A 112,866-nucleotide genomic window follows, 5' to 3' on the forward strand; every position below is an offset into this window, starting at 1 on the left:
GGAGCACTCCAGCACCGCTGAGGCACCGACTGGAAGGTCGATGACTCGCTGCAGGAAACGGCCGAGGGCGAAGGCGCCGTTGCGCTCGGTCGTCTCCGGCTCGTCGGCCTTGCTCGCCTCGCCTGCCTCGTTCGCCTCGTCGAGGATGCGATGACCGGGTGAGGTCTCGGCGGTGGCCGGGGTGAAATCGAAGACGGCCGAGAACTCGTCGCCGCGGGTGAGGACGGCGTGTGCCATCCCGGAGCGGCAGTCCAGCGTCGGCTCGTGGCGCGACGCGTCGGTGCGCGCCTCGTCGGAGTACAGGTCCCCGACCAGCAGTCGGCAGACGGCGGCCGGCGACCGGTCCACGGTCGCGTGGGCCTGCCAGAAGGCGAGCACCGGGGTCAGCAGGTTGGCGCCGAGGGTCATGTTGGCGCCCGTGGCACCGGTTGCCATGGCGACCGATGCCGCTGCGGCGCCGGAGATGGCCTGTGGGAAGGCCTGGGGTGACAGGCGCCGCCCCAGGGCCAGCGCATCACGCTGCAGGCGCGCCAAGGCCTCGGCGTTCCCGTACTCCGTGCCGACGATGACGGTGTCGCACGAACGCTCGGTGTCCGCGTCGGAGCTCCGGGTCGCGTAGAGACACATCCGGGTGAACGCGTCACGGAAGCGGTCGCCCGCGGTGCCGATCAGCTTCACGAGATCGTCGGCCTCCGGCAGCGGCTGCTCGCCGTACCGGGGGTCCGCGGCGTACACCCGCACCTGGTCGATGCCGAACGTCAACGTCACCGGTGTCAGGCCCCGGCCTCGGCCTTCAGGGACTCGACGTGCTTCCACAGGTCACCGACGGTCGCGAACCGGTGGATCATCTCGATCTCGACCTCGAACTCCGCCTCGACGTTGACGATGATGTCGAGCAGCTTGAGCGAGTCGACGTTCAGGTCGGCCTCGAACCGCTGCGTCTCGTCGACGACGACGGACTCCTCGACCTCGCCGATCTCCCTGATGATCTCCTCGAACTTCGCGTTCACGCGATTCCCTTCACAGCACGCCACGACCCGCGATCGGGCCTGATGATGGAAATTTCTCCGGTGGAACCTACTGGCCGGGCAGGGTCAGCAGATTCAGTTGCTTGAGATAGGCCAGGCCCGCCAGCACCTCGTCCGTGGGCAGCCCGAAGTCGATGAGGCAGGCTATCTCGTCCACGCCGAGCTCGGTCAGGCGTCCGACCACCTGTGCCCCCTTGCCGACCGATCCAAGCAGGCCGATGTTGTCGTAGTACTGGTCGAAGGCCCGCTCGACCAGCATCTCGATCTCGTCCGGCTCCAGCGCGTCGGTGCTCAGGTCCGCGCCCAGGATCAGGCCGAGCGAGCTGCGCATGTACTCCGTCAGCGACGGCTTGACCACTTCGCGGACCGCTTCGGTGTCCTCGCCGAGGAATGTGTGCAGCATCACCACGACGTGACCCTGCCAACCAGGCCGTCCGGACTCGGCGGCGGCTTCGCGGTACGCGGCGATCTTGGTGGCCAGCTGCTCGGTGCTCTGCCCCAGCAGGTGGGTCAGTACGCCGGCGCCGATCCGGCCGGCGCTGCGGAAGGTCTCGATGTCCCCGACGCTGCTGATCCAGATCGGGAGCTCGTCCTGCACCGGCGGCGGGTACGACTGGACCTTGGTCGGATTGCCCTTGCCGTCGGCAACCTCGATGGGCTCGCCGCGCCACAGCGTTCGGACCTGCTCGACCCGCTCGAACAGGTCCGTCCGGCGATCCGCGTAGGCGGACGGGTTGAGCGCGAAGTCGGTGGCATGCCAGCCGGAGGCGAACGAGACCCCGACCCGGCCGTTCGAGATGTTGTCCACCACCGACCACTCCTCGGCGATCCGCAGCGGGTGGTGCAGCGGCGCGACCACGCTGCCGGCCCGGATCTGCACCCGCTCGGTGATCGCGGCGATCGCCGCGCTGGTCACCGACGGGTTCGGGTAGGTCCCGCCGAAGGGGTGGAAGTGGCGTTCCGGCGTCCAGACGGCGTGCAGGCCGTTCTCGTCGGCGAACCGGGCGCCCTCGAGCAGCAGCCGGTACCGGTCGTCCTCGGCGATGCCGGAGTCGTTCGCGAAATAGAACAGGCTGAGATCCATCGTGCTTTCTCCCTGGCAGTAGACGGCGCCACGCAAGCGACGATTCGGGTCAGCTCGGAACCCTAACCTCCATCGGGTCAACGGACCTCGGCGCCGGGTAGTGTCGAACCGGCGTCACGCAGCCCGTGTGACATTGACTACTTCCACTGGAGAACCGTGGCTGGACCGTTCGAAGACGAAGAGGGCGGGTACCTGGTGCTCGTCAACGCCGAGAACCAGCATTCGTTGTGGCCTGCGGCTGTCGCGGTGCCGGCCGGCTGGACTGTTGTCCACGGCAAGGAATCGCGGCAGAGCTGTCTGGACTACGTCGCCGCGCACTGGACCGATCTGCGGCCGGCCGGCCTGATCAAGGAGATGGACGCGTGACCGAGTTCCGCAATCCGATGGACGAGCTGGTGGTCGGCAAGGTGCGCGACCTGCTGGGCAACCCGGACATCGCGATCAGCGACGACTTCCTCGCCGTCGGCGGCAACTCCATCGTCGCCGTCCGGCTTGCCCAGGCGCTGCGCGAGGAGCTCGGGGTGGCGCGGATCACCGGTGTGGTGCTGAAGAACCCGGTGCTGAGCGACCTCAGCGACGTACTGAGCACGATGGTCGCCTCGCCGGCCTGATCTTCCGAGCTTGAGGTTTGGTGCCCCCGTTTGGCACCTGGCGGGGGCAGAATGGCGGCATGCAGCTACCCGTGATGCCGCCGGTCCCGCCGATGCTGGCGAAGCCGATCAAGCAGATCCCGGACGGGAACGTCAGCTTCGAGCCGAAGTGGGACGGGTTCCGCTCGATCATCTTTCGCGACGGCGACGAGGTGGAGATCGGTAGCCGCAACGAGAAGCCGATGACGCGGTACTTCCCTGAGCTGGTCGAGGCACTCAAAGCGAACCTGCCGGAACGCTGCGTGATCGACGGCGAGATCGTGGTGGTCGGCGCGTCCGGGGACCGGCTGGACTTCGAAGTACTGCAGCAGCGGATCCATCCGGCTGCTTCGCGGGTCAAGATGCTGTCGGAGACGACACCTGCGCGCTTTGTCGCGTTCGATCTGCTCGCGCTGGGGGACACCGACTACACCGAGCGGCCGTTTGCCGAGCGGCGGGCGGCATTGGAGGAGGCGCTCTCGAAGGCCTCGGCGCCGATCCACCTGACCCGGACGACGACGGACAAGGCGACCGCGACGGAGTGGTTCCACCAGTTCGAAGGCGCCGGGCTGGACGGCGTGATCGCGAAACCGCTCGACGGGCTGTACGAGCCGGACAAGCGGACCATGTTCAAGATCAAGCACGTGCGGACCGCGGACTGCGTCGTCGCGGGGTACCGGGTGCACAAGAGCGGCGAGAACCGGATCGGCTCGCTGCTGCTCGGCCTCTTCAACGCCGAGGGCGTGCTCGCGAGCGTCGGCGTGATCGGCGCGTTCCCGATGGCTCGCCGCGAGGAACTGTTCGTCGAGATGCAGGAGTACGTCACCGACTTCGACAACCACCCGTGGGCGTGGGCGAAGCAGGAAGAGGGCAATCGGACGCCGCGCAACGCCGAGGGCAGCAGGTGGCAGGCCGGCAAGGACCTCAGCTTCGTACCGCTACGCCCGGAGCGGGTGGTGGAGGTCAAGTACGACCACATGGAGGGCGTGCGGTTCCGTCATACGGCACAGTTCGTGCAGTGGCGCGACGACCGGACGCCGGAGTCGTGCACCTACGAGCAGCTCGAAGAGCCGATCAAGTTCGACCTCGCGGATGTCCTGACGGCGCGTCCCGCTGACTGACCGTGCTGGACAGGTGAACCCGGCGGCACGGACAATCCAGTCATGACCGCGGAACGGCTCGAGCTGACGCGTCCCTCGGACGCCGAGCGCGACCGCGCCCTCGCGATCCTCCGCGACGGCGCCGGCACCGGCCGCCTCTCCCACGACACCTTCATCCGCCGGATGAACTTCGTACTCCGCGCCCAGAGCCGCCGCGAACTGGCCAACGCCACCCGCGACCTCCCCGGCAACGAGCCGCGCTATCAGCAACTGCTCAACCGCCTACTGGCCCGAATCCCGCGCCTGACCCTCACGACCCGCCCCGCAGCGCAGTACGTCCGCCCTCAAGGCCTGGCCCTCCCGCCACCCGGCTCCCCAACAGTCCGCGTAGGCCGGGGTCCCGGCGCGACCCTCCGAATGGCCGACCTCTCGGTCTCCCGCTTCCACGCCGAACTCCGCCACGTCGACAACGGCTGGCTACTCCGCGACCTAGGCTCGATGAACGGCACCCACCTCAACGGCCTCCGCATCACCACCCCGGTCAGAGTCCGCCCCGGCGACCACATCCGCTTCGGCGCCGTCACCTACCACCTGACCTGGACCGACCCGACCTAACCGCGGTCTTTGTCAGCAGACCTCTCCGGCCCGCCTGCAGACGCCTTCCGCGCCTCGGGAGTTGTCGCGGGCTTCTCAGCTGCCTTGGTGGGCGAGGCGACGCCGTCGAGCGCAACCTTGGCGGCTTGGGTGGCTTGCAGATTGGGATGGGTACCGCGCTGCTCGGGCGGGACGATGCTGTTGAGCTTGTGCGCGAAGCCTTTGAGGTCCTGCTGGGTCGCCATCTTGTCGATGAGTTCCGGCATCGTCTGCGGCGCCCAGCGATTGCGGTCGACCATCTTCTGAAGGGCTTTGACGACCTTGTCCGGGTTGTCTTCGAGTACCCGCGTCAGGAATTCAGAGGTCCGCTCGACCTTCATTGCGTGGGGGCCGCTGGTCGGCGGGTCGAAGTCCTTGGTGTTCTCGGTGACCAGGACGTCCGCCTTGCTGTGGACGGCAGCGGCCAGGACGTGCTTGTCCTTCTCATCTGCCCGCATCTGCGGCGTCAGTCCCTCGTACCCGGTGGTGTTCGCGGCGGCGAACACCTTGTTCATCTGCGCGAAGCGACCGCTAACCGCCTGCTCGCTGACTCCTGGCGGCTTGTTGCGGACGGCTTCGGCCTGCACTTCCGGCGACCACTTCGGACGGTAAAGGCGCTCGGCGGCCAACGAGAGCATGATGTCGGTCGTGAGTTGCCCACGGACGATGTTCGCGTCGAGGAAGGCGGTGCGGAGAGTAGCCACCGGGTCAGTCAGTCCTCGGCGAGCCGTTGTCGTCCCACGGTTCCTCGTCGGCGAAGGACTGCAGCATCTGTTCCCGCTCGGCATCCAGGCGACTGCTCAGGGCGATCACGTCGGCAAGTCGCACCCAGTCGACGTACTCCGACGAGCGAAAAGGAATGTCGCCGCGACTCACCAGCAGGCGTAGCTCGTCCCGGCCGAGCGACACCGCGTCTGCGGCTTCGTCGATGGGGAGCTCGTGACGGAGGGCGGTGATCTGGACCGCGAAGCCGGACTTCATCGCGGCCTCGACGAACTCCATCGCCTCTGCGACCTTCTCGGGGATGTCTCGCCGAGTGCCGTCGCGCGCGATCAGGGCCGGCCCGGACGGGACGACCCGCCTGTCGTCGTCGGCGAGCAGGAATACCTCGGACTGGCTCGGCAGGATCTCCACCTGTGGATTCTAAGTGGCGAGAAGTCCCAAGACGTCCTCAAATGTCTGTAGATGTCTGGTGACTAGAGCGACCGCACCGCTGGGCGGTCGCTCCCCAGGGGGTCACGGCGTCAGCACCGTCGGGTGGGCGCCCGGGTTGCTAGCCCACCATGGCCGGGCGGCGGCGTGGGTGGCGATGGTTTGGGTGTACACGTCGGTGAAAGCCCGGTGGATGCGGTCGATGTCTTCCTGCGGGGTGCTGTCGGCGCGCCAGCGGAGGGCTCGGCGCCAGAGCAACGGCTGGTCGGTGATCGGCAGGACGATGGTGTCGGGGATCTCGCGGACAGTAGGGGCACAGAGGCTGATGCCCCGGCCGGCGCCTATTAACTGTTCAATCTCGGACGTGTCCAGGTTGGCGTAGCGGAACTCCGGCGTGAAGCCGGCCGACTCGCAGATGCTGCGGAGGTAGGCGAGGTCGCCGTCTTCCTTGCCGGCTGGTGGGCAGATCCAGATCTCGTCGGCCAGGTCTGTCAGTTCGATCCGGTCCTTGCCGGCCAGGCGGTGGTTGGCGGGGAGGGCTACCGAGAAGGGCTCCGGCCAGACCATCGTCTGTTCGCGGATACCGGGCGGGCACGGGGGAGAGTAGGCGTCGTCGCAGCGGCCGAGCATCACCACGTCGACCACGTCGGCGGCCAGCAGATCCGTCAGTACTGCGCACGAAGCGTCCACCTGGGCGGCGATCTGGCGGCCGGGAAGTAACTGTTCAAGGCGGGACAGCCAGGCGCCGAACATCACCGTCCGGACCGCGCCGAGCCGCAATACGGAGGAACCCGACGTATAACGTCGGCTACTGCCGACGAGCTCGTCCATGTCCGCCAGCATGGCCCGCGCGCGGCCCAGAACGTGCTTGCCGAGGGGGGTCGCGACCACGCCGTACGGGCCTCGTTCGAACAGCACGCCGCCGATCGCATCCTCGATTCTGTGCAGCTGGGCGGTCAAAGACGGCTGTGAGACGCCCAGTGCGGCGGCGGCCTTCGAGACGCTTCCGGTGTCGGCCAGGCGGCACACGACCCGCAGATGACGCAGTTCCAGCTCCATAGCGGTGAGGTTATGCCCTGCTGGGATATCACAGCCACAACTCGCAGGTGCCAATCTCTTCCCACAGAGGACGCCGGGAGTTCATCCACCTGCCCAGCGGATCCCAGGCATCCTCGCTCCCGCCATCGGCCGGCTGTGGATTGCAGCCCCCCGGCCGCTGGCGGGGGCTCCCGCCCCCTCAGTGAGGAAGTGTCCCAGTGAAGAGCACAGCCCTGCGCACCGTCGCAGCCGGTTGCGTGCTGAGCCTGGCAGCCGCCGCCACCGCGGTCGTTGCCATGAAGATGCCCGCCGCCGACGCTCAACAAGCCCAACCGCCCGTCAACCCCAGGGAGGCGGCGGTCAAGACCGCCGACAAGCTGGTCCAAGGCCGGGTCGCCGAACTCAAGGCGAGCCCGAACGACCAGTTCGTCCGCCAGCAGGAGATCAGCACCCCGTGGGGCCTGCAGTACGTCAGCTACCAGCGGACGTACCAGGACCTGGCCGTGATCGGCGGCGACTTCGTCGTCACGACCGATGCCCAAGGCAACGCCAAGGGCCTGTCGGTGGCGCAGCACAGCGTCATCGACGTCGACCGGACGCCGGTGGTCAGCAAGGCCGCCGCGAAGAAGGCGGCGCTGAAGTCGATCGACCAGGGCAAGCCGGCACCCGGCGAGCCCACCCTGGTCGTGTACGCCGGCGCCAAGAAGCCGGTGCTCGCCTGGGAGGCGATCGTCGAGGGCCGCCACGACGGCGAGCTCAGCCGGCAGAAGGTGTACGTCGACGCGCGCACCGGGAAGGTGGTGCACTCGATCGAGCAGACCGCCTCCGGTACCGGCACCGGAATCTGGAACGGGTCGAACCTGACCATCGGCACCACCAAGTCGGGTACGACGTACTCGATGACCGACCCGGCCCGTCCCAGCCTGCGCTGTGGCGACCAGTCGACCGGCAGCACCTTCTCCGGCTCCGACGACGTGTGGGGCAGCACGTCGAAGACCGACAAGGAAGCCGGCTGCACCGACGTCATGTACACCGCCGCCGGCGAGTGGGACATGCTGAAGAACTGGTACGGGCGCAACGGGCTCGACGGCCAGGGCAAGTGGGCCGACGCGCTCGTCGGTCTCGGCGACGTCAACGCCTACTGGGGTTCGCAGTACAACTCCGACGGTGTCGTCTTCGGCTACAACAACGCACGCAACTGGATCACCGCGACCGATGTGGTGGCGCACGAGTACGGCCACGGTCTGGACGCGTACACGCCGGGCGGCATCTCCGGCCACCCGTCACAGGAAGCGGTCGCCGACATCTGGGGGGCGTTGACCGAGTCCTACCTGAACAACCCGAACGACAAGCCGGACTACGAGGTCGGCGAGACGATCAACCTGACCGGCTCCGGCCCGATCCGGTACATGTACCAGCCGTCGAAGGTCTCCGGTCACCCGGACTGCAACTCCAGCAGCCTGCCGTCCTCGGTGCACGCCGCGGCCGGCCCGATGAACCACTGGTTCTACCTGCTTGCCGAGGGCACCAACCCGACCAACGGCCAGCCGACCAGCCCGACGTGTAACAACACGACGCTGACCGGTATCGGCATCAAGGAAGCCGGCAAGCTGTTCTACAACGCGATGCTGAGCAAGACCTCCGGGATGTCCTACGGCAAGTGGCGTACGACGACGCTGACCGCCGCCAAGAACCTGGACAGCACCTGCGCCCTGCACGCCAAGGTGAAGGCGGCCTGGACCGCAGTCTCCGTCGCCGCTCAGTCGGGCGAGGCGACCTGCACCCAGACCGGTAACGACTTCACCCTGTCGGTCTCGCCGGCCAGCGGTTCGGCCAAGCCGGGTGAGGCCGTGTCGGCCACCGTCAACACTGTGATCGGCAGCGGTTCGGCCCAGACGGTCCAGCTCACCGCGACCGGTCTGCCCAGCGGCGCGACGGCGACGTTCGACCCGAGCTCGATCCAGTCGGGTAATGCGTCGACGCTCCGGATCAGCACGACGTCCAGCACCGCCACCGGCACGTACAACGTGACCATCACCGGTGACGGCACGGACGTCGACAAGACCGCCACTTACCGGCTCACTGTCGGCGGTACCACCCCGCCCGCCGGCGTACCGGACATCGATGTGGAGAAGGTCAAGGCCCACCTGGCCGCACTGCAGCAGGTGGCCGACAACAACGGCGGCAACCGCCGGGCCGGCAGCGCGGGCTACACCGCGTCGGTCAGCTACGTGGAGCAGAAACTGCGCGACGCCGGCTACACGGTCGTCAAGCAGCGCTGCACCAACTGCCAGTACCCGTCGGACAACCTGATCGCGGACTTCCCGGGTGGTGACACCAACCAGGTGATCATGCTCGGGGCGCACCTCGACAGCGTCAGCGCCGGTCCGGGCAGCAACGACAACGGTTCGGGCTCGGCCACCATCCTGGAGGTCGCACTCCGGCTCGCCCAGGAGAACCCGACGCTGGCCAAGCACGTCCGCTTCGGCTGGTGGACCGACGAGGAGCAGGGCCTGAACGGCTCCAAGTTCTACGTCAACCAGCTGCCCTCGGCGGACCGGTCGAAGATCAAGGCGTACTTCAACTTCGACATGGTCGGCTCCACCAACGCCGGGTACTTCGTCAACAACATCACCACCGACACCGGCAAGGTGCTGAAGGCCTTCTACGACGGCCTGAACCTGCAGCCGGAGGAGAACACCGAGGGCGCCGGTCGCTCCGACGACGCCTCCTTCAAGAACGCAGGCATCCCCACCAGCGGTGTCGCCGCCGGTGCGAGTGCCCGCAAGACGACCGCACAGGCGCAGAAGTGGGGCGGCACGGCCAACTCGGCGTACGACCCCTGCTACCACGCGGCCTGTGACAAGTACCCGGCGAACATCTCCGCCACGGTGCTCGACCGGAGCGCGGACGCCGCGGCGTACGGGCTGTGGAAGCTGGCGGTCGGCGATGCCCCGCCGACCGGCAGCGACTTCTCGGTCTCGCTGAGCCCCACCTCGGGCAGCGTCGCCCCGGGCAGCTCGGTGCAGTCGACGGTCGGTACGACGACCACCAGCGGTGACGCGCAGTCCGTCCAGCTGTCGGCGAGCGGGCTGCCGGCTGGGGCGACCGCGAGCTTCTCACCGTCGACGGTGCAGTCGGGCAGCTCCTCCACGCTCACCCTGGCGACCACGGCCTCGACTCCGGCCGGGACCTACCAGGTGATCGTGAAGGGAACGGGTGCGGTCAGCCACGAAGCGACGTTCAGCCTGACGGTGACGGGGTCCTCGACGGGCACCGTGACCGTGCAGAACCCGGGTGCGCAGTACGGGTTCGTGGGCTTCTCGTCCTTCCCGCTGCAGATCCGCGCCACCTCGAGCGCCGGCAAACCGATCACCTTCCGGGCGACGGGCCTCCCTGCAGGCTTGTCGATCAGCGCGGCCGGAGTGGTGTCGGGGACGCCGACGACCCGTGGCAACTACACGGCGACAGTGACTGGAACCGACAGTGGCGGGGCGACAGGTAGCGCCACTTTCGCGTACACGATCTGGTAGTAGTCACGCAGTGAGCGCCCCGGACCGTCCACCAGGCGGCCCGGGGCGCTCTGCGTTCGGCAGGCTTCAGCCGCGGGTGACCTCGATCTGGAACTCGTGCACCCATTTCGACTCGTCGTCGGGGTCGAACGCCAGGCACACCTCACGGGCGTACCCGACGCTGCGGTAGCCGCCGTCGTCGATCCACCGGGCGAGTAGTTGCATGCTCTGGTCGGCCTCGCCCATCGATCCTTGGTGGACGATCGTGGCCGCGGTCGGCAGGGCCGGCAGGTCGACGACCTGGAAGTCGTCGGCGGTCGGCTGGTCCGGGCTGACGGTCACGGCGGCGTGGACGATGACTGTCTCGCCGTCGCTCTGTTCGTAGTACGCGACCGGTGGTCCGGCCGGCTGTACTCCGGCGGCGCCGAGCCGCTCCCAGATCTGCCCGTACAGCGGCTGGATGACCGGCGTGATGTCGACGCCCTCGTAGCTGGCCGCGACGGCGGACAGCTCGGCCACCCGGATCGCCGGAATCTCCTTCAGGACAACGTCGTCGGTGGACATGAACCCCTCCTTCTCGATGATCCGGAGCCTCGCTTCGACGGCGTCGAGCCGGAGCGCGTCGGCCGACAACCGGGCCTCCAGCTGGGCGCGCCGCAGCCGCAGCATGCCGCGCAGTTCGTCCGGCCCGACCTTCGCGTCGACGATCGCGCCGACCTGTTCGAGGGTGAAGCCGAGATCCTTGAGCGCGACGATCCGGTTCAGCCGCCTGAGCTGGTCGGCGGTGTAGTACCGGTAGCTCGTGGTGGGGTCGACACCGGCCGGGCGCAGCAGGCCGATCGCGTCGTAGTGCCGCAGCATCCGCGCCGACACCCGGCCGAAGGCGGCGAAGTCTCCGATGGTGAACATGGCTCAACGATGAGGGTTGTCACGGTGTCAAGGTCAAGACGACCTTGCCCAGGGTTTCGCGATTCTCGAGCGCGCGATGCGCGTCGGCGGCCTTGGCCAGCGGGTACTTCGTCAGCAGGGGAGCCCACTGGCCTTCGATCGACTCCTGCAGCGCGGCGGTCTCCAGCGCCCGCAGCCGTCGCAGCAGCTTCGGCCCGATCGCCCAGGTGGCGCTGAGGCCGCGCGCCATCAGGTCCTGGGTGGTCAGCTGGATCGGACCACCGCCGGACCAGCCGAACATGAAGAGCCGGCCGCCGATCCCGAGCAACTCGAAGGCCGCCTGACCGCTCTCCCCACCGACACCATCCAGTACTACGGTCAGCTCCCGCCCGTCGAGCCGCTCCTTGACCTGCTCGGGCCAATCCGCCGCCGTGTAGTCGATCGCCAGCTGCGCGCCGAGTTCGCGCACTCGCTCCACCTTCTCTGATCCACCGGCGAGGCCGACCACATGAGCACCGACGTTCCGAGCTGCTTGGACGAAGAGGCTGCCCATCCCACCAGCCGCCGCCGTGATCAGTACGACGTCATCTGCGCGCAGCGCTGCCTGCTCCAAGATGCCTGCGGCCGTCCGCCCGGTTCCGATGGAGGCGACGGCCGTGGCGGCGTCCAGGTGATCGGGGATCTCGTGCAGCGACTCGACCTTGGCCACCGCCAGTTCGGCGTACCCGCCTGGTACCGGTCCGAGGTGGACGACGACCCGCTTGCCGACCCACGACTCGTCGACGCCCGTCCCGACGGCGTCGACCCGGCCCGCGACCTCGCGCCCGGGAATCGTCGGCAGCTCCGGCGGCGCGACCGGCCCGCCGCCGGCCGTGCCCGCCCGCAACGCCGTGTCCATCAGGTGCACGCCGGCCGCCTCGACCTTGATCCGCACCTGCCCTGCTCCAGCAACCGGATCCGGCACTTCCTCGTAGCCCAGATTCTCGGCGGGGCCGAACTCGTGCAGCCGTACTGCGTACATCAGCTCTCCTCACTGCGGCGTTGGTGAGCCGAAGCTATGACCTCAACAGGAGTTGAGGTCAAGGCCTCTCGTAGGGTGGAGCCCATGCCGACCCGACTCAGCGAGCGCCGGCCCGAGGTGAGCCCGGACCGGCTGCTGTCCGAGTGCGTGCCACCGCCGCGCTTCGCCGACGTCCGCTTCGACACCTACCGCCCGAACCCGGCCGAGCCGAGTCAGTCCGAGGCCCTGGCCGTACTCCGGCAGCGCGGGCTGGCGCTCGCGGAACCGCGCAGGGAGCGCTCTCTGTGGGCCCGGCTGCGCGGGGCGAAAGCGCTCTCTGACGCGAAACCCGGCTTCTACCTCGACGGCGGCTTCGGGGTCGGCAAGACGCACCTGCTCGCCTCGCTGTGGCATGAGTCGGCCGGACCGAAGATGTACTGCACGTTCGTGGAGCTGACGAACCTGGTCGGTGCCCTGGGCATGCGTTCGGCGGTCGAGGCGCTGTCGGCGTACCGGCTGATCTGCATCGACGAGTTCGAGCTGGACGATCCCGGTGACACGGTGCTGATCTCGCGGCTGCTCGGGCAGCTGGTCGAGGCGGGGGTCGAGCTCGCGGCGACCTCGAACACGCTGCCCGACAAGCTCGGTGAGGGGCGCTTCCAGGCGCTCGACTTCCTGCGGGAGATCCAGGGGCTGGCGGCGCACTTCGACGTACGGCGGATCGACGGGCCCGACTATCGCCATCGCGGGCTGCCTGTTGCGCCGGAGCCTTGGACGGACGCGAGGGTGGAGCAGGTCGCCGCGGAGCGACCCGGGGCATCGTGCGATCACTTCGTCGACCTGTATCGCCAGCTGGCCGAGCTGCACCCCAGCAAGTACGGCGCGCTGCTCGACGGCGTGACGACGGTGGGGATCACCGACATCCGCGAACTCTCCGACGAGAACGTGGCGCTCCGGCTGGTGGTGCTCGCGGACCGGATGTACGACCGCGACATCCCGCTGATCGCCGGGGGAGTGCCGCTCGACCGGATGTTCACGCCGGAGATGCTCAAGGGCGGCTACCGGAAGAAGTACCTGCGAGCGCTCTCTCGGTTGATCGCGCTCGCGCACGTGGGGATGGATCAGCCGGTTTGAGTGGTCCTACTCAGGCCGAGCGGTCCGCTGCCGTGGTTCCCTGAGGTCATGACTCAAGAGCATCGAGCAGTCCCGGGCCAGGTCGTCGGAGCCCTTGCCCTGTTGGTGGTGGGGCTCGCGCTGCTCGGCGCCGGTGGGTTCGTGCAGTTCGACGACGCGACGGGGTTCGGCAGCGATCAGTGGAACTTGGCGCTGGGTGGTCTCGCGGCTGTCGTGACGGTGGCTGCCATCGGCGTCGCATGGGCGAATGCCACTGCACGGTTGTGGCTGGGCGTGGTGCTCGGGGTGCTCGACGTGTTGCTGATCTGGCAGACGGTCGCCAACGACGGCTTCCGGTTCGTCTGGCACAGCGACGATGCCGGATTGTTCCTGTTCGAGGTGGTGCTCGGGCTGATCGCTCTCGTCTTGATCGCGACCGGACTGCAGCCTTCGGGCCGGCTCGTCGGTGGCCCGAAGGTCGGCGCGGGCCGGTGGCTGGTCCGGGTGGCGGCGTACCTGTGCGGTACCGCGGTACTGACCTATTTCGCCTTCTTCGCCGGGATCGACCACTACGACAGTCAGCACGACTGCCTCAACTACGACTGCGATCTGGGCGGACTCGAGGGCATGGTGTGGAGCATGGTCGCGATCGGGCTCTGCGCGCTGATCGCGGTCACCGTCGAGGTCACCCTGTGGATCCGTCGCCGCCGGATGATCGGCACGTCCGCCTGAGCCGATCTCGGCCGTCCATGAGGCAGGATGTGCCAATGGCGAAGAACAAGGCTCCGAAGCCGGACGAGGTGGCAGGCGGCAGGTTGCTGGACCAGTTGCGAGTACCGCAGGGTCCGGTCGATCTGAGCAAGTGGGACACCCGGGCGACCACCGGGTTCCTCGGGACCAAGGACGAGGGCAAGCTCGCGCTCGACGCGATCGGCCCCGAGGTCTCCGACTGGCAGGAGCGGTTGTTCGCCGAAGGACGCAAGGGCGGCGAGCGCAGCGTGCTGCTCGTCCTGCAGGGCATGGACACCTCGGGCAAGGGTGGCGTGATCCGGCACGGCGCCGGACTGATGGACCCGCAGGGTTTGCGGATCACCTCCTTCAAGGCGCCGACGCCGGCCGAGAAGCGCCGCGGATTCCTCTGGCGGATCCGCCAGGCGCTGCCCGCGCCGGGAATCATCGGCGTCTTCGACCGCTCGCACTACGAGGACGTGCTGATCGCGCGAGTCCGCAACCTGGTCGCGCCGCCGGTCTGGAACCGCCGCTACGAGCAGATCAACGAGTTCGAGGCCGAGCTGGCCGCGAACGGCGTGACGGTGCTCAAGTGCTTCCTGCACATCTCCGCCGACGAGCAGAAGGTCCGGCTCGAGGAGCGCCTCGAGAACCCGACGAAGTACTGGAAGTACAACCCCGGCGACGTCGACGAGCGTCAACTCTGGCCCGACTACGCCGAGGCCTACCAGGCCGCCCTCGAGAACTGCAACAACGCCGAGACCCCGTGGTACGTGATCCCCAGCGACCGCAAGTGGTACCGCAACTGGGCCGTCACCACCCTGCTGCTCGAAACCCTGAAGGACCTCGACCCCCAATGGCCCGCCGCCGACTTCGACGTGGACGTCGAAAAGGCCCGCCTGGCCGCCACCTGAGCCTGGTTCCGGACGACCACGCACACAGAACCCAGGCGTCGACCACCCTCGCCCGTCGTAGCCACCGGCTAAGCGAATGGTTCTGCGTGCGTGGGGTGGCTGTGGACAACTCGCGGCGCGGAGACGGCAGGACGCGCAGACTTGGCCGATGGCCGATGTCGTCGAGATCCTGCAGCGGGCCGGCGGTAGCGCGCGGTACGCCGAACTGGCGGCGCTGACGTCGGCGCGATCGATCCGCAACGCGCTGCAGACAGACGAGATCCGTCGCGTGGCGAAGGGTGTCTACGCGCTGCCTGCCGAGTCATCGGACTCGACGGTGGCGATGGCGAATGGCGGCATCCTCGCCCGGCAGAGCGCGGCGCTGCATCACGGACTGGAAGTGGTGACGAAACCGCTCGTCCCCCACGTACTGATCAGTCGCACCCAGCGCAGGCGCGAGACCGACCTGAAATGCGTCCTGCATCGCACCAGTGGACCGCTGCCGGGCCACGTCACGACCCCCCTCCAAACCGTCCTCGACTGCGCGCGACATCTGCCGTTCGGTGAGGCTTTGGCCGTCGCCGACTCGGCCCTTCGGCTGCGGAAGGTGGAGCCGTCCGAGTTGCTCGGCTTGGCGGTCTTTGGCTGGCTGCTCTTGCGCTACTCGTGGGAGGACGTGATCCTCGACGACCACTGGGTCGGTACGTCGCTCGTGGCGGCGGTGCGCCGGGCCGGGCAAGCCACCTCTCACCTCGCCGCCTGAGTGGGCCCGGACCGCCACGCACGCATAACCTCCGGGCCCACCCGCGACGCGCCGAGGTAGGCGCTTGCCGGGCGAGTTCGGTGTGCGTGGCGGTCAGGACAGGTCAGACAGGTCAGGCGGTGCGGACCAGCTCCGGGCGGAGCAGGACCGGGCGGGGGGCCGGGGCCAGGGTGAGGAGGTCGAGGCCGGCTACGCCGTAGCGGAGCAGGACCAGGCGGGCTACCTCCGCGCTCACGCCGAGGGGGCGGGAGACGGCGACGGCGCCGGCCTTGCGGGCGGTTGATTCGGCGCGGTCCGGCAGGACGCCGGGGGCCAGGAAGAACGAGCCGACCGCGACGTGACGCCGGCCTTCGAGTCGCCACTGGAGTACGGCCTCGGCCGGGCTCGGGGTGGCGGCGGTGGTGAAGGCGGCGGTGACCGGCAGCTTGTGGCGCTGGCCCCAGAGCCGGGCGAGACGGGTGATGGCCGCGTTCGCCTGGGCGTCGCTCGAGCCGGCGCAGGCCAGCACGAGGGCGTCGAGCTCGCGAACTCGGCCGTCCTTGAGTTCGGCGCGCATCCGGCGGTCGAGGACGTCGAGCAGCGAGTCGTCGTAGCCGAGTACGTCGGAGACGATGATCCGCAGGTCCGGGAACCGGCTGCGGGCCTCGTCGAGGACGGCCGGGATGTCGACGCGGGCATGGAACGCCGTGGACAGCAGCAGCGGCAGGATCACGACCTCCTCGACGCCCTCGGCGGCGAGTTTGCCGAGCACCTGGTACGGCGTCGGCGGGCAGTGGTCGAGGAAGGAGGCTTCGATCCGCAGGTCGTCACGCATCTCGCGCAGGCAGCTGACCAGCGAGTGGACGGTGGCGGCCGATCGCGGATCGCGGCTGCCATGGGCGAGGACTACGAGCGCAGGTGCGGTCACAGCAGTTCCCCTTCTTCGTCGTCGATCATCCCTGCCGCCAGCGTCCACCCGTCGTGGGCGTCGATCAGCAGGAACGATCCGGTGATGTTGTTGCTGGAGTACGGGTCAGCGGCGAGTGGTGCGGCGATCTTGAGCTGCACCTTGCCGATGTCGTTCAGTGCGAGCCCGGTGGCGTCGATGACTCCGAGCGTGTCCAGGTCGAGGGCGCCGTTGATCTTGGTGACGATCGCCTGGGCGGTGGTGGTGGTGTGCTTGATCAGCAGCCGGGCGCCCACGGTCAGCGGGCGGTCCGACAGCCAGCACACGGTGGCTGACAGCTCCCGGCGGGTGCCGGGAGAGGAATCGGCGGAGACGATGACCGAGCCGCGGGCGACGTCGAGGTCGTCGGCGAGCCGGACGGTGATGGCTTCACCGGCGACCGCGGAGGGCCGCTCGGCGACCGCGGTACTGGTGGCGCTGATCACCGCGCGGTCGATCCCGGAGACCGAGGTACGGCGTCCGGCGGGCAGCACGATCACCTGGTCGCCGACCGAGACGGTGCCGGAGGCAACTGTTCCGGTGTAGCCGCGGTAGTCGCGGTACTGGTCGTCGGACTGCGGGCGGATCACGTACTGGACCGGGAACCGGAGCGGCTGGGCGGAGATGTCGTCGCGGCCGGTCGCGTTCTCGAGGTAGTCGAGCAGCGTCGGGCCGTCGTACCAGGCGGTGGCGGGAGAGCGCTCCACGATGTTGTCGCCGACGAGCGCGGAGACCGGGATCGCCTGTACGTCGCTGATCTTGAGCTGATCGGCCAGTTGGGAGACGTCCTTGGCGATGCCCTTGAAGACGGCCTCGTCGTAGCCGACCAGGTCGATCTTGTTCACCGCGAGGACGACGTGGGGCACCCGGAGCAGGCCGGCCACGGCGAGGTGCCGCCGGGTCTGCTCCAGTACTCCGTGCCGCGCGTCGACCAGGATGATCACCACGTCGGCGGTCGAGGCGCCGGTGACCGTGTTCCGGGTGTACTGCACGTGCCCGGGGCAGTCGGCCAGGATGAACGAGCGCTTGTCGGTCGCGAAGTACCGGTAGGCGACGTCGATCGTGATGCCCTGTTCGCGTTCGGCGCGCAGGCCGTCGGTGAGCAGCGCGAAGTCGAAGTCGCCGGTGCCGCGGCTGGACGAGACGTGCTGCACGTGCGCGATCTGGTCGGCGAGGATCGCCTTGCAGTCGTGCAGCAGCCGCCCGACCAGGGTGGACTTGCCATCGTCGACCGAGCCGGCGGTCGCGAGCCGCAGCAGTTGCCGCTGGATCGGGGCGCTCATCAGAAGTACCCCTCTCGTTTGCGGTCTTCCATCGCGGCCTCGCTGGCCCGGTCGTCGGCGCGGGTCGCGCCGCGTTCGGTGATCTCGCTCGCGGCGACCTCGATCACGACCTCCGCGGGGGAGGAGGCGGTCGAGGCGACCGCGCCGGTGCAGGACATGTCGCCGACGGTCCGGTACCGGACCACCCGCTTGCTGACCCCTTCGCCGGCCCGCGGCTGAGAGTAGGGGCCGACGGCAAGCAACATGCCGTCGCGCTCGAACACGTCCCGCTCGTGGGCGTAGTAGATGCTCGGCAGCGGGATCTGCTCGCGCTCGATGTAGTTCCAGATGTCCAGCTCGGTCCAGTTCGACAGCGGGAACACCCGGACGTGCTCGCCCGGCTTGTGCTTGCCGTTGTAGAGCGACCACAGCTCGGGCCGCTGGTTGCGCGGGTCCCACTGGCCGAACTCGTCGCGCAGGCTGTAGATCCGCTCCTTGGCCCGGGCCCGCTCCTCGTCCCGGCGGCCGCCGCCGAAGACCGCGTCGAACCGGTGCCCGTTGATTGCATCGAGCAACGGAATGGTCTGCAGCTGGTTGCGGGTGCCGTCAGAGCGCTCTCTGAGCCGCCCGTCGGTCAGGTAGTCCTCCACGCGAGCGACCTCGAGCCGCAGCCCCAGGGTGGCGACGGTCGCGTCGCGGTAGTCCAGTACCTCGGTGAAGTTGTGTCCGGTGTCGACGTGCAGCAGCGTGAACGGCACCGGCGCCGGCGCGAACGCCTTGCGGGCCAGGTGCAGCATCACGATCGAGTCCTTGCCGCTGGAGAACAGGATCACCGGCCGCTCGAACTCCGCCGCCACCTCACGGAAGATGAAGATCGACTCGCTCTCCAGCGCGTCCAGCTCGGTTGCCACCGGAGCGCTCAGCACGGCGGTCACGTGTGCAACCCGCATTCGATCTTGCCCTGGCCCGACCAGCGGCCACTGCGCGGATCCTCGCCCGGCGCGACCTGCTTGGTGCACGGCTGGCAGCCGATCGACGGGTAGCCGTCGTACTGCAGCAGGTTGACCAGCACGCCGTTGTCGGTGATGTACCCGTCCAGGTCCTCCTGGGTCCAGGGGGCGATCGGGTTGAGCTTGACCATGTCGCGCTTCTCGTCGTACTCGACGATCTGGGTGTTGGCGCGGGTCGGCGCCTCTTCCCGGCGCACGCCGGTGACCCAGGCCTTGTAGCCGGAGAGCACCCGGTTCAGCGGCTCGACCTTGCGCAGCGCGCAGCACTTGTCGGGCTCGCGGGCGAACAGGTCCTTGCCGTACTCCGCGTCCTGCTCGGCGACGGTCTGCTTCGGGGTGGCGTTGATCAGGTGGATGGGCAGGGTCGCGGCGACCGCGTCCCGGGTACCGATCGTCTCGGCGAAGTGGTATCCGGTGTCGAGGAACAGTACGTCGACGCCAGGCGCCGCCTCGGCCGCCAGATGGGGGAGTGCTCCGTCAGCCATCGACGCCGTCACGACCAGCTCGTCACCGAAGGTCTCCCGCGCCCACGCCAGCACCTCCAGCGCCGAGGCGTCGGCCAGTCGTTCGTTGGCCTCCTCGGCCAGCTCCTTCAAGGCGTTCATTCGACGCTCACCCGCAGTCCGATCATCTTCAGCTGAAAGACCCGTGCACACGGCCGGCACTCCCACGCGCCATGGCCTTCTTCGGAAGGACGCAAGTCCTCATCACCGCAGTACGGGCAGTACAAAGGCGCAGCGCGCTCGCTCATTGCAAAGCTCCTTCCTCGGCACGGACGACCCACTGGGCGAAACGCTCGCCCTCGGACCGCTCTTTCAGGTAGTTCTGGGTGACCCGCTCGACGTAGTCGGTGAGACCGGCCGAGGTGACCTTGTGGCCGCGCAGCTTGCGGCCGAAGCCGGCGTCGAGGCCGAGACCGCCACCGAGGTGCACCTGGTACCCCGGCACCTGGTTGCCGTCGGCATCGAGTACCAGCTGGCCCTTGAGGCCGATGTCGGCGACCTGGATCCGGGCGCAGGAGTTCGGGCAGCCGTTCACGTTCACCGTGATCGGGGTGTCCAGGTCGGGGATCCGCTCCTCGAGGTCGTTGATCAGCTCGGCGGCGCGGGCCTTGGTCTCGACGATCGCCAGCTTGCAGAACTCGATCCCGGTGCAGGCCATCGTGTTGCGCCGCCAGGCCGACGGCCGGGCCTGGTAGCCGAGGTCGGCCAGCGCGCTGACCAGCGACTCGACCTTCGACTCCTCGACGTCCAGCACGATGAACTTCTGCTGCGCGGTGGTCCGGATCCGGTCCGAGCCGTGCGCGGCGACGACGTCGGCGACCTTGGCCAGCGAGCTGCCGGAGACCCGGCCGACGACGGGCGCGACGCCCACGTAGTACCGGCCGTCCTTCTGCTTGTGCACGCCGACGTGATCACCCTGTACCGCGGGGATCTCGGGCGCGGGTCCGTCGATCAGTTTGTAGCCGAGGTACTTGTCGCTCTCCAGGATCTCGCGGAACTTCTCCATCCCCCAGTCGGCCACCAGGTACTTCAACCGGGCCCGGGTCCGCAGCCGGCGGTAGCCGTAGTCGCGGAAGATGCCGATCACGCCCTTCCAGGCCAGGTGCACCTCGTCCAGCGGGATCCACGCCCCGACGCGCTGAGCGAGCATCGGGTTGGTGGACAGGCCGCCGCCGACCCACAGGTCGAAGCCCGGGCCGTGCTCGGGGTGCACGACGCCGACGAAGCTGATGTCGTTCACCTCCGGCACCACGTCGTGCGACGGGTGGCCGGTCATCGCGGTCTTGAACTTGCGCGGCAGGTTGGAGAACTCGGTGGTGCCGATGTACCGCGAGACGATGTCGTCGATGGCCGGCGTCGGGTCGATGATCTCGTCCGCGGCGATGCCGGCCACCGGGCTGGAGATGATGACGCGCGGTACGTCGCCGCAGGCCTCGGTGGTGTAGAGGCCGACCGCCTCGAGCTTCTGCCAGATCGCCGGGATGTCCTCGACCCGGATCCAGTGCAGCTGGATGTTCTGCCGGTCGGTGATGTCGGCGGTGTCGCGGGCGTAGGTGCTGGACACCTCCGCGATCACCCGGAGCTGTTCGGCGCTGAGCTGGCCGCCCTCGATCCGGACCCGCAGCATGAAGTACTTGTCGTCAAGCTCCTCGGGCTCCAGGGTGGCCGTCTTGCCGCCGTCGATCCCGGGCTTGCGCTGGGTGTAGAGACCCCACCAGCGGAACCGGCCGCGCAGGTCGGCCGGGTCGATCGAGTCGAACCCGCCGTGGGCATAGATGTTCTCGATCCGGGCCCGGACGTTCAGGCCGTCGTCGTTCTTCTTGTTCTCTTCGTTCTTGTTCAGCGGCTCGCGGTAGCCGAGCGCCCATTGGCCCTCGCCCTTCCCCTTGCGGGGACGGGGAGTTTTTCGCGGTACTGAAGAGACGCCAGTCATCCGGAACGGTGTCCTTGTCCTAGAGACAGGTGCGTCCGCGTGAGGCTAGCTCGAAGCGTCGTCGATTCGATCTGGTCTGCGCGGTGCGCACCCAGCAGATGTTTCGAGCGGGGTGGCTGTCAGAGCATCGAAGGACGACAGATGGCGCTGCGCATACGACCGAGGTCGACGTGAATCCGACCTACCAGGTGAGTCGAGCGGGCAGCGAGCATGGTGTCAATGCTCAGCGCGATCGCTCCGTAAATCAACTCCCATTCCTGCATGATGAGATGCGATCTCAGCATGTGGTTATGTCAACCAGTCTGCTGCTGATTGATTCAAGCGTGAAAGGTAACCAGCAAGAATTCTTGTGCAAGAGTTCTTGTGGAAGATAGTCTCACCGTCATGAGCCCTGCGAACCGCCGGACCGCCGACACCTCGGTGATCGCCGCGATCCATCACCCGCTCCGCCGCCGGCTGATCGATCTGATCGGCGTCGAGGGTCCGTCGACGGCGTCGAGGCTGGCCGAGGCGACCGGCGAGCTGGTCGGAAACATCAGTCACCACCTGAAGGTGCTGGCCGCGGCCGGGGTGATCGTGGAGGCGCCCGAGCTGGCGAGGAACCGGCGCGAGCGGTGGTGGCGCAGCGCGCACGCGTCGTACTCATGGTCCGTCGCGGACGCCGGTGGCGACCCGGCTGCGGAGCTGGTCGCGACCTCCGCCGAGGAGGCGAATCTGGCTCACCACGCGTCGAAGGTGCGGGGCTGGTTCGAGGATCGGGCGGAGTACGACGAGGCCTGGTTGCGGGCGGCGTTCTCGACCGAGAGTTGGGTCACAATCACCCCTGATCGGCTCGCCGAGTTGTCCGGCCGGATCCAGGACCTGATCCAGGAGTACTACGAGAACCCCAGCGAGGACGAGGATGCCGAGCGCGTCTTCGTCTTCGCTCACGGCGTCCCGGCGAAGCCGTGAGTACCGCGGTGGAGGTCTTCCCGCCGCTGCGCCGGGATCGCCGGGTCCAGGGCTGGATCTTCTCCTCGGCCCTGTCCGAGGTCGGCGACGTCGCCTGGTACGTCGGCCTGGCATGGAGCGCGGCTCAGGTCACTTCACCCGCCGGCGCCGGTCTGGTGATGGGCGTCGGGGCGCTCCCGCGAGCCCTCATGCTCCTGTACGGCGGCGCGCTGGCCGATCGCCTCGACGCCCGGCGAACGATGATCCTCGCCAACCTCGGACGGATCGTCGTACTGGCTTCGGCGGCCGTGGTCACCGCCCTGCAAGGAGTCTCGCTCGCACTGCTGCTCGTGGTCGCCGTCCTGTTCGGGGCGTCGGACGCGATCTACTCGCCGGCTGCCGGGACGATGCCTCGGCGGATGGTGCGGCCCGAGGATCTGGTCAGCCTCGCGGCGTCGAAGCAGTTGGCGAGCCGCCTGGCGGTCTTCGTCGGCGCTCCGCTGGGCGGCTTCCTGGTCGCGCACGGTGGGATCGCGTCGGTGATGGTGGTGAACGCTGTCTCCTTCGCGGTGATCGCGCTCGCGTTGGCGTTCGTCGTACGGCCTCGGGTGCCGCAGGTCGCCTCGGCCGGCACGTCGGTCCGCGCGGATCTGCGCGACGGGTTCGGGTATCTGCGGCGCGATCTGAAGGCCCGGACGCTGGTGATCGCGTTCTTCGGGTTGAACCTGTGCGTCGGGCCGGTGCTCGCGGTCGGGTTGGTGCAGCGGACCTCCCAGGCAGGCTGGGGAGCGGGTGCGCTGGGGTTGTTCCAGGCGTGCTCGGGGATCTGCGCTGCGATCGGAGCTCTGCTGGCGATGCGGTGGCGGCCGGCGAACTCGGCTCGGGCGGGGATGCTCGTGCTGATCCTGCAGGCCGCGGGCTGCGCGGCGATCGGGCTGATGCCGCGAGCCGGTGTCTTCGTGGCGATGGGTGTCATCGGCTTCACCGCGGGGCTGGCGTCGGCGCAGTTGTCGGGCGCGTTCCAGCGGACAATCGATCCGGCGTACCTGGGGCGGGCGAGCAGCATCGTGAGCCTGTCGGACGAGGCGCTGATGCCGGTCGCGATGGTCGGCTTCGGCCTGCTGGTCAGCTTGGCGGGCATCGGAGTGGCCTGCGGGCTGCTGGGTGCGGGTTTCGGGCTTTTGATGGTGTACTCCGCCGCCCGGCTGCGCTAGCGTGTCCGCCAACCAATAGGAAGGTTTCCTAACGGTTGTCCTGAGGGAGCTTGCGATGGGGTCAGTCCGCCGCGTCATCTCGATCACTCTGGCCGCAGGTTTGGCGGTGACTCCCGTCGCCGCGGCCGCCAGCACCCCGCAGTACGACGGGTTGATTCGCGTGAACCAGCTCGGCTACTCGGGCGCGGCGGGTGAGGCCGCGTACCTGATGACCACGCAGGCAGCCGCCGGAGCGCGGTTCGAGGTCGTGGACCGTCGCGGCCACCGGGTGCTGAGCGGGCGGGCCGGGAAGGATGCCGGGACCTGGAACAAGACCTACCAGCACGTCTACAAGCTCGATCTGTCCGGCCTCCGGCGTCCCGGGACGTACCGCGTGAAGGTGTCGGGCGTGCCGACGTCGCCTGCCTTCGAGGTCGGCCCCGACCGGCGGCTGCTGAACGGCGCGAAGGACAAGGCGGTCACGTTCTTCACCGAGCAGCGCGACGGCGCGAACGTGGTCCGCGGCTCGCTGAACCGCAAGCCCGCACACCTCACCGACCGGGCCGCATCGGTCTACGACTGGCCGACCTTCGCCGGTCCGGACACGGACCAGACGGTCGGCGAGCTGCGCAAGACCGGTGGCCCGGTCGACGTCGAGGGCGGCTGGTACGACGCCGGCGACTACCTCAAGTTCACCCACATCGCGGCCTACTCGGAATCGTTGCTGTGGGCATCGGCCCGGGATGGCCGGTGGCCGGATCCGACGCTGCTGAAGGAAGCCCGGCACGGCCTGAACTGGCTGGACAAGATGTGGGACGAGCGGACGAAGACGCTCTACATCCAGGTCGGCGCCGGCACCGGCAACGTCGAGGAGACCTTCATCGGCGACCACGACATCTGGCGCCTGCCCGAGGCCGACGATCACGACAACGCCCCTGGCCACCAGTTCATCAAGAACCGCCCGGTCTTCCGCGCCGCCGCTCCCGGCAAGCCGATCAGCCCGAACCTGGCCGGCCGCACGGCAGCAGCATTCGCCCTGGCAGCACAGGTCGAAGCCCGTACTTCGCCCGCTCGCGCCCGCCGTCACCTCGAGACCGCCGCCGCCATCTACGCTCAGGCGCAAACCACCAACGTCAAGCAGTTGGTGACCTCGCTCCCGTTCGCGTTCTACCCGGAGAGCAACTGGCGCGACGACCTCGAACTCGGCGCCGCCGAACTCGCGCTCGCCGCCCAGAAGCTGCGTGACCCCCGCGCCCGCGGCTGGCTCAAAGCCTCGGAGTACTGGGCAGGGGAGTACCGCAAGCACGAGGCGGGCGGCGACACCCTGAACCTGTACGACGTAAGCGCTCTCGCACACGCCGACCTGATCCGCGCCGCCCGTGCCGACCGCCGGGTGCCGGTCAACGTCAAGGCGCTGGAGAGCGATCTCCGGGCCCAGCTGGAGATCGGGGTGAAGCGGGCCGCGGCAGACCCGTTCGGCGCCGGCGCGCAGTACGACAACTTCGATGCCGTCCCGCACGCCTTCGGCCTGGCCGCGACCGCACGCCTCTACCGCACGGTCACCGGCGACCACCGCTACGACGCCTTCGGCGCCGGCCAACTGAACTGGAACTTCGGCGCCAACCCGTGGGGTGTCTCCTTCATGGTCGGCATCGGCGAACCCGCGGAACGCTGCCCGCATCACCAGATCGCCAACATCGTCGGCCGCCCACTGATCGGCGGCGTCGTCAACGGCCCGAACTCGGCCGACCTCTTCGAGGAGGGCCTCGGCGACAACCTCGACAACATGAAGCCCTGCCCGGCCAACGGGGTCGACGGTTTCGAGCAGTTCACCGGCCGAGGCTCGCGCTACGTCGACGACGTCCGCTCCTGGCAGGCCTCAGAACCAGCCGACGACTTCGCGGCGATCGCGGTCTATGCGCTGACCCGCTGAGTCACAGGGGCGAGACTCTGGCTCCTGCCTCGGCCAGGATCGAGCGGAGCCAGAGGTGCTCGGGATCGCGGTCGTGCATCGGATGCCACCACAAGGCCTCCACCAGCGGGATGACGTCGAACGGGCACGGCAGCGCCCTGACCTCACCGGTACGCGTCAACCGGTCGGCCAGATGTCCTTGGACCAGGCCGATCCGGTCGGTGCCGGCGATGAAGGCGGGCAGTGCGACGAAGCTCTCGACCACGACCTGGACGTTCGGCTGCACTCCGAGCGTCTTCAGCTGCCGGTCGGCGGGGGTGAAAGCGGTGGACGAGTTGTAGGTGAGCACCCACGGCAGGGTGGCCAGATCGTCCATCGTCAACGCGTCGCCGACCTTGGAGTTGCCGGCGGCAACCAAACAGACCCAGGTGTCGCGGTAGAGATCCAGGTGCGGCATCTCCGACAGGAAGCCGTGCGGGAACACCAGTCCGTCGACCTCGCGCAACGCCTCACCCGCCGACTCGATCACCGCGGGAGTCTGGTGCTGGAACCGCAGCCGTACGCCGGGCGCGCGGTCGGCCAGCAGTTCGGCGATCAAGGGCCCGAGCAGCGTCATCGGGTAGTCCGAGCCCAGTAGCGTGAAGTCTCGCCGTGAGGTGGCCGGGTCGAAGGCAGGCTCACTCGCGAACACCCGCTCGGCGTCGCTGAGCGCGACTCCGACCCGCCGCCGCAGGGTGACGGCGAGCGGAGTGAGCTCGTAGCTGTTGCCGACCCGGGTGAGCAGTTCGTCACCGAAGTGCCGGCGGAGCCGCGCCAGCGAAGCGCTCAGCGCCGGCTGCCCCAGCCCCAGTGAGGTGGCCGCCCGGGTGACGCTGCGCTCCCGGAGCAGCGCGTCGAGCGGGATCAGCAGGTTGAGGTCGAGGTTGGTGATGCGCATCACGGCTCCAAGGTATCGATGCCGCTGATATTCACCATCAGCAGTTTCGGCTTCCGTGATTGTCCGGCCGAGTCGAGAGTGGTGTCCAGACCGACTCTCATCGCCGACGAAGGAGGCCGCGCGCGTGGCTGACACCGATGCTCCGATCGGGTTCTGTCTCGGTACGTTCCGGGCCGGTGCCGAGACCCCGGAGTTCGCCGGGCTCGTCGTGGGTGACCGGGTGCTGGAGCTTTCCGCGCGATTCCCCGCCGCGACCGTGCGAGACCTGCTCGAGGACTGGGACGCTGTCCTTCCGGTCCTGAGCCGGCTAGCAGGTGCCGACGGCAACTGGCTGGAGCTCGGCGTTCTCGACGTACGGGCTCCGGTAGTTCCTCGGCAGGTGCTGCAGGCCGGGGCGAACTACCGCACGCACGTCATCGATCTCGCTGTGAAGCATGCGGAGATCACCCCGGAACGGACCGTCGAGCAGGTTCGGGCGGAGACGGCCGACTTGATGGACCGCCGCGCGGCCACCGGTACGCCGTACTTCTTTCTCGGCCTTCCCACTGTGATCGGCGGGCCGTTCGACGACGTCGTACTCCCGGCCTACTCCGAGCAGCACGACTGGGAGCTGGAGCTGGCGGCGGTGATCGGGCGCCGCGCGTTCCGGATCGACCGGGAGCACGCGCTCGACCACGTGGCCGGGTACACGATCGTCAACGACCTGACGACCCGCGATCTGGTCTTCCGCCGTGACATGCCGGAGATCGGCACGGACTGGTTCCGCGCGAAGAACGCGCCGGGGTTCCTGCCCACCGGTCCGTTCCTGGTGCCGAAGCAGTTCGTCGCCGACCCCGGGGACCTGCGAGTGAACCTGACGCTCAACGGCGCGACGATGCAGGACGAGTCGACCAAGGACATGATCTTCGACGTCGCCACCCTGGTCGCGGCGGCCTCCCAGACCGTCGAGTTGTTACCGGGAGACCTGATCCTGACCGGCAGTCCGGCCGGCAACGGCATTCACTACGGTCGGCTGCTACGCGCAGGCGACGTGATGGAGGGCTCGATCACCGGCGGCGACTCGTTGTCGCTCGGCACCCAGCGGGTTCGGGCGGTGGCGCCATGACCGCGGTCGACTCCGTGCTCGTCGTCGGTGGCGGACCGGCCGGTACCGCGGCAGCGATCCTGCTCGCCGAGGCCGGTGTCGCCGTCGACCTGGTGGAACTCAAACCGGACGTGACGGCGGTCGGCAGCGGCATCACGGTGCAAGAGAACGCTCTACGCGTACTGCGTGACCTCGGCGTGTGGCCTCAGATCGAACGGGCCGGTTACGGCTTCAGCAGCTTCTGTCTGCGGGCCCCTGACCAGCACGGGACCCTGTTGTTCGAAGTACCGGCGGTGCAGACCCCGTCGGGCCTGCCTGCGACGGTCGGCATGTACCGCCCGGATCTCGCCCGCATCCTGGTCGAGCGCGCCAAAGGGTTGGGCGCCAAGCTCCGCTTCGGCGCCACCGTGACCCGGCTCGAACAGGATGGGGCCAGTGTCGAGGCAACCTCTTCGGACCGCGGCGTTGGACGCTACGACCTGGTGATCGGCGCCGACGGGGTCCGGTCGACGGTCGGTGGTCTGATCGGGATCCAAGCGCAGCCCAGACCGACGGGGATGGGCATCTGGCGGGCCTTCACCTCGCGCCCGGCGTCAGTCACCCGGACCGACCTGTACTACGGCGGCGCCGCCTACATCGCGGGGTATTGCCCGACCGGAGAGGACTCGCTCTACGCGTATCTGGTCGAGGACGCGCAGGATCGCAACGCCCTGTCGCCGGACGAACGCCTGGCCGTGATGCGCGGACTGGCCGAGCACTATCACGGCCCCTGGGACGACATCCGCGAGCGGCTGACCGATCCGGAGCGGGTCAACTACACCTGGTTCGAGACTCACCTGGTCGACGGGCCGTGGAATCGCGGCCGGGTCGTACTGGTCGGGGACGCCGCGCACAGCTGTCCGCCGACTGTCGCCCAAGGCGCCGCCCTTGCCTTGGAGGACGCAGCGGTACTCGTTGAGCTGCTGCTGGCCGCCGACACGGTCGACGACGAACTGTGGGCCGCCTTCACCAAGCGCAGGCTGGACCGGGTACGGACTGTCGTGGACGCCTCTGTCCAGCTCGGGCAGTGGCTGCTCGACGGCGAACAAGGCGACGTGCCAGGTCTGATGCGGACCGTCGCCGAGACCGTAGGTAGGCCGGCATGAGTACGGCGGCCGGGCCGGTCATCGATGTGCATGCCCACGTGATCGTTCCCGAGGTAGAGGCAGTGGTCGCAGGGCAACCGGGTCTTGAGCAGCACCGGGCGCTTGACCTGCGCCGCAATGGTGCGGAGTCGGCTGCCATCTCAGGTCGCATGGTGGGGGAGCGGATCCCGAGGCTCACCCAGGTCGAGCCTCGGCTGGCCGACATGGATGCCGCCGGCGTCGACGTACAGGTTTTGTCGCCCTCGCCGTCGCAGTACCACTACTGGGCTGATCCCGAGCTGGCAATGACGATCGCGCGATCGGCGAACCGGGGTGTCGCCGCTGTCGTCGCAGAGGAGCCGGCGAGATTCAGTGGACTCGGACTCGTGCCGCTGCAGCACCCGGACCTGTGTGCGTCCGCCCTGGACGACGCGCTCGGGCTGGGCCTGCGTGGGGTGGAGATCTCGTCTTTCGCGCCAGGGATCGAGCTTTCCGACGCTAGGCTCGAACCGTTTTGGGCGCGTGCTGCCGCGACCGGCGCGATCGTGTTCCTGCATCCGTTCGGCTGCTCGCTCGACGAACGGCTCGACCGGTTCTATCTTTCCAACACGGTTGGTCAACCGGTCGAGAACGCCGTGGCGCTGTCCCACCTGATCTTCGCCGGAGTGCTCGACCGGCACCCAGGGCTGCGGATCATCGCGGCCCACGGCGGCGGCTACCTGCCCACCTTTCTCGGCCGATCCGACCACGCCTGGCAGGTCCGGCCGGAGGCGCGTGGTTGTGCCGAACTCCCGAGCAGCTATCTGCGACGGCTGTGGTTCGACTCGCTGGTCCACACCCCCGAGGCGCTCCGCGCGCTGGTCACGGCTGTTGGCCCCGACCGGGTGGTGCTGGGCTCCGATCACCCGTTCGACATGGGCGTCGTCGACCCAGTGGCACGGCTCGTCGCGGCCGGTCTGTCCGACGCCGACCAGTACGCCATCCGCACCGGGAACGCCGAGTTGCTCGGCCTAGCCCCAGCCCTGACCGAGGAGTCCGCATGACCGCGCCCGTACGCCGCCTGATCACCCACCTGCGCCACGTCGATCTCGGGGTGGAGGACCTCGCTACCGAGCGAAACTTCTACACCGGCCTGTGGGGGCTGACCGAGGTCCACAACGACTCCGGGCTCTCGTTCCTCGCCGCCGAAGGCTCACCCGAGCAGTACGTCGTACGGCTGCGTCAGACCACCGACAAGCGGATCGACCTGATCGCCTTCGGTGCCGCCACCCCTGCCGATGTGGACACGCTCGCCATGACGCTGGCGCGCGACGGCGTCCCGCTCGTCTCCGAGCCAAGCGCCGTGAGCACACCGGGTGGCGGCTACGGGTTCCGGTTCTTCGACAACGAGGGCCGTACGGTCGAGGTCTCGGCCGACGTGGAGTTCCGGACGCACCGCAAGATCGAGGAGCGCGAGTCCATCCCGGTCAGGCTCTCGCATGTCGTGGTGAACTCCGCCGACCCGGAAGGCACGGTCGCGTTCTATCAGCGTCACCTGGGTTTCGGGCTGTCCGACGTACTGACTCATCCGCACATGGGCAACATGATGTGGTTCCTGCGCTGCAACGACTGGCACCACAGCTTCGCCGTCGCGCGCTGCCCGCATCCCTCGCTGCACCACGCTTCGTTCGAGTTGCGGGGGATCGACGAGTACATGCGTGGCTCCGGACGGCTGATGCGGGCCGGTGTCGAGAAGCTGTGGGGGCCGGGCCGGCACAAGGCGGGGAACAACACCTTCTCCTACTTCCTCGACCCGCTGGGCAACACGGTCGAGTACACCACCGAGCTCGAGCGGCTCGACGAGGACACCTGGCATCCGAGCCTGCACGACTTCACCGACCCCGAGGTCTCCGACCAGTGGGGAACCGCGAACAGGATGGACGAGTTCGTGGCCAAGAAGTCCTTCAACGACCCGGACAAGGGTCTGTTCCTGGCCCCGCCGGTCTGATGCGCGTCGCAACTGTTGCCGATGGCACTGATATCCGGAGCGGCGTGGTCGTCGGCGCGGAGCTGTACCGATTCCCCGCCGGTACTACGGTCGTCGACCTGCTCCGGTCGGGCACGCTGTACGACGCCGGCGCTGCGGCCCGCGAGCGCGGTGACACCGTCGCGTTGGCCGAGGTGCGTCTGCTGCCGCCGGTGGAGGCTCCGACGGTGCGGGACTTCGTCGCGTTCGAAGAACATGTCGAGGGCATGGTTGCCGCGGGCAATGCGGTGGTGCCACCGGAGTGGTTCGCGGCGCCGACCTTCTATTTCACCAATCCGTACGCCCTGGTTGGATCGGGGGCCGAGGTCGCGGTACCGGCGGGGTGCCGGTTGCTCGACTTCGAGCTGGAGGTCGCGGCGGTGATCGGTACCGCGAGTCGCGATCTGTCGGCCGAACAGGCGCGCGAGCACATCGCGGGGTACACGATCTTCAACGACTGGTCCGCTCGCGATCTCCAGTTCCGGGAGATGAAGGTCAACCTCGGGCCGTGCAAGGGCAAGGACTTCGCCTCGACACTCGGGCCGGTTCTGGTCACCGCGGACGAACTGGAGCCGTATCGCGACGCGGACGGGTTCCTGCGGCTCGCGATGACGGTCGAGGTGAACGGGCGCGAGATCGGCCGGGACCTGCTCTCCAACATGGGGTGGCCGTTCGAGGAGCTGGTCGCCTATGCGTCCCTCGACGCGGAGGTCCGGCCCGGCGACGTACTGGGATCCGGCACATGCGGCAACGGCGGATGCCTGGCCGAGCTGTGGGGGCGAGGCAGTGCCGGTGACCCGCCGGCCCTGGTGCCCGGTGATGTCGTGACGATGACGGTGGAGGGCATCGGGACGATCACCAACACGATCGTCGAGGGGCAGGAATCCCGGCCGATCGCCCCGGCCCGGCGGCGTCCACGCGCTCGTCCGTGAGTTCTCTCCTACCGCTGATCGGAGTTGCCGGATGACCACCCGCCCGACCGCTGAGCCACACGTCGAAGACCTCGGCGGCGGCCTGTTCGCCTACATCCAGCCTGATGGCAGCTGGATGATCAACAACACCGGCTTCCTGGTGGGCTCCAACGGCGTGGTCGCGATCGACTCCTGCTCGACCGAACGGCGTACCCGCGCCTTCGTCGACACCGTCGCCGGCCTCAGCCGCGATCCGATCCACACCTTGCTCAACACCCACAGCCATCCCGATCACACCGCGGGCAACGGCTGGTTCCCCGGCGCGACGATCGTCGCCCACGAACGCACCCGCGCCGACCTGCTCACCGCCCGGACCCTGCCACCGCTGGAGGGCATCTTCGAATCGGTAGCCGAAGGCGACCTCCCCTCAGCGCCACCGTTCCTGACCTACACCGACGGCATCACCCTGTGGGTCGACGACCTCCGCTGCGAGGTCCGCCACGTTGGCACCCCCGCCCACACCACGAACGACTCGATCCTCTGGATCCCGGACCGATCGATCCTCTACGCGGGCGACCTGCTCTTCGCGGGTGGTACCCCGTTCCTGCTGTCCGGCTCGATCGCCGGCGCCATCGCCGTCCTCACCGAGGTGATCGCCCCACTCGGCGCCCGGACGATCGTTCCCGGCCACGGCCCGCTCTGCGGCCCCGAAACAATCTCCGCGACCCTCGGCTACTTGCGCTTCGTCCAGGACCTGGCTTCCCGCGGGATTGACGCCGGCCTGTCCGCACTCGACGCCGCTCGCGAAACAGACCTGGGCGAGTACGCCGGCTGGAGCGAACCGGAGCGAATCGTCGGCAATCTCCACCGCGCCTATGCGGAGGTGCGAGGCGCTGCGCCGGGAGCGCCCATCGACGTGCCGGGCGCCTTCCGGGACATGGTCACCTACAACAACGGCAAACCGTTGACCTGCCGGGCATGAGAACAGCACCCGCCCAAGGGACGGGTGCTGTCTTGATACCTCAGTTCAGGTCGAGGCCTGGGTACAGCGGGTGCTTGTCGAGCAGTTCTGCGGAAGCAGCGCGGACCTTGTCGGCCACGCCGTCAGCAAGCACGTACTTCGCCTTGGATGCGGCGCCGGTCGAGGTCGACGTCGGGGTGACGCTGGACAGCACGTCCACCATCAGCTCAGCGACCTTGTCGAACTCGTCGCCGCCGAAGCCGCGGGTGGTCAGCGCTGGCGTACCGATCCGGACGCCGGAGGTGTACCAGGCGCCGTTCGGGTCGCGCGGGACCGCGTTGCGGTTGGTGACGATACCGGCGTCGAGCAGTGCCGACTCGGCCTGGCGGCCGGTGATGCCGTAGGACGAGACGTCGAGCAGGACCAGGTGGTTCTCGGTGCCGTCCGTGACCAGCTTGACGCCACGCTTCATCAGGCCCTCGGCCAGCGTGACGGCGTTGTCGGCGACGTTCTGCGCGTAGGTCTGGAAGGACGGCTGACGTGCCTCGGCCAGGGCGACGGCCTTGGCCGCCATCACCTGGCTGAGCGGGCCGCCGAGGACCATCGGGCAGCCGCGGTCGACGGCGTCGGCGTACTCCGGCTGGCACAGCACCATGCCGCCGCGCGGGCCGCGGAGCGACTTGTGGGTGGTGGTGGTGGTGACGTGCGCGTGCGGGACCGGGTCGAAGTCGCCGGTGAACACCTTGCCGGCCACGAGTCCGGCGAAGTGCGCCATGTCGACCATCAAGGTGGCGCCGACCTCGTCGGCGATCTCGCGCATCTTGGCGAAGTCGACCTTGCGCGGGTACGCCGAGTAGCCGGCGATCAGGATCAGCGGCTTGAACTCACGGGCCGTCGCGGCGACCTTGTCGTAGTCCAGCAGGCCCGTCTCCGGGTCGGTACCGTACGAGCTCTGGTGGAACATCTTGCCGGAGATGTTCGGCCGGAAACCGTGCGTCAGGTGACCGCCGGCGTCCAGCGACATGCCGAGCATCTTCTGGTCGCCGAGCGCCTTGCGCAGCTTGCCCCAGTCCTCGTCGGACAGGTCGTTGACGTGCTTGGCGCCGACCTCGGCCAGCGCGGGCGACTCGATCCGGTGCGCCAGGATCGCCCAGAAGGCGACCAGGTTGGCGTCGATGCCGGAGTGCGGCTGGACGTAGGCGTGCGGCGCGCCGAAGAGCGCTTTCGCGTGCTCGGCCGCGGTCTGCTCGACGGTGTCGACGTTCTGGCAGCCGGCGTAGAACCGGTGCCCGACGGTGCCCTCGGCGTACTTGTCCGAGAGCCAGTTGCCCATCGTCAGCAAGGTCGCGGGGGAGGCGTAGTTCTCACTCGCGATCAGCTTCAGCGAGGAGCGCTGGTCGGCCAGCTCGGCCTTGATCGCGCCGGCGATGGTGGGTTCGACCGCACCGATCACCTCGAGCGCGTTGCGGTACGCGGCCGACGCGGCGGCGGCGTCGAAGGGTTGAGTCATCTTCGTCTCTCTCCTGAGGTCGCACAGGGTTCACCTGTGACAAGGTCGCGGCACCCAGGCGCACGGTGCCAACGGTCTTTTCGCTCCCCGGTGGTCGATCCCACCTCAGCGCCAGTCGCGACCCGGTAACCCTAGCGTGTGGAGCGCCGCGCTAGAGGACACGGTCGATGATCGGACCGTACGGCGTGGTGCGCGGCAGCGTGCCGAACACGCCACCCCAGTCGCCGGCCAGCCGGGACGCGACGAACGCGTCGGCCACCTCGGGCGTCGAGTGCCGCACCAGCAGCGATGCCTGCAGACACGCGGCCATCCGGGCAGCGAGTCGGCGAGCACCTGCTTCGGCGCCTGCGAGGTCAGAGAGCGCTTCCAGTACGTCGGTGACTGCAGCGTCCAGCCGATGGTCGGCACCTCGCGCCGCGCCGACCTCGAGCAGCCAGGCTTCGAGCGACTCGGGGCGCCGGAGCGCACGCAGTACGTCGAGGGCATTGACCGTGCCGGAGCCTTCCCAGATCGAGTTCAGCGGCGACTCGCGGAACAGCAATGGGAGACCGCTCTCTTCGACGTACCCGTTGCCGCCAAGGCACTCCAGCGCCTCGGCGACCAGGAACGACGTGCGCTTGCAGACCCAGAACTTGGCCAGCGGCAACGCGATCCGGCGGAATGCGGCGGCCTGCTCGTCGCCTGCCAGCGAGGCGTCGACGGCCGCGGCGAGCCGCATCGAGAGAGCGGTTGCTGCCTCGCTCTCGATGGCGAGATCCGCGAGCACGTTCTGCATCGCGGGCTTGTCCTTCAGCAGGCTGCCGAACGCGCTGCGGTGCGCCGTGTGCCAGGTCGCCTCGACCAGCGCCCGGCGCATCAACGCTGCCGAGCCGAGCACGCAGTCGAGCCGGGTGGCGGCGACCATCTCGATGATCGTCCGGACGCCGGCACCCTCGTCACCGAGCCGAAAGCCGACCGTGTCGGTGAACTCGACCTCGCTGGACGCGTTGGACCGGTTGCCGAGCTTGTCCTTCAGCCGCTGCAGGGCGAACACGTTCCGCTTGCCGTCGGCAAGGACCCGCGGGACGACGAAGCAGGTCAGGCCGTCCGCTGCTTGGGCCAGGACGAGAAACACATCGACCTGCGGCGCGGAGCAGAACCACTTGTGCCCGGTGAGCCTGTACTCGCCGTCGCTGCCGGTCGGCGTGGCGGTGGTCAGGTTGGCCCGTACGTCGGAGCCGCCCTGCTTCTCCGTCATCCCCATCCCGGCCAGCGCGCCGGCCTTCTCGGCGGCGGGCAGCCGGCGCGGGTCGTACTGCGAAGCGGCGAGGCGCGGGATCCACTCGTCGGCGAGCTTCTTGTCCGCGCGGAGAGCCGGCACGGCGGCGTACGTCATGGAGATCGGGCAGCCGTGGCCCGGCTCGACCTGGGACCAGACGTAGAAGCCGGCCGCGCGGGTCAGGTGCGGTGACTGTTGGTCACTGGTCCACGGTGCTGCTTGGAGGCCGAAACCGACGGCCTTCTCCATCAGCCAGTGCCAGGACGGATGGAACTCGACCTCGTCGACGCGATTGCCGTAGCGGTCGTGCGTACGCAGTACGGGGGAGTTCTGGTTGGCCGGGAGGGCGTGCGAGAGCGCTTCCTCGGAGCCGGCCAGTTCGCCGATCGCGACCAGTCCCGCAGAGTCGTTCAGGTCAGCGAACGGACGCAGAGAGTCACCGAGTGCGGTGTCCCGCGTGAAGAAGTTCACCCCTTGCAGTGGGGGAGCCTGATTCGTTACAGCGTTTGGGTCCGCCATGTCAGTACGGTAAGCGGTATGGCACGCTCTGGGTCCGAGACCTCCGTCTCATTGCAATGGGCCCGTCGAATCCCCGGCACCACGTGGCGGCTGCTGACCCAGACGGTCGGCACCTGTCTGCGGTACCGGGTCACCGGCCTGGCCGCGGAGGCGGCCTTCTTCGCGATCCTGTCGCTGCCGCCGCTGATCTTCGGGCTGGCTGGCAGCATCGGTTTCATCGCGAACGAGTTCGACCTGGAGACGATCGAGGACGTCAAGATCCAGATCATCCAGCTCGCCGAGCGGGCGCTGACCGCCGACTCGGTGCAGCAGGTGATCGTGCCGACGCTGGACGACGTGCTCGGCAGCGGCGGCCGGTTCGACGTGATCTCGATCGGTTTCGTGCTGGCCCTGTGGTCCGGCAGCCGGGCGCTGAACGTCTTCGTCGACACCATCACGATCATGTACGGGATGGGCGGCCGCCGCGGCATCGTCCGGACCCGCGCCCTGTCGTTCACCCTGTACTGCGTCGCGCTGATCATCGGCGTGATCGTGCTGCCGCTGGTGCTGGCCGGTCCGAACGCGGTCGACGACCTGCTGCCGGCCCGGGTGGACTTCCTCAACCAGCTGTACTGGCCGGTGGTGACGATCCTGTCGGCCGGCTTCCTGAACACCCTGTACCACCTGTCGGTGCCGGTGCGGACGCCTTGGGTCTCTGATCTGCCGGGATCGTTCCTGGCGCTCTCGATCTGGATCCTGGGCAGCTTCGTCCTGCGCTGGATCCTGCAGACCACAGTGGGCGGGACGTCGATCTACGGGCCGCTGGCGGCGCCGATCGCGGTGCTGATGTGGCTCTACATGACGGCGATCGCGGTGCTGATCGGCGCGGCGCTCAATGCGGTGGTGGACCGGATGTGGCCGCACAAGTCCCGCAAGGACCCCGCCGATGCCACCGAGCCGGTGATGAAGGCGGACTCGAAGACGCACCACGAAGAGGAGATCGCCCCGGACGACGAGCGGCCCGAGGTCAAGATGGCGAAGGCCGTGGAGGCCTTGGGGCAGCCCAAGGCACCGGCCGTTCCCTCGGCGCCGGTTGTTCCCAAAGCGCCCGCGGCCCCGGTTGGACCTGTGGTTCCCGCAGTGCCCGCGGTTCCTGAGGAGGCTGCTCCGGTCGAGGAGACGGCTGAGGAGGAGTTCGAGGTCGAGGTCGAGCGGCAGCTCAAGCCGGTCGGGGAGCGGAAGCCGGAGCCGGTGGGAAAACCCAGTGCGTCGAGTGAGTCCGACGACCTAGGCTGAGGACACCAAGACCACGAACCTGGAAGGGAGATGACGCCGTCATGACCTTGGATCAGGCCCTCGGGCCGGTTGTCTCCCACTTCGTCCGTCCGCTGAGCTGAACTCGCGGCCGGACCTCCGGAAAGGTTCGTCGCCAAGATGTCAGCAGAACTTCAGGCCCTGGGGCTCGACTCCCCGACGGCCGACTACCTCGCAAGCCTCTCCGGCGAGCTCGTCCCGGGCCGCCTGGCCCGCGTGGACAAGGGTTTGTCGACCGTTCTCACCGAGGACGGCCCGGTGCGCGCCAGTTGGTCCGGCGCGGTACTCGCCGCGATCGCCGCCGATTCGCAAGCAACACCCTGCACCGGCGACTGGGTCGGGTTGCGCCGCTGGCTGGACGACCGCATCACGGTCGAGGCCGTCGCCCCACGCAGTACTGCGATCGTGCGGGCCGAGGTCGGCGGTAGTTCGCGCGGCCAGGTGCTCGCGTCCAACATCGATGTGGTCGCCGTCGTGGTCGGGTTGCACCCGGAACCCAACATCGGACGGATCGAGCGCTTCCTCGCCCTCGCCTGGGAGAGCGGCGCGCGGCCGGTCGTAGTACTGACCAAGGCTGACCTGGTAGTCGACGCTGACACCGTCGCCGAGGATGTGGCGACTGCTGCACCCGGTGCCGACGTACTGGTCTGCAGTGCGACCACAGGGGAGGGCCTGGAGGCTGTCAGGGCGCTACTGGACGGCAACGCCACCATGGCGCTTCTGGGGACCAGTGGGGCCGGTAAATCGTCCCTGGTGAACGCACTGGCCGGTGTCGAGCTCTTGGACGTCCAGGCGATCCGTGAGGACGGCAAGGGCCGCCACACGTCGGTACGCCGTGAGCTGATCCTGCTGCCCGGCGGGGGAGTAGTCATCGACACGCCTGGGCTGCGAGGCATCGGCCTGCAGGAGGCAGGTGAGGGGTTGTCGGCCGCGTTCCCCGACGTGACGGCATTAGCCGACCAGTGCCGCTTCAAGGACTGCGTGCACGTGACGGAGCCCGGGTGCGCAGTACGGCAGGCGCTGGATGACGGCAGGTTGCCGATCAGGCGCTACGAGAGCTGGGTGCGCCTGCAGCGGGAGGCGGCGTACATGGCTCGCCGTGCCGACAGCAGACTCCAGGCAGAGGCCCGCAAAGCCTGGGTTCGCCAGACCAAGGACTACCGCCGGGACATCAAGCCCCGCCCTTGAGCCAACCAGGCTGCTGCAAGACTCGCCGCATGAATCGTTCTGTTTTGGTGACCGGCGCCTCCCGCGGGATCGGCGCCGCCACAGCAAGAGCATTCGCCGCGGACGGCGACCGGGTGGCCGTCCACTACAGTTCCTCACCCGAAGCAGCCCAGGCAGTCCTAGAAGCCCTACCAGGCGAAGGCCACGTCCTGGCCCACGCCGACCTGGCCGACCCAGCAGCCGTCCAGACGATGGTCACCGGCGTGGCCGACGACCTCGGCAGCATCGACGTCCTGGTCAACAACGCCGGCGTCTACGGCCCCCACCCCATCCGCGAGACCTCCTACGAGCAATGGCAGGCCGCCTGGACAGAAACCCTGGCCGTGAACCTCCTGGGCCCCGCCAACACCGCCTGGTGCGCAATCCGCCACATGCCCCGAGGCGGCCGCATCATCAACGTCTCCTCAAGAGGAGCATTCCGCGGCGAACCAAACCAACCGGCATACGGCGCCAGCAAAGCAGCACTCGTCTCCCTGACCCAGTCACTAGCCAGATCCCTAGGCCCAGAAGGCATCGCAGTAACAGCAATAGCCCCCGGCTGGACCACCACGGACATGGCCGCAAAAGCCCTGGAAGGCGACGGCTACGACAGACGCAGAATGGAAAGCCCGCTGGAGCGAGTAGCAGCCCCAGACGAAGTAGCCGCAGCAATCCTGTACCTGGCATCCCCGCTGGCAGAATTCGCCACCGGCACAGTCCTAGATTTCAACGGAGCCTCACACCTACGGATGTAAAACCACCACGCCCGCCCAAGACAGGGGGTGCGGGTGGCGAAGCCCCCGCCCGCGGCAAGCGAAGCGCAGCCGCACAAATGACGAGAGCGACCCGGTCCGCCTTATTCCGGCGGACACAGATCGCTCATCGCTCTCGTGGACGATACTGGGATCGAACCAGTGACCTCTTCCGTGTCAGGGAAGCGCGCTACCGCTGCGCCAATCGTCCATTATGTACTCGTTCACCTGTTGTGCACGGTATTCGAGGTGGAGACGGGATTCGAACCCGTGTACACGGCTTTGCAGGCCGTTGCCTCGCCTCTCGGCCACTCCACCACAGAGTCTCAGCCTACTGACCTGTACCGAGCGAACGACCGGGTTCGAACCGGCGACCTCAACCTTGGCAAGGTTGCGCTCTACCAACTGAGCTACGTTCGCATCGCGCTGAGCTGTTCGAACTTCTTCGACCTGCTCGGTGCGAGAGCAGAACAGTAGCGCACTTTTCCGGGAGTGTGAAACTGAGTATCGCGGCCTCAGCGACACACCCTCCGGAGCGTGTATTCCGTCACTTCCGTCCCATCGGTCGCAGTGATGTCAGTGGCCGGTACCGACGATCGTCTTCAGCAGATCGATGAAGATCGCGACGAAGAACTTCGCCTTGGAACCGGGAGTGGCGTGGTCCGAGAGCCGGCCGTCCGGCCAGTACCTCTTGCCCTCGTAGCCGCCGACCTGGTGGCCGCGCCAGCGCCAGTCCTCCTCCTTCTTGAAGAGCTGCTCGTCCCGGGCCTGATCCATGTAGGTGCCGGTGTGCCAGTCGGTCTGGTCAGGGCCGCCCCACTTGAAGTCGTCGTAGTTCGGCTTCCTCGGCGGCGGGGGAGCCGGGTTCTCGCCACGCGGCGGTTTCACCGGCGGCCGCGACGCCTTGTCCGCCTGGTACTGCTTCTTGGTCATCGGCGTCTTGGCGCCCGGCGTCCTGCCGACCGGGGGCTTGCGAGGCGGCGGCTTCGGGCTGGGCGCGTTACGGGCTGCCGGTTTGGCCGCCTGCTTGGCCACCGACGGCGGCTTCTTCGCCACGGCCCGGGGCGCCGGCACCTTCTTCACGGTCCGGGTGATGACCTTCTGCACGGTCTTCTTGGTGGTGACCAGCCGCTTGATCACCGTTTTGAGGCGGACCACCCAGGTGGTGATGTTCCGGACCGTCTGGATCAGCCGGCTGATGCCGGCGACGACACTGGTCCAGGACGAGGACACCGCCCGGACCACCGGGGTGACCACCCGGACGGTGGTGGCGACCACCTGGACCACGCGGACCACGACCGGGATCAGCCGGATGGCCAGGATGATCAGCGGGATCCAGAAGAGCTGACCGTCCGGGTCGCTGTAGGTGACCGGACTGTTGTTGGCGTACGAGTACCCGTTGAGCTGCTGGGCGTCCTGGTAGTCGGCGATCGGGTCGACCGAGATGAAGCGCCCAGTGCTCGGGTCGTACTCCCGTGCCTGCAGATGGACGAGCGCAGTACTGGCGTCGATCGGCCCACCCACGAACCCCTTCTGCCCGGGCCAGTTGGTCGGTGCCGCGCCACGAGCTTCGCCGTACGGCGTACTGCGTCGCCGCTGGAAGCTCTGGGTGCCCGCGTCGATGGCGAGGTCCGGGGTGCCGTGGTGGTCGCTGCCGAGCCAGCTGAGGTTGCCCCCGACCCGTACTGCGACCGTCTGTTCGCCGTGCTGGTAGTAGCGGGTGCCGGTGACCGTGCCCGACGGTTCCAGCAACAACTCGGTCTGGCCGAAGTAGAACGTGGTGCCACTGGTGTCCCGCCGGAGCAGCCGGGTGCCGTCCGCGTCGTAGACGAAGGAGGTCGTCTGACCAGCCTTCACCACCTTCTCCAGATGGCCTTCCGCGTCCCAGGTGAAGGTTTCGTCGACTCCGGCCTGAGTGCGCTTGGTCAGGTTGCCGACTGCGTCGTAGTCGTAGGTGCTCGCCGTGCCCCCAGCCGTGACCTTCTGCAGCGCGTGCGGCCGCGGCTGCCCCACTGCGGGGTACTCGTAGCTGCTGGTGGTCGCACCACCCAGGCCGTGCTTGGTCTCGGACTGCCGGTTGCCGACCTTGTCGAAGGTCCACGACTGCCAGTAAGGCGCTGGGCCGCCGAGCCCGGCAGCGGTCGGAGCCGCCGCGCAGTCGCCACTAGCCGGCGTCCATGCCGCGGTGAGGCGGCGCAGTTGGTCGTAGTCGAAGCACTGCGTGTCAGTCGCTTCGCCGCTGGCTGCTGACGGAGCATCGGCGATCCGGCGAATGTTGCCTGCTGGGTCATAGCCGTAGCTGACGCTCGAGATCCGCTGCGGAAGCGTCTCCCGCTCAGTGACGACCCGCGACAGTCGCCGCGTCCCAGTCTCGTACTCCCGGAGTTGCTGCACCCACTTGCCGTTGTTCTGCGACAGCGTGGTCGTCTCGGGCTCGCCGTACGGCGTGTAGCTGGTGCCGGTGACGTACGTGGTCGCGCCGGTCAGGGTGGTCGGCATGTCCTGCCCGTTGTAGCCGTACCGGAGTGTCTCTGCGGGTAGCCCGCCAACCCCGGGCAGCTCACTCGTGGCAGTCTCGCCGTCAGCGTTGTAGGTGTTGCGTACTGCGTAGGTGCCGGCCAGTGCGCCTTCGGAAGCAGGCAGAGTCACCTCTACCCCGAGGGCCCGGCCACCGGCGTCGTACCCGGTGATCCGGCTGACATAGGCCTGCCCGTTCACGTAGCGCGTCGCAGAGGACGGTGAGCCGGCAGCGAGGGTGTCGTAGGTCCAGTCGGCCCGCTTCGGACCCTGCAGCGAGCCTTCGTGCACAGCTGTCCGTCGGCCGAGCTGGTCGTAGCTGTAGGCGAGGGTGACTCCGCGCCCGTCGGTACCCGACAGCAGCAGCCCACTGTCGTCGTAGGTGAACGTGGAGGTGCCCTTGTCGGGATCGGTCTCACTGATCTTGCGTCCACGCAGGTCGTACCCGAACGACCACCGGTTCCCGGCCGGGTCGGTCACCGTGGCCAGCCGGCCCGACCGGTGGTACGTGTACGTGGTGGAGTCGTACGCGCCGGTCGCCGTGGTACCGGAGTACTGCCGGATCTCCTGGAGCCGGCCCTGCACGTCGAGGATGCGGGTGATCGGCTGCTCGCCTGACGGCGGCTGGATCGTGTAGCGGTCCGCGGACATCGTGTACGACGTACGCCACTTCTCGGTGTTCCTGGACTTGACCACCTCGGTGGTCGGGCGGTCGGCGCCGTCGTAGCTGGTCACCTTCTGGATCGGCAGCTCCTCCTCGCGGGGGATCAGCACCTGGTCCGACAGCGCGGCGCTGTTGTAGTACGGCCCGTTCTCCTTCACCTGCTGGCCACGGGAGTCGTAGACGTAGTCGGTCACCGTGCGGCCACCACCCGGCGCCGGCTCCTGCACCTGGCGCGGCCGGAGCAGCCCGTCGGTCAGCTCGATCGTCGTCTCCAGACTGTTGTCCGCCTGCAGACTGGTGGTCTTCACCACGCCGGGTGCGTCGGCCCGGAGCAGGTACTCGTAGGCCAGGTTGGGTGTGCCGGTCCGGGGCTGTCCGGGCATCCAGACCTTCGAGGTACGGCCCAGCGGGTCGTACGCGATCTCCTTGCGCCGGCCATCGGGGCCGGTGACGGCGACCTCCTCACCCCACGCGGGTTCGAGGTCCTCGACGGAGACATGGCCGTTCGGTTGGGTGACCGTCCTGCGAGTCACCGGGCCGCCTGCCGCGGGGGTGTAGGCCATCGTGCTGGCGCGTCCCATGGCGTCGGTCGCCCGTGTCGGCCGGCCGACGGCGTCGTACGCGGCGGTGTAGGCGGTCTTGTACTGCGGCGTCCCGGCGCCGTCGAAGCCGGCCAGTTCCTCCACCTTGGTGACATCGCCCTTGGTGGGCGTCGCGGAGTCGTCGTACGTCGTCCGCTCGTCCTCGATCACGTCGGCGCTGGTCCACGGCTTGTCGCAGGCGACCGAGACGGTGTGCTCGCGGATCGGCAGCTCCCGCAACCCGGCCGCAGCGTTGGCGGCATAGGTGTAGCGGGTGCAGGTGTCGTCGCCTGCGTCGGCGAGGTCGTTCCAGTCGACTGTCTCGGTGACCGCGCCGGTGGTGTCGTAGGTGTTCCGGGTCGCGCTCTTGCGGAAGCCCGTGTCAGTGGCCTCGTCCTGCCGGGTCGCGCTGTCCTCCACCTGGTACGCGCGAGTGGTGCCCCAGGAGCGCACCCGGGTGGCCGTCGGGGCGGAGACCCAGTGGTCGGTGATGGAGCGGTCGACCACGGTGGTGCCGTGGTAGGTCGTCGTCTCGCGGAGCTGCCCGGACAGTGGATCGAGATCCTCCACCTGGGCACCGGTGGAGTCGGTCACGTAGACGTCCTTCTGGCCACCGGCGGCCAGCTTGTCGCCGTCCATGCCGCGGAAGTAGCGGTGCTCGACCACCGACTGCTGGCCGGACGGGTGGCCCTTGGTGATCCGGACCCGGTCGTAGCCGCGCCACTGGGCCCAGGTCTTCTTGCCGATCTCGATCAGGCCGTCTTCCTCGTCGTACCGCCAGGCGGGCGGCGACAGGTAGGCGATCTTGGTGACCACGGGCTCGAGACCACTGACGCGGTCCGACTCGGTCACGTCCGTCACCACGAACTTGTTGAACCAGTCCTGCCGCTCGGCACCGCCGTCGGGCGTCCACTTGGCCGGGTGGCAGCGGTTGCCGTTGCGGTCCACCGCGGGCAGGTTGCCCGGTGCGGCGCAGTCCGGGACGGAGTACCCGACTGCCAGCTCGCCGCCGGTGCCGTAGTGGACCGCGCTGATCCGCCACCAGTTCATGGTCGGGATGCCGTCGATACCGGCCACCCGGTTGGGCAGTTGGATCCCGTCGAAGTTCACCTCGGGGAGTGCTGCGGCGCCGCCCACGTGACCAGCGTTGGTCACGCCTTCCAGCCAAAGGCCGGCGCGGCTGCCGTCGCCTGGATTGGGAAAGGTGTGTCGCAGCGTCCAGGAGTCGACCGCTGCGTACGCCGATCCGCGCCACACCTCGGTGACGACCGAAGCGAGCCGCTTCTGGGTCCAGAAGGTCGGGTTGAACTTGTTGTCGCAGTTGCTGCTGCTGGTGCACTGGCGGTCCAGCGGCGTGTCCGGGTAGTTGGCCGGCTGGCTTGTCGTACAGGTGGTCCCGGGCAGGCAGCGGTCGGCCGTGACGAACCGGATGCGACCGACTGCCGGGCTCGTGTAGACGGCGCCGTCACGCTGGCCGTACTCGATCCGCGCCAGGTTGCCGGCGCGGGTGTAGGTGCTGACCTTGCTGGCGGAGACCTGTCGCGCGTAGTTGTTGGTCTCGACGTCGTAGTACAGGCTCATGGTGTTGCCGTGCCGGTCGACGACGTAGTCGAGGTTCCAGCGGTAGGCCTGCTGGCAGTAGGAGCTCGAGAAGCTACTGGCGTTGCAGGGCTCGCCCGAGTGGTTGCCGAAGACCGGGACGGTCCAGGTCGACTTGGTCTCCTGGTTGCCGCTGGCCCAGCCGGTCAGGCGGTTCATGCCGAAGTAGTACTTCGTACCGTCCTGAGTGGTCAGCACCCAGTACTCGCCGTTGTTGTCGCCGTTCGGTGCACCGGTGAGGCGCTGCACTGTGGTGCCGTCGTCCCCACGCGATCGCCAGGTGCCAGTGGCGTCGTCGCGGACCAGTTCGCCGCCCTTGCCGTTCAAGGTGACGGTCGCGTTGTCCGTGGCCCAGCAGAGGTCGCCGGTGAGGGTCTTGCCGTTGTTGCCCGTCTTCTCCGACTCGGAGCCGCAGCCGGCGTACCGGCGCTCGATCGAACCGCCGGGGGCGAACTCGAAGCCCTCACCTACCCAGGACGGCTGGTTGTTGGTCGCCGAGGTCCGGCCGTCTACTGATCCTGAGGAGTACTCGAGCGCGAGGTCTACCGTCGGGCCGCCGATACCGGGCGGCACGTCCATCGGGTAGCTCCAGTTGAAGTCGCCCGAAGGTCCGCCGGCCTGCCAGGTCGCTGACGGGGACAGCGACGAGGTCTTGAAGTCACCGGCCGCACCACTCGCAGCAGCCTGTACTGCGTAGAGACCGCCCGTGGATGCGACAGAGCCCTCGGCCGAGAGCTGGCCGGATGCGTCGTTGCGGGTGGCCAGCGGCACGCCCTTGCAGGCAGCCAGGGTGGGGGTGGTCAGTGCACACTCGGGCAGCCGGACCAGCTGCAGCCTGCTGTTCCAGTCGCCACCGTAGGCGTGCTGGAAGCTGCTGTAGTCGACACCGATCGAGACTGGGGACGCCTGCTTGGCGCCGTCGGTCCGGAGGAGACGAAACACCGCCGCGTCCCCTCTCCGGCCGATTGACTCAACCCGGAGCTTGCTGGGCACTGCTGCCTTGGCCGCGGCTGTGGCGCCGACTCGGACCGGCAGGCCGCCGGGGCGGGCAGTGGCGACTGACCCGATCAGCGGCGCGTTCCAGGCGTTGGGTGGCGACACCTCGGCAGTGCCGGCGGTCGGCCACACCACTGTTGGCGTCTTGGCCAGCGCCTGCTGCTGGGCAGCGTCGGTCTTGCGGGGGATCACCGGCGCGTTCGTACCGTGGACCGACTTCTCCTTCTTCGGTTTCCACGCCTCGTCCTTGGCCGGTGGTGCCGCGGAGGCAGCCTGTCCGTGCAAGGTGACGAGCAGTGCGAGCGCGGTGGCCGTGGCGACGCCGGCCCGGGGCCACTTCGACCGGCGGACGCGGGCGAGCTGGTGACTGACTCGGGCGATCGAGCCGGCGACTCCGGGCATGGTGCCTCCAACGACGGGGCGGACATCGTGACTGGAGTGTCAGGGCGCCGGCCGGACGGCGACAATTCCTTTCAACCACCCTTGAAACCGGTCGATCGGGCCCGCCCCGCCGTGTCATCGTGCGCAGATGACGGCGACGACTTCGAGCGTGGGCCGGGGCCATGGGGGTCGGGTTCGCCTGCCACTCGTCCTCGCCTTGATTGCGGCGGCCCTGGTAGCGGTGGCCGCGCCGGTCCCAGCGGCCGGCCACGTGTCCACGCACGCCGGTACCGCAGCGGACCTGTCGGGCACCGAGACGCTCACAGTGATGGCTGACACCTCTTCGGCCGCCTACCGGTGGACAAAGGTGAACAGGGACAACGGCGATACGTCGTACTGGACGACTGCCCGCGAGCGTGCGGTGGTCGGCAAGGTCCCGGACGACGACGACATGTTCAGGTCGTTCTTCCAGTTCGACCTGCGGTCGATCGCCGGCGCGATGGTCACCGACGCGCAGTTCCAGGTGGTGCTGGATCGCAGCAGGACCCACATGCCGACGCCGACCGATCTGTGGCACACCCAGACGATCGACCCGGACCGATCGCTGACCTGGAACAACTCCGGCGACCACTGGCTGCGGAAGCTGGCGACCGGCACCGGCAACGCCGCCGACGACCAGCCGGACTGGAGCATGGGGTTCGCCTCCGGTGCGCTGCGCCAGGTGGTCCAGAACGTGGCCAACTCCGCGGGCGACGCGATCGCGCTCGGGCTCCGGGCACCGAACGAAGGCGACACGAACCAGTGGAAGGAGTTCCTGCCCGCCACGGCACAGCTGGTGATCAAGTTCAACCGGCTCCCTCGCCCGCCGGTGCGGCCGAACTTCAGCAACCCCCGTCCGTGCGGGACCCAGGCGGTTCCCACCGTGATCAGCAGCCGGCAGCCGAGCTTCGCCGCGGTCGGCAGTGACCCCGACGAGGGCAACGTCACCACCCGGTTGTCGATCGTGCGGGCCGACGAGTCGATCCAGTACGAGGTGGACTCCAGCCTGACGACCTCCGGCGCCGCCTTCAGCTGGCCGGCCGTCCCGGCCGGTCAGCTGCAGCCCGGAGTCACGTACTACTACCGGGCCCGCAGCGACGACCGTTTCGACGACGGGATCCACCTCGGACCGGCCAGCGAGAAGTGCTACTTCGTCATCGACGAGGTGGGCCCGCAGGTGCCGGCGCTCGAGTCCACCGACTACCCGGACGGCGAACCGGTCATCCCGGCCCGGACGGTCGGCTACGTCACCGTTCGGGCGCAGGATCCCGATGTAGTTGCCTTCGGCTACGGGTTTCTGCAGGACCGGATCGGTCAGCGGATCCCGGCCGGAGCCGATGGAGTGGCCCGGATCCCGCTGACCCTGCATCCGGATCCGCAGACCGGCGTACTGGCCCGGCGGCTGTATGTGAACGCGGTGGACAAGGCGGGCAATGTCAGCGAGCTGACGCCGGCCTGGGATCTGCGGGCGCTCTCCGGACCGGCCAAGCCCGCTGTCCGCGGGGACGTCAACGGCGACGGCAAGGCCGACGTACAGGCTGTTCTGAATCAGGGCAACGGCCGGACTGCGGTCTGGAACGTCGTGGGCGGTCAGGGGACGGTCGGCTGGGATTCTGGTGAGCAGGGCGGGTTCGCGCTGCAGCGGACCAGGCCGCTGCAAGGTGACTTCGATGGAGACGGCCGCGCGGACGTGACGCTGTTCCGGGAAGAGGCTGGGCGGCAGCTGGCCTTGTACGTGCTGAAGTCCGACGGCAATCGGTACGAGCTGGCCGAGACGGCTGCGTGGCGTAGTACCGGGTGGACGTTGAGTTCGTCGCGGATGAGCTCAGGTGATGTGACTGGGGACGGCAAGAGCGATCTGCTGGTCCAGGTGGACGCCGGGGACGGCACGTGGCGAGCGATGGTGTTCGCGGGCGGCCGGCTCGATCTACCAGGGGAGTGGCTGCGTACGACGACCGCGGGCGGCACCTGGGTCGACACGGCGCCGGTGCTCGCCGACACCGATGGGGACGGCAAGGACGACCTGGTGGTGATGCGGGAGCTCGGCGGTTGCCGTACTGCGGTCGACGTCTATCGGTCGAGCGGCACTGCCTTCGCCAGTAGCGCAGTACGGCTGCATGACAGCGGTGCGGGCGCCTACTGTCTGAGCCGGAGCAAGGCGACGGTCGGTGACGTCACTGGTGACGGCAAGGACGACCTCGTCACCAGCTACGACAACGGTGACGACGACGCCGCGATCTGGGTCTTCTCCGCGACCGGGACCCGGACGCAGTGGTGGCGCACGCCTGGGAAGTTCGACGCCAGCGACGTGGTGCTGAGCACTGGGGACTTCAGCGGTGACGGCAAGGACGATGTCGCCGTGGTGGATGCCACCGACGGCGGCGGGCGGGACATCTTCACCCTCCGATCGACAGGCTCCGCCTTCGAGGCGCCGCAGTTGAACTGGAGCGGGCCACAGGTCGGTGCCGTCACCGGACCGAGCTTCGACATCGAGCATCGTGGCTACGAACTGGTCGCCAGGCACAGCAGGCGTTGCCTGCAGGTCCGCGGCGGCGGTCAGGGCGACAGTGTGGTCATTGACCAGCAGACCTGCGCCGGGACGCTGCAGCAGCGGTTCCAGCTTGAGGAGATCGCAGGCACCGGGCAGTACCTGATTCACCCGACCCACAATGATGGGGAGTCCTTTGACGGCAGGGCGCGTTGCGTCTCGGCCAGTGGCCAGGCGTCGCAAGAGGGGACGCCGGTCCTCCAGCAGCCGTGCCTGAACACCGCACGTCAGCAGCTGATGCTTTCGTCCGTCGAGGGTGCGGGGCTGGACACCGTCGTACGGCTCAGGTTCGCCAACAGCGGCAAGTGCATGGGCGTACAGGGCGCTGGAGCGGGAGATGCCGTTCCTGTGGTCCAGCAGAGCTGCAACCCGTCCGGCAGCCAGGAGTGGATCCTGCGGCCGGCCGTCCACACTCCGCAGCTCAATGACACCTACCGGATCAGCCTGGTCAACGGCGGCAACGTCGTGGACGTCACGAGCTGTGCGAACGCCGACGGCGCCGACATGCGGCTGTGGAAGTGGAGCACGAGCACGCGGTGTCAGCGGTGGAAGTTCAAGCCGCTGGGGGACAGCACCTACCAGATCGTTGATTCCAGTACCGGCAAGGCGATGGACGTGCAGGGCTGCTCGCGCGACAACCTGGCGGTGGTGCAGCTGTGGACCGCCAATGACACGGCATGCCAGCGCTGGCGGGTCGAGCCGGCCGCGGGCGGCACCTGGAGCATCCTGCAGACGACGACAGGCAAGACCCTCGACGTCGCGGGCTGCCGCAGCGAGCAGGGGTCCGACCTGATCATCTGGACGTACTGGAACGGTCCCTGTCAGCGGTGGAAGCTCGACAAGTACGCGCCGCTGCCTAACTGAGGAGTCCGCCGATGAGCAGGCGGAAGCCGAGAGGCGTGACCTCGTGCAGGACCGATGACCCAGTACGGCGGGTGGTGATCAGCCCGGACTTGCGGAGTACGGCGGCGTGGTAGCTGGCGGCGCCGATACTCACACTGCAACGCTTCGCCAGGCCGGTCGACGTGCAGCCACCGAAGCAGGCTTCCAACGCCGCCGCTCTGGTCGTGCCCAGCAGAGAGACCAGCGCGTCCCGGTTGCCTACTGGTGGTAGTTGCGTGGTCGGCCGCGGGATCGGAACTCCTAGCACCGGAGGGTGGGCCGGATCCCGGAGCGGCGCCGGGGCCTGCCAGCGGAAGCCGTAGAGCTGCAGCCTGAGACCGCGGCCGGCCAGTGCGAGGTCGGGACCGTCGAGGTCGAGCACCTGCAGGACAGGTGAGGTCCAGCGCACCCGGGGGTGAAGCTCGGCGAGCAGCCGATCGATGTCATCGGTACCGGCTAGGGGTACGGCGCCGACGGGCGTCGTACCGGAGGGCCAGCAGGGGGCCACCGAGACTGTCGTGGTGGCCAGGTCGAGGGTGGTGAAGCGGATCCGCAGCATCGGCGTACCGGCTACTTGGCCGCGGCGGCCACCGGGCCGCCGTAGACCTTGAACTCGAAGAGGGAGTAGCCGAACGGGCTACCGCGTTTGATGCCGAACATCCGGACGTACCGGCCGAACCCGTTGACGGTCAGCTGGTCCGCTTCGCCGTTGCTGGTCATGGTGCCGCCGGCCACCTTCCAGGTGACGCCGTCGAGCGAGGTCTGGATCTGGTAGCGCTTGCCGTAGGCAACCTGCCAGGTCAGCTCCACCCGGGCGATCCGGTACTTCGTGCCGAGGTCGACCTGGATCCACTGCGGGTCCGCGTAGTCGCTGGACTACCGGGTGCTGCTGTTGCCGTCGACGGCGTTGGCGGCCGCGAAGCCCGGGTAAACGGTTGACGCGGTCACCGGCTTCTTCTGGGACAACAAGTTCGTCGAGGTCGGCGGTGACAGGCCGCCTCCGTTGTAGGGGTGCCGGTACGCCGACATCGCCGGCCAGTACGGGTTCCCCAGGGTGACGGTGACCAGGTCGTCGCGGGTCCACTTGAAGCCCCACCAGAGCACACCCGCGAACTCGGTGTCGGCCAGGTAGGAGTCGAATTCCTCGATCATCTGGGTCACGTTGCAGGCGTAGGAGCCGCAGTCGCCGCCGTTGTTGGCCACCCCGGTCGCGCTGATGTAAGCGGGCTTCTCCAGGTCGTCGGCGAGCTGTGCGGTCTCGTCGGCCCAGTGCGACGCGTCACCGCCGTCGTCGTCGAACTCCTGGAATCCGATCAGGTCGTTGCCCGGCAGGTCGTTGGTGCTCAGGCAGTCCTCGAAGAGTGCCTGACCGCGATGGCAGGACGCGCCGAGCGCGACCAGCGTGTTCGGCGACAGCCGCTTGATCTCGTCGGTGACGGCCCGGTACCAGGACTTGGTCAGACCAGGCTCCACCGAACACCCGTTGCAGACCTCCCAGACCGCGATGGCGGCGCTGGTGGCGAACGGTGCAACCACCGCTCGGGCATGGGCGATCAGGGGAGCGGGGTCGGCGTAGTTCAGCGGCAGCCCGCCGCACTGGCTACCGCCGTCGTTCCCGTCGGTGAGGGTGACCATCAGGAACTGCCCGTACCGCGCCGCGGCAGCCTCTATCCTGCGCATCAGGCCGAGATCCTGCCGCCCGGGATAGTGCCAGACCCGAGTCATCGACCGCGGGTTCAGCTCCCGGAAGTACCGATCGAGGTCGGCGTCGGTGGTCGCCTCCTTCTCCCCGGTCCAGCACCCGAACCAGGAGGACGCGTTCAGCCCCGCGAACTTGTACTGCTGCCCGTTGAGCATCAGCTGCGATCCCTGCCGGTACACGAACCCGGCCGGCGCCGCGGTAGGGGTGTCCGGGCTTCGACCGCCCTGGTGGAAGATCCCGGCCACGGCCAGCATCACCACCACGACAACGAACGGTACGAAGTATCTCTGTATCCGCATACCAACCCCCAGGCCAGCCGCGCTCATCCGGAGAACCCCGGACCCCCTGCGCGCGAAACTAGCTCTCACAACCACCCGCGACCGCCGATGGCATGAACCGGCCACCCCCCGACCCGAAGGATCCACCCGATGTCCCACCCGCACCCCGCCCCGCCGAGACCCGCAAAGCAGACACCCTGCACCGCCTGGAAACAGACATCGACGCCTGGGTGGCCACAGCCTCAGCCGACGGTACGCCGTACCTGATGCCGCTGAGCTTCCTGTGGACCGAAGGCACACTCCTCCTGTCGACAGCCCGCAAGAACCCGACCGCCCTGAACCTGGTGGCCAATCCCCAGGTACACCTATCGATAGGTGAAACCCGAGACGTAGTACTGATCACCGGCACGTCCGCAGTGGTCGACGACCTACCTGACGACCTGACCGACGCCTTCGCAGAGAAAACAGGCTTCGACCCCCGAGCCTCCAACTACCCCTACTTCCGCGTAACCCCAACCCGAATCCAAGCCTGGCGCGAAGTAAATGAGATCGCCGCGAGAGACATCATGCGGGGCAGCGAATGGCTGACCATCTAGCGTCAGCATCAGCTTTTCCACCACAAGCAGCATCAACCCCAGACAAGGGGGTGCGGGTGGCGAAGCCCCCGCCCGCAGCGAGCGAAGCAAAGCTGCACAAATGACGAGAGCGACCCGGTCCGCCTTATTCCGGCGGACACAGGTCGCTCATCGCTCTCGTGGACGATACTGGGATCGAACCAGTGACCTCTTCCGTGTCAGGGAAGCGCGCTACCGCTGCGCCAATCGTCCAAGCAGGTGGTGCTCAGGTCAGGGTGTTCGAGGTGGAGACGGGATTCGAACCCGTGTACACGGCTTTGCAGGCCGTTGCCTCGCCTCTCGGCCACTCCACCAAAAGAGAATGCTGGCCTACGACTCCATGACCAAGAAATGGCCCTCTCCGAGCGAACGACCGGGTTCGAACCGGCGACCTCAACCTTGGCAAGGTTGCGCTCTACCAACTGAGCTACGTTCGCGTTGCAACCGGGTTTTTCGTTCCCCTCGGTGCGAGAAGAACATTAGCGCACCTGCGCCAGAGTTCAAAAACGGGGGTCCCCTTCCGGTCCACCAATGGTCATCGGACGGTCACTGACGGGCGTTGCGGAGAGCGTTGTGGCGGAGGCTGAAACGCCTTCGGCATAAGGTGTCTCCGGTTGGAAGGAGCACGAATGATCATCTGGCTGAACGGCGCTCTCGGTGACGAATCCGCCGCCGTCTCGCCGCTGGACCACGGCCTGACCACGGGCGACGGGGTCTTCGAGACCCTGAAGATCGTGGACGGCCAGCCGTTCGCGGTCACCCGGCACCTCGACCGTCTGGTCGCCTCGGCGACCGGCCTGGGTCTGCCGGCGCCCGACCTGGCGATGGTCCGGGACGGGATCGCGACAGTGGTGAAGGCTGATCCGGACATCGCGTTCGGCCGGCTGCGGATCACCTACACCGGGGGAGTCTCGCCGCTGTCGTCAGATCGCGGTACCGGCGGATCGACGCTCGTGATCGCGGCCGAGGCGATCGAGCACCCCGCCCCGACCTCGGCGATCGTGACCGTCCCCTGGGTGCGGAACGAGCGCAGCGCGGTCGCCGGCCTCAAGACCACGTCGTACGCCGAGAACGTCCGCGCGCTCGCCTACGCCAAGGAGCGCGGCGGCAGCGAGGCGATCTTCGCGAACACCGTCGGCGACCTGTGCGAGGGCACCGGGACGAACATCTTCTGCGTGTTCGACGGCGAGCTCGTCACGCCGACGCTGCAGTCGGGCGCGCTGGCCGGCGTGACTCGCGCTCTGGTGCTGGCGTGGTTCGGCGGGGTCGAGCGGGATGTGCCGCTGGCCCGGCTGGCTGAGGCGGATGAGATCTTCCTCACGTCGACCACGCGCGACGTCCAGGCGATCCGCCGGGCGGACGACCGCGAGCTCGCAGTACCGGGTGAGGTGACCACTGCCGTGGCGAAGGTCTTCGCCGAGCGTTCCGCGGACGACCTCGACCCGTAGGCAGAACGAAAGTGTCCGGAGCCCCGAGGGACTCCGGACACTTTCGTGCGTCTACTCGCCGGCGGACTTGCGGCGTTCGCGGTAGGCCGCGACGTGCAGCCGGTTGCCGCAGGTGCGCGCGTCGCAGTACCGCTTGGAGCGGTTCCGGGACAGATCGATCAGGGCGTCGTCGCAGTCCGGCGCCTCACAGCGGCGCAACCGCTCGCGCTCGCCCGCCGAGATCACCTGGGCGAGCGCGATCCCGCACTCGACCGTGATCCGGCAGCGCAGCGACGAACCGTCCCGCGAATAATGGATGTGCCACGGGTGACCGTCGTGGTTGGTCAGCCGGGGCGTGGTGGTGCCGCTGGCGACGATCGCGTTGATCATCGCCGCCGCCTCGGCGTCCGACGCCGTCGTGAACACCGGCGCGAACAGCGGCCGCAGTCCCCGGACGTCCTGCAGATCGGTCTCGGTCAGATTGCCCACCGCGCTGAACTCGCGCTCATGGACGAACTTCTCCAGGTCCTCGAGCGATTCCATCGTGTCGACCTGGCTGTTCGGCCCGGGCAGCGTGTTCACCAGCCGAACCAGCGTGCCGAGCGCGTGCTCGGTGTCGTGCGAGAAAGTCACAATCACGTCTCCAACGCGACGGGGTCTCCGTCTTGCCAACAAGAGTAGCCCGGCCCGATTCGTACGTCGCGGATCAATGCGCTATGGTTTCACCCGCAACACAGTACGACGCAGCAGATCCGGGCGATTGGCGCAGTGGTAGCGCGCTTCGTTCACACCGAAGAGGTCACTGGTTCGAACCCAGTATCGCCCACCCGAGATCCCGAAGCCGGTTCCCCAGGAACCGGCTTTTCTGCTTCTGTACGACGCCCGCGCACCCGCCGCCCGCTCGCTCCTCCGTCGCTCCCAGCTCTGGGTGCTCCCACCCACCCTTGGTGCCGCTCCTACGTCGCGGGCTGGTGCCCGGGCGCGGCAGGCCTACTGCCGTCGGGGCAGAGCCTTCGCCGGGGAGTCGACGCGCGAGGCTTGCACGCGGAGACGCAAGCTCAGCAGCCGCCTGCCCGGCTGAGCCGCGAGGACTCCGATCACCGGCTCGACCGGTCGCCCGGGCGGCATGTTCACGCCTTACCAGGCCACGGCGTCGAAGCTCTGGGCCAGCAACCGGCCATGCGCCGCGGCTGTCGGCCATCATCGATGGCGACCAGCAACGCTCTAGTAGGCCCGGAACTCCCGAACGTGTCCCCAGGGGGCGATGTAGCCAGAGGACAATTCCGGTCGGGCCTGGCGTGTCGGGGTCGTGGGTCTCTACGGTTCGTCGTCGTGCGTGCTGAGTGGTCGAGCGAGGATCTGGTTGGTTCGTGGACGCTGGTTGATGAGGACTGGCGGCTGGTGGGTAACAAGTCAGGGCCGACCAGGCTCGGGTTCGCGTTGGTGCTGAAGTTTTTCGAGATCAAGGCAAGGTTCCCGGTCAGCAACGATGAGTTGCCGCTGGCGGCGGTGGTGTACGTGGCTGAGCAATTGCGGCTCGATCCTGGTGTGTTCGGCGAGTACTCCTGGTCGGGACGGACGATCAAGTACCACCGTGCGCAGATTCGCGAGCTGTTCGGGTTTCGCGAGTTCACGCGGGCCGACGAGGACAAGTTCGCCGATTGGCTTGCCACCGAGGTATGTCCGGTCGAGCTGCGGCGGTCCCAAACACCGCACCTACGCCGCGCTGGAAGAACTCGGCCGCGCCGTACGCACGACCTTCGCCTGCGACTACCTCGCCTCCGAACAACTGCGCCGCGAAATCCACGGCGGCCTGCGAGTGGTGGAGAACTGGAACTCCGGCAACACTGTCATCTTCTACGGCAAAGACGGTGACCTCACCGGCCCCGACCGCGAGCACGCCGAGGTCTCCATGCTCGCCCTGCACCTGCTCCAATCCGCGCTCGGCCACGTCAACACGCTGCTGCTCCAGGCCGTCCTCGAGGACCCCGACTTCCACGACCTGCTCAACACAGATGACCGCCGCGGGCTATCCCCGCTGTTCTGGACCCACATCAACCCCTACGGCCGCTTCCACCTCGACATGGAAACCCGCATCGACCTCCACCCACCTGCCCAACGGCGGCACACCCAGGCCGGAAACAGCCGTGGTGGCCGCCGAATAGTTGCCGAGTCGGATCGAACCGACCCTGGTTTGACCGGTGGTGCTCAGGCCGGCGCTGGCGTGCCTGGCGAAGGATCTGGATAGACAAGAGGAGCAAGTACGCGGGCGGCGGCTGCGGCACCCTGAGTCGCTTCGACGGCGAAGGCTTCGGCAATCAGAGTCCGGGCCACCGGCGATGTCGCAGCCGCGTGCTGCTCCGCGAACTCGCGCGCATCCCGACAACGATCCGCGAGCAGTGCGCTGTGGACCGTCGCCGCAATCACGTCCGCTCCGGCGGTTCCTGCCCAGCCCAGCCCTTCGGTCCGCCAGTCCGTGTCGGCCTCGTCGGCGGGCTGCTTGCTGTGCTGGTCGGTCATACCTCCAGATTGTAGACAGCCCGATGCCCGCTGAAAGATCCACCGACAGATGCGCCCGGCCACTGCGGCCGGGCGCATCTGTCGGTGGGGGCTCACGTCAGAAATCTGCGGATCTGCGGTCGGTCTTCCTCGATACGAGCCACACTCGAGCGCGTCATCCTGGCGAACTGCAGCTCGAGCACCGCCCGTGCGTGTTCGGCCGACAGACCGAAGAGTCGTTCGATCTCTCCCGCCGCATCGTCTGGCGTGTCGGAATCGCCGACGATCTTCAGAATCCTGGCACGGTTCTGCACTCCCACCAAGATCGCCTCGAGGCACTGCAGGCGGATCCGCTCGGCCTTCGCGATTTCTTCGGAGTCAGTCATTCGGTGGCCGTTTCAGTGAAGATCCGACGGGCTGATGGTCAGCCGCCGTTTTGGTAGGCCAGGAACTGCCAGTTCGAGGCAGTTGCCACCTTCCAGCGCCGCGTTTCGACCTGGACCTTGGAGGTGGGGTACCCGCCGCCCGGGTTGTTGGTCCAGTTGATTCGGAAGTAGTACCAGTTCCCGGTAGTCATTGAGGGGTGGTTGTACTGGTTGCAGTCCAGGGTGTAGCCGGCGGCCGTGCAGCCGGGCACTGTGGATTTCAGCGGGTCTGAGCCGAGGGTGACGTCCTGGTAGATCTTCACCGAGGCGCTGGACATGTAGTTCGTGGGCCCAGTTGAGCGCCGGATGTATTGGTAGATGTGGGCGCCATCCTCCTCGAAAAGGGTGTGTGCCTCGAGGTCGGACGTCATCGCGCCCAGCGTGTGCGAGCCGGAGCTGTCGACGTACCCGTAGTAGATCAGGGTCGTAGTCGAGCCGTGCAGGACCCAGGTGTAGTAGCCGGTCGCTTTCGACTCGCCGTTGTCGATCTGGGACGCCTGTGGGCTTCGAGGAACAACGGTGCCGGTGGCGGGCTGCCCTTCGACGGGGAACACGAGCGGTTGAAGGACATCGGCGGCTGCGTCGGTTCCTTCTTTCGCTGCGACCGTGAATGCCTGGCCGATCAGGCTGTGCGCGCTGGTGGTCATCTTGGATCGGTGGTTGGCGAAGAACTTCCGGGCGACCTCGACCTTTCCGAGGCGCAGTGAGCTGGCGATCGCTGCCGCGAAAGGATCTGCGTCCTTCCCGCCGGTCCAGCCGATGCACTCACCGGACTCCTGCGCTTCCGCAGAGCAGCTAGCCGGTGGCTGTTCTGCCGCAGATAAGTCTGTCTTCGTAGGTCTTGCAACCGCCGACGTCGCGAACGACGCCGACGTCAACACGGCTGTCAGAACAGCCAATGCCATCCTTCTGGCCTCCATCAGTTACCTCCCGTGGGCGAAAATCCGGCGGCGAACGGGCCACCGGCCCTTCGAAGCCAGGAGCAGCGAATATGCACCGGAAGGAGCTGCGGACTGCAACAACCTCCAATCTCGCGCAGGGCTCACCATGACCCCAACATCTCCTGAGCGCGAATCCCTCGACGTCGTTGCACCCGGCAACGAACTCGTCGGAGACGAGCCGCCGCGAGCTACCCAGCCACCACGATGGCGGCCCTCGCGGCGAGTTCGTCGAGCAGCACCGCCCGGCCGTCGGCGCGGCGGATCCGCAGATTGTCGTCTTCGGCCCCGAAGATCTCGTCGTCGCCGACCAGTGTCACCAGACGGATCAGTTCCGGGTAGTGGCCTTTGAGCACCTTTGCGCGATGGTCGGGGTCGCGGCGCAGGAGATCGAGGAAGTTCGTTGCGAGGTTCACTCCGTTACGGAAATGCCCGCCTGGGTGCAGCTCCTCGCTTCGGCGACGCGTGGAGGTAACGGCATCGTCGAGGACGTCGAGTCGGAAGAATCGGTAGAGGATCTGCGTGCGGCCGCAGATCGCACCGACAGCGTGGCCGAGCAGGTCGTCCCAGTCGTGCTGGCAGGGGAGAAACACCGGGGTCGGATTGAGCTCTCGCAGCTCGGGAAACTGTTGCACCGTCGAGTCGACGAACCGCTGGGACTGGGGCAGCCACAGCCCGGCATGCCCGATCAGCAAGTCGTCCTCGATCCGCGGATCCGGGTTGCTGTAGAGCGTGGTGCCACCGTCTTGGGCGGGCACAGCGAGCTCGGCCGGTGCCGGCACGGCGTCGATCCCGTCCATCGCGTAGGCCGTCTGCAGCGTCAGCGCCGCATCCAGGCAGTGATTGGCCGGTTTATCGTCGGCGATCAACAGGTACCAAAACGGGAGCCCCATGATCGGCAACTGCTCTGGGTTGGCCCCGTACAGCATCGGTCTTACTTGGTCGAGAGAGAAGTCAACCGCGCCGGGTGCATATCTGCCCCGGGCCGGCCGTGCCGACCTAGGCGGCAGTTCGACCTGCCCGGTAGCCGGCTTCGTCCGCCGGCGAAGCTGCCCCGGCTGCTCGCGGTTACTGCTTGATCGCGACATGTCACGAAGCGTAAGAGGCCGCTCCGACAGTTTCCGCCGGACCGGAGTGTCGCATGAATGGTCAGTTGTGAGACCTCTGCGAACACGCCCGATCCGGGCCGGAACCACGCCTGACGGTATTCGCAAAACATCTGTGACAACCTCCCGATTCTGAGAATCAGTTCTGCGAGACTTCCGGGATAGAACCGACCCCCGACCAGGCCGCCGCCTCAGTCGAGCGCCACCAGCGCCCGAACTGCGACGTGCCACCCGGCAGCGCCTGCCGCACCCGCGGCGAAGTACCACAGCGCCCGGTTCGTGATGGTCCCCGCACTCCGCGAAGAGCTCGCAGTCCCGGTGCCCGCGGGCCGCCGGCCCGGTACGCCGTGGCGGCAAGGACCGGCGGTCGTATCGGCCGCGCCGGACAGCACTGGCGTACCGATCCGGATCGGCTACGCCCGCTGCTCAACAGCCCAGCAGGAACTCCAGACTCAGCTCGACGCCCTTGAACGGGCACACTGCACACGGGTGTTCTCCGAGAAGATCAGCACCAGGGTCAAGATCCGGCCCGAACTGGAGAAGGCCCTCGTGCCGGCCCACGACATCGAACAGGCCGCGCCCGACCAGTCAGTGTTCGTCACCGTGCACGAGATGGAACGGCTGGCCCGCAACGCGGCCGAGCTGATGGTGCTATCGGCGCAACTGCAAGCCGGTGGGATCGGCCTCGAGCTGCTGACCGGGCCGTTGACCGGCGTGTACGACCCGAACGGCATGGGCGCCATGCTGTTCGCCGTGTGCGCGGTCGCAGCCCAACTCGACCGCAACTACATCCGCGAGAAAACCCTCGAAGGTCAACAACTCGCAGCCAGCCAAGGCAACCACGGAGGCCGACCGAAGGTCATCGACGATGACATGCTCGTCTTCGCCAGAGCCCTACGCGACCGCGGAACACCGATCGGCGACATCGCCCAGAAACTCACCATCGCGGCCAGGAAGAACGCCGGTCAGCACCCCTCAGTCGCCTCCCTCTACCGCGCACTAGCCGAGCCACCCCGCTAGCCCAGCACGGGGGCACTACTTTGCCCCTGGGGACATATTCGGGGGTTCCGGGCCTAATAGAACCGGCGAAGACCAGGCCAGAGGGTCGACCACGGAGCTGTGGTGCCGTTGCAGAGGACTATGGCGGTGCCTTGTTCCTCGTTGTCCGCGCCGACGCCGTTGTCTACCTTCCCCACTTCTCTGCAATAGGTGAAGTGGGCTTCGTAGCTCTGGTTTCGGGTCTGCTCGACCAGGAGCACGGGGCCGTCCTGCATGTCGCTGGGGTGGGACCAGTCGTGGAAGCTCATGTGGTTGGAGTAGGGCTGGGGGAGACCATGACGCGGACCGTACTGCGTAAGCGCGCCGGCTTGGCCGTAGTTGGTGGTCAGGATGACTGCCCGGGCTTGTTGAGGTGCGGGGATCTGCTGCCAGGCAGTGGCGACGGCGGAGACCAGTTCGGGCCAGCCGATCTGTTCGCCTTGTTCCTTGTTGACGGGGAGGACGAAGTTGACTGCAGAGGCGGGGAGGACCGGGAGGGTGAAGAGGGCTGAGGTCAGGGCGGTCAGCACCAGACCGACTGACAGCAGCACGCGGCGTCTGAAGGTGGTCAGCCAGTCGACGACTGGTTGGGCCCCGGCGGCTACCAGAACCAGGAGTAGCGGCAGGGCGTAGTACGACTTGCCGCCCAGGGCCAGCACGACGACGCAGAGGATCGGGTAGGCGAGAGCGACAGGGCGCGACCACGGGGTGCGCCAGAGGTGGCGGAAGCCGACCACCCAGAGGGGGACCAGGAAAGGTGACAGCTGCAGGATCTGCAGCGGGATGAACATGATCCGGTTCTCGGTGCCGTCGTCCTCGCTGATGCCGCCGGCGACGGTGAGTTGGGGCCAGTCATGGGCCGCCTGCCAGAGCAGATTCGGGGTGGCGATGGCGGCGGCGAGTACGACGCCGGCGGGGAGCCACCAGGTGCGTAGTACGGCGCGAGGGCCCACAACCAGTACTGCGATCAACAGTGCGGCCAAGGGCAGCACCACCAGGTACTTGTTCTGCAGCGCGATGCCGGAGACCAGCCCGATCGCCACCCACCAGCGGCCGTTGCCGGTGCGGAGGAGCTTGATCGCCAGCAGCGCTACGCCCATCCACGCGAGCAGGTCGTACGTCGCAGTCGACGCCAGGTGCCCTACTCCCAACAGGAAGCCCGACACCGCGGCGCAGATCGCTGCCAGGACCTGCGCACGGCGGCCGGCGCCGAATTCGCGGGCGATCAGCGCGATCACGACCACGGTGGCCGCGCTGGCGAGTGTGGACAGCACCCGGATGCCCATCGGGGTCGCGCCGAAGATGCCGGTCGAGACGCGGACCAGCAGCGGGGTGAGCGGCGGCTGATCGATGTAACCCCAGGCGAGGTGGTCGGCCGCGGCCAGGAAGTAGAGCTCGTCGCGATGGAACCCGTACCGTCCCGACAAAGCTGTCAGTACTACGGCCAGCACCGCCGCGACGCCGACCACCGGCCGGGTCGCGAACCGCACCCCAGGTCGCTCCATGGCGGCATGGTGCCAGCCCGGGAGGGTCGCCGAAAGGGGTTACTCCAGGACGCGGGGCGCCGAGCCGCGCGGGAGGTGCACCGATCGACCGGCCACCGAGTCATCGGTGATCAGGTCGACCACCACGTCGGTCAGCGTCGACAGCGGGACCTGCGGCAATCCGCGCTCTGCCGACGGCAAGGCCTCGTACTCCGCGATGCCGCGTTCGGTGGCGACCCAATCGGGGACCACGCAGTTGACGCGGACCCCGTGGGACTCGCGCAGCGGCGCAAGAGTCGCCGTGAGCCGGATCAGCGCTGCCTTGGCGGCGCTGTACTCCGGCGAGACGTGTGGCTCGAAGCCCAGCCCCGCGGTCGAGCTCATGTTCACGATCGCGCCGCCGCCGGCTTGCCGCATCGGTTCGAGGGCGAGTTGGGTCGCGAGCATCGGCGCCCGCAGGTTGAGGTCCAGCGAGGCGGTCCAGCGGCCGGCGTCCGCCTCGGGGAAGCAAGGACGCAGTACCGCACCGCCGCCTGCGTTGTTGACCAGGATCTGTGGTCGGCAAGCCAGCAACTCCGCCACGGCATCGTCATCGCGCAGGTCGGCGCGGACGAATTCTGCAGCCGGGCCGATCAGTTCGCGCGTCCGCCGGCCGCCTTCCTCGTCGATGTCAGCCAACACCACCTGGGCACCTTCGAGCGCCAACCGCTGGGCGATCGCGCGACCGATACCGACCGCGGCTCCGGTGATGACGGCGAGCTTGCCTTCGATCTCCATGGCCAGCACTGTGCCGGGCAGCACCGACAGATTGGGTTGGTATAACCCAACCCGGCTTGCTCAAGCGGTCAGCGGCTGGTTTGGTATACCAACCTGGCCGACGGAGAGGGGCGAACAACGGTGGTGTTGCTGTACGAGCGAATCAGCACGCACGTGCTCGAGGAGATCCGGCGCGGGGTGCTGGGACCGGGCGACCGGGTGGCGTCCGAGACGGAGCTGGCGGCGCAGTTCGAGGTCAGCCGGATCACGTCCAAGCGCGCCCTCGAGGTACTGCGTGAAGCCGGGCTGATCGAGCGGATCCGTGGCAAAGGCTCGTTCGTGGTCAAGCACCTGCCGGACCTCGAAGGCGTGACCGCGCCGCTCAAAGGCGCGCTGCGACCGGCCCGGCGCAACAACGTCCCGGGGATGATCGCGCTCGTCGTACCGGATGTGTCGGAGGCCTACGGGCTCGAGCTGCTGCAGTCGATCGAGGAGCGGTGTGCCGACGAAGGCGCCAACTTGATCGTACGGCGCACCCGCGGCCGCCAGGCGGACGAGGAGGAAGCGGTCGAGTCGCTGGTCGCGTCCGGCGAGGTCGACGGGTTGATCGTCTTCCCGGTGCACGGCGACTTCTACAACGCGAGTTTGCTGCGGCAGGTGCTGGACGGGTTCCCGCTCGTGCTCGTCGACCGGCATCTGTCCGGCATCCCGGTGTCGGCCGTCCACACCGACAACATCGCCGCCTCGCGGGCGCTGACCGAGCGGCTGATCGAGCGCGGGCATCGGCACATCGCGTTCGTCTCGCCGCCGCCGCTGAACACGTCGAGTATCGAGGACCGGCTGGAAGGGTTCCGGTCGGCGTTCGCCGATCGGGAGCTCGGCAGCTACCAGGCGCATCAGCTGACCGAGCTGCGCAGCACGTTGCCCGGTTCGTTCACGCCCGAGAGCGTGAGATCCGATCTCGAGCTGATCCGGGCGTTCCGGAGCCGTTTCCCGGAGGTGACCGCGTTTCTGGCCTGTGAGTACAACCTCGCCAGGATGCTGGACCGGGCTCTCGACCGGCCGCGTGACCTGGTGATCAGCTGCTTCGACTCGCCGGGGGACCCGATTGCCGGGCCGCCGTTCCTGCACGTCCGGCAGAACCAGCGCGAGATGGGCCGGCAGGCGGTCGACCTGCTGTTCGCTCAGCTCCGCGGCGAGTCGGTGCCGAAGCTCTCGCTGGTCCCGTTCAAGCTGGTCGATGCCGACCGCAACTGAACGACCGACCCCTGACTTTCGGCAGTACTCCGGGGAGCGCTCTCTGTGTAGCGTCGGACTGTGAACTGGACCCGCGCGGGAGACCTCGGCCTCTGGGCCGGCCTCTCCTCCTTGGTCCTGCTGGAGAGCGGTGCCCGAAACGACCCGGCCTGGATGCAGGCGATCTGCCTCGCCGTCCTCGCGGCCGCGGTCCTGCTCCGCCGAACCCGCCCGGTGATCGCGCTGAGCCTGGTGATCGCCACCGAAGCGGTCATCCTGACCATCGGTCTCGGCACCACGCTCGGCGTTCCGGTCGCGCTGATCCCGGCGATCTCGTTGCTGAGCTACGTCTCCGGGCGGCGCGAGACGCAGCTGCGGCAGTTCGTGCTGATGGCGGTCGCCCAACTGGCCGGGCTGCTGATCCTGGGGCTCGTCATCCATCCCGACGTGCCAGCAGCAGAGGCCGTGCTCAGCTGGCTGTTGCTATTGCTGCTCTCTCTCCTGGTCGTCGTACTGCCCTGGCTGATCGGCCGGTACCGCGCACAGCAGGTGCTGCTCGCCACGGCCGGCTGGGATCGCGCCGAGCGGATCGAGCGCGAACACCGGATGGAGATCGCGCAGGAACGGCTCAGAGAGCGCTCCCGGATCGCCGAGGACATGCACGACTCGGTCGGCCACGAACTGAGCCTGATCGCGTTGCGCGCCGCGGCGCTGGAGGTCGACGCCGACCTGCCCGAGCGGCATCGCCGGGCCGCGACCGAGCTGCGCGAGGCGGCTGCCACCGCGACGGAACGGCTCGGCGAGATCATCGGCGTACTGCGTGACGGCGAGGCGTCCGTCGTACCGGCCCAGGAGAGCGTGGCTGAGCTGGTCGATCGGGCGGCCGCGTCCGGGCTGGCCGTGAAGCTCGTCCAGGAAGGCGCAGCCGAGCTGTCGCCGATGGTCGACCGCGCGGTGCACCGGATTGTGCAGGAGTCGCTGACCAACGCCAGCAAACATGCGCCCGGCGGCGAGGTCACGGTGACGGTGACTCGAACAAGCCAAGCGGTGGAAGTACGAGTGGTCAACACCGCTGCGGACGAGGTCGTTGTCGCAAGCAACTCCGGTGGGCGGGGCCTGGCCGGGCTGGCTGAGCGAGTACGGCTCGTGGGCGGTGTCCTGAGCGCTGCGCCCCGGAGTACGGGGGGATTCGAAGTGCTGGCACGAATCCCACCAGCCGGTGGCAAGCCCGAAGCGCCAGTCGAGTCGGCCACCGCTGACGAGCGAGCCACCGTACGCCGCAACGCCCGGCGCGGCCTGATCACCGCTGTCGCCGCACCGATGGCGATCGGCTCGGTCGTCGGAATGGTTGCCCTCGGCTACTACATGATCGTCGGCTACAGCTCGGTCCTGCGGCCCGCCGACTACGACGCGATCCAGCTCGGCCAGCCGGTCGACCAGGTCGAGCAACGACTCCCGACCATGCAGATGCTCGACCCGCCGAGCGGCAGACTGGCCGAGCCGAAGGACTGGAGCTGCCGCTTCTACCGGCCGGACGTCCCGTTCTCGGCCACCTACACCTACCGGTTGTGCTTCCGCGGCGGCGTCCTGGTGGCCAAGGACATCGTCGCCACCGGTTCGGTCCAGCCGACCCCCGAAGGGACACCGTGACGATCAGGGTGCTGCTCGCCGACGACGAGGCGATGGTTCGCGCCGGGGTCCGCGCGATCCTCGACTCGGACGAGACGATCGAGGTCGTTGCCGAGGCCGCCGATGGTGCGGAGGCCGTTGCTCTCGCCCAGCGGCATCGGCCCGACGTCGCCGTACTGGACATCCGGATGCCGCGGATGGACGGGTTGGCTGCTGGTGCCGAGATCAAGCGGACCGTGCCGGAGACCGCGGTGGTGATCCTGACCACCTTCTCCGAAGACGCCTACATCGCGAAGGCGCTCGGCGACGGCGCCAGCGGCTTCCTGCTGAAGTCGGGCAACCCGCATGAGCTGATCGCAGGTCTGAAGGCGGTCGCCGACGGGGCGGCGTACCTGTCGCCCAAGGTCGCCCAGCGGGTGATCGCCGAACTCGGCGGTGGTGGCGGTGGCCGGATGGTGCGCGCAGCGGCTGCGAAAGAACAGGTCGATGTGCTTAGTCCGCGAGAACGCGAAGTACTGACGCTGGTCGGCGCAGGCCTCTCGAATGCGGAGATCGCCGGCCGGTTGTTCGTCGTGGAAGGCACCGTGAAGGCGTACGTCAGCGCGATCCTCACCCGGCTCGCGGTGAAGAACCGGGTGCAGGCCGCGATCATCGCCTACGAAGCCGGTCTGGTCGTGGACTGACCGCTCCCTGCCACCCATTATCCGGGTCGTCCACCGACGCTCCGGCGGGTGACATCGCCTGGACACCCGGTCATGGGATAGTGGACCTCCCGGGTGGACTGCGCCCGGGACATCTCGCATGTACACCCTTCTCCAGGCCCAGGGGAGCGGCAGCCCCGCCCCCTCTCACAGAATCGGGGGATCCAGGTCGTGACCGACTCGCACAACTCCGGACAGCACAAGGACCGGGAAGCAGCTGCGGCCGAGGTCCGGAGGATGTGGCAGCCGACCCCGTCCTGGACGCAGCCGGATCCCACTCCGCCTGCCACCACGCCACCTCCGCCGCCTCCAGCTCAGGACCCGCCGGCCGATACGCCGGCGCCGAAGAGCAGCCAGGCGACTCCTGACCCGGACGAGGTCGAGGACGAGGCTGCCGACGAGGCGAAGCCGGACGCGCTCTCCCAGGACTTCCCGGGTGACTCGTGGTCCCAGCCCGCCGAGGCGGCCAAGCCCGCGCCGGACCCGTGGACCAAGCAGCCGGCCAAAGAGACCGCTGCCGATCCGTGGAGCAAGTCCGCCGCGAGCAGCGAGCCGGCCAGCGAGTCCTGGAGCAAGCAGTCCGCTCAGGAGCCTGCCACTGAGTCGTGGAGCAGGACCGGTACGCCGGAGCCTGCTGCCGACCCGTGGAGCCAGCCTGCTCACGAGAAGGCCCCGGCCCGCGATCTGCAGTCGCCGCAGCTGTCTCCGCAGGCCCAGCAGTTCTTCCCACAAGGTGTCCCCAACCAGCAGCAGCCAGACCGCCAGGTCTCGTACCGCGCGGACGAGTTGCTGCAGGCGCTGCCGATTCCCCGGGAAGCCCCGGCGGAGAAGGGCGTTCGCAGCGTACTGCGGCTGCGCCCCGGCACGAATGAGCGGCTGGAGCGCATCGCGCGTGCCACCGCGGCGACTGCCTTCCGGCGGCCCGTCACGGTGACGATCGCCAACCCGAAAGGCGGGTCGGGCAAGACGCCGACCACGCTGCTGCTGGCGGGTGCGCTCGGTCAGGCCCGTGGCGGTGGCGTCGTGGCGTGGGACAACAACGAGCTGCGCGGCAACATGCACTTGCGTACGCACGACACCAACAGCCGCTCGACGGTGACCGACCTGCTGCAGGCGATGCAGATGCTCACGCAGCCGGACGCCCGGCTCGGTGACGTCGGCGCCTACCTGCGGCACCAGGTGTCGGGCCAGTACGACGTACTGACGTCCGCGACCACGACGTACGCGCAGATCGAGGCGAAGGACTTCGACCAGATCCACCGGCTGCTGAGCCGCTTTTACAAGGTGCTGGTGATCGACACCGGCAACAACGAGGGCTCCAGCAACTGGCGCGAGGCGATGAAGGCCTCCGACGTCCTCGTCATCCCGATCAAGTGGAAGAGCCTGTCCTGCGCTGCCGCCGTGCAGATGCTGGAGGAGCTCGACCACCAGGGCCCGGACGCGCAGCGGTTGATCCGGCGCGCGGTGATTGCGGTCAGCAACGGCCCCGGCGACGTCAACAAGGAGGTCGAGAAGCAGCTCCGCCCGTACTTCGAATCGCGCGCGGCGGCTGTGGTCGACATCCCGATGGACCAGCACATCGCTGCCGAGGGTCCGCTGGACCACTCGGCGTTGCAGCCGGCCACCCGGCGGGCGGCGCTCGAGTTGGCAGCGAAGGTTGCTGAGCAGATCACGATTGCGCTGAACGTCCCGCGCTAAGTACTGAGCAACTGTGGCGGTGACAGCTGAAAGGCTGTCACCGCCACAGTTGTTTTAGTTCACGAAGGCTGCGACGCCTTCATAAGCAGCCGCCGGGGCGATGCCAATACAGTCGTACTCGAGCAGCAGCAAACCGCTCGGCGTGCTCTCGTGGTTGACGAGCCGCAGACCGGTCGCAGCGCCGGGGTGGTCGAGCAGCCGTCGTCCAGAGCCCGCGATCGTCGGCGCGACAGCCAGCCGAACCGTGTCGACAAGCCCGGCCGACAACAACGCCTGACCAAGTCGCGCGCTCCCGTGGATCTGCAGCTCTCGCCCCGGCTGCTCCTTGAGCGCGGCAACGGTCTCGATCGGGTCGCCGGTGAGCACGGTGGTCGGATGCCAGTCGCCTGAGGTCAGTGTGTTGGTGACGACGTACTTCGGCAGCGCGTTCATCCGCTCGGTGTACGGGTCATCGGTGATCTGTGGCCAGTCGCGCGCGAACGCCTCATAAGTACGGCGGCCGAGCAACAATCCGTCGGCGAGGTCCAGCCACTCCGAAGTACGCCGGACGAACAGCTCGTCCAGGTGCGGCACCAGCCAGCCGCCTCGGGTGAAGCCGTCGCTGGTGTCCTCGTCGGGAGAGCCCGGTCCTTGGCTGACCCCGTCGAGGGTGACGAACTCGGTGAGCACGAGTTTCATCGGCCGGCCTCCGCTTCGGCGAACGAGGCGAGCTGCTTGGTGACCGTGCCCCAGCCGTCGGCGAAGCCGAGCTCCGCGTGCAGCGCCCGCGAGGCGGGGTCGCCGTGCCGGACGATGATCCGGTAGTCGGTGCCGTCCGGGCGATCGGCGAAGGTGATCTCCGCGGTCATCAGCACCGGCTCGGGGCGGCTCGGGCGCCAGGAGCTGTCGATCGCGTTCGTGAACACGATCCGCTCCAGCTCGTCGACGACCAGGAAGGCCGCGTCGAGCTGCGGTACGAAGTCGATTCCGTCGTCGCTCATCCGGGTCACCAGCGCGCCGCCGGGCCGGACGTCCAGCTGCTCGACGCGACACAGCGTCGGCGCGGGGACCCACCACTTCTCGAACTTGGCCGGGTCGGTCCAGGCCGCCCAGACGACCGCCCGCGGCGCGCGGATCACGCGCTCCACGGCCAGGTCGAGATCGGGGTTCATCGGTCGTTCTCCTTCGGGTCGGTGACGAATGCTTCGAGCCGGTCGGTGCGGTCCTCCCAGAGCCGGCGCTGTTCCGCCAGCCAGCCGTCGACCAGCGCGAGCCGCTCGCGGTTCAGCACACAGGTGCGCACCCGGCCGGTCTTGACGGTCCGGATCAGCCCGTTCGACTCGAGCGTCCGGACGTGCTTGAGGAAGGACGGCAGGGTGATCGGGAACGCCGCGGCCAGCTCGCCGACGCTGGTCGGGCCGCGGCCGAGCCGCTGGATGACGTCACGCCGGGTCGGATCGGCGAGGGCGACGAAAACACCGTCGAGCTGAGCCGAATACTTTGCCATGAGGCTAAGTATTGATCGGCCTCAATAGTTAGCGCAAGGGCTAACTGTCACGCGTCTCGGTGCTGCAGGATCTTCGTGCCGGCCAGCAGGCCGCCGGCGGCCCAGAGCGTCAGCACCACGAAGCTCGCGGTGGGGGACAGGGGATCGGTGGTGCCGGTGAGGTAGTTCTGGCCCGCGCCGCCAGGGAGCAGGGCGGCCAGCCAGACCAGGGCGCGGATGCTGCTCTGAGCCATCATCATCGGGACCACGATGAGGAGCAGGAACGCCGCGGTGAGTGTGCCTGCGGTGCTTCTGATGACGAAGGCGATGCCGGCAGTGAAGAGGCCGGCCAAGGTCACGTAAGTAGCGACTGAGAGCAGGTCGACCACCAGGGTCGCGAGGTCCCAGTCGGCCCATTCGCCCATCGTCAGGCCGCCGGTGACGGCGGCGATGACTCCGAGAACGAGCGAGTAGGCGAACAGGACCGGCGCCAGGACGATCGCCTTCGCGAGCACGACGTTGCGGCGTACCGGGGTCCATTGCAGGGTCGAGCGGATGCTGCCGGTCGCGTACTCCGAGGTCACCAGCAGCATCGCGAACGCCGCCACGACCACCTGCACGATCGTCATCGCCGAGACCGCGACAGCGCCGACTGCCTCCTGCTTGCCGAGCTCGCCGGGCGGCAAGTTCGCGTTGTCGTACGCCGTCGAGAAGCCGAACTGCATGGCCAGCAGACCGGTCAGCGCGACGGCGGCGACGATGTTGAGCCAGCTCGACCGGACCGTCCACAACTTCGTCCACTCGGAGCCGACCGCGTGGCGCAGACCGCTCGACCTGCGGTGGACGTTGATGGTTGCCGTGCTCATCGTTCTCCTGTCTTCACCAGTTCGGGCTCAGCCTCGACCTGAGGTTGAGGGGTACGCCGCCTGTGCCGGACGACCTCGACGAGCACCGTGACCGCCAGCGCGAGACCGATGCCGAGCGCAACTCCCTTGAGTGGGTTGTCCTCGAACGCCTTGCCGCCGATGTAGCCGACCAGTGCGCAGTACAGGCCCCAGCTGAGCGCGGCGAGTCCGGCGAAGAAGGAGAAGTTGCGCAGCGGATAGCGGACCGCGCCCATGGTCAGCGTGACGGCGGTCCGGCCGCCGGGGACGTACCGCGCGACGATGAGGACCAGGCCGCCGCGTTCCTCCAAAGCTTTGCGTGCCCACCTCGCCATCTTGTGCCGCTTGGTTCCTGGTTCGAGGCGGTCGAGCATCCGGCCGCCCGCACCCCGGCCGAGGGCGTACGAGAGGTGATCGCCGAGGAACGCGCCGGCGGCGGCCATCGCGATCACGCCGTACAGGTTGGGGCCGCCGGTGGCGGCGAAGACGCCGGCCGTGACCACCAGGGTCTCGCTCGGGATCGCGGGGAAGAAGCCGTCCAGCGCGGCGAAGCCGAACAGGGCGAGATAGATCCACCACGACGACATCAGTTCCTGGGTGAAGTGCAGGATCGCGTCGCTCACGAGGCCACCCCGTACTCGACGCTGTCGGCGGTGAGCTCCATGTAGGCCTCCTCGAGCGACGCGCGCTCGGTGTGCAGTTCGTGCAGCCGGACCCCGAGCTCGTGCGCGAGGTCGCCGATCCGCTCCGCCGGTACGCCGGCGACGATCAGCTGATGGGGGAGTGACTCGACCTGCTCGGCCTCGGTGACGAGGCGATCCCGCAGCAATGTCAGGTCGGACTGATCGGGGATCCGGACCCGCACGGTGGTGCGGGAGGAGCCGGCGATGACATCGGCGATCGGAGCGTCGGCGATCAGCTTGCCGCGGCCGATCACGACGAGTTGGTCGGCGGTCAACTGCATCTCGCTCATCAGGTGGCTGGACACGAACACCGTCCGGCCTTCGAGGGCGAGCTTGCGCATCAGTCGCCGGACCCAGCGGACGCCGTCCGGGTCGAGGCCGTTCACCGGCTCGTCGAACATCAGCACTTCGGGATCGCCGAGCAACGCGCCAGCGATACCCAACCGCTGACCCATGCCCAGGGAGAACTGCCCGGCGCGTTTGCGGGCGACCTCGTCCAGCCCGACGATGCCCAGTACTTCGTCGACGCGGCTGACCGGGATGCCGTTGCTGCGGGCCATCGCGATCAGGTGGTTGCGAGCCGTGCGCCGCGGGTGCAGCGCCTTGGCGTCGAGCAACGCGCCGACCTTGGTCAGCGGGATCGGCCACTCGGCGTACGGGCGGCCGTCGACCAGGGCGCGACCCTCGGTGGGGGTGTCGAGGCCGAGGATCATCCGCATCGTGGTCGACTTGCCGGCGCCGTTCGGGCCGAGGAAGCCGGTCACCTGGCCGGGCGCGACGGTCAGGTCGAGCGCGTCCACCGCGGTGGTCTCGCCGTAGCGCTTGCTGAGTGCTTCGAGGGTGATCACGAGGGGCCTTCCCGGATTCGCCAGTGTCACTACGAACCTAGGAACTTCCGTGCGCCCGCACATCGGACTATGGGCGTCCCCCACCCCTGACTTTCGTCATGCCGAAGTCCCCCTGTGGATGGGCTTGCATCAGACCAGGGGTGGAGTCGATACCATCTGCGATGTGACGGCCCGCGGTCGGCGGGGCGGCGTACTTCGAGGAGTGAACGTGTCGGAAGTCAAGGTCCATCTGGTCGGCGTCGAGGGCGAGGCTGAGCGGAGCGTGACCGAGACGACGACCGTCGGGGAGCTGTTCGCCGAGATCTTTGGCCAGGACCGCTCCGCCATCGCCGCCAAGGTCAACGGTGAGCTGCGCGACCTGGCCCGGGTGGTCGCCGACGGCGACGAGATCGAGCCGGTGCTGGCGTCCTCGGACGACGGCCTGGCCATCATCCGGCACTCCACCGCGCACGTGCTGGCCCAAGCCGTCCAGGACCTGTTCCCGGACGCGAAGCTGGGCATCGGCCCGCCGGTCGAGAACGGCTTCTACTACGACTTCGACGTCGAGACTCCGTTCACCCCGGAGGACCTGACCAAGCTCGAGAAGAAGATGCAGCAGATCATCAAGGAGCGGCAGCGGTTCAGCCGCCGGGTGATCTCGGACGACGACGCGCGCGCCGAGCTGGCCGCCGAGCCGTACAAGCTGGAGCTGATCGGCATCAAGGGGTCCGCTTCGGCCGACGCCGCCGAAGGTGCCTCGGTCGAGGTCGGCGCGGGCGAGCTGACGATCTACGACAACATCCGGCGCGACGACTCGGTGGCGTGGAAGGACCTGTGCCGCGGGCCGCACGTCCCGGCGACGGGCTATCTCGGCAACTTCAAGCTGATGCGCGTCGCAGCGGCGTACTGGCGCGGTAGTGAGAAGAATCCGCAGCTGCAGCGCATCTACGGCACCGCGTGGGACTCGCGTGACGAGCTGAAGGCCTACCTGACCCGCCTCGAAGAGGCCGCGAAGCGTGACCACCGCAAGCTGGGCACCGAGCTCGACCTGTTCAGCTTCCCCGACGAGATCGGCTCCGGCCTGGCGGTCTTCCACCCCAAGGGCGGCGTGCTCCGCAAGGTGATGGAGGACTACTCCCGGCAGCGGCACGTGGAGGACGGCTACGAGTTCGTCTACACCCCGCACATCACCAAGGCGCAGCTGTTCCAGACCTCCGGTCACCTCGACTGGTACGCCGACGGCATGTACCCGCCCATGCACCTGGACGAGGAGCGCGGGCCGGACGGCGAGATCCGCAAGCAGGGTCAGGACTACTACCTGAAGCCGATGAACTGCCCGATGCACAACCTGATCTTCGACTCCCGCGGCCGGTCGTACCGCGAGCTGCCGCTGCGGCTGTTCGAGTTCGGCACCGTGTACCGGCTGGAGAAGTCGGGCGTCATCCATGGGATGACCCGGGCCCGCGGCTTCACCCAGGACGACGCGCACATCTACTGCACCCGCGAGCAGATGCGCGACGAACTGCGCGACCTGCTGAACTTCGTCCTCGGACTGCTCGCCGACTACGGCCTGGACGACTTCTACCTGGAGCTCTCCACCCGGAACCCGGAGAAGTCGGTCGGCTCCGACGAGGTCTGGGAGGAAGCCACCAACACCCTGCGCGAGGTCGCCGAGGGCTCGGGGCTGGAGCTGGTCCCGGATCCGGAGGGCGCCGCGTTCTACGGCCCGAAGATCTCGGTGCAGGCCCGCGACGCGATCGGCCGGACCTGGCAGATGTCGACGATCCAGCTGGACTTCAACCTGCCGGAGCGGTTCGAGCTGGAGTACACCGCCTCCGACGGCTCACGGCAGCGGCCGGTGATGATCCACCGCGCGCTGTTCGGCTCGATCGAGCGGTTCGTCGCGGTGCTGACCGAGCACTACGCGGGTGTCTTCCCGCCGTGGCTCGCGCCGGTCCAGGTGGTCGGTATCCCGATCACCGACAGCCACGTGGACTACCTGTTCGAGATCGCCAAGCAGCTCAAGGCGGAGGGGATCCGGATCCAGGTCGACGCCTCCGACGACCGGATGCAGAAGAAGATCCGCAACGCGCAGAAGTCGAAGGTGCCGTACATGCTGATCGCGGGCGACGAGGACATGGCGGCCGGTTCGGTCTCCTTCCGCTACCGCGACGGCTCCCAGAAGAACGGCATCCCGATCGCCGACGCGGTCGCCGAGATCGTCGAGGCCGTGAAGAAGCGCGTGCAGGTATGACCGATCTCCCCGGCGGTACGCCGTACGAGCTGGATGGTGTGGAGGAGCAGGACGGAGTCGGCGTACCGGACTCGTTCCTGCGGCTGTGGACCCCGCACCGGATGGCCTATATCGCCGGGGAGAACAAGCCGACCACGGGTGAGGCGGGGAACGGCTGCCCGTTCTGCCGGCTGCCTTCGCAGTCGGACGTGGATGCGTTGATCGTGCGACGGGCAGAGGCGGCGTACGTCGTACTGAATCTGTATCCGTACAACCCTGGTCACCTGATGGTGGTGCCGTATCGGCATGTCGCCGACTACACCGAGCTGACCCCGGCGGAGGTGGCTGACGTCGCCACGCTGACCCAGCAGGCGATGCGCGCGGTCCGGGTCGTCTCGGACGCTCACGGCTTCAACATTGGGATGAACCAGGGCGAGATCGCCGGCGCGGGCATCGCCGCTCACCTGCATCAGCACGTCGTACCGCGCTGGGGTGGCGACGCCAACTTCATGCCGGTGATCGCCCAGACCAAGGTGCTTCCGCAGTTGCTGTCGGAGACCCGGGAGCTGCTCGCGAAGTCCTGGCCGAGCGAGGGCTAGAACACGGAAGCCGGCTATCTGATGAACAGCGGCAGGAGCGGGTCGACCACTCCGAGCAGGGTGTCGAGCGGGACCTGACGCGACGGGTTGGTCAGACCGGTGACGCGGACCACTCGGCGGCCTTGGCGGAAGACGAGTTCGCCCTGCTCAGGCAGGTAGTAGCCGGGGCGGCCGATCGGCGCGAACTGCGGCGGGGGAGTCCGCGTCGCCTCCGGGATCGTGTCGGCGTGGAACGACTCCACGATCGAGACCGTCGCGTCGAAGCTGCCCCAGATGCAGGTCAGCGCACCGTTCACCCGATAGTCGCGCCGCAGCTGGACGATGGTGCCGACGAACCGCTCGGCGGCAGCGGTCGACAGCTGACAAGCGGAATCAGACTGGCGTGCACTACGAATCATCCCCGGTACGACGGCACGCACCGCCCGGCTGATGGCAACCGCCTTCGCGCGATCGATCCCGCTCGGATAGCGGTCGATCCCACCGGTCGACAGCACCCGAACCGCACGATCCTCGACCGCGAAGACCAGCCGAGACGGGCTGATCCGAGCCTCCGGCCCGAGCTCAGGAACCAGCTCGAGCGTCCCGGTGTTGGCAGCCAGCCGATCCAGCGCATCCGGCTGCTTCGGAAGCGAACTCACGCCGACGGTCACCGAGCGTCCGTCCAGCAGCAACGTGCAGAGGTCGAGCGCCGGCAGCCCGCCGTCGTTCCAGGTGAACGGCTTGGCGGTCACCGACACTCCGAGTTGCTTGGTGAGCGTGGCGGTCACCGCTGAGCACACTGTCGGGCCGGGCTCGCCCGCAGTACCGTCCAGTCCTTCGGCCTGCGGCGGAGCCGCCACTCCCGGCACCACCACGACCGGGCCTGGCGCGGGCGGAGGTGCTTCGTTTGCCCTCCGGGCCACTGAACAGCCGACCAGGAGCACGCCGATCACTGCCCAGCAGGCAGTTGTTCGGAGTACTCGAGTGGTCATCGGGACCTCCCTGAGGACGGAGGAGGGGAGGTGGGCGTGAGCCAATGGTGCGCCCTCGGGAGGGGGACGCGGTAGTGATCAGGGTGCCGCATCACCGACCCGGGACCGATCTGGACTACGATCGCGTCGCCATGCTTAACAGATTCCGGCAGTTCTGGACCAAGGTGATCGCACCGATCGCCAACCTCCTGCTCAAGCTCGGTGTGAGCGCTGATGCCGTCACACTCGTCGGCACCATCGGCGTCTGCGCCGGTGCGCTGATCTTCTTCCCGCGCGGCCACATCTGGCTGGGCGCGGTGGTGATCACGTGTTTCGTCTTCTCCGACCTGATCGACGGCTACATGGCCCGCACCTCGGGCACGTCGTCGAAGTGGGGCTCCTACCTGGACTCCACCCTCGACCGGCTCGGTGACGGCGCGATCTTCGGCGGCCTGGTGCTGTACTACGCGGGCAGCGCCGGCGACACCCCGTGGATGGCGGCCGTCGCGCTGTGGGCGCTGGTGATGGGCGCGACCACCTCGTACGCGCGGGCCAAGGCCGAGAGCCTCGGTCTGCACGCGAGCGGCGGCCTGGCCGAGCGCTCGGACCGCCTGGTCGCGGTGCTGGTGATCGGCTTCTTCTCCGACGTCCTCAACCTCCCGATCCTGCTCAAGATCGTCCTCTGCGCCCTCGCCGTGGCCAGCACCATCACGGTCGTCCAGCGCACGCTGTCGGTCCGCAAGCAGGTGTTGGCCGACCCGGCGAACGCAGGCTTGGGCACCCCGGCGGCCGGTACTGCGCCCAGTGCTCCGGCAACTGGCGCGGCGACCGCTGCGGGGACGGCGAACCCTGCCGGGACCGCGAACGCCGCCGAGGGCGTGGCACCCGGCGACCTCGGGCTGGACGGATCGTCAGCGGACGGCACCCCTGGCGTCCCGCCGACCACCTCCTGACCTGTGGAAGCTCTACGGCAGCGCGTCGTCGATCTGGCGTTCGCGCTCGCCTGGGCGCTGGTACGGCGGCTGCCGGAAGGTCTCGTCTCAGCGGTCTTCCGGCGGATCGCCGACTTCGTCGTACGGCGTGACGGCCGCGGCGTCCAGCGCCTCAAAGCCAATCTCGCGATCGTCCGGCCGGATGCCACGCCGGCCGAGCTCGACGTCCTGACCCTCGACGGCATGCGGTCCTACCTGCGCTACTGGCAGGAGGCGTTCCGCCTGCCCGAGTGGAACGACGAGCGAATCGTCGGCCGGGTTCGCACGGTCAACGAGAAGGTACTCCGCGACGCCCACGCCGCCGGCAAAGGCGTGATCTGCGCCCTCCCACACCTCGCGAACTACGACCACGCGGGCGCCTGGGCGGGTCGCACCGGTATGCCGGTCTCGACCGTCGCCGAGCGGCTCCGCCCCGAGTCCCTGTTCGACCGTTTCGTTGCCTACCGCGCCAAGCTCGGCATGGAGGTCCTGCCTCTCACCGGCAGCGACGAGCACGTCTTCGGAGTACTGGCGCAGCGCCTGCGCGCAGGAGGGTTCGTCTGCCTGGTCGCCGACCGTGACCTCTCCGAGCGTGGTGTCCCGGTCAAGTTCTTCGGACGCCAGTCGCGGATGCCGGCTGGCCCGGCAGCGCTCAGCGTGCGCACCGGCGCCCCACTGATCCCGGCGACCCTGCACTACGACGGCCCCGACCTGGTCATCACCTTCCACGACCCGATCGACCGCGCCGGAGGACCCGCTCAGATGACCCAGCGCTGCGCCGACGCGTTCGCCCTGGGCATCGCCGAGCATCCGCAGGACTGGCACATGTTGCAGCGAATCTTCCTCGACTGACGTGAAGATCGGCCTGGTCTGCCCGTACTCACTCGGTACGCCGGGCGGGGTGCAGAACCACGTCAGGGACCTGGCCGAGGCATTGCTTGCCCTCGGCCATGACGTCTCGGTGCTGGCCCCGGTCGACGACGGCAACACGGCACCGCCGTACGTCGTATCGGCCGGCCACGCGGTCGGCGTGCCGTACAACGGCTCGATCGCGCGCGTCACCTTCGGGCCACGCACGGCGGCCCGGGTCAGGAACTGGCTGGCCGACGGCGCGTTCGATGTCGTCCATGTGCACGAGCCGACCACGCCCAGCGCCTCGATCATCGCGCTCTGGGCCGGCGACGGACCGTTCGTCGCCACCTTTCACACCTGGCAGGTCCGGTCGCGGGCGATGAGCGCCGCCGCCGGTCTGCTGCGTCCCGCGCTGGAGAAGCTGGACGCGCGGATCGCGGTCTCGGAGAACGCGCGCTCGATGATGGTCCAGCACATCGGCGGCGAGGCTGTGGTGATCCCGAACGGCCTCTACGTCAGCCGGTTCGCCGGCCGGGTCCGTCCCGAGTGGCAAGGCGCCCACGGCACCATCAGCTTCCTGGGCCGGATGGACGAGCCACGCAAGGGTCTCGGCGTACTGATCGCCGCGGTACCGCGCATCGTCGCCGCGCGACCACAGGTGAAGGTGCTGGTGGCCGGCACCGGACAGGCCGACGAGGCCCGCCGCTCGATTCCCGAGCACTGCCGGCAAAACGTGCTTTTCCTCGGCGCGATCGATGACGTCGAGCGCGCCGACATGCTGGCCGGTTCGGACCTGTACGTCGCCCCGCATCTCGGCGGCGAGAGCTTCGGCATCGTGCTTCTGGAGGCGATGGCGGCGGGCGCTCCCGTGCTGGCGAGCGACTTCGCCGCCTTCCGCCAGGTCCTCGACGGCGGACGTCTGGGTGAGCTGTTTGAGCCAGGCGATCCGGATGCTCTGGCAGTCCAGGCCATCCGGCTTCTGGGGTCGCCCGAGGAACGCGAGAAGCTGCGGGCGGCTGGGCGCAGCGCAGTACCGAGGTATGACTGGGGTGCCTTGGTCGGCGAGCTGGTCGCGGTCTACGAGCTGGTTGCTCGCCGCTAGCGCAGGTCGGCTGCGGTGGCCGCGATCTCGTCGAAGTCGCCGGGCGTCGGGTGCCAGGGGAGTTGCAGCGGGTCGTCCTTGTAGCGCGGTACGACGTGCAGGTGGGTGTGGAAGACGCTCTGCCAGGCATCGGCGCCGATGCAGCTGAGCAGGTTGGCGCCGTCGGCGTCGAGGCGGTCGATCACCCGGCTGACCAGCGACTGCGCCAGCAGCGTCGCCGCGGTGAGGTCCTCGGGCGTGGTCTCGCGCAGATCGGTGGAGTGCGCCCGCGGAATGACCAGCAGATGGCCGCGGGTGGCGGGGTTGATGTCCATGAAGGCGATCGCCCGGTCGTTCTCGGCGACCTGCTGGGAGGGGATGGTGCCGGCCACGATCCCGCAGAAGAGGCAGTTCTCGGTCATCGGGCCAGGTTAAACTGCGCGGGCCTGAACCCATCCCGAGGGAGCCCCATGCCGGACGACCTGCTGCGACCGACCATCGGCGCGGACGTCGACATGTCCGCGCGGCCCTGGCGGTTGATGTCGCAGGCCTATGTCGCCTTTTTCGGCGGGGTGATCGCGACCACGGTGATCGCCTTCCTGAACGCCCGTCGGCTCGGCGTGCCGGTACGCGGGCGGTGGCAGATCGCGCTCTCCGGCCTGGCCGGGTTGTTGCTCGTGGCGTTCGTGCTCGAGATGCTGACCGGTGAGGTGAGCGTCCTGTCCGCGGTCGACTCGTCGGGGACGCGGGTGGTGATCCGGGTGATCGCGGTGCTGACCTGTCTGCTCCAGCTGCGGATCCAGCAGCCGATGGACCGGGCCTTCCAGTTGCGGGGCGCGGAGTACAAGTCGTTGTGGTTGCCGGGGCTCGCCGCGGTGATCGGCGGCGGTCTGTTCGAGGTCGGTCTGTTGGCAGTGTGGGAGATGGCGATATGAGCGAGCCGACCGAGGCCAGGCTGCAGCTGGCCGGCCACTGGTTGCAGATCGGTCACCCGGAGCGCACGCTCGATGAGCTGCAGGGCTTGTGGGGTGACGCGGCAATCGACTATCGCGCCTTCCTGTTCCGCGGTGCCGCGCTGCACGCGCTCGACCGCAACCCCGAGGCCATCGCAGTACTGCGTGATGGGCTGGCCCACTACGGCCCGGCCGGGCCCTTGCTGCATCTGCTCGGCTCGGCGCTGCGAGTCGACGGTCAGCTGCAGGAGGCCGAATCCGCCTATTTGCAAGGCCTCAGCCTCGATCCCAACGAGCCGGACCTGCTGCTCGGCTATGCGCTGGTGTGTCTGGCCGCCGGGCAGACCGAGAAGGCTTCCGCGCTGGTCGAGCGGGCAGCGGCGTTCGCGCCCGAGAGCGCGGCGGTGTCGTCGGCCCGCGCTCAGGTCGCCTTTGCCCAGGGCAACCACAAGGAGATGCGCCGGCACAGCCAGGAAGCGCTCTCTGCCGATCCCGAGGATCCGGGCGCGCAGGCCCTGCACGGTACGGCGTCCATGCTGACCGGCGACTCGCGGTCGGGATACCGCTCTCTCGCCTCGGCCGCGGCGTCGAATCCGGCCGACGACGACCTGCGCGGGGCAGCCCGCGAGGCGAAGCTGATGAACCATCCGCTGCTGCGGCCGCTGCGGCCTTTCCAGCGATTCAACCCGCTGGTGGTCTGGATCGGCGCGGTCGCGATCATCTACGGCTTGAGGTTCGCGGGGCTGCGGCCGTTGTCGATCGTGTTCGCGATCGGCTGGTTCGGGTTCTGCATCTACTCGTGGGTCGCGCCGCCGCTGGTACGCCGCATGATCAACCGGAAGTGGGGCGCATGACGAACGACCGGATCTCCGCGCTGCGCAAGGCGGTCGAGGCCAGCCCGGACGACGTGCTGCTGCGGCTCATCCTGGCCGAGTCGCTGGTGGCCGCGAGCGAAACCGAGCCGGCGCTCGACGAGTACGTCGTACTGCTTGATCAGCAGGGGTTGCCGGTTGATCAGTTGGTGCCGGTCGGTGAATTGGCTGCGGCCAATGGTCGACTCGCGTTGCTCCGCAGCTGCCTCGAGGCGGCCAGGCAGGCGGGCATCGTCGAGGGGACCGGGCGGCTGCAGCAGCTGGCCGACGAGATGATCACCGAGCGCAGCGGCGTACGGGTGAAGGTCGGGCCGGAGGACGAGCCGGTGTTCGCGGCCGACACGGCGAAAGAAACCACTACCTTCGACCAGGTCGGTGGGATGGACGAGATCAAGCGGGTCATCCACCGGATGGTGATCCTGCCGCTCAGCCGACCCGAGCTGTACGCGAAGTACGGGCGGAAGTCCGGCGGTGGCGTGATGCTCTACGGGCCGCCCGGGTGTGGCAAGACGCTGCTCGCGCGGGCGACGGCGGGGGAGTGCGGGCTGCCGTTCGTCAACGTCCGGATCGAGGACGTGATGGACCCCTATCTCGGGGTGTCCGAGCGCAATCTGCACGCCGCCTTCGAGCGGGCCAGGGCGAACGCGCCGTGTGTGCTGTTCCTCGACGAGCTGGACGCACTGGCCTTCGCGCGGCACAAGCACGGTGGGTCGGAGTCACGGCGGCTGGTCGACGTACTGCTGCAGGAGATGGACGCGATCGGTTCGGAGAACGAGGGTCTCCTGGTGCTCGCCGCGACCAACGCGCCGTGGGACGTCGACGAGGCGATGCTGCGGCCGGGACGGTTCGACCGGGTCATCTTCGTCCCGCCGCCCGACGAGCCTGCGCGGGCCGACATTCTCTCGGTGCTGCTGAAGGATGTCCCGGCGGCTGCCCTGGACCTGAAAGCGCTCTCTGGCCAGACGCCGATGTTCAGCGGCGCCGATCTGCGCGCTCTGGTCGAGCGCGGTGTGGACCGGGTGATCGACGAGGCGCTGACGAGTGGCGGTGAGCCGCCGCTGTCGATGCAGCACTTGTCCGCGGCACTGCCCTCGGTGAAGCCGTCGACGTTGGACTGGTTGCATCGCGTGCGTTCGTACATCGAGTTCGCCAACCAGTCCGAGCGGTACGACGACGTCGCGGAGTACCTGCGGAGCAAGGAGATTCGTCGCCGGCTCAGCTGAGCGACGACTTGACCCGCTGGGCCGCGGCGTCGGGCATCGGTTCGTACCGGGCGAACGATCTGGTGAACGACGCGGCGCCGTGCGACAGCGAGCGCAGATCGATGGCGTAGCGGGTGATCTCGACCTGGGGGACCTCCGCCTTGACCATCGTCCGGTCGTTGCCGACGCGATCGGTGCCGAGCACGCGGCCGCGGCGGCCGGACAGGTCGCTCATCACCGCGCCGACCAGGTCGTCGGGCGTCAGCACCGAGACCAGATCGACCGGTTCGAGCAGGTCGACCTTGGTCGCAGTCGCCGCCTCGCGCAGCGCCAGCCCGCCGGCCATCTGGAACGCCATGTCGGACGAGTCGACGCTGTGCGCCTTCCCGTCGAGCAGCGTCACCCGGATGCCGACCATCGGATAGCCGGCGCCGACACCCTTCTCCATCTGCGCGCGGATCCCCTTCTCCACACTCGGGATGAACTGCCGCGGCACCGCCCCACCGACCACCTTGTCGACGAACTCGAACTCTGATCCTTGCGGCAGCGGCTCGACCTCGATCTGGCAGACGGCGTACTGGCCGTGCCCGCCGGACTGCTTGACGTGCCGCCCTTGTCCCTTGGCCTTGCCGCTGAAGGTCTCGCGCAGCGGCACCCGCAGCTCGACGGTGTCCACGGTCACGCCGTACCGGTTGGCGAGTGCGTCCAGAACGACGTCCGAGTGCGCCTCGCCCATGCACCACAGGACGATCTGGTGGGTCTCCGGATTCTGTTCGATCCGCAGCGTCGGGTCCTCGGCGGCGAGTCGTTGCAGCCCGACCGAGAGCTTGTCCTCATCCGTCTTCGCATGCGCCTGGACTGCGATCGGCAGCAGCGGCTCGGGCATCGTCCAGGGCTTGAGCAGCAACGGGTCGGCTTTGTCAGAGAGCGTGTCCCCGGTCTCCGCCCGGGTCAGCCGACCGATCGCGCACAGGTCACCCGCGATCACGGCGCCGGCCGGCCGCTGCTGCTTGCCGAGCGGGAACGAGAGGGTGCCGATCCGCTCGTCCTCGTCGTGGTCGACGTGGCTGTTCGACTCACCGAAGAAGGACGTGAAATGGCCCGACACGTGAACCGTCGTGTCGGGCCTGATGGTGCCGGAGAACACCCGCACCAGGCTGACCCTGCCGACGTACGGGTCCGACGTCGTCTTCACCACCTCGGCCAGCAACGGCCCGTCTGGATCGCAGCCGACCTTCTTCCGCGGTACGCCGTGCGGGGTGAACACGTCCGGCAGTTGGTGCTCCGGCGGCGACGGGAACCCACTCGTCGCGACCTCCAGCAGCTCCTTCGTCCCGACCCCGGTGCCGCTGCAGACCGGGAGGACCGGGAAGAACGATCCGCGAGCAACCGCTCTCTCGAGATCCTCGATCAGCACCGCCTGGTCGATCTGCTCGCCCTCGAGATAGCGCTCCATCAGCGACTCGTCCTCGGACTCCTCGATGATTCCCTCGATCAGAGTGCCGCGGAGTTCTTCGAGCTGCTCGGCGTACTGCGAATCCGGGGTGCGGGTACTGGCTCGCTTGCCGTCGGCGTACACGTACTGCGTCTGCGACAGCAGCCCGACCAGCCCGTCACCAGTGGGCAGGTACAGCGGCAGAACCTTGTCGCCAAAGGCGTTCTGAGCGGCAGAGAGCGCGTTCTCGTAGTTCGCCCGGGCGTGGTCGAGCTTGGTCACCACGACCGCGCGCGGCATCCCGACCTGGGCGCACTCCTGCCACAACGCCTTGGTCGGCTCGTCGACGTCCTCGTTGGCCGCGAGCACGAAGAGAGCGCAATCCGCTGCTCTCAACCCGGCCCGCAACTCACCCACGAAGTCGGCGTACCCGGGTGTGTCGATCAAGTTGACCTTGATCCCGTCGTGCTTGAGCGGTGCAAGTGCCAGTCCGACCGACCGTTGCTGCCGGATCTCGGCGTCGTCGCTGTCGCACACCGTCGTACCGTCGACAACGCTGCCAGGTCTGTTCAGCACCCCGGAGGCAACCAGCAAAGCCTCGACGAGAGTGGTCTTGCCGGCCCCCGACGGCCCGACGAGCACCACGTTACGGATGGCGGCCGGGCTGTCCACCACGAGACCAGCACCACCGCCCTGGGAAGCATTCGCCTTGTCTGCCATGACGACCCCCTCCTGGTCCGTCCACCATTCCCCCAACCGCCCACCCAGCACAAGACCACGCCACACCATTCCCGCCCCCTACCCGCCGCCGCCCCGCCGCCGCCTCAGGTCGGCACGGCGACTTTGGGCACCCCGTGGGCGTCTGGGCGGGCGATTGCTGCCCACCTGGTGCACAAGCTCGCTTGGCGTGCGGCGTGCAGGCGACTTTGGGCGCCTCGTGGCCCGTCTCGGTGGGCGATTGCTGCCCTCCTGGTGCACAAAGTTGCTGAGCGTGCGGCGAGAGGGCGGTGAGGGGGAGGGGGCGGGTCGGGTGGCGGTGAGTGAGTACGGCTTGGAGGTCGTCTGGTGGGTGTGGGGGTTAGGTGGTTGGTTTGGGAACCGGGTGGGGTGAGTGAGTACGGCTTGGAGCTCGTCTGGTGGGTGTGGGGATTAGGTGGTTGGTTGGGGGAGCGGGGTGGGGGTGAGGGCGGTGAGCATGGCTTGGAGGTCGTCGGGGTGGAGTCGGGCGGCAGGCTTCTCGGCCAGTTCGGCTCGGAGGCGGGTTGCCTCGGCTGATGCTTCCGCGGCTGCGTTGGCTGCAGCTTCTCGGAGTCTGATGAGTTCTGCTTCGGTCTGCGTCGAGGACTGGCGCAGGTGAGTCAGCTCGGCTTCGGTGCGAGTGAGGTCGGCTCGGAGAACGGCTTCGGATTCTTGTGCACTCTGCCGGGCGGCTTCAGCTTGGGTTGCTGCTTCGGTCGCGATGCGGCGCTCCGCTGCCAGGTCGGCACGTACTAGTTCGAGTTCGGCGCGCCGCTCCTGCTCGGCACGAGCGGCGACGTCGCGCTCCAGCGACACCCACTCCAAGGTGGCAGCCAGCTCCAGCCGCTCACGCTCACCCGCTCGCACCTGCTCCTGAGCAGTCACCAGTACTGCGCCCGCCGCTTCCGCCTGCTGTACTGCGTGGTCGCGCGCGCTGATCGCGTCTTGCGTCTGCTGACGCGCTGCCCCTAGCGCCTCGGTCGCGTCCAGTGCTTGCCGAGCGGCGGCCGCGGCTCGATCTGTTGCTTCGATGCGTTCCTTGGCGGCGCGTTCCGCGGCGGCGGTCGCCTGGCGGGTCCGCTGCTCAGCTTGCTCACGTGCTTCCTCGGCGGACAGCCGGGCTCGCTCCGCCTCGGCGACCTGGGCGTGCGCGGTCTCCACGGAGGCGATCGCGGCTGCCTCGACCTCGTCCAGTCGGGCGGTCACAGTTTCGAGCGCCGCTGTCAGGGCGTCCACTGGCTCGCGGATCGTCTCCAGGTGGTCGCGTAGGCGTTCCGCGTCCAGGCGGAAGGTGTTGCTCCCGGCGTCCAGACCGAGTGCGCCCAGGGCCTCTTTTTCCGCTCTCGCCATCTGGGCGCAGGTCCGGCCGCCTTCCCAGCGGGTTTCCCGGCAGAAACTTCGCGGTCTTCCGCCTTGCATCCCCGGGGCCGGCAGTTCTGCCCGGCATTTGCTGTATCCGCAGCGTCCAGTCTCCTCAGTCACGCTCCTGAGCCTATTGGCTGGAGGTTATAAAACTCAGAAACCGATACGGCGTTTCGAAAACCAAACCAGTAACCAACGAAACCAGTGTTTTGTTGGTGCGTTCGGCGAGGCGGCTAGGACGGACTGGGGGCGCGGGGCAGGATCGGGAGATGCCCGCGGAAATGGATGCTTTAGTGGTTCTGGAGACGCTCAGAGAGGCCCCGGAGGCGGCGGAGGCGGCTGGGCCGGCGGGTGAGTGGCCGGGGGTTGAGGATCCGGGGGAGTTGCTGGCGCAGATCGCTGATTGGCTGACGCAGTACGCCAATGCGGGGACTCGGAAGACGTATGGGTACGCGCTGGGGTTGCCTACGGCGTGGGTCGATGACCTGGCTGGTGGGATGAGTGGCTATGCAGCCCCTGGCGGGCTGGACGTGGCTGTTTGGCGTGGGGCGACGGTGGCTGGCGCATCGGCTGGTGCGGCTGGCGCCGGGGTTGGGAGGCGGGGGGCTGGTGGGCCGCCGGCGGGGCGGTTGGGGGTGTTGCATCAGCTGGCTTGGTTCAGGTGGTGTGCGGGGCGGGGGATGGATCCGCGGGCAGCTACCGGGAGCGATGTGAAGGCGTGGCTGCATCAGCTGGATGCGGCGGGGGCGGAGAAGCGGACACGGCAGCGGATGCTCTCTACCCTGTCGGCGTTCTACGGGCACCTGACTGAGGCGGGCGTAGTACCGGCCAATCCGGCAGCGCTCAATCGCGCCCGACTGGGCCTTGGCAGCACCGCGAGGGACGCCTCTCCGACGATCCGGCTGACGGCGGGCCAGCTCAGGGCGCTCCTGGACGCGGCAGCTGAGTTGCCTAACCGCACCCGGCATAAGGAGCTCTACGCCCGCCGGGCGGTGGCGGTGGTCGGTCTGTTGACGCTAGGGCTCCGGGTGTCCGAGTTGGTCGGCCTGGATCGCGACAGCCTGGTGCTTTCTGGCGGTGAGCCCATGCTCAGGGTGCTCGGCAAGGGAGGTGTCCATCGCGAGGTCTATCTGACCAACCTCGCGGCAACAGCGCTGACTGATTACCTGCAAGTGCGCGACCGCACCAGCGAAGCTTCCACGCCGGCACTGCGTGGCAGGACGAGTGCCAGCCGCTCCCCGATGATTGCTACCCGCGAAGGCGGCCGCTGCTCCCGCTTCGACATCAACGCGCTGCTGCGGCGGATCGCAGTACAGGCTGGTCCCGCGCTGGCCGAGGTCGCCGATCGAGTCCACCCGCACGCGCTCCGGCACGCCTATGTGACGATCGCGCTGGAGCAGGATGCCCGCATTCAGCACGTCCAGGCCGACGTCGGGCACGCGACCATCGCCACCACCCAGTACTACGACCGCGGCCGCCGCACCCGCGTCACCACAGCCGCCGACCTTGTTGCCGCCGCGATCGAAGCGGCCCCAGGCAGTACCGCATCGGATCCACAAGCAGGCCGAGGCAGCGTCGCAGCGGATCGACAAGCCGCCCAAAGCCACGCAGGAGACCTCCCAGACTCCACTCAGACCGAGGATTAGCGCCGACACCACCCGCCGGACCGCTGAACGGACCCCCGCCGTCGGTACTGTCGCGACATGCGTAGGGGATTCTTCACAGCTGTCGCCGCAGGGTTTTCCGGACTAGTCCTGGCAGGCTTCGCGACCGCAGCTCCGGCCACAGCCGCCACCGCCGGTACCGCGGAGGCCGGCGACATCGTGACGTCGATGAAGATCGATTACAACGTCACCTCCAACGGTGTGCTGGAGGTGACGGAGACGATCGACTACACCTTCGGCGGCATCGGCCGGCACGGCATCTACCGCAACCTGATCACCCGTGAGGTCTGGGCCGACGACAAGTCGAAGGACCAGAAGTACGAGATCTCCAACATCAGGGTCAAGAGCGACGATGCCCCGGACAGCTTCACCAAGAGCACCGAGAAGAAGAACAGCCAGCGCGACGAGAGCATCCAGATCAAGATCGGCGACGCGGACAAGACAGTGGGCCGCAAGGCGACCTACGTCATCCGGTACGACGTACGCGGCGCGCTGCGGCACTTCGACGACCACAGCGAGCTCTACTGGGATGCCACCGGCAACGGCTGGGACGCAGTACTGCAAAACGTGACGGTCAACGTCCAGGTGCCCGGGACCGGCGTTCAGCAGGTCGAGTGCTTCGCAGGGCCGCCGGACCGGCCGTGTGACGGTAAGACGGTGACGGCCGGCAAGGGGACCTTCAACCAGTCCAACCTGGTTCGCGGCAAGCAGTTGACCATCGTCGCCGGCATCCAGGCCGGGGTGGTCAGCAACGACACCCCGATCGTGGTCGACCCGCCGAGCTTCCTGCAGCGCTCCGGACTCACCCTTCCCGGCGTGATCGGCTCCGGCCTCGTCAGCATCGGCGCGATCCTCGCCGCGGTCTTCTACAGCAGGAACGGCAACAAGGACCAGCGCTTCGCCGGCATGCCGCCGGGCACCTTCCCGCCGAACGGGATGAACGCGCAGCCGGTCAAGGACGATCTCAGCGAGAGCCAGATCCCGGTCGCGTTCTCGCCGCCGCGGATCCCGGTCGCCGAGGGCGGGCTGCTGATCGACGCGAAGGCGAACACCACCGAGACCGCGGCGACGCTAATCGACCTCGCGGTCCGCGGCGGCATCCGGATCGACAACACCGGCAGTGAGCAGAAGGCTGTGCTGCTGAACCCCGCGGTGGCGACGGTCCCGCACGAGCAGTACCTGATGCAGGGCTTGTTCCCGGGGCTGCAGTCCGGCTCCGAGATCGTGCTGGAACGACGCCCGACCGGCGACACCTCGATGCGGCAGGCGCACGACGCGATGATCGCGCAGCTCCGCGAGCAGATCCGGCAACGCGGCTGGTACGTCCGGATGCCGCGGGCCGGCGGCGGCTCGAGCTTCGCCAGCGGCGCGAAGATCGCCTGCATGGGCATGATCGGCATCTGGTTCTTCGGCGCCGGTCTGGCCGGGACAGTCATCGGCGCCGCGACCGGCGGTCTCGGTCGCGCGGTCAGCATCGTGATCCCGGTGGTCGCCGTGCTGGTTGCGATCGGCATCTGGTTCGGCATCCGAGGCCGAGGGCAACGAAACGCCGCGGGCCGGGCGGTCACGGACCAGTTGATCGGCTTCCGTACCTATCTCGCGACGGCTGAGGCGGATCAGCTGAAGTTCGAGGAGGGCGAGGACATCTTCAGCAAGTACTTGCCCTGGGCCATCGCCTTCGGCCTGGCCGATCGCTGGCAGCGGGTTTGCGCCCAGCTGGTCGCGGCCGGCCGCATCACCCCGGACCCGACCTGGTACTACGGTCCGTCGTACTACAGCTCGGGCTTTGCCGCAGGCAACATCAGCCAGACCGTGGCCAACACCTTCGACCCGCCGCCCGCTCCGGCCGGCAGCGGCGGAGGCGGCGGCAGCTCGTCGGGCTTCAGCGGCGGCTCCTCCGGCGGCGGCGGCGGTGGTGGAGGCGGCGGTTCCTGGTAGTCAAAGGCGTTCGGGCGGGGAATCAAGAAGATTCCCCGCCCGAACTCTTGAGATCAGGAAGCGCTGACCTGCCAGCTGGTCAGCGGGATCGGGTGAATCCCGGTCGCACCGTTGAACAGGTACTGCGCCGGGTTGGTCGCGTTGACGATCTGAAGCGCCGTACTGGAGTCGGCCTGGGTGTCGACCAGGTACAGATCGTCCCGGCCGTCCGCGTTGTAGTCGCCCGTGGCGAAGGCCCACCGGGTCAGCGAGGTCAACCCGGTCGGTGTGCCCGTGTGGATCAGGAACGTCTGCAGATTGGCCGCGTTCAGGACGTGGAACGCCGTCTTGCCGGCGCTCGTGTCCTGCGTGTTGATCGCGTACAGGTCGTCGCGCCCGTTGCCGTCGAAGTCACCGGTCTGGAACGACCACAGTGCCAGGTCCGTGCGATGCAGCCCGGTGCTCGACTGGTTCAGGTAGCTCGCGAAACCGTTGCCGTTGACAACGTGAAGCGACGTCGTGTTGGTGTTGGTGTCCTGGCTGTCGACGGCATACAGATCCGGCCGCCCGTCGCCGTTGAAGTCGCCGACGGCAAACGTCCACTGCGCCTTGCTCACCAGCGGCAGCGGAGTCGCGGCGTGCACCAGGAAGCTGCTGAAGTTCGTCGCGCCGTCGAGGATGTGCACCTCGGTGCGGCCGCTTCCGGTGCCGGCGCTGTTGATGAGCCACAGGTCAGGACGGCCGTCAGCGTTGTAGTCCGCGGTCTTGACGGAGCTGGCGCTCAGGTTGGTCGGGCCGACCGCCGTCGCCGCGTGAATTCCGAAGCTCGCAAAGTTGGAAGCACGAGTCAGTGAGTGGACCTCGGTCTGGCCGCTGCCGCTCCCGGTCGCGACCACCGTGTACAGGTCGCCACCAGCCGGCGGGTTGCCGCACACCGCAGTACCGGCCGGGACGGAGATGGCGTTGAAGGCTGCTTCGATCCCACGGCACTGGACCGAGCCGACGCCGTACAGTTCGCGAGCGCTGGTAATGGCGCCGTTGCGAGCGTCGGGGTAGGTGCTGCCGGAGGACAGCTTGGTGGTGAGGGTGCGGTACCAGACCTTGGCGGCGACATCGCGGCCGACGCCGGTGATCGTGGCGCCGTTGCACGCGGTACTGGAGTGCGTGACGCCACCGATGACCTTGCTGCCGGTGCCTTCCGAGGCGAGGTAGAACCAGTGGTTCAGCGGGCCGGAGGAGTAATGGGGGTCGAGTCCGCCGGTGCTGGTGCTCCAGCAGTCGACGCTCGCGCCGTCCTTGGAGGGCTTGTCCATGTAGCGCAGCGGTGTGCCGTTGCCGTTGATGTTGATCTTCTCGCCGATCAGGTAGTCACCCGGGTCGGACGCGTTGTTCGCGGAGAACTCGACCGCGGTGCCGAAGATGTCCGAGGTCGACTCGTTGAGCCCACCGGCGTCCCCGGAGTAGTTCAGGTTGGCGGTGGCCTGAGTGACACCGTGGCTCATCTCGTGACCGGCGACGTCGATGGAGGTCAGCGGACGTTGGTTGCCCGCGCCGTCGCCGTAGGTCATCTGGGTGCCGTCCCAGAACGCGTTCACGTAGCCGTTGCCGTAGTGCACGCGAGAACGAGCACCCTGGCCGTTGTTGAAGATGCCGTTCCGGCCGTGGACGTTCTTGTAGTAGTCCCAGGTCAGCTGAGCGCCGAAGTGCGCGTCGACCCCGGCGGTCTGCCGGTTGGAGGTGGCGCCGTTGCCCCACACGTCGTCCGGGTCGGTGAAGGTGGTGCCGTTGCCGGTGCCCCCGCCTGCGTCGGTCGTGTAGTTGCCACCGCGAGTCGGGTCACTCATCGAGTAGCTGCCCGAGGTGCCGATCGCGACAGTGCCGGAGTACTGCGAATTGCCGGTGCCGGTCTTGATCTCGTCGCTGGAGTCCAGCAGGGCGCCGGTCGTCGCGTCGATGTAGGTGTGCAGCACCGAGGGGGTCTGGTCAGCCTTCACTCCGGTGGTGACCACGTCGTAGGCGAGCACGGGCTTGGTCGGCGTGACGAACACGACGAGCTTGCCCTGGTTGGCGGTCACCTTGAACGGCGCCGACCGAGCGCCCTTGGCCAGCGCCGCGGCCTGGGTCAGAGCCGGTTTCGTCGAGGCGACGCCGACGCTGACCGCGCCGCGGTTGTAGCTGGTCCGGGTGATCGCGCTGCTGTCGCGCCGCACGATCAGGTCGCCGCCGACGACGGCCAGACCGTTGAAGGTGCGGTCGTAGCGGATGAACTCGGTACCGTCGGGGTCCTTGACGACGTCCCGGACGACGAGCCTCTCGCCACTGCCAAGCTTCTCGCCACTGCCGAGATCGACGGCCGCGGCGGGTGGCGCCGCCAGTCCCGCGGCGACGCAGACGGCCACCAGGCCTGCTGGAATCAGTCTTCTCACGACGACACACACTCCTCACGATGGGCGGATCGAGGAGTGACACCGTGACTTCAGAACGTCACGAACGCAAGGCCGGAAGCGGATCTGCCGGGAACTGCCCAGCAAGCACGCGGAGCTGCCTCTACAAGGTCAGGACATTGCTGCCTGAGGCAAGCGTTTGACCGGTCGGGCCGCCGCACGAGGAGGCGGCGGCCCGGAGCACGGGCGGAGATGCGTTCAGCAGAAGGGATCCATTGCAAAGGTGGAGCGGCTGGTCAGACCGTGCCGCCGGCGGCGGTCGGCGCGGTCGGGTCGGCGCCCGTGTCGCCGACGACCTCGCGGGCGAGGAAGTCCTCCAGGTGGAACAGGTTGTCACCGGCGCGCTTCGCGACGTTGACCAGGGTGGTCATCGCGGAGACCTCCTCGACCTGCTCCTTGAGGAACCACTGCATGAACTGCTCGCCGACGTAGTCGCCGTCGTCGCGCGCGGTCCGGGCCAGCGTCTCGATCTGCTTGGTGACGGTGATCTCCTGCTGCAGCGCGAGCTCCAGCGGCTCGAGCGCGGACTTGAACTCGTTGACCACCTCGCCGACGCCGGGGATGTGCGGCCGGATGTCCATGTCCAGCAGGTACTGCACCATCATCATCGCGTGGTTGCGCTCTTCCAGGGACTGCTTGTAGAAGTGCGCCGCGAGCTGGGGCAGGTCCTGGTCGTCGTACCAGACCGCCACCGCGGTGTACTGGGTGGACGCCGTGAATTCGTTCCTGATCTGCTCTTGAAGAAGTTTCGCGTACGTGCTCATGGCCGCCAGCGTAGTGCGCCGGGAGGTATTTCTCACCGTTGGCGAGGCTGCCCTAACCGTGTGTCAGGAGGTCCCGCGAACGTGCGACCGGATCGCGGGAAGGTTGCCCAGCGGCGCGAAGTAGCCGGCGATCCCGTGGTCGAAGGTGATCGCCGCAATCCCTTGCTGCAACCAGATCGGGGCCTGCGCGACCGCGTCGTCCGGGGTCAGCGCGAGCACCGGCACCTCGGCGTCGGCGGGGCTCAACCCGTTCTCGATCGCGAACCCCCGGGCGCGTTGGGCGGAGGTGAACGCCATCAGGAACGGCTGGTCCTGGTGCACCCCGACGAACGGCTGCGGGTTGTCCAGCTCGCCGCGCTGGACGAACCACCAACGCTCCAGGTTGAACGTTGCCGCCCACAACTTCTCTTGGTTCGCCGTGCTCGGGTCGGTCGCCACTGCCGCCGACAGCTCATCGGTGATCACCGGCTCGATCGTTTCCGTCATACCCCCACCGTACGAGATCAACGGTTCCCGAGGTGGACGATCTCGGTGTCGTCACCGGGCAGTGTGAGAGTGATCTCGTGGCCGTCGACCGCGACCTGGATGCCCTCGGCAAGTGCCTCGGGGCGGATCGCGTCACGGCCCAGCAACACCGCGTGCACGAGCACCATCGGTTCGCCGGTGTGCGCGACGGTCAGGTACGGCGTGGCCGAGTGCGGCCCGAAGGCGTTCGCGCCCAGATCGCGGTGTACCGCGGCATCGGCGTACCCGTGCAGGTTGATCACCGCTGACATCAGCCCGTCGGAGTTCCGCGCGGAGGCCCAGGCCGCTCCTTCGCCGACAGTTGCCGTCGGCAAAGAATTCCCGGCAACCGCATACCCGCCGCTCCGAACCAGCGCGCCGGCCGGCCCTTCGACCAGCGAGCAGCGGATCTCCCAGCCGCCGTGCACCACGGAGGCCGTCTCGATCGGCCACGGCCCGTCGGTGCCGACCCATGCCTTGTGCCACGACGCCGCCGACCGTACGCCGACTCCGAGTCGCCGGATCCGGCCGCGATAGCTCGACTTGCCGTGCTGGTCGACCAACGAGGTGAGGTTGTCCACCCGCTGCAGCGAGGCGGCGTCCGAGATCTCGGGCCCAGCGTGGTTGGCGAACGCCAGCCGATCGTAGTGCGGATCAGCAGCCGGCTCGATACCCTCGGGCTCCTCCGGCGGCTCGTGATCCGACCCGTGGTTGACGAGTCGCACCACCTGGTCGTGACGGCTCGAGTGGACGATCCAGCCGGGCGCGGCCATCACCCTGACCTGGTCAGCCTGGTCCAGCGGAATCTCTTCCTCCGGGTCAGACCAGACCGGGTGCTCCAGCGGCAGCAGCAGGCCGATGAAGCCCTTCGACGCCCAGTACGGCGAGCCTGGCCCGGAGTACGACTGCGTGGTCGGCAGGAAGGTGTCGTACCAACCCAGAGTCAGCAACCCCCGCTCATCCGGTACGCCGTGCTGCACGAAGTGCCGCGCGATGCCGGAGCACAACCGCCGGGTCGCGCCGGGGCTGATCGGGCTCGCGTCGAGGAGCTGCCCCATCCAGTACGGCGTCGCCGCCGCCATCCGATAGGTGAGCGACCGCCCCTGGTAGATCGGCGCGCCGTCGTTGCCGACCAGGTGGATCGCGTCTTCCAGGAACAGGCTCAGCCGCTCCTTGTAGAGCTTCAGCCGATCGTCGTACTGCGCACCCGGCGTCGCCGCCGCCATCCGGGCCCAGATGCCCGGGTAGAGATGCATGGCCCAGCCGATGTAGTTGTCGAACTTCTGCCCGTCGCCATCGGAGTACCAGCCGTCGCCGACGTACCAGTCCTCGATCCGGTCCAGCCCGCCGTCGATGTCGTCCTGCGAGTACGGCGCTCCGACCGACGCGAGGAACTGCTCGCTGACCACCTGGAAGAGTCGCCAGTTGTTGTCGTGCGTGGTCGAGCCGATGAAGCCGCCCAGCCACTCGACCACGTGCTCCTGGGCGCGGGTGTCCAGCTTCTCCCAGATCCACTCGCGCGACTCGTGCAGCGCGACGGCGATCGCGGCCGCCTCGACCATCTGCTGCGAGCGCGGGGTGAGGCGCAGCCACGCTTCGGGGTGGTCCGGATTCGCGCCGTTGGCGACGCCGCGCGCGTACCGCTCGATCAGCTTCTCGCAGCCCTCGCCGCGGACGCCGGCGATCCGGAACGCGGCGAGCATGAACGAGCGGGCGAAACCCTCCAGCTCGTCGGACGCAGTACCGGATCGGCTCGGGCGGCCGGGCAGGATGATCCGGGCGTTGCCGGGGGAGAAGTAGGGGACCAGCGAGTCGAGCAGGTGGTCGGCGAGCGCCTCCCAGTGCCCACGGACCCAGCCGGTCTGGCGGGACAGCACGCGGTCGGTGTCAGGCAACACGAGGCGAGTCATGCGATTCTCCCGAGCTCGGCGGAGCTGATGGCGTGGTGAAGAGGGGCGCCGGCGGCGAAGCGCTCGAGCTCGCTGATCGCGAGTTCGCCCAGCCGGGCCACCTCGTTCCCGACGGCACCTGCCAGGTGTGGGGTCAGGAAGACGTTGGGCAGATCTAGCAGCGGCGAATCCGGCGGCAGCGGCTCCGGATCGGTGACGTCGAGGACGGCATCGATCCGGCCCGAGACGCACTCCTGCTCCAGCGCCGCAGCGTCGACGATCCGCCCACGAGCAGTGTTGATCAGGACCGAACCGTCATGCAGGAGTCCCAGCAACCGGGCATCGACCAGGCCGACAGTCTCCGGCAGCAGCGGCGCGTGCACGCTCAGGATGTCGCTGCGGCTGAACAGCTCCTCCAGCTCGACCAGCTCGGCGCCCAGGTCAGCAGCGTCGGCCGCACTCAGATACGGATCACTGACCAGTACTTCGAGGTCGAACGCGCGCAGCCTCTCGGCCACCATTCGGCCGATCCGGGAGGCGCCCAGCAAACCGACGACACTGCCGTAGTTGCCCGGCACCGCCCCCGGATCCGGCCGCTGCTTGCTCAGCCGGTACTCCGCTCCGAGACGGAACGCGCGCTTGCCGCTGAGCACGATCGTGGCCACGGTGAACTCGGCCACCGGCAGCGCGTTGGCGACCACCGCGGAGGTGACCTGGATGCCGCGGTCGAAGGCGGCCGGGTCGATGAACCCCTTCACCGAGCCGGCGGCGTGGATGATCGCCCTCAGCTTCGGCGCCGCGTCGAGCACGTCGGGCGTGATCGCCGGGCAACCCCAGCCGGTCAGCAGCACGTCGACGTCGCCGAGCGCGGCCCGGATCGCCGGATCGTTGAGGAACGGGTTCCCGGCGGCGGCGCGACGGTAGACCCCCGGACCGGTCACCAGCACGTCGGCGACCAGCTCGAGGCGGTCGCGAACGGCCGGAACCAGGACGCGGGCACGGCTGGACTCGTTCATCGCCAGCATGACCGTCGGCCGCTTGACGGCGGGCGACGACGGGGCGGAGGTGGACGGCTCGAATTCGGTGCGCACAGGAGCACGCTAGCAAGCGCTTTCCAACTTTGCTCGTTCTGGTCGCGTCGTGACCGGTTCCGGACGTCGGCGGACAGCTGTACAGAAAGATCTCACTGGGCGGAATTCCGGCCCGGCGCGCTGACGTTATTGAGGGAGAAGGCAGGATAGAGGGGCCGACCCGCCCTGAAGGCCACTGAGAAGGAGACGAAGATGCTGCGACCGGACGACCTCTACGAGATCGTCGACGAGTCGGTGGCGACCGGCCCGGCGGCTGCGCCGAAGGTGCTGGTTCATTCGCTCGACGGGTTCATGGACGCCGGCCAGGCCGGCCGGGTGACCGCTGACCACCTGCTCGAGGTGCTGGACAACAGGCTGCTGGCGCGGTTCGACGTCGACCTTCTGCACGACTACCGGGCGCGTCGCCCCGAGGTGACGTTCGCCGAGGACCGCTTCATCGACTACAACCCGCCGCAGCTGTCGCTGCACCTGCTAAAGGACGACGCGGGCGTCGAGTTCCTGCTGCTGGAGGGCGTCGAGCCCGACAACCACTGGAACCGCTTCGCCGGAGCCGTCCGCCAGCTGATCGAGCTCTACAACGTGACACTGACCGTGGGCGTGCACGGCATCCCGATGGGTGTCCCGCACACCCGTCCGCTCGGCCTGACGGCGCACGCGACCCGTCCCGAGCTGGTGACCCGCTCGAACATCTGGGACGGCGAGATGCGCCTCCCGGCGAGTGCCGCGACGATGCTGCAGGTGCGCTTGGGCGAGGCTGGCAAGGACGCGATGGGCTTCGCCGTCCACGTGCCGCACTACCTCGCCGAGAACCGTTTCCCGGGCGCAGCGCTGGCCCTGGTCCACGCTGTCTCCGCCGCGACCGGCCTGCTGCTCCCCAGCAAGGCTCTGCTCGACGAGGCAGCCCTCACCGGCAAGCTGGTCGACGAACAGGTCGAGGCTTCCGAGGACGCTGCCTCCGTGGTCAACGCCCTCGAAACGCAGTACGACGCCGCTGCTGGTTCCGTGAGCCGCGGCAGCCTGCTGGCCGGCTCGACCCCGTCAGCCGAAGAGCTGGGTGCCGAGGTGGAGCAGTTCCTCGCCGAGCTGAACCGCGAAGAAGACAACTAAGCACGCACTGAAGCGGCCGACACCTCAGCAGGTGTCGGCCGCTTCTTCGTTGGTCAGACCGAGACCGACGAGCGCTGCGCAGTACTGCGGGTGAGCGCGTTGTCGACGCTGAAGCGTCCCGCGCCGACGGCCGCTACGGCCAGGGAGAACAGGCCGAGGACGACGACGAGCTCCCAGCCGCCGTTCGCGACGAAGACGCCGTTCGACAGGTGCACGAAGAGGAACGCGCCGGCCATGTCGACGGCCAGCAGGACACCGGCCACGGTGGTGAGCACACCGAGGATCAGAGCGGTGCCGCCGATCAGCTCGACGGCGGCCGCGTAGTACGCGGAGAGGGTGGGGGCGGGGACGCCCATCTGCTCGAAGCCGGCGGCGGTCTTGTCGAGGCCGTTGGTGCTGAACTTCTGCCAGCCATGGGCGATGAAGACGACGCCGAGGCCGACCCGGGCGATCAGCAGAACGAGGTCACGGGACGCGTTGATGGGCCGGGTCAGCGTGCGGAGGGCGCTCACAGGTACTCCTGTCAGTCGTGCGTTTGATGGTTGAACGCTCATCAACATACCTGCAGTCACCGAAAGCTCACCGAAAACGACCGAGTGAGGGCAACCACACCCGTACTCCGAACCGCCTGCGCGACCGGCGGCGGAGAAGCTGACAGGATGAGGCATGCCCGAGTCCCTGGAGGATCTGGTCGAGCTGCTCGACCTGGAGAAGATCGACGCCGACCTGTTCCGTGGGCGCCAGCCGCAGACGACCGCCCAGCGGGTGTTCGGCGGACAGGTGCTCGGTCAGGCGCTGGCGGCGGCCAGCCGCACGGTCGACGCGGATCGGGTGGTGCACTCGCTGCACGGCTACTTCCTGCGTCCCGGCGACACCTCGGTGCCGATCGAGTACCACCCCGAGCTGATCCGGGACGGCCGCTCGTTCAGCAGCCGGAGGGTGGTCGCGTCGCAGCGCGGCAAGACGATCTTCTACATGTCCGCGTCCTTCCAGGTGCCCGAGCCGGGGCTGGACCACTCCGATCCGATGCCCGGCGACCTGGTCCCGCCGGACGAGGCGCCGACGCTCGCGTCGGTCTTCGAGGCGGCCAGCGGCCGCAAGGCCGAGGACTGGAACAAGGAGTGGGCGGCGCTCGACGTCCGGCTGGCCGGGCTGACCGGCCGCCAGTTCTGGATCAGGGCCGCGGGCAAGCTGTCCGACGACCTGGCCTTGCACGCCTGCGTTCTGGCCTATGCGAGCGACCTGACGTTGCTCGGGGCAAGCTTGCTGCCGCACGGCATCATCATCGGTGACAAGCGGATCCAGCCGGCCTCGATCGACCACGCGCTGTGGTTCCACCGGCCGTTCCGCGCGGACGAGTGGTTGCTCTACGACCAGGCGTCGCCGTCGGCCTCGGGCGCGCGTGGGTTCGCCACCGGGCGACTGTTCAGCGAGGACGGCCGGCTGGTCGCGTCGGTCGCGCAGGAAGGGCTGATCCGGCCGGTCGGGCTGGATCTGGACGAGGAATGACGTTGACGGATCTGCTACCGTTTTTCCCATGAGCCAGCACGCAGCGATGACGACGACGCCGAGGAACGTCCCGGCGCGCTGACAGCTGTCTGTCAATCTTCGAAGCCCCGGGGCGAGTGCCCCGGGGCTTCGCCATGTGGACACTCGCCTCACTGATGTTTGAGGAGTTCACCATGTACGACCACCGCAAGCTCGGCCGCGAACTCGGTCTGTTCGACTCCGACCCGCTGATCGGCGCGGGTCTGCCGTACTGGCTGCCGGCCGGCGCCGCGATCCGGCAGGCCTTGGAGCGCTACATCGCCGACGTCGAGCGAAGAGCCGGCTACCAGCAGGTCTACTCGCCGGTGATCGGCAAGCGCGAGCTGTACGAGATCTCCGGCCACTGGTCGAAGTACAGCGACGACATGTTTCCACCGATGGAGGTCGGTGGCGAGGAGGTGGTCCTGCGGCCGAGCCTGTGCCCGCATCACGCGCTGATGTACCGGTCACGGTCGCACAGCTATCGCGAGCTGCCGCTGCGGATGTCGGAGCTCGGCGGGCAGTACCGGTCCGAGCTGTCCGGCGTACTAGGTGGGCTGACCAGGGTGCGCGCGATGCAGCTGAACGACGGTCACATCTTCTGTCAGTTGGAGCAGGTTGCCGACGAGGCGTTGGCCGCGCTCGAGCTGATCAAGCAAGCGCACCGCGATATGGGGATCAGCGCTTCGGGGTACGTCCTCTCGCTGCCTGCTGTCGATGCGCGTTTTGGCGATCCCTCCAGTAAGTACGTCGGGGATGCGGAGAGCTGGGCGCTCGCCGCCGACCTGCTGCGGGAAGTGCTGGTCAAGGCCGGGCTGCCGTTCGAGGAGGCGCCAGGCGAGGCTGCGTTCTACGGGCCGAAGATCGATATCCAGATCGAGGACTCGGCCGGCCGGGAGTCGACCCTGTCGACCATCCAGGTCGATTTCCACCAGCCGGCGGCCTTCGGGCTGGAGTACATGGGTGCTGACGGCAACAAGCATCGGCCGGTGATGATCCACCGCGCGATCGTCGGCAGTATCGAGCGGGCGGTCGCGCAGCTGATCGAGGTGCACGGCGGCGCTTTCCCGGCCTGGCTTGCGCCGGTGCAGCTCGTCGTGCTGCCGATCTCGGAGGCCGAGGAGAAGCTGGCGTCGGAGGTCGCGCGACGTGCGGTCGACCGTGGGCTCCGGGTGGAGATCGCGCACGCGGACGAGGGGAGCCTGGGGGCGCGCGTCCACGAGAACCGGCTGGCGCCGTACCAGGCGGTGATCGGTGCCCGCGAGGCAGCGGCCGGCGCGCTCGCGCTGCGACTGCGCGACGGGAAGAAGTTGCCTTCAGCACCGATCGGGCAGTCGCTGGACGAGATCGCGCTGGCCTGTGACCCGATCCGCTCAGCGCGGTTGGAGCTGGCCGATCAGGTGGGTGACTGACTGGTCGTGGTTGTAGAGAGCGAAGTCGACGGCATTGCCGGTCCGCCGGTGGGCGAAGGTGGCTTGTGACGGCAACAGCAGCGGCTTCCGGAAGTCGACGCGGACCGTGTACGCGTCGGGCAGCCCGCCGGCGCGCTGGATGGAGGCCAGTGCGGCCGCCTTCGACCACATGCCGTGGGCGATCTGCCGGGGGAAGCCGAAGGCCTGCGCGGCGAGTTTGAACAGGTGGATCGGGTTGCGGTCGCCCGAGGCAGCGGCGTACCGGCGGCCGAGGTTGCTCCGGAGATCCCAGACGGCGGTCGGCTCGATCTCCGGCTCGGGGAGCAGGTCGGCGTGTGCCGTCGGGGTGCCGGCCGAGCGGCTCAGCAAGGTGGTCGAGTCGGTCCAGACGACCTCGTCGTCCACCGTGACCGAGCTGAGGATGTCGAAGACGGTGCCCTTCGGGTGCGGGCGTTCGGGGCTGCTGTGCACCTTGATCGCCAGCTCGGCGTGCATCGGAAGCGGCTTGTGCTGGGTGATCGTGTTCGACAGGTGCACGATCCCCATCGGCTTGTACGGGAACGACGGATCCGACATCAGATCCAGGTGCAGCGGGAAGGCGAGCACGTGCGGGTAGGTGACCGGCAGTGCGGGTCCTGCGCTGAAACCCGTCACCTCCCGGTACGTCGTGAGGTGGTCCTGGTCGACCGCCGTGCGCGGCAACTCCAGGGTCAACCCATCGATGTCCGGCTCGTACTCCGCTTTGCGCAGCGTCGCCTTGACCGTCCGGGCGTAGAGCGAGCCGAGGCCCGGCGAATCGTCGTACCGGCGGGTCGCCACGTCAGGCGCCGAGCATGCTCTGGCCGCAGACGCGGACCACGTTGCCGGTGACGCCCGCCGAGGCGGGGTCGGCGAACCAGGCGATCGTCTCGGCGACGTCGATCGGCAGGCCGCCCTGTTGCAGCGAGTTGATCCGGCGGCCGACCTCGCGGATCGCGAACGGCACCTTCGCGGTCATCTCGGTCTCGATGAACCCGGGGGCGACGGCGTTGATCCTGATGTTGCGGTCGGCCAGCCGCGGCGCGTACGCCTGGACGAGGCCGATCACGCCGGCCTTGGAGGTCGCGTAGTTGGTCTGGCCGTTGTTGCCGGCGATCCCGGCGATCGAGGCGACGCCGATCACCGAGGCGCCCTCGTTCAGCCCGCCGGACTCCAGCAGATGCGCGGTGATCCGCTCGGGCGCCCGCAGGTTGACGTCGAGGACGGCGTCCCAGGCGTCGGTGCGCATGTTGGCGAGGCGCTTGTCCCGGGTGATGCCGGCGTTGTGGACGACGATGTCGAGCCCGCCGAGCTCCGCGCCGGCCGCCGCGATCCGCTGCGCCGCGTCGATCGCGGTCACGTCGAGCAGCAGTTCGGTGCCGCCGATCTCGGTGATCACCTTGCGGAGGTCGTTGGCGTTCTGCGGTACGTCGACGCCGAGCACGGTCGCGCCGTCGCGGGCCAGGGTCTGCGCGATCGCCGCGCCGATCCCACGCGCCGCCCCGGTGACGAGGGCGACCTTGCCGGCCAGGGGAGCAGCCGGGTCGTTGCCGACGTGGGGGCCGGTGCCGATTCGGGCGACCTGGCCGTCGACGTACGCCGACTTGGTGGAGAGGAAGAACCGCAGGGTCGAGTCGAGCTGGTCGTGCGCGTCAGGCGCGACGTACACGAGGTTGACCGTGGCGCCGCGCTTGACCTCCTTGCCGAGCGACCTGGTGAAGCCCTCTAGGGCACGCTGCGCGATCTGCTGCTCGGGCGTCGCGGCCAGCTCCGGAGTACGGCCGACGACGATCACGCGGCCGGCCGCGCCGAGCTGGCGGATGACGGGGGAGAAGAAGCGCTGCAGTGAGCTGAGGTCGGCCGTCGAGGTCGCGCCGGTGGCGTCGAAGACGAGGGCCTTGGGGCGCAGCGTGCTCGACGCGACGCCTTCGGACGCAGTACTGAAGGAGGCGCCGATGTCGCGCAGCAGGGCCTGGATCGCCTTGCCCGCGTCGGTCTCGGTGATCGCGCCGAAGACGACCTGGCCGTCGATCACGGCGTCGCCCTCGGTCCAGCGAGGCAGCGGGGTCGGGTCGGGCAGGCCGAGGTTCTTGACCAGCGTGCGGCCCAGCGGCGTACGGGTGAAGGTCTGGTAGCGATCCGTCATCTTCGGTTGCTCCTACTTCTCGAGGATGGCGACGACGCCTTGGCCACCGGCGGCGCAGATCGAGATCAGGCCGCGGCCGCCGCCGTTCTCGTCGAGCTGCTGGGCCAGCGCGGCGACGATCCGGCCGCCGGTCGCGGCGAACGGGTGACCCGCGGCCAGCGAGCTGCCGTTGACGTTCAGTTTGGCGCGGTCGATCTCGCCCAGCGGCGCGTCCAGGCCGAGGCGTTCCTTGCAGAAGATCGGGTCCTCCCACGCCTTCAGCGTGGACAGCACCTGGGAGGCGAACGCCTCGTGGATCTCGTAGTAGTCGAAGTCCTGCAGGGTGAGGCCGGCCCGGGCGAGCATCCGCGGTACGGCGTACGCGGGTGCCATCAGGAGTCCCTCGGCGCCCTTCACGTAGTCGACCGCGGCGGTCTGCGAGTGGGTCAGGTAGGCCAGCGGCCGGAGCCCGTGCTCGGCGGCCCACTCGTCGGTGGCCAGCAGCACCACGGAGGCGCCGTCGGTCAGGGGAGTGGAGTTGCCGGCGGTCATCGTCGCCGTCTCGCCCTTGCCGAAGGCCGGCTTGAGCTTCGCCAGCTTCTCGACGGTGGTGTCGGGGCGCAGGTTCTGGTCCTTCTCGAGACCCAGGTACGGCGTGATCAGGCTGTCCTGGAAGCCACGGTCGTACGCCTTGGCGAGGTTCACGTGCGAGTTGTACGCGAGCTCGTCCTGCGCCTCGCGGGTGATGCCCCACTCGAGCGCGGTCAGGGCGGCGTGCTCGCCCATCGACTTGCGGGTGCGCGGCTCGGCGTTGCGCGGGATCTCGGGGACGATGTCCTTCGGCCGGACCCGGCTGAGCACCTTGAGGCGGTCCTGCAGCGACTTGGCCCGGTTGAGGTCGAGCAGCACGTTGCGGAGCGCGTTGTTGACCGCGATCGGCGCGTCGGAGGCGGTGTCGACGCCACCCGCGATCCCGGCGTCGATCTGGCCGAGGGCGATCTTGTTGGCGACCAGGATCGCCGCCTCCAGGCCGGTGCCGCAGGCCTGCTGGATGTCGAAGGCCGGGGTGGTCGGCGCGAGCTTCGAGCCGAGCACGACCTCGCGGACCATGTTCCAGTCGCGGGCGTGCTTCAGTACTGCGCCGGCCACGACCTCGCCGACCTCCTGGCCGCCGAGGCCGGTGCGGTCGACCAGACCGTTGAGGGCAGCAGTGAGCATGTCGGAGTTCGAGGCGTGCCGGTAGTTCTTGTCCTGCCGGGCAAACGGGATGCGGTTGCCGGCGACGACGGCCACCTTGCGGATCTCGGTCACTGGTTCTCTCCTGCGGTGCTTGAGGGTGAGCGCCGGGCGGTGGCCTTGCTGTGGATCAGTGCCTTCTTGCCTACAGCGGTGGCGAGTGTCGCCGTGATGGCTGTCTCTCTCACCGTGGCGATATCGGCGTGGTGGACGACCGGGTGGCCCGGTACTGCGTCCTTGCCCGTTGCTGCTTTGCCGGTTGCCGGGCTCTGGCGGGACACGATCAGGCCCATCCGGGCCATGTGCATCGCGCCCAGGGTCTGGGTGTAGAGGTGGTTGGCGAGGTAGTCGGTGTCGACCTCGTCGAAGACGCCGGTGCGCTGACCGGCCTTGAGGATCGTGGAGATCCGGTCGAGCGCGGCCGCCATCGCGTTGCCGAGCTTGATCATCACCGGCTCGGTGATCTCGCCGAACAGCTCCTCGCCGGTTCGGCGCAGCAGGCTCATCGCGCAGTCGGCGAAGGCGGGGTACTCCAGGCAGAAGTCGACGAAGACCTCGCTGAGCGCCTTGAGCCGGTTCATCGGCGCCTTGCGGGGCGCGTCGACGGCCTGCAGCCGCCCGTCCAGCTCGGTCAGGTAGTCGACCAGGGTGAGCGCGAACAGCTCTTCCTTGCCGGCGAAGTGCCGGTAGATCAGCGCCTTGTTGATGCCGACCCGCTTGGCGATGTCGTCGATCTGGGCGTCGATGGTGCCGCGCTCGTCGAACAGCTCCCGGGTACTGCGGATGATGTCCCGCTCGCGGTCGCGACGACGCTCCGCCGTGGTCCGGCGGCGTCCGATCGCGAGCAGCGCGGAGCTCATGGATTGATCTTAGTCATATCGGTACCCCTGGGTGCAAACGATAGTTACACTCGTGGGTAACATCACTTCCGTACCACCACCCCTGCAGTCTTGTTCCGGAGGAATCGATGACCACCTCTCTCCCCACCGAGCCGCCCGCCCTCTCGGCCGACGTGATGGGCCTGGCCGGCGAACTGGCCGCCGAGCGCTCGAAGCCGGAGTGGCAGACCTTCAACCTGAACCTGAACGAGGAGCAGCAGGAGATCCGGGACTGGGCGCACACCTTCGCGGCCGACGTGATCCGCCCGGCCGCCGCGGAGTGGGACGAGCGCGAAGAGACCCCGTGGCCGGTGATCCAGGAGGCCGCGAAGATCGGCCTGTACGGGATGGACGCCAGCATCAACCTGTTCATCGACCCGTCCGGCCTGCTGATGCCGCTGGTCCAGGAAGAACTCTTCTGGGGCGACGCCGGCATCGGCATGTCCCTGGTCGGCACCGGCCTCGCCAGCTCCGCCGTCTTCTCCAACGGCACCCCTGAGCAGTGGTCCCAGTGGCTGCCGCGCTGCTACGGCACCCCCGACGACGTGAAGGTCGCGGCGTTCTGCTCCTCCGAACCAGGCGCCGGCTCGGATGTCTCGGCGATCCGCACCAAGGCGACGTACGACGAGAAGACCGACGAGTGGATCATCAACGGCCAGAAGGCCTGGGCCACCAACGGCGGCATCGCCGACATCCACGTGGTCGTCGCGACGGTTGACCCGTCGCTCGGTAGCCGCGGCCAGGCGGCGTTCGTAGTACCGAAGTCTGAGGTGAAGGGCCTCGAGCAAGGCACCAAGCTGAAGAAGCACGGGCTGCGTGCCTCCCACACCGCCGACGTCTTCTTCGACAATGTCCGCATCCCCGCCGCCAACGTCCTCGGCGGCAAGGAGAAACTCGATGCCCGCCTCGCGAAGAACCGCGAAAAGGCCGGCTCCGGCGCCCGCGGCAACGCGTCGATGGCAACCTTCGAGATCACCCGCCACATCGTTGGGTCGCAGGCAATCGGCATCGCGCGCGCGGCGTACGAGTTTGCGTTGGAGTACGCGAAGGGCCGCGAGCAGTTCGGCCGCCCGATCATCGACAACCAGGGCATCGCTTTCAAGCTCGCTGACATGGCAATGGAAATCGACGCGGCCCGGCTGCTCGTCTGGCGCGCCGGCTTCATGTCTGCCGCGCTGATGCGCGGCCAACAGCCCGACTACCGCCACGGCGAAGGCTCGATGGCGAAGCTGAAGGCCAGCGAGGTCGCTGTGAAGGTGACCGAGGAGGCCATCCAGATCCTGGGCGGCAACGGCTACACGCGGGAGTACCCGGTGGAGCGCATGCACCGCGACTCGAAGATCTACACCATCTTCGAGGGCACCTCGGAGATTCAGCGCCTCGTCATCTCTCGCGCGATCTCGGGGATGCGTATCCGCTGACGTCTCCGCAGGTCACCGTCGCCGCGCTGGTCGGCTGTTGTGAGCGACTTGGGCGGAGAAGCAGGTAGCCGATCAAGGCGGTTGTGAACGCGGCGAGGGCGGCGGTGACGAAGCCGGCGGCAGGGGTGAAGAGGTCGATGGCAGCGCCGGCGGCGGGGGAGCCGAGGGCGAATCCGGCGCTGAGGGCGGAGGACTGGAGGCCGGTGGCTTCGCCGCGGGCGTGGGGTGGGGCGAGTTGGCTGACGGCGTCGGCGATGGTGGAGAGGGTGGGCGCGGTGAGGAGCCCGGCGATTGTTCCGGCCAGGCAGAGCCAGGGCCAGGTGTCGGCGAGGGCGGCCGGCAAGGTGGCGAGGCCGAGGAGGCTGAGCAGGAGCCAGGTGGGAAACGGGCGGACCAGACTCCCGTAGACGAGGCCGCCGATCACCGAGGAGATGCCGTAGACCGCTACGACGATTGCTGCCCACGACACCTGACCCGATGCCCGGAGAGTGGCGACGATGGCGAGGTCGATGGCGCTGAGCAGGACCGTGGTGCCGAAGGCCATCACCAGTACTGCGGTCAGCCGGGTTGTCAGCCACTCTCGTCGCGGACGTCTGGTCGCATCGGCTGACTGCTCGTTGTCGCTGACGGGCGGGTTCAGCAGTGCGATACCCAGGCCACCGGCAACGACCAGGGCACCGATGCCCCAGGCAACGATCTCGGGGGACAGGTTCGTGGCGGCGACGATGACGACGGGTGGGCCCACGAGGTAGGACAGTTCGCCCTGGATCGATTCCAGGGCGAAGGCCGGCCGGCGCTGTTCGCCGGACGTCATCACCGCGATGGCCTGGCGGGTGACGGCCTGCACCGGCACCATGCCGAGCCCGGCGACCAGTGCGGCGGCCAGCAGGGCCGGAAAGCTCAGGTGCGGCACACACAACCAGAACGCCAACTGGACGGCGGACGTGGTCAGCAGCACGAACCGGAGTCCGCGGACGTCGATCAACCGGCCGAGCAGCGGACCACCGGCCGTCACCCCGACGGTGATCGCTGCCGCGACCAGCCCTGCGGCCGCGTAGCTCTTGCCGAGGGCAAGGACGACGTACATGGTCAGTGCCATCACGTCAGCGGTGATGGCACACCGCGCCAGCAGCGAGATCGCCAGTAGTGGAGTCATCCCGCGGAGGCCGAGCACTTCCCGGTACGTCGTCACATCAGCCACGCTAGGCGGGTTCGACGGTCATAGGTAGACTGCAATTTGGTTGGCATCGACATAAGCTCTCCTTATGACCACCGACCTTCCTCCGGCACTTTTGCGCTCCTATGTCACAGCCGTCCGGCTGGGCAGTATCGGTCGTGCTGCTGGTGCGCTCGGCAAGACGCAGCCTGCTCTGAGCCAGCAGTTGCGCAAGCTCGAGGGCATTGTCGGGCGGGAACTGTTGCACCGGTCGCCGTCCGGCGTACTGCCGACCCCGGCCGGGCAGGAGCTGCTGCCGTATGCCCAGCGCATCCTGTCGTTGTCGGCTCAGGCGCTCAGTGAGACCGGCCGCGCGTTGACAGGTCGCTGCGGCGTAGGGCTCCTGGAGGACCTGGTCGAATCGGATCTCGCGCTGGCGCTGGCCGATCTGGCCCGGATCCATCCCGAGGCCAGGCTGGAGGTGTTCTGCCTGCCGACCGCGGCGATGCGCGAGGCGTACGAGACCGGTCGGGTCCAGCTCGTCCTCGACGCAGTAGCTGATCTGCCGGCCGAGCCGCGGTGGACCATTCAGCGACCGTTGGCCTGGGCCGTCTGGGACGAGGTCGACGTCGACGCTGACCCGCTCCCCGTCGTGCTGTTCTCCGACCCCTGCCCCTGGCGCACGGCCGTGGTGGATGCCTTGGCGCAGGCCGGTCGCAGTACGCGGATCACGTTCGAGAGCAACAGCCTGGCCGGTGTGCTCGCTGCAGTCCGCGCCGGGCTCGGTGTCACGGCCGTGATGCCCGCCAATCTGGAGCCCGCGATGCTGCACTACGACGTCGGCGCGCTCCCGCCACTGCCCGAGATCGAGCTTGGTCTGGCTCGCCATCCACGCACTGACGGCGATCAGCTGATCAACGCGGTCGAGACGGTTCTTCAGCGCTCGATCTAGGGGCGGTGTCCGAAGCCAGGGGTCCTCTCGTCCACGAGGTTGAGCGCTAGCTCAGCTGCTGTCGGTCGTGCGGTCGGCAGGGTTGGAGCAGACCTACGCGGTCCGGGCCGCAAGATCGGATACCTCAGCAGACGTCGAGGCCACTTTGCGCATCGGCCCTCGCGCGGACGGTTTGGTGGTCCGGGCTGGTCGTGCTTGCTGGCGGCGCGGTGTGGGGCCAGGTCCAGGCGCTGCGCAGGATGAGGGCGAGAAGGGCGAGTTCCAGTGCGATGCCGAGGCCGTAGAAGAACAGCCAGGACTCGCCGACGGCATTGAAGGCTGTGACGGGGATGTAGAGCGAGGCGACGATGAGGTTCGTGGTGCGGTTCGCCCGGGCGGGGAGGGTTGTGGACAGCACGATCATGAGGATCGGGATGGACACGAGGGTCAGTGCGGTGGTGGAGAAGGTCTGGGAGAGGGTGAACTCGAAGACCTTGCCGTCGAGCAGGTCTTCGATGACGCCGGGGGTGAAGAAGTTGAGGATGTCCACGTAGGCGTAGAGGAACATGAAGCTGGTCCACGCGGCGGCGAGTTTGGTTCGCGCCGGGATCGGGTGGTCTTCCAGGGGTGGGCGTGTGCTCATCTTGGGCTCCGGGTGTGGTGAGGGTCGGTAGGTCCACGATCGCGGAGCGTTGCGGTGGGGCGCATCGGTCCGGAGGCCGGAGATGGCCTGGCCGATGGCATGGTGTCTGGCTCGTACTTTCGGTGGGTACGCGACATTCCGGACTCGGCGATGAGCTGGTACAAACAGGCCAAGTAGTCCAGTGCGTGGGGGTGGGGGACGTGAGTGGACAGTTTCCGGGGCGGCCGATGGTCACGGATGGTGGGTTGGAGACCGACCTGATTTTTCATCACGGGCAGGAGTTGCCGTACTTCGCGGCTTTCCCGTTGCTGGAGAGCGAGCAGGGGCGGTCACTGCTGACCCAGTACTACGACGGGTACGCCGCAGTCGCTGAGCGGAGCGGAGCCGCGCTGATGCTGGAGTCCGCGACCTGGCGGGCCAGTAGCGATTGGGGGCAGCTTCTCGGGTACTCCGACGAGGCGTTGGCGCGGACCAACCGGGATGCCATCGCGATGCTCGACGGGCTCAGGGACAGGTACCGACAGACGGTGACGGATGTGGTGGTCGGCGGTGCCGTCGGGCCTCGCGGGGATGGGTACAACCCGGACCGGCAACTCGATGCGGAGGAGGCCGCCGAGTACCACGCGGCGCAGATCGAGGCATTTGCGCAGGCTGGGGCAGACATCGTCACGGCGTACACGCTGACCGGTACCGGTGAGGCGATCGGGATCGTCCGCGCGGCCCGGGCGGCTGGATTGCCGGTCGCGATCTCGTTCACCGTCGAGACGGATGGCCGGCTGCCGTCAGGTGAGTCGTTGCAGAGCGCGATCGCGACTGTCGACAAGGCGGGCGGTCCGGACTACTTCCTGGTCAACTGTGCGCATCCGACCCACATCGAACCGGCGCTGGGAGCTCAAGGTGCTGACCGCATCGCGGGCCTGCGGTGCAACGCCTCCACCAAGAGCCATGCGGAACTCGACGAGGCCACCGAACTCGACGAGGGCGACCTTCAACTGCTCACCAGAACCCACGAGCAACTGAAGCCGCTGCTGCCCAACCTGTCCATCGTCGGCGGCTGCTGCGGCACCGACGCCAGGCACGTAGCCGCCTTGTGGGGCCTCTGATCAAAAGCCCGAGCCGCTACAGCCGGTCGCGGAGTTCGCGTTTGAGGACCTTGCCGTAGTTGTTGGTGGGTAGGGCCTCGATGAAGTGATACTCTTTCGGGCGTTTGAAGCGGGCGATGCGGTCGGTGCAGGTGCGGTCGAGGGCCTCGACCGGTGGCGCGGTGCCGTTGGTGGGGACGATGAAGGCGACGACCGCTTCGCCCCATTCGGGGTCGGGGCGGCCGACGACGGCTACCGCTGCCACGTCGGGGTGGTGGAGGAGGGCCTCTTCGACCTCTCGGGGGTAGATGTTCATGCCGCCGCTGATGATCAGGTCTTTGGATCTGTCGCGGAGGGTCAGGTAGCCGTCGGTGTCGAAGCTGCCCAGGTCGCCGGTGTGGAGCCAGCCGTCTCTTAGGGTGTCAGCGGTTTCAGTGGGCTGGTTCCAGTAGCCGGACATCACTACGCCGCCACGGACCAGGACCTCGCCGACCTCGCCGGGCGGTACGTCGTTGCCTTCAGCATCTACAGTGCGTACTTCGACGTCGGTGCGGGGGAAGCCGACGCTTTGCATGCGGTCGCGCCAGTGGGGGTGGTCGCGTTGGGCGTGGTCGGTCTTGGACAGGGCGGTGATTGTCATGGGGGTTTCGCCTTGGCCGTAGATCTGGGTCAGGCGGGGGCCGAAGGTCTTCAGGGCGTGTTCCAGGTCGGTCAAGTACATCGGGGCGCCGCCGTAGATGATGGTTTTCAGTGCTGTGAGGTCTGCGCCGGCGAGCGCTGGGTCGGCGGCGAGGCGCTTCACCATGATCGGGGCGGCGAAGAAGGACATTCCGGGCCAGCGGTGCAGCAGGGTCAGGAGTTCGGCGCCGTCCAGAGCATTCGGCAGGACGCTCACGGCTCCGCGGGCTACGTGGGGGAGCCCGTAGAGGCCGGAGCCATGGGAGAGCGGGGCTGCGTGCAGGACACTGTCGGTCGCTGCTACTTGGTCGATGTCGGCGAAGTAGCTGAGGGAGGCCATCAGCAGGTTGTTGTGGGTGAGCGTCGCGCCTTTGGGGCGGCCGGTGGTGCCGCTGGTGTAGAAGAGCCAGGCCGGGTCGTTCGGCGCTCGACTGGTGAGGCGCATCGCGTCGGCTGCGGCGAGTTGCTCCCACTGCGGGCCGGGGGCTTGCACGGAGGCAACAGTTTCCATGAGCGCTGAGGTGTGCTCCGGGTCGGTGATCACGACCTTCGTGCCACTGTGGTCGAGGACGTAGGCGATCTCGTCGCGATGCAGCCGCGCATTCACCGGTACTGCGACCAGCCCGGCGTGCCAGACGGCGTACTGCGCCTCGAGGTACTCCGGCCGGTTGCGCATCACGATCGCCACGCGATCACCGGCGGACAGGTCGAAGGCTGACCGCAGGCCGGCCGCGATCGCCGCGACGCGGGCCGCGAACTCGCCCCAGGTCGCGTACAGCTCGGTGCCCTCGGCAATCGCCGGTTCGTCGCGCAGCCGGAGAGCGTTGCGCTCGACCCATGACGCGAGATTCATCAGTTCCACCTCCTGGTCGACGACCTACCATGGCGAGATCCGCACCTCTCACCAACAGCCGGGAGTACCGCGATGAGGCTCGATGCCGAAGAGGCCCGATCCCGCTTGTTGGCGGAATTCCACGGCGTACTCGCCACCCTCCATCCCACTCGCGGCGCGGACCCGCAGCCCGTGGTGTACGCCGTCAGCGGCGACCACCTGGGCATCGCGATCGACAAGGTAAAACCGAAAAGCAGGTCTCGCCTGCAACGCGAGGACAACCTGGAAGCGGACCCACGAGGCACCCTGCTGATCGAGAACTGGAACCCCGACGACTGGTCCCAGCTGTGGTGGGTGCGAGCCGAACTGCGGCACGTGCCGGACCCACCCGCGTCGCTGACCGAGGACCTCGCCGATCGCCTGGCCACCACGATCCCGCAGTACGCCGACCGGCCCTTCCACCGAGTACTGGTCTGCCACATCGTCACCGTCACGGGCTGGGCGGCCGGCGAACACGCCTGAGGCAAGCTCACAGTGAATCCCGCTGAGCCGCGGGCAACGTCACCCGCGCAGTGGTCCCATGACCCGGATCGCTCGTCAGCGTCAACGCCCCACCCATCGCCTCGCACAGCCCCTGCGCGACGATCAGGCCAACCCCCACGCCGGGACCGGTACCGTCCTTCCCCTCGGCGCCGAGCGTGTCAAAGGGGACGAACAGTCGGTCGAGTAGATCAGCGGGAATCCCAGGACCGTCATCGTGGACGACGATGGTCACCAGGCCGGCCTCGGCCGGTTCGCAGCGGATCGAGGCCGTACCGCGTTCGGCGCCGTACCGGACGGCGTTGGAGATCAGGTTGATCAGGACCTGCCGCAGCCGCCTCGCGTCGGTCCAGGCGGACACGTCCAGACAGCTGCCCGCGTCGAGCGTGATCGACCGCCGATCCGCAAGCGGCCGCAGCAACTCGACCGCCTCCCGCGCGACAGGCCCGATCGAGGTGTCTGCCAGGGACACCGGCAAGCGCCCGTCCTCGAGCCGGGAAACGTCCAGTACGTCGTCGACCATCGCCAGCAGATGGCTGGTCGCAGCCGTGATGTGGCCGAGCGCCTCCCGGCGGCGTACATCGTCCAACTCAAGAGTTCCGAACAGCTCGGTGAACCCGATGATCGCCTGCAACGGCGAGCGCAGCTCGTGCCCGAAGGTGGTCAGAAACTCCGACTTGGCCCGGCTGGCCGCCTCCGCGGTCCTTCGCGCGATCTCGGCTTCTCGGCGAGCCCGGCGATCCTCCAGAGCCGCCAGCCGTGCCGTGACGTCGAGTGCGTTGAGGCTGACACACCGAGGGAGGTCGCCGTGGCCGCGCACCATCGACAGCGTCGCCATCACGGTCAAGGCCCGGCCGTGGGACGCGGCCAGGTTCACCTGGAGGGAGGTGTTCTCGGTCTCGCCCGACAGCACGGCATTCCAGGCGTCCTGCCACGGCAGCACGGAGTCGGCGTCCAGGAAAGTGCCGAACAGCAGACCGTTCAGCTCTGCGGCGCCGCGACCTAGAGCCTGCTCGAGCGCGTCGTTGGTCCGGCTGAGCCGCCCGTCGAGTCCGATCAGCGCCATCCCGACGGCGTTGTCGTCGAAGACCCGCCGGAACTGCTCCTCGCTGTCGGCCAGCGCGCCGTAGAGCGCGGCATGGTCGATCGCGACCGCGGCGAGATAGGTGAACTGATCAACCAGTTGCAGCTCCCGGCGGTCCGGCGTGTGCGGCTCGTCGTGGTAGACCGCGAAGGTGCCGAGCACCTGCTCGGACGCTCCGAGGATCGGGGTGGACCAGCACGCGCGCAGACCGTGCGGCAGCGCCAGCTCCCGGAAATCGGCCCAGCGGAAATCGGAGGTGATGTCGGCGGCGATCACCCGGGTACCGCTGTGGGCAGCGGTACCGCAGGACCCGGCGGTCGGACCGAGCAGGATGCCGTCGACCAGAGCCGAGTAGCTGGCGGGCAGGCTCGGTGCGGCGCCGTGGCGCAGCGTTGCTCCGTCCGGCGAGAGCAGCAGGACCGAGCACCTGCTCCCCGCGATCAGCTGCTCCAAGGCTGCGGTGATCCCGTCCAGCAGCTTCGACAGCGGTGCGCCGGACGCGATCTGCTGCAGTACTTCGCTCTGCCGGGTGAGCAACTGGGCCACGTCGTCGGGCGTCAACAGGTCGGCGTGCTCGTCGAGCGCAGACAGGTCAGTCATTGGCCGGCTCCAGTTGGTATCCCACGCCGCGGACGGTCTTGATCCACTCCGGCCGGCCGGGGTCGACCTCGAGTTTGCGGCGCAGCCGGTGGACGTGCTCGGTGACGGTCGCCTCGCCGAGCCAGCCGGGGCTGTTCCAGACCCGGTTCAGCAACTGGGCCCGGGTGAACACCTTGCCCGGGTGGGCGACGAAGAACGCCAGCAGATCGAACTCCTTGGCCGTCAGCTCGACCGCTTCGCCGCGGATCGTGACCGTCCGCGCAGCTGTGTCCAGGCCGACCGGTCCGTGCACAGCCGCCCGCAACGCGCTGGGCCGGGCCCGGCGCAGCAGCGACCGCACCCTCGCTCCCAGCTCGCCCGGAGAGAACGGCTTGACCAGGTAGTCGTCGGCGCCCAGATCCAACCCCAGGATGCGGTCGTAGTCGCCGTCGCGACCGGACAGGACGATCACCGGCAGACCTTCACCGGTGTCCTGCTCGCCCTGCCGGATCCGCCGCAGTACGTCGAGCCCGCCCACCCGCGGCAACGACAGGTCGAGTACGACGAGGTCCGGCTGGTACCGGGCGATCTGCGACAGCGCGAGCTCGCCGTCAGCGGCCTCGAGGACCTGATAGCCCTCCGACTCCAGCTGCCAGCGCACCACCGTCCGGACCGCGGCGGCGTCGTCCACCACGAGCACGGTCCTGGAGAGTTCGGCCACCTGTCCATGATGGCCCAGAGCCGGGAAACGGGTCGGGGCGGAATTTCGCGTTGATCGTCCGTTGATACTTCGTTGGTTCTCCGGTGAGACGGCCCATCGCATGGTGTTGCACGTGCGCAAGCCGGCCGACCAGGCAGTTCCACCTCCCGCGCACTGACCGCAGAGGAGGCGTTTCCCGATGAAGCTCGCACTGTATCTGCCCACCTTCCGCAACCACGTCACCGTCCAGGAACTGGCCGATCTCACCGATCTCGCGGAGGAGCTCGAGTTCGATTCGGTCTGGACGCTCGACCGCGTCGTCGTACCGGAGGCCTCCGACCGTGGCGAGCTGCAGTACTCCTTCGGGATGATGAAGGAGTTCCCGACCCAGCTTCCGGTCGAGTCCCGTGGCCAGTGGTTCCAGGGCTGGCCGCTGCTGCCCTGGCTGGCGGCCCGGACGAAGAAGGTCCGGATCGGGATGAGCATCACCGATACGCCGTACCGGTCGCCGGGGGTGTTCGCGGCCGAGTGCGCCACCATCGACCATCTGTCCGGTGGCCGGCTGAACGTCGGTCTCGGGTCAGGCTGGATGCCCGAGGAGTTCGCCGCGTCCAGCGCCACCGACATCTTCCCGCGCCGGCACGCCCATGTGCGGGAGACGATCGAGATCTGCCAGGGCATCTGGACCAACGAGACCTTCGAGTACCACGGCGAGTTCGCCGACTTCGAGCCGTGCGGTTTCGGTCACAAGCCGCTGCAGAAGCCGCACCCGCCGATCTACTTCAGCGGTCTGCGGGACCCGAAGCGCTCGGCCCGGCGGGTGTCGAAGTACGGGCTGGCGGGCTGGATCGGGATCCAGGACACGCCGCGCGAGCTGGCCGAGTGGCGCAAAGCCATCGGCGGCGAGCTGGAGGAGCTCGGCAAGTCGGTCGACGATCTGGACCTGTGCAGCATGATCTGGTTCACGATCACCGACACCGAGGTCGACCAGACCGACAACGGCAAGGCG

Annotated in this window: 99 protein-coding genes, 7 tRNA genes, 2 pseudogenes and 1 riboswitch (2 of these 109 only partly in view); of the genes and pseudogenes, 50 read left to right on the forward strand and 58 right to left on the reverse strand. The window is 68.2% G+C overall.

Annotated elements, in window-relative coordinates:
* The 3 genes from AB0P21_RS00940 to AB0P21_RS00950 all read right to left on the reverse strand — a co-directional run.
* Nucleotides 1-768 carry the 5' portion of a hypothetical protein gene (locus AB0P21_RS00940; RefSeq protein ID WP_363692761.1) on the reverse strand. 69 nt of this gene lie to the left of the window's left edge, so 768 of the gene's 837 nt are visible here — the first part of the coding sequence; the start codon lies at nucleotides 766-768; the stop codon falls past the left edge of the window.
* Between the two features lie 5 nt (nucleotides 769-773).
* The gene (locus tag AB0P21_RS00945) at nucleotides 774-1,010 is read right to left on the reverse strand and encodes an acyl carrier protein (protein WP_363692762.1); all 237 of its coding nucleotides are present in this window, start codon (nucleotides 1,008-1,010) and stop codon (nucleotides 774-776) included.
* 67 nt (nucleotides 1,011-1,077) lie between these two features.
* Entirely contained in the window at nucleotides 1,078-2,112 is a 1,035-nt protein-coding gene (locus AB0P21_RS00950) for a MupA/Atu3671 family FMN-dependent luciferase-like monooxygenase (protein WP_363692764.1), read from the reverse strand.
* Between the two features lie 156 nt (nucleotides 2,113-2,268).
* Here AB0P21_RS00950 and AB0P21_RS00955 point away from each other — a divergent pair, with 156 nt between their 5' ends.
* The 4 genes from AB0P21_RS00955 to AB0P21_RS00970 are packed head-to-tail and all read left to right on the forward strand — an operon-like array spanning nucleotide 2,269 to nucleotide 4,456.
* Nucleotides 2,269-2,478 (forward strand): MbtH family protein, encoded by a 210-nt coding sequence (locus AB0P21_RS00955; RefSeq protein WP_363692766.1) that lies wholly within the window; start codon nucleotides 2,269-2,271, stop codon nucleotides 2,476-2,478.
* Nucleotides 2,475-2,723, forward strand: a complete 249-nt coding sequence (locus AB0P21_RS00960) for a phosphopantetheine-binding protein (protein ID WP_363692768.1) — start codon at nucleotides 2,475-2,477, stop codon at nucleotides 2,721-2,723. Before AB0P21_RS00955 ends, AB0P21_RS00960 begins: the two co-directional genes overlap by 4 nt.
* Nucleotides 2,724-2,782: 59 nt before the next feature.
* On the forward strand, nucleotides 2,783-3,862 hold the full coding sequence (locus AB0P21_RS00965; protein WP_363692770.1) for an ATP-dependent DNA ligase: 1,080 nt from the start codon (nucleotides 2,783-2,785) through the stop codon (nucleotides 3,860-3,862).
* A 42-nt stretch (nucleotides 3,863-3,904) separates the two neighbouring features.
* Nucleotides 3,905-4,456, forward strand: a complete 552-nt coding sequence (locus tag AB0P21_RS00970) for a DUF1707 and FHA domain-containing protein (RefSeq protein WP_363692771.1) — start codon at nucleotides 3,905-3,907, stop codon at nucleotides 4,454-4,456.
* Here AB0P21_RS00970 and AB0P21_RS00975 read toward each other — a convergent pair.
* The 3 genes from AB0P21_RS00975 to AB0P21_RS00985 form a co-directional block, all read right to left on the reverse strand.
* Nucleotides 4,453-5,178 (reverse strand): PIN domain-containing protein, encoded by a 726-nt coding sequence (locus AB0P21_RS00975; RefSeq protein ID WP_363692772.1) that lies wholly within the window; start codon nucleotides 5,176-5,178, stop codon nucleotides 4,453-4,455. The genes AB0P21_RS00970 and AB0P21_RS00975 overlap by 4 nt on opposite strands.
* Nucleotides 5,179-5,182: 4 nt before the next feature.
* Nucleotides 5,183-5,608 (reverse strand): hypothetical protein, encoded by a 426-nt coding sequence (locus AB0P21_RS00980; protein WP_363692773.1) that lies wholly within the window; start codon nucleotides 5,606-5,608, stop codon nucleotides 5,183-5,185.
* 102 nt (nucleotides 5,609-5,710) lie between these two features.
* On the reverse strand, nucleotides 5,711-6,685 hold the full coding sequence (locus AB0P21_RS00985) for a LysR family transcriptional regulator (protein ID WP_363692774.1): 975 nt from the start codon (nucleotides 6,683-6,685) through the stop codon (nucleotides 5,711-5,713).
* A 197-nt stretch (nucleotides 6,686-6,882) separates the two neighbouring features.
* Here AB0P21_RS00985 and AB0P21_RS00990 point away from each other — a divergent pair, with 197 nt between their 5' ends.
* A complete protein-coding gene (locus tag AB0P21_RS00990) occupies nucleotides 6,883-10,197 on the forward strand; it encodes a M20/M25/M40 family metallo-hydrolase (protein ID WP_363692775.1) in 3,315 nt (1,104 codons plus the stop codon).
* Between the two features lie 66 nt (nucleotides 10,198-10,263).
* On the opposite strand, the gene AB0P21_RS00995 is transcribed toward AB0P21_RS00990, so the two are convergent.
* Together AB0P21_RS00995 and AB0P21_RS01000 are read right to left on the reverse strand one after the other, a co-directional pair.
* Complete coding sequence (locus AB0P21_RS00995; RefSeq protein ID WP_363692777.1) at nucleotides 10,264-11,085, reverse strand: MerR family transcriptional regulator; 822 nt, start codon at nucleotides 11,083-11,085, stop codon at nucleotides 10,264-10,266.
* A gap of 19 nt (nucleotides 11,086-11,104) precedes the next feature.
* On the reverse strand, nucleotides 11,105-12,085 hold the full coding sequence (locus AB0P21_RS01000) for a zinc-binding dehydrogenase (protein ID WP_363692779.1): 981 nt from the start codon (nucleotides 12,083-12,085) through the stop codon (nucleotides 11,105-11,107).
* 84 nt (nucleotides 12,086-12,169) lie between these two features.
* Between AB0P21_RS01000 and zapE the strand changes: the two genes are divergently transcribed.
* The 4 genes from zapE (at nucleotide 12,170) to AB0P21_RS01020 (ending at nucleotide 15,562) form a co-directional block, all read left to right on the forward strand.
* Entirely contained in the window at nucleotides 12,170-13,198 is a 1,029-nt protein-coding gene (zapE, locus tag AB0P21_RS01005; protein WP_363692780.1) for a cell division protein ZapE, read from the forward strand.
* A gap of 48 nt (nucleotides 13,199-13,246) precedes the next feature.
* Nucleotides 13,247-13,909 (forward strand): hypothetical protein, encoded by a 663-nt coding sequence (locus AB0P21_RS01010; protein ID WP_363692781.1) that lies wholly within the window; start codon nucleotides 13,247-13,249, stop codon nucleotides 13,907-13,909.
* 35 nt (nucleotides 13,910-13,944) lie between these two features.
* Nucleotides 13,945-14,820, forward strand: coding sequence for a PPK2 family polyphosphate kinase (locus AB0P21_RS01015; protein ID WP_363692783.1), 876 nt, complete (start codon nucleotides 13,945-13,947; stop codon nucleotides 14,818-14,820).
* Between the two features lie 148 nt (nucleotides 14,821-14,968).
* On the forward strand, nucleotides 14,969-15,562 hold the full coding sequence (locus tag AB0P21_RS01020) for a hypothetical protein (RefSeq protein ID WP_363692784.1): 594 nt from the start codon (nucleotides 14,969-14,971) through the stop codon (nucleotides 15,560-15,562).
* A 112-nt stretch (nucleotides 15,563-15,674) separates the two neighbouring features.
* Here the strand turns inward: AB0P21_RS01020 and AB0P21_RS01025 are convergent, their stop codons facing one another.
* From AB0P21_RS01025 to AB0P21_RS01045, 5 genes are all read right to left on the reverse strand, one after another.
* The gene (locus AB0P21_RS01025; protein ID WP_363692785.1) at nucleotides 15,675-16,469 is read right to left on the reverse strand and encodes a sirohydrochlorin chelatase; all 795 of its coding nucleotides are present in this window, start codon (nucleotides 16,467-16,469) and stop codon (nucleotides 15,675-15,677) included.
* The gene (locus AB0P21_RS01030; RefSeq protein WP_363692787.1) at nucleotides 16,466-17,770 is read right to left on the reverse strand and encodes a GTP-binding protein; all 1,305 of its coding nucleotides are present in this window, start codon (nucleotides 17,768-17,770) and stop codon (nucleotides 16,466-16,468) included. The genes AB0P21_RS01025 and AB0P21_RS01030 overlap by 4 nt, the downstream gene beginning before the upstream one ends.
* Complete coding sequence (gene cysD / locus AB0P21_RS01035; RefSeq protein WP_363692788.1) at nucleotides 17,770-18,684, reverse strand: sulfate adenylyltransferase subunit CysD; 915 nt, start codon at nucleotides 18,682-18,684, stop codon at nucleotides 17,770-17,772. The genes AB0P21_RS01030 and cysD overlap by 1 nt, the downstream gene beginning before the upstream one ends.
* On the reverse strand, nucleotides 18,681-19,364 hold the full coding sequence (locus AB0P21_RS01040) for a phosphoadenylyl-sulfate reductase (RefSeq protein ID WP_363692789.1): 684 nt from the start codon (nucleotides 19,362-19,364) through the stop codon (nucleotides 18,681-18,683). Before AB0P21_RS01040 ends, cysD begins: the two co-directional genes overlap by 4 nt.
* 142 nt (nucleotides 19,365-19,506) lie before the next feature.
* Nucleotides 19,507-21,195, reverse strand: coding sequence for a nitrite/sulfite reductase (locus tag AB0P21_RS01045; RefSeq protein ID WP_363692790.1), 1,689 nt, complete (start codon nucleotides 21,193-21,195; stop codon nucleotides 19,507-19,509).
* Nucleotides 21,196-21,579: 384 nt separating this feature from the next.
* On the opposite strand from AB0P21_RS01045, the gene AB0P21_RS01050 reads away from it, so the two are divergent.
* From AB0P21_RS01050 to AB0P21_RS01060, 3 genes are read left to right on the forward strand one after another with little or no spacing between them, the layout of a single operon-like run.
* Complete coding sequence (locus AB0P21_RS01050) at nucleotides 21,580-22,146, forward strand: helix-turn-helix domain-containing protein (RefSeq protein ID WP_363692791.1); 567 nt, start codon at nucleotides 21,580-21,582, stop codon at nucleotides 22,144-22,146.
* Nucleotides 22,143-23,339, forward strand: coding sequence for an MFS transporter (locus tag AB0P21_RS01055; RefSeq protein ID WP_363692792.1), 1,197 nt, complete (start codon nucleotides 22,143-22,145; stop codon nucleotides 23,337-23,339). The genes AB0P21_RS01050 and AB0P21_RS01055 overlap by 4 nt, the downstream gene beginning before the upstream one ends.
* A gap of 55 nt (nucleotides 23,340-23,394) precedes the next feature.
* A complete protein-coding gene (locus AB0P21_RS01060; protein WP_363692793.1) occupies nucleotides 23,395-25,251 on the forward strand; it encodes a glycoside hydrolase family 9 protein in 1,857 nt (618 codons plus the stop codon).
* A gap of 1 nt (nucleotide 25,252) precedes the next feature.
* On the opposite strand, the gene AB0P21_RS01065 is transcribed toward AB0P21_RS01060, so the two are convergent.
* Nucleotides 25,253-26,167, reverse strand: a complete 915-nt coding sequence (locus AB0P21_RS01065; RefSeq protein ID WP_363692794.1) for a LysR family transcriptional regulator — start codon at nucleotides 26,165-26,167, stop codon at nucleotides 25,253-25,255.
* 124 nt (nucleotides 26,168-26,291) lie between these two features.
* Between AB0P21_RS01065 and AB0P21_RS01070 the strand changes: the two genes are divergently transcribed.
* Genes AB0P21_RS01070 through AB0P21_RS01095 form a run of 6 tightly spaced genes read left to right on the forward strand, consistent with a single transcriptional unit; the run spans nucleotide 26,292 to nucleotide 32,273 of the window.
* Nucleotides 26,292-27,272 carry a fumarylacetoacetate hydrolase family protein gene (locus AB0P21_RS01070; protein WP_363692795.1) on the forward strand — a complete coding sequence of 327 codons (981 nt, stop codon included), beginning with the start codon at nucleotides 26,292-26,294 and terminating at the stop codon, nucleotides 27,270-27,272.
* Entirely contained in the window at nucleotides 27,269-28,396 is a 1,128-nt protein-coding gene (locus AB0P21_RS01075; protein WP_363692796.1) for an FAD-dependent monooxygenase, read from the forward strand. The genes AB0P21_RS01070 and AB0P21_RS01075 overlap by 4 nt, the downstream gene beginning before the upstream one ends.
* Nucleotides 28,393-29,418, forward strand: coding sequence for an amidohydrolase family protein (locus AB0P21_RS01080; RefSeq protein ID WP_363692797.1), 1,026 nt, complete (start codon nucleotides 28,393-28,395; stop codon nucleotides 29,416-29,418). The genes AB0P21_RS01075 and AB0P21_RS01080 overlap by 4 nt, the downstream gene beginning before the upstream one ends.
* Nucleotides 29,415-30,362, forward strand: a complete 948-nt coding sequence (locus AB0P21_RS01085; protein ID WP_363692798.1) for a VOC family protein — start codon at nucleotides 29,415-29,417, stop codon at nucleotides 30,360-30,362. The genes AB0P21_RS01080 and AB0P21_RS01085 overlap by 4 nt, the downstream gene beginning before the upstream one ends.
* Nucleotides 30,362-31,312 carry a fumarylacetoacetate hydrolase family protein gene (locus AB0P21_RS01090; RefSeq protein WP_363692799.1) on the forward strand — a complete coding sequence of 317 codons (951 nt, stop codon included), beginning with the start codon at nucleotides 30,362-30,364 and terminating at the stop codon, nucleotides 31,310-31,312. Before AB0P21_RS01085 ends, AB0P21_RS01090 begins: the two co-directional genes overlap by 1 nt.
* 31 nt (nucleotides 31,313-31,343) lie before the next feature.
* On the forward strand, nucleotides 31,344-32,273 hold the full coding sequence (locus tag AB0P21_RS01095; RefSeq protein WP_363692800.1) for an MBL fold metallo-hydrolase: 930 nt from the start codon (nucleotides 31,344-31,346) through the stop codon (nucleotides 32,271-32,273).
* 40 nt (nucleotides 32,274-32,313) lie between these two features.
* Here the strand turns inward: AB0P21_RS01095 and AB0P21_RS01100 are convergent, their stop codons facing one another.
* Together AB0P21_RS01100 and AB0P21_RS01105 are read right to left on the reverse strand one after the other, a co-directional pair.
* Nucleotides 32,314-33,762 carry a glycine hydroxymethyltransferase gene (locus AB0P21_RS01100; RefSeq protein ID WP_363692801.1) on the reverse strand — a complete coding sequence of 483 codons (1,449 nt, stop codon included), beginning with the start codon at nucleotides 33,760-33,762 and terminating at the stop codon, nucleotides 32,314-32,316.
* 45 nt (nucleotides 33,763-33,807) lie between these two features.
* A riboswitch (ZMP/ZTP riboswitch) is annotated at nucleotides 33,808-33,891 on the reverse strand.
* Nucleotides 33,892-33,913: 22 nt separating this feature from the next.
* Nucleotides 33,914-35,539 carry an acyl-CoA dehydrogenase family protein gene (locus AB0P21_RS01105; protein WP_363692802.1) on the reverse strand — a complete coding sequence of 542 codons (1,626 nt, stop codon included), beginning with the start codon at nucleotides 35,537-35,539 and terminating at the stop codon, nucleotides 33,914-33,916.
* A gap of 18 nt (nucleotides 35,540-35,557) precedes the next feature.
* On the opposite strand from AB0P21_RS01105, the gene AB0P21_RS01110 reads away from it, so the two are divergent.
* The 3 genes from AB0P21_RS01110 (at nucleotide 35,558) to AB0P21_RS01120 (ending at nucleotide 38,793) form a co-directional block, all read left to right on the forward strand.
* Nucleotides 35,558-36,814: a YihY/virulence factor BrkB family protein gene (locus tag AB0P21_RS01110; RefSeq protein WP_363692803.1), complete on the forward strand. Its 1,257-nt coding sequence runs from the start codon at nucleotides 35,558-35,560 to the stop codon at nucleotides 36,812-36,814.
* A gap of 138 nt (nucleotides 36,815-36,952) precedes the next feature.
* A complete protein-coding gene (gene rsgA / locus AB0P21_RS01115; protein ID WP_363692804.1) occupies nucleotides 36,953-38,020 on the forward strand; it encodes a ribosome small subunit-dependent GTPase A in 1,068 nt (355 codons plus the stop codon).
* Between the two features lie 29 nt (nucleotides 38,021-38,049).
* Complete coding sequence (locus tag AB0P21_RS01120) at nucleotides 38,050-38,793, forward strand: SDR family oxidoreductase (protein WP_363692805.1); 744 nt, start codon at nucleotides 38,050-38,052, stop codon at nucleotides 38,791-38,793.
* Between the two features lie 136 nt (nucleotides 38,794-38,929).
* On the opposite strand, the gene AB0P21_RS01125 is transcribed toward AB0P21_RS01120, so the two are convergent.
* From AB0P21_RS01125 to AB0P21_RS01140, 4 genes are all read right to left on the reverse strand, one after another.
* Nucleotides 38,930-39,001, reverse strand: a tRNA-Val gene (locus AB0P21_RS01125).
* A 36-nt stretch (nucleotides 39,002-39,037) separates the two neighbouring features.
* Nucleotides 39,038-39,108: transfer RNA gene (locus AB0P21_RS01130), tRNA-Cys, on the reverse strand.
* Between the two features lie 29 nt (nucleotides 39,109-39,137).
* A tRNA-Gly gene (locus tag AB0P21_RS01135) sits at nucleotides 39,138-39,210 on the reverse strand.
* A gap of 156 nt (nucleotides 39,211-39,366) precedes the next feature.
* Nucleotides 39,367-45,549, reverse strand: coding sequence for an RHS repeat-associated core domain-containing protein (locus tag AB0P21_RS01140; protein ID WP_363692807.1), 6,183 nt, complete (start codon nucleotides 45,547-45,549; stop codon nucleotides 39,367-39,369).
* 127 nt (nucleotides 45,550-45,676) lie between these two features.
* Here AB0P21_RS01140 and AB0P21_RS01145 point away from each other — a divergent pair, with 127 nt between their 5' ends.
* Nucleotides 45,677-48,979, forward strand: a complete 3,303-nt coding sequence (locus AB0P21_RS01145; protein ID WP_363692808.1) for an RICIN domain-containing protein — start codon at nucleotides 45,677-45,679, stop codon at nucleotides 48,977-48,979.
* Here AB0P21_RS01145 and AB0P21_RS01150 read toward each other — a convergent pair.
* From AB0P21_RS01150 to AB0P21_RS01160, 3 genes and pseudogenes are all read right to left on the reverse strand, one after another.
* Entirely contained in the window at nucleotides 48,972-49,556 is a 585-nt protein-coding gene (locus AB0P21_RS01150; protein WP_363692809.1) for a helix-turn-helix domain-containing protein, read from the reverse strand. The two genes, AB0P21_RS01145 and AB0P21_RS01150, sit on opposite strands and share 8 nt — an antisense overlap.
* A gap of 11 nt (nucleotides 49,557-49,567) precedes the next feature.
* Nucleotides 49,568-49,855: pseudogene (locus tag AB0P21_RS01155) on the reverse strand (discoidin domain-containing protein); the annotation flags it as partial.
* A gap of 18 nt (nucleotides 49,856-49,873) precedes the next feature.
* Nucleotides 49,874-50,998, reverse strand: a complete 1,125-nt coding sequence (locus AB0P21_RS01160) for a hypothetical protein (protein WP_363692810.1) — start codon at nucleotides 50,996-50,998, stop codon at nucleotides 49,874-49,876.
* 92 nt (nucleotides 50,999-51,090) lie between these two features.
* On the opposite strand from AB0P21_RS01160, the gene AB0P21_RS01165 reads away from it, so the two are divergent.
* Complete coding sequence (locus tag AB0P21_RS01165; RefSeq protein ID WP_363692811.1) at nucleotides 51,091-51,573, forward strand: pyridoxamine 5'-phosphate oxidase family protein; 483 nt, start codon at nucleotides 51,091-51,093, stop codon at nucleotides 51,571-51,573.
* A 159-nt stretch (nucleotides 51,574-51,732) separates the two neighbouring features.
* Here AB0P21_RS01165 and AB0P21_RS01170 read toward each other — a convergent pair.
* The 3 genes from AB0P21_RS01170 to AB0P21_RS01180 form a co-directional block, all read right to left on the reverse strand.
* Nucleotides 51,733-51,804 (reverse strand) — tRNA-Val (locus tag AB0P21_RS01170).
* 30 nt (nucleotides 51,805-51,834) lie between these two features.
* Nucleotides 51,835-51,905: transfer RNA gene (locus AB0P21_RS01175), tRNA-Cys, on the reverse strand.
* Between the two features lie 50 nt (nucleotides 51,906-51,955).
* Nucleotides 51,956-52,028: transfer RNA gene (locus AB0P21_RS01180), tRNA-Gly, on the reverse strand.
* 192 nt (nucleotides 52,029-52,220) lie between these two features.
* Between AB0P21_RS01180 and AB0P21_RS01185 the strand changes: the two genes are divergently transcribed.
* Entirely contained in the window at nucleotides 52,221-53,039 is an 819-nt protein-coding gene (locus AB0P21_RS01185; RefSeq protein ID WP_363692812.1) for an aminotransferase class IV, read from the forward strand.
* Between the two features lie 51 nt (nucleotides 53,040-53,090).
* On the opposite strand, the gene AB0P21_RS01190 is transcribed toward AB0P21_RS01185, so the two are convergent.
* Nucleotides 53,091-53,651, reverse strand: a complete 561-nt coding sequence (locus AB0P21_RS01190; protein ID WP_363692813.1) for a CGNR zinc finger domain-containing protein — start codon at nucleotides 53,649-53,651, stop codon at nucleotides 53,091-53,093.
* Between the two features lie 121 nt (nucleotides 53,652-53,772).
* On the opposite strand from AB0P21_RS01190, the gene AB0P21_RS01195 reads away from it, so the two are divergent.
* From AB0P21_RS01195 to AB0P21_RS01205, 3 genes and pseudogenes are all read left to right on the forward strand, one after another.
* Nucleotides 53,773-53,844 (forward strand) — tRNA-Val (locus AB0P21_RS01195).
* 380 nt (nucleotides 53,845-54,224) lie between these two features.
* Nucleotides 54,225-54,635, forward strand: a pseudogene (locus AB0P21_RS01200) (DUF4158 domain-containing protein); the annotation flags it as partial.
* A gap of 49 nt (nucleotides 54,636-54,684) precedes the next feature.
* Entirely contained in the window at nucleotides 54,685-55,266 is a 582-nt protein-coding gene (locus AB0P21_RS01205; RefSeq protein ID WP_363692814.1) for a Tn3 family transposase, read from the forward strand.
* On the opposite strand, the gene AB0P21_RS01210 is transcribed toward AB0P21_RS01205, so the two are convergent.
* The 4 genes from AB0P21_RS01210 to AB0P21_RS01225 form a co-directional block, all read right to left on the reverse strand.
* Nucleotides 55,227-55,538 (reverse strand): hypothetical protein, encoded by a 312-nt coding sequence (locus tag AB0P21_RS01210; RefSeq protein ID WP_363692815.1) that lies wholly within the window; start codon nucleotides 55,536-55,538, stop codon nucleotides 55,227-55,229. The genes AB0P21_RS01205 and AB0P21_RS01210 overlap by 40 nt on opposite strands.
* A gap of 92 nt (nucleotides 55,539-55,630) precedes the next feature.
* Nucleotides 55,631-55,903 (reverse strand): hypothetical protein, encoded by a 273-nt coding sequence (locus tag AB0P21_RS01215; protein WP_363692816.1) that lies wholly within the window; start codon nucleotides 55,901-55,903, stop codon nucleotides 55,631-55,633.
* Nucleotides 55,904-55,941: 38 nt separating this feature from the next.
* The gene (locus AB0P21_RS01220) at nucleotides 55,942-56,589 is read right to left on the reverse strand and encodes a hypothetical protein (RefSeq protein WP_363692817.1); all 648 of its coding nucleotides are present in this window, start codon (nucleotides 56,587-56,589) and stop codon (nucleotides 55,942-55,944) included.
* 482 nt (nucleotides 56,590-57,071) lie between these two features.
* Nucleotides 57,072-57,809 (reverse strand): hypothetical protein, encoded by a 738-nt coding sequence (locus AB0P21_RS01225; RefSeq protein ID WP_363692818.1) that lies wholly within the window; start codon nucleotides 57,807-57,809, stop codon nucleotides 57,072-57,074.
* 459 nt (nucleotides 57,810-58,268) lie between these two features.
* Between AB0P21_RS01225 and AB0P21_RS01230 the strand changes: the two genes are divergently transcribed.
* Nucleotides 58,269-59,006: a recombinase family protein gene (locus AB0P21_RS01230; RefSeq protein ID WP_363694399.1), complete on the forward strand. Its 738-nt coding sequence runs from the start codon at nucleotides 58,269-58,271 to the stop codon at nucleotides 59,004-59,006.
* Nucleotides 59,007-59,059: 53 nt separating this feature from the next.
* On the opposite strand, the gene AB0P21_RS01235 is transcribed toward AB0P21_RS01230, so the two are convergent.
* On the reverse strand, nucleotides 59,060-60,529 hold the full coding sequence (locus tag AB0P21_RS01235; RefSeq protein ID WP_363692819.1) for a glycosyltransferase family 39 protein: 1,470 nt from the start codon (nucleotides 60,527-60,529) through the stop codon (nucleotides 59,060-59,062).
* Nucleotides 60,530-60,568: 39 nt separating this feature from the next.
* Nucleotides 60,569-61,285, reverse strand: coding sequence for an SDR family NAD(P)-dependent oxidoreductase (locus AB0P21_RS01240; RefSeq protein WP_363692820.1), 717 nt, complete (start codon nucleotides 61,283-61,285; stop codon nucleotides 60,569-60,571).
* Nucleotides 61,286-61,405: 120 nt separating this feature from the next.
* Between AB0P21_RS01240 and AB0P21_RS01245 the strand changes: the two genes are divergently transcribed.
* From AB0P21_RS01245 to AB0P21_RS01260, 4 genes are all read left to right on the forward strand, one after another.
* A complete protein-coding gene (locus tag AB0P21_RS01245; protein ID WP_363692822.1) occupies nucleotides 61,406-62,521 on the forward strand; it encodes a GntR family transcriptional regulator in 1,116 nt (371 codons plus the stop codon).
* A gap of 60 nt (nucleotides 62,522-62,581) precedes the next feature.
* Nucleotides 62,582-64,150: a histidine kinase gene (locus AB0P21_RS01250; protein ID WP_363692824.1), complete on the forward strand. Its 1,569-nt coding sequence runs from the start codon at nucleotides 62,582-62,584 to the stop codon at nucleotides 64,148-64,150.
* Nucleotides 64,147-64,812, forward strand: a complete 666-nt coding sequence (locus AB0P21_RS01255; protein ID WP_363692825.1) for a response regulator transcription factor — start codon at nucleotides 64,147-64,149, stop codon at nucleotides 64,810-64,812. Before AB0P21_RS01250 ends, AB0P21_RS01255 begins: the two co-directional genes overlap by 4 nt.
* 189 nt (nucleotides 64,813-65,001) lie before the next feature.
* The gene (locus AB0P21_RS01260) at nucleotides 65,002-66,528 is read left to right on the forward strand and encodes a chromosome partitioning protein (RefSeq protein ID WP_363692826.1); all 1,527 of its coding nucleotides are present in this window, start codon (nucleotides 65,002-65,004) and stop codon (nucleotides 66,526-66,528) included.
* Between the two features lie 54 nt (nucleotides 66,529-66,582).
* Here the strand turns inward: AB0P21_RS01260 and AB0P21_RS01265 are convergent, their stop codons facing one another.
* Genes AB0P21_RS01265 through AB0P21_RS01290 form a run of 6 tightly spaced genes read right to left on the reverse strand, consistent with a single transcriptional unit; the run spans nucleotide 66,583 to nucleotide 70,408 of the window.
* Nucleotides 66,583-67,206 carry a dihydrofolate reductase family protein gene (locus AB0P21_RS01265; protein WP_363692827.1) on the reverse strand — a complete coding sequence of 208 codons (624 nt, stop codon included), beginning with the start codon at nucleotides 67,204-67,206 and terminating at the stop codon, nucleotides 66,583-66,585.
* Entirely contained in the window at nucleotides 67,203-67,679 is a 477-nt protein-coding gene (locus AB0P21_RS01270; RefSeq protein WP_363692828.1) for an SRPBCC domain-containing protein, read from the reverse strand. Before AB0P21_RS01270 ends, AB0P21_RS01265 begins: the two co-directional genes overlap by 4 nt.
* A complete protein-coding gene (locus tag AB0P21_RS01275; RefSeq protein WP_363692829.1) occupies nucleotides 67,676-68,014 on the reverse strand; it encodes a metalloregulator ArsR/SmtB family transcription factor in 339 nt (112 codons plus the stop codon). Before AB0P21_RS01275 ends, AB0P21_RS01270 begins: the two co-directional genes overlap by 4 nt.
* Before the next feature lie 47 nt (nucleotides 68,015-68,061).
* Nucleotides 68,062-68,859, reverse strand: coding sequence for an ABC transporter permease (locus tag AB0P21_RS01280; RefSeq protein ID WP_363692830.1), 798 nt, complete (start codon nucleotides 68,857-68,859; stop codon nucleotides 68,062-68,064).
* Entirely contained in the window at nucleotides 68,856-69,500 is a 645-nt protein-coding gene (locus AB0P21_RS01285; RefSeq protein ID WP_363692832.1) for a DedA family protein, read from the reverse strand. Before AB0P21_RS01285 ends, AB0P21_RS01280 begins: the two co-directional genes overlap by 4 nt.
* Nucleotides 69,497-70,408, reverse strand: coding sequence for an ATP-binding cassette domain-containing protein (locus tag AB0P21_RS01290; RefSeq protein WP_363692834.1), 912 nt, complete (start codon nucleotides 70,406-70,408; stop codon nucleotides 69,497-69,499). The genes AB0P21_RS01285 and AB0P21_RS01290 overlap by 4 nt, the downstream gene beginning before the upstream one ends.
* Nucleotides 70,409-70,616: 208 nt before the next feature.
* On the opposite strand from AB0P21_RS01290, the gene thrS (AB0P21_RS01295) reads away from it, so the two are divergent.
* Together thrS (AB0P21_RS01295) and AB0P21_RS01300 are read left to right on the forward strand one after the other, a co-directional pair.
* Nucleotides 70,617-72,641, forward strand: a complete 2,025-nt coding sequence (gene thrS / locus AB0P21_RS01295) for a threonine--tRNA ligase (protein WP_363692836.1) — start codon at nucleotides 70,617-70,619, stop codon at nucleotides 72,639-72,641.
* Nucleotides 72,638-73,219 (forward strand): HIT domain-containing protein, encoded by a 582-nt coding sequence (locus AB0P21_RS01300; protein WP_363692838.1) that lies wholly within the window; start codon nucleotides 72,638-72,640, stop codon nucleotides 73,217-73,219. Before thrS (AB0P21_RS01295) ends, AB0P21_RS01300 begins: the two co-directional genes overlap by 4 nt.
* Before the next feature lie 14 nt (nucleotides 73,220-73,233).
* Here AB0P21_RS01300 and AB0P21_RS01305 read toward each other — a convergent pair whose 3' ends face one another.
* A complete protein-coding gene (locus tag AB0P21_RS01305; RefSeq protein WP_363692840.1) occupies nucleotides 73,234-74,190 on the reverse strand; it encodes a hypothetical protein in 957 nt (318 codons plus the stop codon).
* A 131-nt stretch (nucleotides 74,191-74,321) separates the two neighbouring features.
* Between AB0P21_RS01305 and pgsA the strand changes: the two genes are divergently transcribed.
* From pgsA to AB0P21_RS01320, 3 genes are read left to right on the forward strand one after another with little or no spacing between them, the layout of a single operon-like run.
* Nucleotides 74,322-75,122, forward strand: coding sequence for a phosphatidylinositol phosphate synthase (gene pgsA, locus AB0P21_RS01310; protein ID WP_363692842.1), 801 nt, complete (start codon nucleotides 74,322-74,324; stop codon nucleotides 75,120-75,122).
* Between the two features lie 3 nt (nucleotides 75,123-75,125).
* Nucleotides 75,126-75,992, forward strand: coding sequence for a phosphatidylinositol mannoside acyltransferase (locus tag AB0P21_RS01315; protein WP_363692844.1), 867 nt, complete (start codon nucleotides 75,126-75,128; stop codon nucleotides 75,990-75,992).
* 1 nt (nucleotide 75,993) lies between these two features.
* The gene (locus AB0P21_RS01320; protein ID WP_363692846.1) at nucleotides 75,994-77,094 is read left to right on the forward strand and encodes a glycosyltransferase family 4 protein; all 1,101 of its coding nucleotides are present in this window, start codon (nucleotides 75,994-75,996) and stop codon (nucleotides 77,092-77,094) included.
* Here AB0P21_RS01320 and AB0P21_RS01325 read toward each other — a convergent pair.
* Nucleotides 77,091-77,495 (reverse strand): HIT family protein, encoded by a 405-nt coding sequence (locus AB0P21_RS01325; RefSeq protein ID WP_363692848.1) that lies wholly within the window; start codon nucleotides 77,493-77,495, stop codon nucleotides 77,091-77,093. The genes AB0P21_RS01320 and AB0P21_RS01325 overlap by 4 nt on opposite strands.
* Before the next feature lie 48 nt (nucleotides 77,496-77,543).
* On the opposite strand from AB0P21_RS01325, the gene AB0P21_RS01330 reads away from it, so the two are divergent.
* From AB0P21_RS01330 to AB0P21_RS01340, 3 genes are read left to right on the forward strand one after another with little or no spacing between them, the layout of a single operon-like run.
* On the forward strand, nucleotides 77,544-78,008 hold the full coding sequence (locus tag AB0P21_RS01330) for a hypothetical protein (protein ID WP_363692850.1): 465 nt from the start codon (nucleotides 77,544-77,546) through the stop codon (nucleotides 78,006-78,008).
* A complete protein-coding gene (locus tag AB0P21_RS01335) occupies nucleotides 78,005-78,880 on the forward strand; it encodes a tetratricopeptide repeat protein (RefSeq protein WP_363692852.1) in 876 nt (291 codons plus the stop codon). The genes AB0P21_RS01330 and AB0P21_RS01335 overlap by 4 nt, the downstream gene beginning before the upstream one ends.
* Entirely contained in the window at nucleotides 78,877-80,121 is a 1,245-nt protein-coding gene (locus AB0P21_RS01340; protein WP_363692854.1) for an AAA family ATPase, read from the forward strand. Before AB0P21_RS01335 ends, AB0P21_RS01340 begins: the two co-directional genes overlap by 4 nt.
* Here AB0P21_RS01340 and AB0P21_RS01345 read toward each other — a convergent pair.
* Entirely contained in the window at nucleotides 80,114-82,255 is a 2,142-nt protein-coding gene (locus AB0P21_RS01345) for an elongation factor G-like protein EF-G2 (RefSeq protein ID WP_363692856.1), read from the reverse strand. The genes AB0P21_RS01340 and AB0P21_RS01345 overlap by 8 nt on opposite strands.
* A gap of 429 nt (nucleotides 82,256-82,684) precedes the next feature.
* On the reverse strand, nucleotides 82,685-83,623 hold the full coding sequence (locus tag AB0P21_RS01350) for a hypothetical protein (protein WP_363692858.1): 939 nt from the start codon (nucleotides 83,621-83,623) through the stop codon (nucleotides 82,685-82,687).
* Nucleotides 83,624-83,904: 281 nt separating this feature from the next.
* Between AB0P21_RS01350 and AB0P21_RS01355 the strand changes: the two genes are divergently transcribed.
* Both AB0P21_RS01355 and AB0P21_RS01360 read left to right on the forward strand, forming a co-directional pair.
* Nucleotides 83,905-85,281: a tyrosine-type recombinase/integrase gene (locus AB0P21_RS01355; RefSeq protein WP_363692860.1), complete on the forward strand. Its 1,377-nt coding sequence runs from the start codon at nucleotides 83,905-83,907 to the stop codon at nucleotides 85,279-85,281.
* Nucleotides 85,282-85,338: 57 nt separating this feature from the next.
* On the forward strand, nucleotides 85,339-87,237 hold the full coding sequence (locus AB0P21_RS01360) for a DUF2207 domain-containing protein (protein WP_363692862.1): 1,899 nt from the start codon (nucleotides 85,339-85,341) through the stop codon (nucleotides 87,235-87,237).
* 53 nt (nucleotides 87,238-87,290) lie between these two features.
* Here AB0P21_RS01360 and AB0P21_RS01365 read toward each other — a convergent pair whose 3' ends face one another.
* The 5 genes from AB0P21_RS01365 to AB0P21_RS01385 all read right to left on the reverse strand — a co-directional run bounded on the left by AB0P21_RS01365 (nucleotide 87,291) and on the right by AB0P21_RS01385 (nucleotide 93,908).
* Complete coding sequence (locus AB0P21_RS01365; RefSeq protein WP_363692864.1) at nucleotides 87,291-89,642, reverse strand: M4 family metallopeptidase; 2,352 nt, start codon at nucleotides 89,640-89,642, stop codon at nucleotides 87,291-87,293.
* 254 nt (nucleotides 89,643-89,896) lie between these two features.
* Nucleotides 89,897-90,424: a ferritin gene (locus AB0P21_RS01370; protein WP_363692866.1), complete on the reverse strand. Its 528-nt coding sequence runs from the start codon at nucleotides 90,422-90,424 to the stop codon at nucleotides 89,897-89,899.
* Between the two features lie 63 nt (nucleotides 90,425-90,487).
* Complete coding sequence (locus AB0P21_RS01375; protein ID WP_363692869.1) at nucleotides 90,488-90,910, reverse strand: hypothetical protein; 423 nt, start codon at nucleotides 90,908-90,910, stop codon at nucleotides 90,488-90,490.
* 17 nt (nucleotides 90,911-90,927) lie between these two features.
* Nucleotides 90,928-92,838 carry a DUF2264 domain-containing protein gene (locus AB0P21_RS01380; RefSeq protein WP_363692871.1) on the reverse strand — a complete coding sequence of 637 codons (1,911 nt, stop codon included), beginning with the start codon at nucleotides 92,836-92,838 and terminating at the stop codon, nucleotides 90,928-90,930.
* On the reverse strand, nucleotides 92,835-93,908 hold the full coding sequence (locus tag AB0P21_RS01385; RefSeq protein ID WP_363692873.1) for a hydroxyacid dehydrogenase: 1,074 nt from the start codon (nucleotides 93,906-93,908) through the stop codon (nucleotides 92,835-92,837). The genes AB0P21_RS01380 and AB0P21_RS01385 overlap by 4 nt, the downstream gene beginning before the upstream one ends.
* A 192-nt stretch (nucleotides 93,909-94,100) precedes the next feature.
* On the opposite strand from AB0P21_RS01385, the gene AB0P21_RS01390 reads away from it, so the two are divergent.
* Nucleotides 94,101-95,015 (forward strand): PAC2 family protein, encoded by a 915-nt coding sequence (locus AB0P21_RS01390; protein ID WP_363692875.1) that lies wholly within the window; start codon nucleotides 94,101-94,103, stop codon nucleotides 95,013-95,015.
* Nucleotides 95,016-95,068: 53 nt separating this feature from the next.
* Here the strand turns inward: AB0P21_RS01390 and AB0P21_RS01395 are convergent, their stop codons facing one another.
* On the reverse strand, nucleotides 95,069-95,527 hold the full coding sequence (locus AB0P21_RS01395; protein WP_363692877.1) for a DoxX family protein: 459 nt from the start codon (nucleotides 95,525-95,527) through the stop codon (nucleotides 95,069-95,071).
* 154 nt (nucleotides 95,528-95,681) lie between these two features.
* On the opposite strand from AB0P21_RS01395, the gene AB0P21_RS01400 reads away from it, so the two are divergent.
* Nucleotides 95,682-96,524 carry an acyl-CoA thioesterase II gene (locus AB0P21_RS01400; protein WP_363692879.1) on the forward strand — a complete coding sequence of 281 codons (843 nt, stop codon included), beginning with the start codon at nucleotides 95,682-95,684 and terminating at the stop codon, nucleotides 96,522-96,524.
* 155 nt (nucleotides 96,525-96,679) lie between these two features.
* Nucleotides 96,680-97,954: a threonine--tRNA ligase gene (gene thrS, locus AB0P21_RS01405; RefSeq protein ID WP_363692881.1), complete on the forward strand. Its 1,275-nt coding sequence runs from the start codon at nucleotides 96,680-96,682 to the stop codon at nucleotides 97,952-97,954.
* On the opposite strand, the gene AB0P21_RS01410 is transcribed toward thrS (AB0P21_RS01405), so the two are convergent.
* From AB0P21_RS01410 to AB0P21_RS01425, 4 genes are read right to left on the reverse strand one after another with little or no spacing between them, the layout of a single operon-like run.
* Entirely contained in the window at nucleotides 97,916-98,773 is an 858-nt protein-coding gene (locus tag AB0P21_RS01410; RefSeq protein ID WP_363692883.1) for a MaoC/PaaZ C-terminal domain-containing protein, read from the reverse strand. The genes thrS (AB0P21_RS01405) and AB0P21_RS01410 overlap by 39 nt on opposite strands.
* 1 nt (nucleotide 98,774) lies before the next feature.
* On the reverse strand, nucleotides 98,775-100,118 hold the full coding sequence (locus AB0P21_RS01415; RefSeq protein WP_363692885.1) for a 3-oxoacyl-ACP reductase: 1,344 nt from the start codon (nucleotides 100,116-100,118) through the stop codon (nucleotides 98,775-98,777).
* Between the two features lie 12 nt (nucleotides 100,119-100,130).
* Nucleotides 100,131-101,408: an acetyl-CoA C-acetyltransferase gene (locus AB0P21_RS01420; protein WP_363692887.1), complete on the reverse strand. Its 1,278-nt coding sequence runs from the start codon at nucleotides 101,406-101,408 to the stop codon at nucleotides 100,131-100,133.
* The gene (locus tag AB0P21_RS01425; protein ID WP_363692889.1) at nucleotides 101,405-102,193 is read right to left on the reverse strand and encodes a TetR/AcrR family transcriptional regulator; all 789 of its coding nucleotides are present in this window, start codon (nucleotides 102,191-102,193) and stop codon (nucleotides 101,405-101,407) included. The genes AB0P21_RS01420 and AB0P21_RS01425 overlap by 4 nt, the downstream gene beginning before the upstream one ends.
* 107 nt (nucleotides 102,194-102,300) lie before the next feature.
* On the opposite strand from AB0P21_RS01425, the gene AB0P21_RS01430 reads away from it, so the two are divergent.
* Nucleotides 102,301-103,632 carry an acyl-CoA dehydrogenase family protein gene (locus AB0P21_RS01430; protein ID WP_363692891.1) on the forward strand — a complete coding sequence of 444 codons (1,332 nt, stop codon included), beginning with the start codon at nucleotides 102,301-102,303 and terminating at the stop codon, nucleotides 103,630-103,632.
* Here the strand turns inward: AB0P21_RS01430 and AB0P21_RS01435 are convergent.
* A complete protein-coding gene (locus AB0P21_RS01435) occupies nucleotides 103,595-104,824 on the reverse strand; it encodes an MFS transporter (protein ID WP_363692893.1) in 1,230 nt (409 codons plus the stop codon). The two genes, AB0P21_RS01430 and AB0P21_RS01435, sit on opposite strands and share 38 nt — an antisense overlap.
* Nucleotides 104,825-104,897: 73 nt before the next feature.
* On the opposite strand from AB0P21_RS01435, the gene AB0P21_RS01440 reads away from it, so the two are divergent.
* A complete protein-coding gene (locus AB0P21_RS01440) occupies nucleotides 104,898-105,740 on the forward strand; it encodes a LysR family transcriptional regulator (RefSeq protein ID WP_363692895.1) in 843 nt (280 codons plus the stop codon).
* 124 nt (nucleotides 105,741-105,864) lie between these two features.
* Here AB0P21_RS01440 and AB0P21_RS01445 read toward each other — a convergent pair whose 3' ends face one another.
* Nucleotides 105,865-106,362 carry a DUF6326 family protein gene (locus tag AB0P21_RS01445; RefSeq protein WP_363692897.1) on the reverse strand — a complete coding sequence of 166 codons (498 nt, stop codon included), beginning with the start codon at nucleotides 106,360-106,362 and terminating at the stop codon, nucleotides 105,865-105,867.
* Nucleotides 106,363-106,562: 200 nt separating this feature from the next.
* Here AB0P21_RS01445 and AB0P21_RS01450 point away from each other — a divergent pair, with 200 nt between their 5' ends.
* Complete coding sequence (locus AB0P21_RS01450) at nucleotides 106,563-107,465, forward strand: homocysteine S-methyltransferase family protein (protein WP_363692899.1); 903 nt, start codon at nucleotides 106,563-106,565, stop codon at nucleotides 107,463-107,465.
* 16 nt (nucleotides 107,466-107,481) lie between these two features.
* Here AB0P21_RS01450 and AB0P21_RS01455 read toward each other — a convergent pair whose 3' ends face one another.
* Entirely contained in the window at nucleotides 107,482-108,975 is a 1,494-nt protein-coding gene (locus AB0P21_RS01455) for an AMP-binding protein (RefSeq protein ID WP_363692901.1), read from the reverse strand.
* Nucleotides 108,976-109,047: 72 nt separating this feature from the next.
* Here AB0P21_RS01455 and AB0P21_RS01460 point away from each other — a divergent pair, with 72 nt between their 5' ends.
* Nucleotides 109,048-109,476 (forward strand): hypothetical protein, encoded by a 429-nt coding sequence (locus tag AB0P21_RS01460; RefSeq protein ID WP_363692903.1) that lies wholly within the window; start codon nucleotides 109,048-109,050, stop codon nucleotides 109,474-109,476.
* A gap of 7 nt (nucleotides 109,477-109,483) precedes the next feature.
* Here AB0P21_RS01460 and AB0P21_RS01465 read toward each other — a convergent pair whose 3' ends face one another.
* Both AB0P21_RS01465 and AB0P21_RS01470 read right to left on the reverse strand, forming a co-directional pair.
* Nucleotides 109,484-111,178 carry an ATP-binding protein gene (locus AB0P21_RS01465; protein WP_363692905.1) on the reverse strand — a complete coding sequence of 565 codons (1,695 nt, stop codon included), beginning with the start codon at nucleotides 111,176-111,178 and terminating at the stop codon, nucleotides 109,484-109,486.
* Nucleotides 111,171-111,878 (reverse strand): response regulator transcription factor, encoded by a 708-nt coding sequence (locus tag AB0P21_RS01470; protein WP_363692907.1) that lies wholly within the window; start codon nucleotides 111,876-111,878, stop codon nucleotides 111,171-111,173. Before AB0P21_RS01470 ends, AB0P21_RS01465 begins: the two co-directional genes overlap by 8 nt.
* Before the next feature lie 178 nt (nucleotides 111,879-112,056).
* On the opposite strand from AB0P21_RS01470, the gene AB0P21_RS01475 reads away from it, so the two are divergent.
* Nucleotides 112,057-112,866: the 5' portion of an LLM class flavin-dependent oxidoreductase gene (locus AB0P21_RS01475; protein ID WP_363692910.1), read on the forward strand. The gene runs 177 nt beyond the window's last position; the window shows 810 of its 987 coding nt (coding positions 1-810); the start codon lies at nucleotides 112,057-112,059; the stop codon falls past the right edge of the window.

It is taken from the genome of Kribbella sp. NPDC056861 (assembly GCF_040687575.1).
Lineage (GTDB): Bacteria > Actinomycetota > Actinomycetes > Propionibacteriales > Kribbellaceae > Kribbella.

Coding starts and splice junctions, on each gene's coding strand:
- AB0P21_RS01095 (WP_363692800.1), top strand. CDS start 31,344: ATGACCACCCGCCCGACCGCTGAGCCACACGTCGAAGACCTCGGCGGC.
- AB0P21_RS01375 (WP_363692869.1), bottom strand. CDS start 90,910: ATGACGGAAACGATCGAGCCGGTGATCACCGATGAGCTGTCGGCGGCA.
- AB0P21_RS01465 (WP_363692905.1), bottom strand. CDS start 111,178: ATGACTGACCTGTCTGCGCTCGACGAGCACGCCGACCTGTTGACGCCC.
- AB0P21_RS01040 (WP_363692789.1), bottom strand. CDS start 19,364: ATGAACGCCTTGAAGGAGCTGGCCGAGGAGGCCAACGAACGACTGGCC.
- AB0P21_RS01145 (WP_363692808.1), top strand. CDS start 45,677: ATGACGGCGACGACTTCGAGCGTGGGCCGGGGCCATGGGGGTCGGGTT.
- AB0P21_RS01020 (WP_363692784.1), top strand. CDS start 14,969: ATGGCCGATGTCGTCGAGATCCTGCAGCGGGCCGGCGGTAGCGCGCGG.
- AB0P21_RS01060 (WP_363692793.1), top strand. CDS start 23,395: ATGGGGTCAGTCCGCCGCGTCATCTCGATCACTCTGGCCGCAGGTTTG.
- pgsA (WP_363692842.1), top strand. CDS start 74,322: ATGCTTAACAGATTCCGGCAGTTCTGGACCAAGGTGATCGCACCGATC.
- AB0P21_RS01305 (WP_363692840.1), bottom strand. CDS start 74,190: ATGACCACTCGAGTACTCCGAACAACTGCCTGCTGGGCAGTGATCGGC.
- AB0P21_RS01075 (WP_363692796.1), top strand. CDS start 27,269: ATGACCGCGGTCGACTCCGTGCTCGTCGTCGGTGGCGGACCGGCCGGT.
- AB0P21_RS01425 (WP_363692889.1), bottom strand. CDS start 102,193: ATGAGCTCCGCGCTGCTCGCGATCGGACGCCGCCGGACCACGGCGGAG.
- AB0P21_RS01105 (WP_363692802.1), bottom strand. CDS start 35,539: ATGGCGGACCCAAACGCTGTAACGAATCAGGCTCCCCCACTGCAAGGG.
- AB0P21_RS01140 (WP_363692807.1), bottom strand. CDS start 45,549: ATGCCCGGAGTCGCCGGCTCGATCGCCCGAGTCAGTCACCAGCTCGCC.
- AB0P21_RS01010 (WP_363692781.1), top strand. CDS start 13,247: ATGACTCAAGAGCATCGAGCAGTCCCGGGCCAGGTCGTCGGAGCCCTT.
- AB0P21_RS01265 (WP_363692827.1), bottom strand. CDS start 67,206: ATGAAACTCGTGCTCACCGAGTTCGTCACCCTCGACGGGGTCAGCCAA.
- AB0P21_RS01110 (WP_363692803.1), top strand. CDS start 35,558: ATGGCACGCTCTGGGTCCGAGACCTCCGTCTCATTGCAATGGGCCCGT.
- AB0P21_RS01455 (WP_363692901.1), bottom strand. CDS start 108,975: ATGAATCTCGCGTCATGGGTCGAGCGCAACGCTCTCCGGCTGCGCGAC.
- AB0P21_RS01230 (WP_363694399.1), top strand. CDS start 58,269: ATGGTCCCCGCACTCCGCGAAGAGCTCGCAGTCCCGGTGCCCGCGGGC.
- AB0P21_RS01300 (WP_363692838.1), top strand. CDS start 72,638: ATGACCGATCTCCCCGGCGGTACGCCGTACGAGCTGGATGGTGTGGAG.
- AB0P21_RS01120 (WP_363692805.1), top strand. CDS start 38,050: ATGAATCGTTCTGTTTTGGTGACCGGCGCCTCCCGCGGGATCGGCGCC.
- AB0P21_RS01370 (WP_363692866.1), bottom strand. CDS start 90,424: ATGAGCACGTACGCGAAACTTCTTCAAGAGCAGATCAGGAACGAATTC.
- AB0P21_RS00965 (WP_363692770.1), top strand. CDS start 2,783: ATGCAGCTACCCGTGATGCCGCCGGTCCCGCCGATGCTGGCGAAGCCG.
- AB0P21_RS01050 (WP_363692791.1), top strand. CDS start 21,580: ATGAGCCCTGCGAACCGCCGGACCGCCGACACCTCGGTGATCGCCGCG.
- AB0P21_RS01270 (WP_363692828.1), bottom strand. CDS start 67,679: ATGAACCCCGATCTCGACCTGGCCGTGGAGCGCGTGATCCGCGCGCCG.
- AB0P21_RS00950 (WP_363692764.1), bottom strand. CDS start 2,112: ATGGATCTCAGCCTGTTCTATTTCGCGAACGACTCCGGCATCGCCGAG.
- AB0P21_RS01400 (WP_363692879.1), top strand. CDS start 95,682: ATGCCCGAGTCCCTGGAGGATCTGGTCGAGCTGCTCGACCTGGAGAAG.
- AB0P21_RS01225 (WP_363692818.1), bottom strand. CDS start 57,809: ATGCTGTACGGGGCCAACCCAGAGCAGTTGCCGATCATGGGGCTCCCG.
- AB0P21_RS01430 (WP_363692891.1), top strand. CDS start 102,301: ATGACCACCTCTCTCCCCACCGAGCCGCCCGCCCTCTCGGCCGACGTG.
- AB0P21_RS01090 (WP_363692799.1), top strand. CDS start 30,362: ATGCGCGTCGCAACTGTTGCCGATGGCACTGATATCCGGAGCGGCGTG.
- AB0P21_RS01150 (WP_363692809.1), bottom strand. CDS start 49,556: ATGCTGCGGATCCGCTTCACCACCCTCGACCTGGCCACCACGACAGTC.
- AB0P21_RS01015 (WP_363692783.1), top strand. CDS start 13,945: ATGGCGAAGAACAAGGCTCCGAAGCCGGACGAGGTGGCAGGCGGCAGG.
- AB0P21_RS01325 (WP_363692848.1), bottom strand. CDS start 77,495: ATGACCGAGAACTGCCTCTTCTGCGGGATCGTGGCCGGCACCATCCCC.
- AB0P21_RS01210 (WP_363692815.1), bottom strand. CDS start 55,538: ATGACCGACCAGCACAGCAAGCAGCCCGCCGACGAGGCCGACACGGAC.
- AB0P21_RS01240 (WP_363692820.1), bottom strand. CDS start 61,285: ATGGAGATCGAAGGCAAGCTCGCCGTCATCACCGGAGCCGCGGTCGGT.
- AB0P21_RS01350 (WP_363692858.1), bottom strand. CDS start 83,623: ATGGCGAGAGCGGAAAAAGAGGCCCTGGGCGCACTCGGTCTGGACGCC.
- AB0P21_RS01355 (WP_363692860.1), top strand. CDS start 83,905: ATGCCCGCGGAAATGGATGCTTTAGTGGTTCTGGAGACGCTCAGAGAG.
- AB0P21_RS01085 (WP_363692798.1), top strand. CDS start 29,415: ATGACCGCGCCCGTACGCCGCCTGATCACCCACCTGCGCCACGTCGAT.
- AB0P21_RS01215 (WP_363692816.1), bottom strand. CDS start 55,903: ATGACTGACTCCGAAGAAATCGCGAAGGCCGAGCGGATCCGCCTGCAG.
- AB0P21_RS01160 (WP_363692810.1), bottom strand. CDS start 50,998: ATGCGGATACAGAGATACTTCGTACCGTTCGTTGTCGTGGTGGTGATG.
- AB0P21_RS01445 (WP_363692897.1), bottom strand. CDS start 106,362: ATGAGCACACGCCCACCCCTGGAAGACCACCCGATCCCGGCGCGAACC.
- AB0P21_RS00970 (WP_363692771.1), top strand. CDS start 3,905: ATGACCGCGGAACGGCTCGAGCTGACGCGTCCCTCGGACGCCGAGCGC.
- AB0P21_RS01080 (WP_363692797.1), top strand. CDS start 28,393: ATGAGTACGGCGGCCGGGCCGGTCATCGATGTGCATGCCCACGTGATC.
- AB0P21_RS01280 (WP_363692830.1), bottom strand. CDS start 68,859: ATGAGCACGGCAACCATCAACGTCCACCGCAGGTCGAGCGGTCTGCGC.
- AB0P21_RS01165 (WP_363692811.1), top strand. CDS start 51,091: ATGAACCGGCCACCCCCCGACCCGAAGGATCCACCCGATGTCCCACCC.
- AB0P21_RS01335 (WP_363692852.1), top strand. CDS start 78,005: ATGAGCGAGCCGACCGAGGCCAGGCTGCAGCTGGCCGGCCACTGGTTG.
- AB0P21_RS00985 (WP_363692774.1), bottom strand. CDS start 6,685: ATGGAGCTGGAACTGCGTCATCTGCGGGTCGTGTGCCGCCTGGCCGAC.
- AB0P21_RS01185 (WP_363692812.1), top strand. CDS start 52,221: ATGATCATCTGGCTGAACGGCGCTCTCGGTGACGAATCCGCCGCCGTC.
- rsgA (WP_363692804.1), top strand. CDS start 36,953: ATGTCAGCAGAACTTCAGGCCCTGGGGCTCGACTCCCCGACGGCCGAC.
- AB0P21_RS01100 (WP_363692801.1), bottom strand. CDS start 33,762: ATGACTCAACCCTTCGACGCCGCCGCCGCGTCGGCCGCGTACCGCAAC.
- AB0P21_RS01390 (WP_363692875.1), top strand. CDS start 94,101: ATGCTGCGACCGGACGACCTCTACGAGATCGTCGACGAGTCGGTGGCG.
- AB0P21_RS00995 (WP_363692777.1), bottom strand. CDS start 11,085: ATGTTCACCATCGGAGACTTCGCCGCCTTCGGCCGGGTGTCGGCGCGG.
- AB0P21_RS01235 (WP_363692819.1), bottom strand. CDS start 60,529: ATGGAGCGACCTGGGGTGCGGTTCGCGACCCGGCCGGTGGTCGGCGTC.
- zapE (WP_363692780.1), top strand. CDS start 12,170: ATGCCGACCCGACTCAGCGAGCGCCGGCCCGAGGTGAGCCCGGACCGG.
- AB0P21_RS01380 (WP_363692871.1), bottom strand. CDS start 92,838: ATGACTCGCCTCGTGTTGCCTGACACCGACCGCGTGCTGTCCCGCCAG.
- AB0P21_RS01275 (WP_363692829.1), bottom strand. CDS start 68,014: ATGGCAAAGTATTCGGCTCAGCTCGACGGTGTTTTCGTCGCCCTCGCC.
- AB0P21_RS01440 (WP_363692895.1), top strand. CDS start 104,898: ATGACCACCGACCTTCCTCCGGCACTTTTGCGCTCCTATGTCACAGCC.
- thrS (WP_363692881.1), top strand. CDS start 96,680: ATGTTTGAGGAGTTCACCATGTACGACCACCGCAAGCTCGGCCGCGAA.
- AB0P21_RS01000 (WP_363692779.1), bottom strand. CDS start 12,085: ATGTACGCAGTACGGCTGCACGAGTTCGGCCCCGCCGAGAATCTGGGC.
- AB0P21_RS01460 (WP_363692903.1), top strand. CDS start 109,048: ATGAGGCTCGATGCCGAAGAGGCCCGATCCCGCTTGTTGGCGGAATTC.
- AB0P21_RS01360 (WP_363692862.1), top strand. CDS start 85,339: ATGCGTAGGGGATTCTTCACAGCTGTCGCCGCAGGGTTTTCCGGACTA.
- AB0P21_RS01415 (WP_363692885.1), bottom strand. CDS start 100,118: ATGACGGATCGCTACCAGACCTTCACCCGTACGCCGCTGGGCCGCACG.
- AB0P21_RS01330 (WP_363692850.1), top strand. CDS start 77,544: ATGCCGGACGACCTGCTGCGACCGACCATCGGCGCGGACGTCGACATG.
- AB0P21_RS01340 (WP_363692854.1), top strand. CDS start 78,877: ATGACGAACGACCGGATCTCCGCGCTGCGCAAGGCGGTCGAGGCCAGC.
- AB0P21_RS01030 (WP_363692787.1), bottom strand. CDS start 17,770: ATGAGCGCCCCGATCCAGCGGCAACTGCTGCGGCTCGCGACCGCCGGC.
- AB0P21_RS01065 (WP_363692794.1), bottom strand. CDS start 26,167: ATGCGCATCACCAACCTCGACCTCAACCTGCTGATCCCGCTCGACGCG.
- AB0P21_RS01220 (WP_363692817.1), bottom strand. CDS start 56,589: ATGACCACCAGCGCGCACAGCCTGATCGGCCAGGCATTCACGGTCGCA.
- AB0P21_RS01045 (WP_363692790.1), bottom strand. CDS start 21,195: ATGACTGGCGTCTCTTCAGTACCGCGAAAAACTCCCCGTCCCCGCAAG.
- AB0P21_RS01345 (WP_363692856.1), bottom strand. CDS start 82,255: ATGGCAGACAAGGCGAATGCTTCCCAGGGCGGTGGTGCTGGTCTCGTG.